Source organism: Mesorhizobium sp. ES1-3 (assembly GCF_020164795.1).
Lineage (GTDB): Bacteria > Pseudomonadota > Alphaproteobacteria > Rhizobiales > Rhizobiaceae > Mesorhizobium.
Genome location: NZ_JAIUGW010000001.1, coordinates 508,907 through 624,249 on the forward strand (window position 1 = coordinate 508,907; position 115,343 = coordinate 624,249).

The 115,343-nt window shown below is 62.8% G+C and carries 97 protein-coding genes and 3 pseudogenes (1 of these 100 cut by a window edge); 42 read left to right on the forward strand and 58 right to left on the reverse strand.

Annotation, left to right across the window (positions count from 1 at the left end; translation table 11 throughout):
• A protein-coding gene (locus LB536_RS02430) for a hypothetical protein (RefSeq protein ID WP_224589984.1) crosses the window boundary here: on the forward strand, positions 1–932 show its 3' portion. Its footprint begins 442 nt before the window's first position; only the last 932 of its 1,374 coding nucleotides appear in the window; its start codon lies beyond the left edge, outside the window; it ends in the stop codon at positions 930–932.
• Between the two features lie 22 nt (positions 933–954).
• On the opposite strand, the gene LB536_RS02435 is transcribed toward LB536_RS02430, so the two are convergent.
• Positions 955–2,727 (reverse strand): adenylate/guanylate cyclase domain-containing protein, encoded by a 1,773-nt coding sequence (locus tag LB536_RS02435; protein WP_224589985.1) that lies wholly within the window; start codon positions 2,725–2,727, stop codon positions 955–957.
• Positions 2,728–2,965: 238 nt separating this feature from the next.
• On the opposite strand from LB536_RS02435, the gene LB536_RS02440 reads away from it, so the two are divergent.
• Positions 2,966–6,265 (forward strand): adenylate/guanylate cyclase domain-containing protein, encoded by a 3,300-nt coding sequence (locus tag LB536_RS02440; RefSeq protein WP_224589986.1) that lies wholly within the window; start codon positions 2,966–2,968, stop codon positions 6,263–6,265.
• Positions 6,266–6,284: 19 nt separating this feature from the next.
• Entirely contained in the window at positions 6,285–6,965 is a 681-nt protein-coding gene (locus LB536_RS02445; protein ID WP_140756757.1) for a redoxin domain-containing protein, read from the forward strand.
• Between the two features lie 128 nt (positions 6,966–7,093).
• Here the strand turns inward: LB536_RS02445 and LB536_RS02450 are convergent, their stop codons facing one another.
• The 4 genes from LB536_RS02450 to LB536_RS02465 are packed head-to-tail and all read right to left on the reverse strand — an operon-like array spanning position 7,094 to position 12,406.
• Positions 7,094–8,164, reverse strand: a complete 1,071-nt coding sequence (locus LB536_RS02450) for an adenylate/guanylate cyclase domain-containing protein (protein ID WP_224589987.1) — start codon at positions 8,162–8,164, stop codon at positions 7,094–7,096.
• Between the two features lie 3 nt (positions 8,165–8,167).
• Positions 8,168–8,662, reverse strand: coding sequence for a Rab family GTPase (locus LB536_RS02455; RefSeq protein WP_224589988.1), 495 nt, complete (start codon positions 8,660–8,662; stop codon positions 8,168–8,170).
• 11 nt (positions 8,663–8,673) lie between these two features.
• Entirely contained in the window at positions 8,674–11,733 is a 3,060-nt protein-coding gene (locus LB536_RS02460) for an OmpA family protein (RefSeq protein ID WP_224589989.1), read from the reverse strand.
• A gap of 7 nt (positions 11,734–11,740) precedes the next feature.
• Positions 11,741–12,406, reverse strand: coding sequence for a hypothetical protein (locus LB536_RS02465; RefSeq protein WP_140808326.1), 666 nt, complete (start codon positions 12,404–12,406; stop codon positions 11,741–11,743).
• A gap of 445 nt (positions 12,407–12,851) precedes the next feature.
• Here LB536_RS02465 and LB536_RS31290 point away from each other — a divergent pair, with 445 nt between their 5' ends.
• The 5 genes from LB536_RS31290 to LB536_RS02490 all read left to right on the forward strand — a co-directional run bounded on the left by LB536_RS31290 (position 12,852) and on the right by LB536_RS02490 (position 22,125).
• Positions 12,852–13,031: a glycosyltransferase gene (locus LB536_RS31290; protein WP_224589990.1), complete on the forward strand. Its 180-nt coding sequence runs from the start codon at positions 12,852–12,854 to the stop codon at positions 13,029–13,031.
• Between the two features lie 6 nt (positions 13,032–13,037).
• A complete protein-coding gene (locus LB536_RS02475; RefSeq protein ID WP_411966523.1) occupies positions 13,038–15,950 on the forward strand; it encodes a glycosyltransferase in 2,913 nt (970 codons plus the stop codon).
• Between the two features lie 270 nt (positions 15,951–16,220).
• Positions 16,221–17,630, forward strand: a complete 1,410-nt coding sequence (locus LB536_RS02480) for an adenylate/guanylate cyclase domain-containing protein (protein WP_224589992.1) — start codon at positions 16,221–16,223, stop codon at positions 17,628–17,630.
• A 326-nt stretch (positions 17,631–17,956) separates the two neighbouring features.
• Positions 17,957–20,299 carry a mechanosensitive ion channel family protein gene (locus LB536_RS02485; protein ID WP_224589993.1) on the forward strand — a complete coding sequence of 781 codons (2,343 nt, stop codon included), beginning with the start codon at positions 17,957–17,959 and terminating at the stop codon, positions 20,297–20,299.
• A 149-nt stretch (positions 20,300–20,448) separates the two neighbouring features.
• A complete protein-coding gene (locus LB536_RS02490; protein ID WP_224589994.1) occupies positions 20,449–22,125 on the forward strand; it encodes a tetratricopeptide repeat-containing sulfotransferase family protein in 1,677 nt (558 codons plus the stop codon).
• Positions 22,126–22,453: 328 nt separating this feature from the next.
• Here LB536_RS02490 and LB536_RS02495 read toward each other — a convergent pair whose 3' ends face one another.
• The 3 genes from LB536_RS02495 to LB536_RS02505 all read right to left on the reverse strand — a co-directional run bounded on the left by LB536_RS02495 (position 22,454) and on the right by LB536_RS02505 (position 25,214).
• Complete coding sequence (locus LB536_RS02495) at positions 22,454–23,611, reverse strand: porin (RefSeq protein ID WP_224589995.1); 1,158 nt, start codon at positions 23,609–23,611, stop codon at positions 22,454–22,456.
• A 320-nt stretch (positions 23,612–23,931) separates the two neighbouring features.
• Positions 23,932–24,096: a hypothetical protein gene (locus LB536_RS02500; RefSeq protein ID WP_224589996.1), complete on the reverse strand. Its 165-nt coding sequence runs from the start codon at positions 24,094–24,096 to the stop codon at positions 23,932–23,934.
• Positions 24,097–24,146: 50 nt separating this feature from the next.
• Positions 24,147–25,214, reverse strand: a complete 1,068-nt coding sequence (locus tag LB536_RS02505; RefSeq protein WP_224589997.1) for a cyclic nucleotide-gated potassium channel — start codon at positions 25,212–25,214, stop codon at positions 24,147–24,149.
• 341 nt (positions 25,215–25,555) lie between these two features.
• Between LB536_RS02505 and LB536_RS02510 the strand changes: the two genes are divergently transcribed.
• Entirely contained in the window at positions 25,556–26,650 is a 1,095-nt protein-coding gene (locus LB536_RS02510; RefSeq protein ID WP_224589998.1) for a RelA/SpoT domain-containing protein, read from the forward strand.
• Positions 26,651–27,358: 708 nt separating this feature from the next.
• Complete coding sequence (locus tag LB536_RS02515) at positions 27,359–27,730, forward strand: P-loop NTPase fold protein (RefSeq protein ID WP_411966524.1); 372 nt, start codon at positions 27,359–27,361, stop codon at positions 27,728–27,730.
• 1,132 nt (positions 27,731–28,862) lie between these two features.
• On the opposite strand, the gene guaA is transcribed toward LB536_RS02515, so the two are convergent.
• The 4 genes from guaA to LB536_RS02535 all read right to left on the reverse strand — a co-directional run bounded on the left by guaA (position 28,863) and on the right by LB536_RS02535 (position 33,037).
• Entirely contained in the window at positions 28,863–30,425 is a 1,563-nt protein-coding gene (gene guaA / locus LB536_RS02520; protein WP_140756689.1) for a glutamine-hydrolyzing GMP synthase, read from the reverse strand.
• A 55-nt stretch (positions 30,426–30,480) separates the two neighbouring features.
• A complete protein-coding gene (locus LB536_RS02525; protein ID WP_224589999.1) occupies positions 30,481–31,146 on the reverse strand; it encodes a 5'-methylthioadenosine/S-adenosylhomocysteine nucleosidase in 666 nt (221 codons plus the stop codon).
• 4 nt (positions 31,147–31,150) lie between these two features.
• A complete protein-coding gene (locus tag LB536_RS02530) occupies positions 31,151–31,609 on the reverse strand; it encodes a PaaI family thioesterase (RefSeq protein WP_023686843.1) in 459 nt (152 codons plus the stop codon).
• A gap of 138 nt (positions 31,610–31,747) precedes the next feature.
• Positions 31,748–33,037: an RsmB/NOP family class I SAM-dependent RNA methyltransferase gene (locus LB536_RS02535; protein WP_224590000.1), complete on the reverse strand. Its 1,290-nt coding sequence runs from the start codon at positions 33,035–33,037 to the stop codon at positions 31,748–31,750.
• A 317-nt stretch (positions 33,038–33,354) separates the two neighbouring features.
• Here LB536_RS02535 and LB536_RS02540 point away from each other — a divergent pair, with 317 nt between their 5' ends.
• Complete coding sequence (locus LB536_RS02540; RefSeq protein ID WP_135861795.1) at positions 33,355–34,032, forward strand: MIP family channel protein; 678 nt, start codon at positions 33,355–33,357, stop codon at positions 34,030–34,032.
• A gap of 69 nt (positions 34,033–34,101) precedes the next feature.
• Here LB536_RS02540 and katG read toward each other — a convergent pair whose 3' ends face one another.
• On the reverse strand, positions 34,102–36,303 hold the full coding sequence (gene katG / locus LB536_RS02545) for a catalase/peroxidase HPI (RefSeq protein WP_224590001.1): 2,202 nt from the start codon (positions 36,301–36,303) through the stop codon (positions 34,102–34,104).
• Between the two features lie 179 nt (positions 36,304–36,482).
• Between katG and LB536_RS02550 the strand changes: the two genes are divergently transcribed.
• Positions 36,483–37,391, forward strand: a complete 909-nt coding sequence (locus LB536_RS02550) for a hydrogen peroxide-inducible genes activator (protein ID WP_224590002.1) — start codon at positions 36,483–36,485, stop codon at positions 37,389–37,391.
• Between the two features lie 71 nt (positions 37,392–37,462).
• Positions 37,463–37,945, forward strand: a pseudogene (locus LB536_RS02555) (alpha/beta fold hydrolase); the annotation flags it as partial.
• Between the two features lie 7 nt (positions 37,946–37,952).
• Here LB536_RS02555 and LB536_RS02560 read toward each other — a convergent pair.
• From LB536_RS02560 to hisS, 4 genes are all read right to left on the reverse strand, one after another.
• Positions 37,953–39,725, reverse strand: a complete 1,773-nt coding sequence (locus LB536_RS02560; RefSeq protein ID WP_224590003.1) for an AMP-binding protein — start codon at positions 39,723–39,725, stop codon at positions 37,953–37,955.
• Positions 39,726–39,818: 93 nt separating this feature from the next.
• Positions 39,819–40,517 (reverse strand): ATP phosphoribosyltransferase, encoded by a 699-nt coding sequence (hisG, locus tag LB536_RS02565; protein ID WP_224590004.1) that lies wholly within the window; start codon positions 40,515–40,517, stop codon positions 39,819–39,821.
• Positions 40,514–41,635 carry an ATP phosphoribosyltransferase regulatory subunit gene (locus LB536_RS02570; protein WP_224590005.1) on the reverse strand — a complete coding sequence of 374 codons (1,122 nt, stop codon included), beginning with the start codon at positions 41,633–41,635 and terminating at the stop codon, positions 40,514–40,516. Before LB536_RS02570 ends, hisG begins: the two co-directional genes overlap by 4 nt.
• A gap of 178 nt (positions 41,636–41,813) precedes the next feature.
• Entirely contained in the window at positions 41,814–43,319 is a 1,506-nt protein-coding gene (hisS, locus tag LB536_RS02575) for a histidine--tRNA ligase (RefSeq protein ID WP_224590006.1), read from the reverse strand.
• A gap of 237 nt (positions 43,320–43,556) precedes the next feature.
• Here hisS and LB536_RS02580 point away from each other — a divergent pair, with 237 nt between their 5' ends.
• Complete coding sequence (locus LB536_RS02580; protein ID WP_140756666.1) at positions 43,557–43,805, forward strand: hypothetical protein; 249 nt, start codon at positions 43,557–43,559, stop codon at positions 43,803–43,805.
• A 37-nt stretch (positions 43,806–43,842) separates the two neighbouring features.
• Here LB536_RS02580 and LB536_RS02585 read toward each other — a convergent pair whose 3' ends face one another.
• Positions 43,843–44,481 carry a DNA-3-methyladenine glycosylase I gene (locus LB536_RS02585; RefSeq protein ID WP_224590007.1) on the reverse strand — a complete coding sequence of 213 codons (639 nt, stop codon included), beginning with the start codon at positions 44,479–44,481 and terminating at the stop codon, positions 43,843–43,845.
• Positions 44,482–44,694: 213 nt separating this feature from the next.
• Here LB536_RS02585 and LB536_RS02590 point away from each other — a divergent pair, with 213 nt between their 5' ends.
• Complete coding sequence (locus tag LB536_RS02590) at positions 44,695–45,426, forward strand: L,D-transpeptidase (protein ID WP_140756662.1); 732 nt, start codon at positions 44,695–44,697, stop codon at positions 45,424–45,426.
• A 288-nt stretch (positions 45,427–45,714) separates the two neighbouring features.
• On the forward strand, positions 45,715–46,635 hold the full coding sequence (locus LB536_RS02595; protein ID WP_224590008.1) for a bifunctional 5,10-methylenetetrahydrofolate dehydrogenase/5,10-methenyltetrahydrofolate cyclohydrolase: 921 nt from the start codon (positions 45,715–45,717) through the stop codon (positions 46,633–46,635).
• Between the two features lie 15 nt (positions 46,636–46,650).
• On the opposite strand, the gene glcF is transcribed toward LB536_RS02595, so the two are convergent.
• Both glcF and LB536_RS02605 read right to left on the reverse strand, forming a co-directional pair.
• A complete protein-coding gene (gene glcF, locus LB536_RS02600) occupies positions 46,651–47,976 on the reverse strand; it encodes a glycolate oxidase subunit GlcF (protein ID WP_224590009.1) in 1,326 nt (441 codons plus the stop codon).
• Positions 47,977–47,986: 10 nt separating this feature from the next.
• Positions 47,987–49,192, reverse strand: a complete 1,206-nt coding sequence (locus LB536_RS02605) for an FAD-binding protein (RefSeq protein ID WP_224590010.1) — start codon at positions 49,190–49,192, stop codon at positions 47,987–47,989.
• Positions 49,193–49,234: 42 nt separating this feature from the next.
• Between LB536_RS02605 and LB536_RS31295 the strand changes: the two are divergent.
• Positions 49,235–49,424 (forward strand): annotated as a pseudogene (locus tag LB536_RS31295) (hypothetical protein); the annotation flags it as partial.
• A 7-nt stretch (positions 49,425–49,431) separates the two neighbouring features.
• On the opposite strand, the gene LB536_RS02610 reads toward LB536_RS31295, so the two are convergent.
• A complete protein-coding gene (locus LB536_RS02610) occupies positions 49,432–50,928 on the reverse strand; it encodes an FAD-linked oxidase C-terminal domain-containing protein (protein ID WP_224590011.1) in 1,497 nt (498 codons plus the stop codon).
• Between the two features lie 156 nt (positions 50,929–51,084).
• The gene (locus LB536_RS02615) at positions 51,085–52,407 is read right to left on the reverse strand and encodes a DUF3422 family protein (protein ID WP_224590012.1); all 1,323 of its coding nucleotides are present in this window, start codon (positions 52,405–52,407) and stop codon (positions 51,085–51,087) included.
• 207 nt (positions 52,408–52,614) lie between these two features.
• Here LB536_RS02615 and LB536_RS02620 point away from each other — a divergent pair, with 207 nt between their 5' ends.
• Genes LB536_RS02620 through LB536_RS02630 form a run of 3 tightly spaced genes read left to right on the forward strand, consistent with a single transcriptional unit; the run spans position 52,615 to position 55,388 of the window.
• Complete coding sequence (locus tag LB536_RS02620; protein ID WP_140756648.1) at positions 52,615–53,418, forward strand: FadR/GntR family transcriptional regulator; 804 nt, start codon at positions 52,615–52,617, stop codon at positions 53,416–53,418.
• A gap of 25 nt (positions 53,419–53,443) precedes the next feature.
• Positions 53,444–54,580, forward strand: coding sequence for an alpha-hydroxy acid oxidase (locus tag LB536_RS02625; RefSeq protein ID WP_140756646.1), 1,137 nt, complete (start codon positions 53,444–53,446; stop codon positions 54,578–54,580).
• 34 nt (positions 54,581–54,614) lie between these two features.
• Positions 54,615–55,388 (forward strand): metallophosphoesterase, encoded by a 774-nt coding sequence (locus tag LB536_RS02630; RefSeq protein WP_224590013.1) that lies wholly within the window; start codon positions 54,615–54,617, stop codon positions 55,386–55,388.
• Positions 55,389–55,424: 36 nt separating this feature from the next.
• Here the strand turns inward: LB536_RS02630 and LB536_RS02635 are convergent, their stop codons facing one another.
• Both LB536_RS02635 and LB536_RS02640 read right to left on the reverse strand, forming a co-directional pair.
• The gene (locus LB536_RS02635) at positions 55,425–55,565 is read right to left on the reverse strand and encodes a hypothetical protein (RefSeq protein WP_023782442.1); all 141 of its coding nucleotides are present in this window, start codon (positions 55,563–55,565) and stop codon (positions 55,425–55,427) included.
• A gap of 276 nt (positions 55,566–55,841) precedes the next feature.
• The gene (locus LB536_RS02640; protein ID WP_224590014.1) at positions 55,842–56,540 is read right to left on the reverse strand and encodes a type 1 glutamine amidotransferase; all 699 of its coding nucleotides are present in this window, start codon (positions 56,538–56,540) and stop codon (positions 55,842–55,844) included.
• A gap of 87 nt (positions 56,541–56,627) precedes the next feature.
• Here LB536_RS02640 and LB536_RS02645 point away from each other — a divergent pair, with 87 nt between their 5' ends.
• The 5 genes from LB536_RS02645 (at position 56,628) to LB536_RS02665 (ending at position 60,996) form a co-directional block, all read left to right on the forward strand.
• On the forward strand, positions 56,628–57,275 hold the full coding sequence (locus LB536_RS02645; protein ID WP_224590015.1) for a hypothetical protein: 648 nt from the start codon (positions 56,628–56,630) through the stop codon (positions 57,273–57,275).
• A 31-nt stretch (positions 57,276–57,306) separates the two neighbouring features.
• On the forward strand, positions 57,307–58,041 hold the full coding sequence (locus tag LB536_RS02650; protein ID WP_140757039.1) for a 16S rRNA (uracil(1498)-N(3))-methyltransferase: 735 nt from the start codon (positions 57,307–57,309) through the stop codon (positions 58,039–58,041).
• Between the two features lie 145 nt (positions 58,042–58,186).
• Positions 58,187–59,560, forward strand: a complete 1,374-nt coding sequence (locus LB536_RS02655) for a glutamate--cysteine ligase (protein WP_140756638.1) — start codon at positions 58,187–58,189, stop codon at positions 59,558–59,560.
• Positions 59,561–59,650: 90 nt separating this feature from the next.
• Positions 59,651–60,673, forward strand: coding sequence for a DUF937 domain-containing protein (locus LB536_RS02660; RefSeq protein ID WP_224590016.1), 1,023 nt, complete (start codon positions 59,651–59,653; stop codon positions 60,671–60,673).
• Between the two features lie 98 nt (positions 60,674–60,771).
• Positions 60,772–60,996 (forward strand): type II toxin-antitoxin system HicB family antitoxin, encoded by a 225-nt coding sequence (locus LB536_RS02665; protein ID WP_140756634.1) that lies wholly within the window; start codon positions 60,772–60,774, stop codon positions 60,994–60,996.
• A gap of 141 nt (positions 60,997–61,137) precedes the next feature.
• Here LB536_RS02665 and LB536_RS02670 read toward each other — a convergent pair whose 3' ends face one another.
• Positions 61,138–61,428: a DUF1127 domain-containing protein gene (locus LB536_RS02670; protein WP_140756632.1), complete on the reverse strand. Its 291-nt coding sequence runs from the start codon at positions 61,426–61,428 to the stop codon at positions 61,138–61,140.
• Between the two features lie 271 nt (positions 61,429–61,699).
• On the opposite strand from LB536_RS02670, the gene LB536_RS02675 reads away from it, so the two are divergent.
• From LB536_RS02675 to LB536_RS02685, 3 genes are all read left to right on the forward strand, one after another.
• Positions 61,700–62,656 carry a LysR substrate-binding domain-containing protein gene (locus tag LB536_RS02675; protein ID WP_140756630.1) on the forward strand — a complete coding sequence of 319 codons (957 nt, stop codon included), beginning with the start codon at positions 61,700–61,702 and terminating at the stop codon, positions 62,654–62,656.
• A 72-nt stretch (positions 62,657–62,728) separates the two neighbouring features.
• Positions 62,729–64,375 (forward strand): exodeoxyribonuclease VII large subunit, encoded by a 1,647-nt coding sequence (xseA, locus tag LB536_RS02680; RefSeq protein WP_224590017.1) that lies wholly within the window; start codon positions 62,729–62,731, stop codon positions 64,373–64,375.
• Positions 64,376–64,378: 3 nt separating this feature from the next.
• Positions 64,379–65,497 (forward strand): P1 family peptidase, encoded by a 1,119-nt coding sequence (locus tag LB536_RS02685; RefSeq protein WP_140756626.1) that lies wholly within the window; start codon positions 64,379–64,381, stop codon positions 65,495–65,497.
• A 66-nt stretch (positions 65,498–65,563) separates the two neighbouring features.
• Here the strand turns inward: LB536_RS02685 and LB536_RS02690 are convergent, their stop codons facing one another.
• The 9 genes and pseudogenes from LB536_RS02690 to LB536_RS02730 form a co-directional block, all read right to left on the reverse strand.
• Positions 65,564–65,815, reverse strand: a complete 252-nt coding sequence (locus LB536_RS02690; RefSeq protein WP_140756624.1) for a DUF768 domain-containing protein — start codon at positions 65,813–65,815, stop codon at positions 65,564–65,566.
• 405 nt (positions 65,816–66,220) lie between these two features.
• Positions 66,221–66,910 carry an SDR family NAD(P)-dependent oxidoreductase gene (locus LB536_RS02695; protein WP_140756622.1) on the reverse strand — a complete coding sequence of 230 codons (690 nt, stop codon included), beginning with the start codon at positions 66,908–66,910 and terminating at the stop codon, positions 66,221–66,223.
• Between the two features lie 286 nt (positions 66,911–67,196).
• Entirely contained in the window at positions 67,197–68,216 is a 1,020-nt protein-coding gene (locus LB536_RS02700) for an isopenicillin N synthase family dioxygenase (protein ID WP_224590018.1), read from the reverse strand.
• Positions 68,217–68,469: 253 nt separating this feature from the next.
• Positions 68,470–68,637, reverse strand: a pseudogene (locus LB536_RS02705) (ornithine cyclodeaminase); the annotation flags it as partial.
• 107 nt (positions 68,638–68,744) lie between these two features.
• Complete coding sequence (locus tag LB536_RS02710; protein WP_224590019.1) at positions 68,745–69,641, reverse strand: dihydrodipicolinate synthase family protein; 897 nt, start codon at positions 69,639–69,641, stop codon at positions 68,745–68,747.
• Between the two features lie 25 nt (positions 69,642–69,666).
• A complete protein-coding gene (locus LB536_RS02715; protein WP_224590020.1) occupies positions 69,667–71,739 on the reverse strand; it encodes an ABC transporter ATP-binding protein in 2,073 nt (690 codons plus the stop codon).
• Positions 71,739–72,641: an oligopeptide ABC transporter permease gene (gene opp4C, locus LB536_RS02720; RefSeq protein WP_140812769.1), complete on the reverse strand. Its 903-nt coding sequence runs from the start codon at positions 72,639–72,641 to the stop codon at positions 71,739–71,741. The genes LB536_RS02715 and opp4C overlap by 1 nt, the downstream gene beginning before the upstream one ends.
• Positions 72,634–73,590: an ABC transporter permease gene (locus LB536_RS02725; RefSeq protein WP_140812768.1), complete on the reverse strand. Its 957-nt coding sequence runs from the start codon at positions 73,588–73,590 to the stop codon at positions 72,634–72,636. Before LB536_RS02725 ends, opp4C begins: the two co-directional genes overlap by 8 nt.
• Before the next feature lie 86 nt (positions 73,591–73,676).
• On the reverse strand, positions 73,677–75,278 hold the full coding sequence (locus LB536_RS02730; protein ID WP_224590021.1) for an ABC transporter substrate-binding protein: 1,602 nt from the start codon (positions 75,276–75,278) through the stop codon (positions 73,677–73,679).
• A gap of 216 nt (positions 75,279–75,494) precedes the next feature.
• Here LB536_RS02730 and nanR point away from each other — a divergent pair, with 216 nt between their 5' ends.
• Positions 75,495–76,196, forward strand: coding sequence for a transcriptional regulator NanR (nanR, locus tag LB536_RS02735; protein ID WP_224590080.1), 702 nt, complete (start codon positions 75,495–75,497; stop codon positions 76,194–76,196).
• 134 nt (positions 76,197–76,330) lie between these two features.
• On the opposite strand, the gene LB536_RS02740 is transcribed toward nanR, so the two are convergent.
• Positions 76,331–77,677, reverse strand: a complete 1,347-nt coding sequence (locus tag LB536_RS02740) for an NAD(P)/FAD-dependent oxidoreductase (RefSeq protein WP_224590022.1) — start codon at positions 77,675–77,677, stop codon at positions 76,331–76,333.
• Positions 77,678–77,983: 306 nt separating this feature from the next.
• Positions 77,984–79,168 carry a mannonate dehydratase gene (gene uxuA / locus LB536_RS02745; protein ID WP_140812765.1) on the reverse strand — a complete coding sequence of 395 codons (1,185 nt, stop codon included), beginning with the start codon at positions 79,166–79,168 and terminating at the stop codon, positions 77,984–77,986.
• Positions 79,169–79,266: 98 nt separating this feature from the next.
• On the opposite strand from uxuA, the gene LB536_RS02750 reads away from it, so the two are divergent.
• Positions 79,267–80,052, forward strand: a complete 786-nt coding sequence (locus tag LB536_RS02750) for an SDR family NAD(P)-dependent oxidoreductase (RefSeq protein WP_140756605.1) — start codon at positions 79,267–79,269, stop codon at positions 80,050–80,052.
• Positions 80,053–80,174: 122 nt separating this feature from the next.
• Positions 80,175–80,999, forward strand: coding sequence for a DUF1236 domain-containing protein (locus LB536_RS02755; protein WP_224590023.1), 825 nt, complete (start codon positions 80,175–80,177; stop codon positions 80,997–80,999).
• 153 nt (positions 81,000–81,152) lie between these two features.
• Here the strand turns inward: LB536_RS02755 and LB536_RS02760 are convergent, their stop codons facing one another.
• The gene (locus LB536_RS02760; RefSeq protein WP_140812763.1) at positions 81,153–81,755 is read right to left on the reverse strand and encodes an alpha-ketoglutarate-dependent dioxygenase AlkB; all 603 of its coding nucleotides are present in this window, start codon (positions 81,753–81,755) and stop codon (positions 81,153–81,155) included.
• 167 nt (positions 81,756–81,922) lie between these two features.
• On the opposite strand from LB536_RS02760, the gene LB536_RS02765 reads away from it, so the two are divergent.
• On the forward strand, positions 81,923–82,360 hold the full coding sequence (locus tag LB536_RS02765) for a GFA family protein (RefSeq protein WP_140756597.1): 438 nt from the start codon (positions 81,923–81,925) through the stop codon (positions 82,358–82,360).
• Positions 82,361–82,427: 67 nt separating this feature from the next.
• Positions 82,428–82,628 (forward strand): KTSC domain-containing protein, encoded by a 201-nt coding sequence (locus tag LB536_RS02770; protein ID WP_140756594.1) that lies wholly within the window; start codon positions 82,428–82,430, stop codon positions 82,626–82,628.
• An 18-nt stretch (positions 82,629–82,646) separates the two neighbouring features.
• On the opposite strand, the gene LB536_RS02775 is transcribed toward LB536_RS02770, so the two are convergent.
• From LB536_RS02775 to cyoA, 8 genes are all read right to left on the reverse strand, one after another.
• The gene (locus LB536_RS02775; protein WP_224590024.1) at positions 82,647–83,909 is read right to left on the reverse strand and encodes a DUF763 domain-containing protein; all 1,263 of its coding nucleotides are present in this window, start codon (positions 83,907–83,909) and stop codon (positions 82,647–82,649) included.
• A 138-nt stretch (positions 83,910–84,047) separates the two neighbouring features.
• Positions 84,048–84,584 carry a response regulator transcription factor gene (locus LB536_RS02780; protein ID WP_181183042.1) on the reverse strand — a complete coding sequence of 179 codons (537 nt, stop codon included), beginning with the start codon at positions 84,582–84,584 and terminating at the stop codon, positions 84,048–84,050.
• Positions 84,574–85,926, reverse strand: coding sequence for an ATP-binding protein (locus LB536_RS02785; protein ID WP_224590025.1), 1,353 nt, complete (start codon positions 85,924–85,926; stop codon positions 84,574–84,576). The genes LB536_RS02780 and LB536_RS02785 overlap by 11 nt, the downstream gene beginning before the upstream one ends.
• The gene (locus LB536_RS02790; RefSeq protein ID WP_224590026.1) at positions 85,923–86,741 is read right to left on the reverse strand and encodes an SURF1 family protein; all 819 of its coding nucleotides are present in this window, start codon (positions 86,739–86,741) and stop codon (positions 85,923–85,925) included. The genes LB536_RS02785 and LB536_RS02790 overlap by 4 nt, the downstream gene beginning before the upstream one ends.
• Complete coding sequence (gene cyoD / locus LB536_RS02795; protein WP_224590027.1) at positions 86,738–87,115, reverse strand: cytochrome o ubiquinol oxidase subunit IV; 378 nt, start codon at positions 87,113–87,115, stop codon at positions 86,738–86,740. Before cyoD ends, LB536_RS02790 begins: the two co-directional genes overlap by 4 nt.
• The gene (gene cyoC, locus LB536_RS02800; RefSeq protein WP_411966525.1) at positions 87,112–87,738 is read right to left on the reverse strand and encodes a cytochrome o ubiquinol oxidase subunit III; all 627 of its coding nucleotides are present in this window, start codon (positions 87,736–87,738) and stop codon (positions 87,112–87,114) included. The genes cyoD and cyoC overlap by 4 nt, the downstream gene beginning before the upstream one ends.
• A gap of 10 nt (positions 87,739–87,748) precedes the next feature.
• Positions 87,749–89,746, reverse strand: a complete 1,998-nt coding sequence (gene cyoB, locus LB536_RS02805) for a cytochrome o ubiquinol oxidase subunit I (RefSeq protein WP_224590029.1) — start codon at positions 89,744–89,746, stop codon at positions 87,749–87,751.
• 10 nt (positions 89,747–89,756) lie between these two features.
• Positions 89,757–90,938 (reverse strand): ubiquinol oxidase subunit II, encoded by a 1,182-nt coding sequence (gene cyoA, locus LB536_RS02810; RefSeq protein WP_224590030.1) that lies wholly within the window; start codon positions 90,936–90,938, stop codon positions 89,757–89,759.
• A 206-nt stretch (positions 90,939–91,144) separates the two neighbouring features.
• On the opposite strand from cyoA, the gene LB536_RS02815 reads away from it, so the two are divergent.
• Positions 91,145–92,467, forward strand: coding sequence for an MFS transporter (locus tag LB536_RS02815; protein WP_140812755.1), 1,323 nt, complete (start codon positions 91,145–91,147; stop codon positions 92,465–92,467).
• A gap of 43 nt (positions 92,468–92,510) precedes the next feature.
• Here LB536_RS02815 and LB536_RS02820 read toward each other — a convergent pair whose 3' ends face one another.
• The 4 genes from LB536_RS02820 to LB536_RS02835 form a co-directional block, all read right to left on the reverse strand.
• Positions 92,511–93,215 carry an SDR family NAD(P)-dependent oxidoreductase gene (locus LB536_RS02820; RefSeq protein WP_246682563.1) on the reverse strand — a complete coding sequence of 235 codons (705 nt, stop codon included), beginning with the start codon at positions 93,213–93,215 and terminating at the stop codon, positions 92,511–92,513.
• A gap of 148 nt (positions 93,216–93,363) precedes the next feature.
• The gene (locus LB536_RS02825; protein WP_140756572.1) at positions 93,364–93,699 is read right to left on the reverse strand and encodes a hypothetical protein; all 336 of its coding nucleotides are present in this window, start codon (positions 93,697–93,699) and stop codon (positions 93,364–93,366) included.
• On the reverse strand, positions 93,699–94,571 hold the full coding sequence (locus tag LB536_RS02830; RefSeq protein ID WP_140812778.1) for a DUF6772 family protein: 873 nt from the start codon (positions 94,569–94,571) through the stop codon (positions 93,699–93,701). The genes LB536_RS02825 and LB536_RS02830 overlap by 1 nt, the downstream gene beginning before the upstream one ends.
• Before the next feature lie 58 nt (positions 94,572–94,629).
• Complete coding sequence (locus tag LB536_RS02835) at positions 94,630–95,769, reverse strand: mandelate racemase/muconate lactonizing enzyme family protein (protein WP_224590031.1); 1,140 nt, start codon at positions 95,767–95,769, stop codon at positions 94,630–94,632.
• A gap of 131 nt (positions 95,770–95,900) precedes the next feature.
• On the opposite strand from LB536_RS02835, the gene LB536_RS02840 reads away from it, so the two are divergent.
• From LB536_RS02840 to LB536_RS02865, 6 genes are all read left to right on the forward strand, one after another.
• Positions 95,901–96,659 carry a FadR/GntR family transcriptional regulator gene (locus tag LB536_RS02840; RefSeq protein WP_140812753.1) on the forward strand — a complete coding sequence of 253 codons (759 nt, stop codon included), beginning with the start codon at positions 95,901–95,903 and terminating at the stop codon, positions 96,657–96,659.
• Positions 96,656–97,441 carry an SDR family NAD(P)-dependent oxidoreductase gene (locus LB536_RS02845; RefSeq protein ID WP_224590032.1) on the forward strand — a complete coding sequence of 262 codons (786 nt, stop codon included), beginning with the start codon at positions 96,656–96,658 and terminating at the stop codon, positions 97,439–97,441. The genes LB536_RS02840 and LB536_RS02845 overlap by 4 nt, the downstream gene beginning before the upstream one ends.
• Positions 97,442–97,520: 79 nt before the next feature.
• Positions 97,521–98,765 carry an ABC transporter substrate-binding protein gene (locus LB536_RS02850; RefSeq protein ID WP_224590033.1) on the forward strand — a complete coding sequence of 415 codons (1,245 nt, stop codon included), beginning with the start codon at positions 97,521–97,523 and terminating at the stop codon, positions 98,763–98,765.
• 91 nt (positions 98,766–98,856) lie between these two features.
• Positions 98,857–99,717, forward strand: coding sequence for a carbohydrate ABC transporter permease (locus tag LB536_RS02855; protein ID WP_263488808.1), 861 nt, complete (start codon positions 98,857–98,859; stop codon positions 99,715–99,717).
• On the forward strand, positions 99,714–100,556 hold the full coding sequence (locus tag LB536_RS02860) for a carbohydrate ABC transporter permease (protein WP_140756568.1): 843 nt from the start codon (positions 99,714–99,716) through the stop codon (positions 100,554–100,556). Before LB536_RS02855 ends, LB536_RS02860 begins: the two co-directional genes overlap by 4 nt.
• Positions 100,557–100,564: 8 nt before the next feature.
• Positions 100,565–101,590 carry an ABC transporter ATP-binding protein gene (locus LB536_RS02865; RefSeq protein ID WP_224590035.1) on the forward strand — a complete coding sequence of 342 codons (1,026 nt, stop codon included), beginning with the start codon at positions 100,565–100,567 and terminating at the stop codon, positions 101,588–101,590.
• Positions 101,591–101,613: 23 nt separating this feature from the next.
• Here LB536_RS02865 and LB536_RS02870 read toward each other — a convergent pair whose 3' ends face one another.
• Positions 101,614–103,683, reverse strand: a complete 2,070-nt coding sequence (locus tag LB536_RS02870; RefSeq protein ID WP_224590036.1) for an FAD-dependent oxidoreductase — start codon at positions 103,681–103,683, stop codon at positions 101,614–101,616.
• Positions 103,684–103,906: 223 nt separating this feature from the next.
• On the opposite strand from LB536_RS02870, the gene argE reads away from it, so the two are divergent.
• The gene (gene argE, locus LB536_RS02875; RefSeq protein ID WP_224590037.1) at positions 103,907–105,064 is read left to right on the forward strand and encodes an acetylornithine deacetylase; all 1,158 of its coding nucleotides are present in this window, start codon (positions 103,907–103,909) and stop codon (positions 105,062–105,064) included.
• 15 nt (positions 105,065–105,079) lie between these two features.
• On the opposite strand, the gene LB536_RS02880 is transcribed toward argE, so the two are convergent.
• The 5 genes from LB536_RS02880 to LB536_RS02900 are packed head-to-tail and all read right to left on the reverse strand — an operon-like array spanning position 105,080 to position 110,014.
• Positions 105,080–106,015 carry a LysR family transcriptional regulator gene (locus tag LB536_RS02880; protein ID WP_015316459.1) on the reverse strand — a complete coding sequence of 312 codons (936 nt, stop codon included), beginning with the start codon at positions 106,013–106,015 and terminating at the stop codon, positions 105,080–105,082.
• Positions 106,016–106,064: 49 nt separating this feature from the next.
• Positions 106,065–107,555, reverse strand: a complete 1,491-nt coding sequence (locus LB536_RS02885) for an aldehyde dehydrogenase (RefSeq protein ID WP_224590038.1) — start codon at positions 107,553–107,555, stop codon at positions 106,065–106,067.
• A gap of 21 nt (positions 107,556–107,576) precedes the next feature.
• Positions 107,577–108,251 (reverse strand): DUF1028 domain-containing protein, encoded by a 675-nt coding sequence (locus LB536_RS02890; protein WP_224590039.1) that lies wholly within the window; start codon positions 108,249–108,251, stop codon positions 107,577–107,579.
• Positions 108,252–108,256: 5 nt separating this feature from the next.
• Entirely contained in the window at positions 108,257–108,697 is a 441-nt protein-coding gene (locus LB536_RS02895) for a RidA family protein (RefSeq protein ID WP_224590040.1), read from the reverse strand.
• 42 nt (positions 108,698–108,739) lie between these two features.
• Positions 108,740–110,014 carry a flavin-containing monooxygenase gene (locus LB536_RS02900; protein ID WP_224590041.1) on the reverse strand — a complete coding sequence of 425 codons (1,275 nt, stop codon included), beginning with the start codon at positions 110,012–110,014 and terminating at the stop codon, positions 108,740–108,742.
• Positions 110,015–110,399: 385 nt separating this feature from the next.
• Here LB536_RS02900 and LB536_RS02905 point away from each other — a divergent pair, with 385 nt between their 5' ends.
• Positions 110,400–112,019, forward strand: coding sequence for a GMC family oxidoreductase (locus LB536_RS02905; protein WP_224590042.1), 1,620 nt, complete (start codon positions 110,400–110,402; stop codon positions 112,017–112,019).
• A 137-nt stretch (positions 112,020–112,156) separates the two neighbouring features.
• On the opposite strand, the gene LB536_RS02910 is transcribed toward LB536_RS02905, so the two are convergent.
• The 3 genes from LB536_RS02910 to LB536_RS02920 all read right to left on the reverse strand — a co-directional run bounded on the left by LB536_RS02910 (position 112,157) and on the right by LB536_RS02920 (position 114,918).
• The gene (locus tag LB536_RS02910) at positions 112,157–112,915 is read right to left on the reverse strand and encodes an ABC transporter ATP-binding protein (protein WP_224590081.1); all 759 of its coding nucleotides are present in this window, start codon (positions 112,913–112,915) and stop codon (positions 112,157–112,159) included.
• Positions 112,916–113,037: 122 nt separating this feature from the next.
• Positions 113,038–113,841: an ABC transporter permease gene (locus tag LB536_RS02915; protein ID WP_027144824.1), complete on the reverse strand. Its 804-nt coding sequence runs from the start codon at positions 113,839–113,841 to the stop codon at positions 113,038–113,040.
• Positions 113,842–113,934: 93 nt separating this feature from the next.
• Positions 113,935–114,918 carry an ABC transporter substrate-binding protein gene (locus LB536_RS02920; protein WP_224590043.1) on the reverse strand — a complete coding sequence of 328 codons (984 nt, stop codon included), beginning with the start codon at positions 114,916–114,918 and terminating at the stop codon, positions 113,935–113,937.
• Between the last annotated feature and the right edge of the window lie 425 nt (positions 114,919–115,343).

Below are 115,343 nucleotides of genomic sequence, written 5' to 3' on the forward strand. Positions count from 1 at the left end.
TCGGAGACGACAAGGTCAACCTGTTTGGCATGGGGCGCCACAAGCTGTGCAGCAAAAGCGCCTGCGCGGCCGGTCCCGTCTCCCTCAACAAGCGCGCGCTCGAAGCGATGGGCGATGAAACGGATGCCAGCCGCTGGCTAGGTACACTGCTTGCCAGTCAGGATAAGGTCTTTGGAACCGCCGCCGATGCCATGACAGCCCTCAACGAGGATCTGGTCGCCAATTGGGATCGTTCCGGCATGGCCCTGCCGGTTTTCATCGATGATCGGCTTGCCGCGGCTGTCATGGCGCGGCACCTACAATATGACGGCAGTCTTCTTTCCAGGCTGCTCATCGAACCCGCAAGACGCCAGCGTCTCGAATATGCCTTGCAAGAGGCCGCATCGGGCCCATTCGGCAGATTCCTGCCCAATGCCACGGACTATTTCTGGGGCATCCGCGAGGAGCGCGTGCGCAAGCTCGTTCTTGAGAACGGGTACCTGATCGAGCCCGACAAGCCGCATTGTCTTTCCATCCCGTTCGAGCGGCCGCATCTCAAGCAGGCGCTGCTGGACGGCGTGCTGCTGCCGAACTTGTTCCTGACGTTCCTCGTTCTTGCCATATTGCCGCGGGTGCGGGTTGTCGGCGGCCTGAGACAGATCGGCTATGTAGCGCTTTTCCACTCGATCCTCCTGGCTGCGTTGGACGAAACCGCGCCGGAAGAGCGAGAGCTGGCTGCGGAGTTGCAGGTAAGGGAAAATGCCTGGGGCACCCGGGTCATCGATGAAAAGATCTCGGTCCGCGAGCAGCTTGCCGGCCTCCCGGACGGGGCGCTCTTCCCGGACCTGCTCCGGCAATACCGTTCGCGGACATTTGCAGAGACGACCGACAACCTGAAACTGGTTCGCGAAAACGAGCGATGGCGCAAGATCGGCCAAGCCTACGGCGTCTGATCCGGCCGCATGGCCTCACCTGTCATTGCACTATACCGGCCTTGCGGAGCCCCTCCACCACGAGTTCGAAATCGGCAGGGTTCTTGTAGGGCAGGACTTTGCGACGGTATTCCAGCGAATAGTCGGGATTGACGCGAAGCACCTCCTGCCATGCTGCCCGGGCCTCGGCGAAACGGCCCAGATGGCCGTAGCTGGCGGCCAGAAGCGCCCGCGAGACGTCGGTGACAGCGTTGCGAGCCAGCCGTTGCATTAGGAGGTCAACGGCCTCTTCGTACCTTCCCAGTTGAAACAAGGCCAAAGCCTGGAAGTGCAGAAGCACATCAGGAAAATAGGGATTCAAGATCTTCCCCCGGGCAAAACTCTCGAGGGCGTCCTCGGATCTGCCCGAATAGTACAGCGCCTCGCCGAGAACGACGTGCGCTTCGGCGAAGTTCGGATTGAGGACTAGCGCGCGCTCGGCCTCGTCGATGGCCCCATCGTGTCGTCGTGTGTACAGCTTGGCAATAGCAAGCGCCCAGTGCGCCCAGGGATCGCTGCGATCCAGCGTCACCGCTCGCGTTGCGGCCTCTTCCGCTTGCGCCATCGATTCCGGCGGCGACGCACTCCACCGGTTCAGGTAATCGAGTCCGTGCGTGAGGGCCAGGAATGCGTGGGCAGAGGCAAACTTCGGGTCCAGTTCGATGGCACGTTGCAAGAGGTCGCGGGCCGCGACGTTCGTTTCCCTCGTCAGCCGGTGCCACAGCTCCCTGCCCCGCAGGAAATAGTCATACGCCTCCGTGTTGCGCGGGTACTCGGGCGCCAGCCGCTGCCGATCACCCTCAGTCAGATTGAGCGCCAGCGCGCCGACGATCTGCTGCGTCACGTCGTCCTGCACGGCGAATATGTCGGTCAGGTCGCGATCGAACCGCTCCGCCCAAAGATGGCCGCCCGAAATTGCATCGATGAGCTGCGCGGTGATGCGCACCCGGTTCCCCGACTTGCGTACGCTGCCCTCAAGGACATGCCGCACGCCGAGTTTCGTGCCCACCTCCTGCACATGGACGTTCTGGCCCTTGAACGTGAACGACGAATTGCGTGCGATGACGAAGAGTTGCGACAGTTTCGACAGCGCCGTGATGATGTCTTCGGAGATGCCGTCGGCGAAGTAGTCCTGTTCGGCGTCACCGCTCATGTTGGCGAACGGCAGCACGGCGATCGACAGCTTCGGCGGCGCTGCCGTCGCCGGCCGGCTCGTCGCGGTTTCCGAGGTCGCGGCCGCCTTGGTCCCGGCGCTGCCGACTAGCAGCGAATAGACCCTGATCGGCTCGGCGATGTTCTTGAGCTGTGTGCTGCCGAGATCGCTGACCGAGAGGTCGAGCCTCGCCTTGACCTGGCGATAGGCATCCTCGGACAGGCAGATGGCGCCGGGTGCCGCGAGCCCCTCCAGACGCGAGGCGATGTTGACGCCGTCGCCCATCAGGTCGCCGTCGCTTTCTTCGACCACATCTCCCAGATGGATGCCGATCCTGAACTCGATACGTCGGTCCTGCGGCACGCCGGCATTGCGCTCAACCATACCATTCTGAACCTCTATGGCGCAGCGCACGGCATCCACCACACTCCGGAACTCAACCAGCGCCCCATCGCCGGTGCGCTTGATCACCTGGCCGTGGTGCACTGCGATGATCGGATCGATCAGGTCGCTGCGCAGTGCCCGCAACCTCGCCAAAGTACGATCTTCGTCCGCGCTCGCGAGCCGGCTATATCCGACCACATCCGCAGCTAGAATTGCGGCTAGCTTACGATTCTCGCTCAACGGTCCGTCTCCTCACCTCCATGATAGCAGGAAGACCGAACCAAGAGGGAACTTTCGCAACCGACAGCCACGCAGAAACCCGAATTGGCTTCGCGCTGCCACGGGCCCCACCCGATCGCGATGCCCATTTGCGCTGCCGCTTGCCGGTCGACGGCTATCGGTTCATGCTTGTGAATACCCTGGCCGTGAAGTGCGTAGGGAGATCACGCCGTCACGGCCCCTAGTGAGGTCTGGTTCGATGGACTGCGCAGGCTGCGGTTTCAAGATTGAGGGCGGTTATGCTTTCTGTCCGAAGTGTGGCAAGCGCCAGCCCGTGCCATGCGCCAGTTGCGGCTATCCTTGCGCACCTGATTTCGAGTTCTGTCCGAAATGTGGGGCAAGCGTCGGTGCGCCTGCAAAAGCCGTCGAACGGCCTGCTCCGACACCAAGCCGAACCATTGTGCCGCCTTCTCGAACTCCGTCGCTGCTTGCGAACATCGATAGCGACGAAGGGCTGCATCCCATCTCTGACGCCGATCGCCGGACGGTAACCGTCCTCTTTGCCGACCTTTGCGGCTTCACGACACTCAGCGAGCAGCTCGACCCCGAGGTCATGCAAACGCTGCAGAACGAACTGTTCAAGGAATTGACGGCGGCCGTGCGAAACTTTGGTGGTTTCGTCGACAAATTCATCGGCGATGCATTGCTCGCTTTGTTCGGTGCGCCGGTCGCGCATGAGGACGATCCGGAACGTGCGCTTCGCGCCGCTCTCGACATGATCGCCCGGACGGCGCGGCTCGGCAAAAGCACCCCCCACGCCGGCTCGCCTCTATTACTCCACATCGGCATAAACACTGGTCCGGTCGTTACTGGACGATTAGGCATCGGCACCGCCAAATCCTATTCGGTGACCGGCGACACGGTAAATACAGCGCAACGCCTGCAATCGCTGGCCGCACCGGGTGAAGTGCTGGTAGGCGAACTCACTCACAGACTGACCCGGCATGCCTTCTCTTACGAGTCGATGGGTGATGTCGTGCTTCGCGGCAAGGCTGGCAGTGTGCTCGTCCATCGATTGGATGCACCGCTTGCGGCGCCGCGTGCAGCGCGTGGGCTCGAGGCGCTCGGCCTCAGCGCGCCGATGATAGGTCGTGCTGCGGAGCTCAATAGAATGCTGGCGAGCCTGGATCAGGCGTGCGGCGGCTCGGCCCAACTTGTCCGCCTCGTCGGAGAAGCCGGCATCGGGAAATCGCGGCTGGTGAAGGAGTTCGTCGCCCGTGTCGGCGACGAGGATCGTTTCCGCAACGTCGCCGTGCGACAGGCCACGTGCTCACCGCTGGGCGAACAATCATTTGGCGCTTTGGGTGCAGTGGTGCGCAGTGCTGCCGGGATAATGCAAAACGACAATGGGGACGAAATGCGGGGGAAGCTCGCAGGCTTGCTTGCCGATCTCGGCCTGCGGGGCGAGGAGGCGAACCAGCTGATGCCTTTGCTCTACCATGTGCTTGGCCTTGGCGACCCCGATGCCACCTTGCAGCATGTCGAACCCGAGCAGCTACGGCGGCAAATTCTCTACGCGGTCCGTACCATCATCGAACGGCGGCTTGCGTTGTCGCCGCTGTTGATCGTCGTCGAAGACCTGCACTGGGCCGACGCCGTTTCGCTCGAGGCACTGCGTTTCGTGATGGACAGGTTGGATCGCACGCGGTTGATGGTACTGGTCACGCATCGCTCGGCGCCGGACAGCGCACAGCTCGACTCAAGTCGGGTCAGTCACACGGCGCTCAGGCTTTCGCCGCTCAACAGCGATGAAGGACGCAGCCTGCTGGCGGCGCTTTTCGGCGAGAGCTGGGTAAGCTCCGCAGGAGGGCTCGTCGATCAGATACTCGAGCGAGCGGGCGGCAACCCTCTTTTTGTAGAGGAGATCGTTCGCGGCCTTATCGATCGCGGTGTACTGATGCGCGAGGGCCAGCGATGGCGGACTGTGGCAGGCGAAGTCGCAACCGACATTCCCGCCACTATCCAGGCAATGTTGCTTGCTCGCGTCGACCGGCTGCCACAAGAGGTGCGCCGGTTGGCCCAGGAAGCCGCGGTAATCGGCCCGCGCTTCGATGCCACACTTCTGAAGACCGTGACAGCCGACCCCGCCCGGCTGGAAGCCGGCTGCGAACTGCTTTGCGATGCGGAAATCATCGAGGAAGTTGCCGGATCAGGCTCTGTCTCGTCGCAAAGCTACCGCTTTACGCAAACCTTGCTGCAGGACGTGATCTACCAGAATCTGCTCCTGCAACGCCGGACCGAAATCCACGGGCGGATAGGTGCTGCCTTGGAGCAACTGTGCGGCAATAATCCGGAACGGCTCGAGGATTTGACCGTGCTCGGTCATCAGTTCGCCCAGAGCGCCGAGCGGGAGAAGGGCGCGCGTTACCTGCAGGCGGCCGGCGATCGCGCTCGCATGATATACGCCAACGACGACGCCCTTCGTTTCTACGAGCGAGCATTGACTGCGTTGGAGGCGACCGGGCAAACACCGCTCAAACTGACGATTGCTGAGCGCATTGCCGATTTGAGCGGCCCGGCGGGCCGCCGCGAGATCGCGCACCACCACTATGAGGCGGCGTTGCAGGCATACCGCGAGTCGGCCGATCGCGTAGCGTCGGCGCGAATTTTGCGTAAGATCGGTCGGCTGCTCTGGGACGTCGGCAAGCGGGACAAAGCAGAATCCCGCTACGCTGAAGCGGCAGCGCTCCTCGATGGAGCGGATGCTCCGATCGAGCAGGCGCATCTCTGGGAAGAACGTGGCCGACAGGCGTTCCGGAGCGGAGATCACGCTCTCGCGGCACAATGGGCGGACGCGGCGTTGGATTGCGTACGCACTCTGACAACGGAGCATGTCTCCGAGGTAGGGCGTGAGGCCACTCTTGTGACCGCCGAGGCCCTCAATACCAAGGCTGTCGCGCTCGCTCGCCTTGGGCGAAACCGTGAAGCCGTGGGTCAGGTCGAGCACAGCATTGAATTGGCCGAAGCCGCCGGTCTGCTGGGCGCGGCCTGCCGTGGCTACACCAATCTCGGCGTGCTTTACACGACCATCGATCCGGCAAAGGCGATGGAGGTCTGCCGGCGCGGTCTTGAAGTCGCGCGCCATATTGGTGATTTGGGCTTCCAGGCGCGCCTTCTCGCCAATCTGGCGGTCGCTTGTTGTACTTTCACGGATCGCTGCCCAACGGAGGGCGTGCCTGCTGCCGAGAAGGCCATCGAGATCGACCGGGCGCTCGACCAGCGCGAGCACCTGCCGGTACCATTGATCGTGCTTGGGCAGATCCACCAGTGCAACGGCCGTCCGGAACTGGCCGTTGGCTTGTTCCACGAAGCACTGGACGTAGCCCGCGAAACGGGCGAACCCCAACTGCTGTTTCCGTGCTATGATGGTCTCGCAACGCTTAATCTCGACCTCGACAATCTGGCTGAGGCCGAACGGTACTTTTCCCTGGCGCAGGGTATATGCGCCCAGCACGGGCTCGACCCGGAAGCGCTTGTGGTGCTGCCCTTTCTCGATTAGCCGGGGTTGGAGGTCCGAAATGTCCGCGCGTATTGACTTGGTACCGCTTCAACCGGGCGACCGTGCGCCGAACTTGGTACTCGACGCCATTACCCAGGAAGGCAAGATCGCGCTTGACGACTTTCGCGGACAAAAGCCGGTGTTGGTTGGCCTGTTTCGAGGTCTGCATTGTGCGTTTTGCCGGCGCCATATCGCCGCCCAGGCGCGGCTCGATCCGGAGCTGCGTGAAAAGGGCGTGCAGAGCCTGACGGTGGTCAACACGCCGATCGAACGGGCGCGTCTCTATTTCCGCTACCACCCGATGCCGAATCTGCTTGCGGCCTCCGACCCTGAACGCGCTTCACATCGTGCTTTTGGACTGCCCAATCTCGAATTCACCCAAGACGAGACGAACTGGCCGTACAAGGTCTCGATGGCAGCGGCAAAGGATATGCGGGTCGACATACCAGGCGAGTTGCCCGGTCCAATGGATCCTTTTGCGGCCAGCGAATTCCTCGACAAGAAGGACAATTACGAAGTGACCGAAGCCGACGCGCAGATGATGGCGACGGGACACGGACAACTGATCGGTCAGTTCCTATTGGACCGGCAGGGGATCGTTCGCTGGAGCTTCACGGAGGTTCCAGAAGGTGGACGATATATGTTTGGGGCGGCGAGCCCGCAGGAGCTGATGTCAGCCGTGTCCCAAGTCGCCCAATAGACCGTCGGAAGACTGCATTGCTGCCATTTGCAATGCGGACAATGAAGGTCATCATCGGGTCAAAACTTCGCGTTACAGCTTAGGGCTTGAGATGCGCGGGCCCAGGGTCGGCACTTTCGCGCGGCAAATCAGGCCGGGAGCCGCCACATTCGCACACGACCTGTACCACGCAATTCCGTTTCCTCGAGTGGGTCGCAAGCAAAATTTGGCCCAAGCATTTGGCGAGTTGCATCCGAAATACGGATTTCATCGGGCTCCGCGGACGTTTGAATACGCGAGGCGAGATTAACAGTGTCGCCCCACAGGTCATAGGCGAACCGCCTCTTGCCTATGACGCCCGCGACGATTGGGCCTGAGTGAATTCCAATTCTGAGTGTCAGCGGTTCTCCTGCGAAGCGTTCGCGCTTAACCGCCTTGCGCAACTCAAGTGCATAGCGCGCGAGGGCCTTTGCATGATCGGATCGCGCGGTAGGCAGGCCAGCGACCACCATCACACAATCGCCGATTGTCTTGATCTTTTCGCAGCCGTATCGTTCCGAGAGCCGATCCGCCGCCTTGAAGAAGTAATTTAAAATAGCGAGCGTCGTCACGGCTCCGACGCTCCGCGCTCGTTCCGTAAAACCGACTATGTCGGCAAAAAGCACACTCACTTCTGCGTGGTTGTCAGCAATTTTCTTGTGCGCTTTTAACCGCTCCGCGATCGACGCCGGAAGAATGTTGAGGAGCAGGGTTTCGGCGCGCTGGTATTCACGCGCCAATCCCTCCTGGCTCTTCCTCAACGCCTCGTTCGTCGATTGTAATTTCTCGTTGAGTTGACGCTCCCTCTCTTGCAGGAGTGTCATTTCATAAGCCTTTTGTTGAAGCCGCTGCCTATTGTCGCGTTCGGCAGTGGCGTCAAGAAAGAGCAGCCACACGCAGGCATTGTCAGCAAAAAAATGAAGGTCCGCGACACGCCCGCCGGGCAGCTCGACCATGGCAATGTCAAACGGAAGCTCCGGGCAAGGCAGCAAACCTTCCATGAATTCAAGCTGCTCGGCAACAGGCTCGCCAATGCGAAGCGACGAGAGCCCGTAGTGCTCAACATTACCGCCCTTAGCAGCTATGCAAAGCTGGGCGTCGATTTTCAGATATGCGACAGAGTTGCCATTGTAGAAGAAATTGAAAATCCAACTTTCAACTTCTTTTGGCAATCCATTCATGGTCTATTTGGTTACCATCGAAGCAAGTTGACGAAACGCATCATCAACATGTTCACCCGAAAGCGCACTTGTTAGATAGACTTGCCATCCACGTTGCCTCAGTTCGTCAATCTCACTATCCGATACTGCCCACCGATCGGCCAGATCGGATTTGTTGAACAGCAATACAAACGGCATGGCGCCGAATTCGGCCTCGACCCGTTCCCGTAGCGTGAGCGCCACGGCAAGAGTGGCAGGGCGCGTTCCATCGACGACAAGCACAAGCCCGGTTGCACCTCGCACATAGCTGACGCGGAATGAGCCGATATCGTCTTCACCGGCTAAATCCCACAAAATCAGATCCACGGTTTTGTCCGGGAGCGCGACACTCTTCTTGTCGATTTTCACTCCCACCGTGGTCAAGTAGGTTTCTGAAAAGATGCTCTGCACATACCTGCGAACCAGACTCGTCTTTCCGACAGAGAACCCGCCCAGCATGCATATCTTTCTTTGCAACATCTTGGGCCCCGCTAGTCCAGGTTTACCGAAATCGAGACCCGGCGATTGGTGGAGCTCCCGGTTTGACTATTTTCTGGCACCAGCGGCTCAAAAGTGCCCGCGCCCCGAACCAGCAGCAGTTCCGGAGCGACGCCGCGCTTGTTGAGAAGCGCACGAACTGTCTCGGCGCGGGCCGCACTGATCGACGCGTTGGCCGTCTCACGGCCCGTGGTGTCCGAATGCCCGGTCAACATGAACCGTGCTGTTACGCCTGACTTGCGGGCATCTTGGGCGAATTCCTTTATTTGATCCGCCAACCTGTCGAGAACCGGCAACTGCTCCGGTCCCGGCACAACTTTGCCGGAAGAGAAGAAAATATCGGTCGCCTGGATGGCTTCTCTCAAATAATTAAGGTCTGCAAGGTTCAGCTCACGCAGCTGCGAGACATCCAGAACCACTCCGTCCGCCGAAAGTTGTTCGGCGGCGGCCTGCGCCCGGTTGATCCAGCCGGCAGAAGCCTCACCCACGACAAGGATGCGACCCTGGATGATCGAAAGCTGAACCGATTTCGGCGGGGACAGCGACGCCGTCAGCCGCTTCACCACGAACTTCGGATCAAGGCTCTGATAGAATTGCCACTGTGAATGAACGCGCGCAGGATCAATCTGCGTTCCGGACAGCAGAGCTTGCGGGTCGGCGGCAAGCGGGTCTCTCAGGCCGGAAATGTAGAATTGTCCGCCGCTCGTCCGTTGTTGGGCGACGATGATTCCCGATTGGGCCTCAAGTCGCGACACATAATACTGCCAGTGCTCCGCCTCGCGTGCTTCGGGGCTCACATCACGAACCTTGGAGATGTCGAATTCCGGTCCGCCTGCCGAAAGCTGTCGGGCCGCTGCGCGCGCCCGATCTATCCAAGTGTCGGGAGCCTCACCCTCGGCAACGATGCGACCCTCGACGATCGAAAGCCGAACCGATTTCAGCGGATACAGCAACGCCGTCAGCCGCTTCAACACGAACTCGGGCTCAAGGCTCTGATAGAATTGCCACTGCGAATGAACCCGGGCGGGATCGACCTGCGTTCCCGACAACAGCGACTGCGGGTCGGCGCCAAGCGGGTCTCTCATGCCGGAAATGTAGAATTGGCCGTCGCGTATCTTTTGTTCGGCAACGATGATGCCCGGCTGGGTCTCCAGTTGCGACACATAGGCCTGCCAGCGCTCCGCCTCGCGTTCTTCGGGGTCACGGACCCTGGAAATATCGAATACCGGCCCGCCTGCTGAAAGCTGCCGGGCGGCGGCCTGCGCCCGGTCGATCCACGTGGCAGCAGCCTCACCTTCGGCAACGATGTGATCATTGACGATTGAAAGCCGCACTGAATTCGGCGGAGCCAGCGACGCCGTCAGCCGCTTCAACACGAACTCCGGCTCAAGGCTCTGATAGGATTGCCACTGCGAATGGACCCTGCCGGGATCGACCTGCGTCCCGGACAGCAGAGCTTGCGGGTCGGCGGCAAGCGGGTCTCTCAGGCCGGAAATGTAGAATTGGCCATCTCGTATCTTTTGTTCGGCAACGATGATGCCCGGCTGGGTCCCCAGTCGCGACACATAGGCTTGCCAGTGCTCTGCCGCGCGTGCTTCGGGGCTCACATCACGAACCTTGGAGATGTCGAATTCCGGTCCGCCTGCCGAAAGCTGTCGGGCCGCTGCGCGCGCCCGATCTATCCAGGTGTCGGGAGCCTCACCCTCGGCAACGATGCGATCCCCTACGATCGAAAGTCGTACTGAGTCCGGCGGAGCCAGCGACGCCGTCAGGCGCTTCAACACGAACTCCGGTTCAAGGCTCTGATAAAAATGCCACTGCGAATGAACCCGGGCTGGATCGACCTGCGTTCCAGACAACAGCGACTGCGGGTCGGCGGCAAGCGGGTCTCTGAGGCCGGCAATATAAAATTGGCCGCCGCGTATCTCTTGTTCGGCAACGATGATGCCCGGCTGGGTCTCCAGTCGCGACACGTAGGCCTGCCATCGCTGCCCGGATTGCCAGGAAAGAAAGAACCAACCGCCTGCCAGACTCAAAAGCAGCAGAGCCAGAGCCACCACCAGCCACGGAAAACCCTCGTTTGACTCCTCCTGCTTCAGCTCGACGCAGGTCCGCAACTGCGCCTCTATGCCGGCCAACTGCGAACTGTCCCCGTCAAACTCCACTAAAGCCTGCGAGCATTCCTCATGGATACGAAGCAATACATCGCGAACTATTTCATGCAGTTCTTCTGGCGGATTTCCTCGGATCACCGAAACCAGGGTCGCAAACGGTCCAACTTCCGACCAGAGACGAAGGTCGCCAAAACGAATTGTGTCCAGGCCGCTCTGCTCTTTCTCGTTAAATGAATCTTTCACAAAATCTTGAATTGCACTAAGCATCGAAGAAATGAGTTGAGGATCTTCGCTCGTCGCATTGTCCGCAGTTACATGCGCTATCAAAAGACCCGAATTGCGATTAATGAGAAAGACGTGCTCGACACGATAGATAAGAGAATGCTTCAGTACAACTTCAGAGAAGCTAGCACCAGTCCTCCAGGATTCGAGTCTCCACTTGAGCCCATGCCAGGTAAATATATGTCTTAAAGTTTCATTCAGCGACTGAAAGGTCTGGTCGATCTTTTCCCCGATCGACTTGCGAATTGCTGGCAGAAACACCGGGTATAATATATCCGTCAGCGTACGCGGGCTCTTCTGGATCGACCGTTGCACAGCCCTTTCGACAGCTGGCGCAAGGGCCTCGCCGAGTTGCGCATGAGGCGCTCGTGCGGCCGCACTGGGAAGCACGTCGCCCACTGCTGCCGCAAGCTGCTCCGGTTCGTCGAGCAGATGCGTAACTCGTGAAAGCTCCGAAATTTCGCGGCTGACCAGCAACTGGCGCAGCGTTTCCATGCGAGGATCGGCGGTTGGAACTCCGCCGAGACGCGCACGGTAGTCCGGATCAACGTTCCGGGCAATTTCGATCAAAAGACGGGCCAGAGCCTCGCGATCAATCTCTGTATCGTTCGAGGCTGTTTTTTTTGGAAGGCTGATTGGGTCGACGGTCGACGTCAAGTTCCGATCAACTCACTTTCCAGCTACGCTCCGAGTTGGTCTTGCTGCCGACGGGATCCTGATTCAGACATTTTGCAACCTCGACAAACAGGCCAGCCAAAAGATTTCGGTCGGTCTTGACGTTGCCGAGATCGGAAAACATTTTCTCCATCAGCATCTGAATGCCTTCATTCTTTTGCTTGATTTCCTCACGCAGCAAATGATCGTTTCGATTTATCCGGTCCGCAATTTCGCGCTCAAGCTCGTTCAATTGATCCGACAACGCGCGCACCTGCTTTTCAAGCGCTTGATTTTGCTCGCGAAGATTCCGGTCAATCTCCTTGTCGGCGTCGGCTCGCGCGTCTTTTTCGTTCCGCAATTGCGCCGCAAGCGAGTCGACCTGCTTTTTCGCATTTGACTCGTACATTTCAAGATTGCGCTTGGCCTCGGATTCGACATCCTTGAAGCGCTGCAAGACCCGTTCTTCAAGCTTGGAAAAGCGGCGGTCATAGTCCTGCATCTGGTTGCCGAACAGCAGATCACGTATCTTGTCGACACCTACAGCGTCGCCGGGGGTCCCGCTCTCGCGAGCCTGGCCCGCCATGAAGGCCAGCCCGTTTGCGTCTGCATTACTTGTCAGATTTGCGTCCGCTTTATTTGCCGGAGAAGCGGTACTCGAAGATTCCTTGGCCATCCCTATACCCTTCATTTAAACAGCAGCCACCGTACTAATTTAGCAACTTATAAAGATGTCAGCAAAATACCGGGCTCGCAAGCCGGAATTTTTTCGGCTTAAGCCGGTTCGCGCGTAAATTTCGAGCGCCTTGGATCCATCATCAAGCAACTGCAGCGCTCGCAATTCGGCCGCGGTTCCGAGTGGTCGATCCGGATCAGCTTGCGCTCGCGTCTTCGCCGCGATTATCTTTTTTGCCGAGGGCCGCAACTCTAAGGCGTCGGGCATGAGCGCTTGCCATTCAAGCCTGTCTTCAAGTCTTTTTTCTTGCCCCTAATTCGCCCCGATCTTGACAGGGCAGTGCTGCCATCCGATGCCGTTATGCGGTTTTGACATTCGCCGACTCTTGCCGAAGAAAACGAAAGCTCGATGATCCAGAATGCTACCGCAAGGCGGTGTGGTACCGATGTTCAATGTCGAGCAAAGCATCGGCGCAATGCATGCCGGCAGCCGCCGGCAGACCTACCAGATAGTGGATATAGTCGTGGTGGACGATGGGTCGAATGGATCGGTGTCGATCGTGACGGCCTGCGCCGACAAAGATCGACGCAACTTGTACTACCTCTTACGAACCAGGCGCGGGTAAGACAACGTGGCGCATAATCCATTGGTTTCAATCGTAGTTCCTGCGCACAACGCGGAGGTAACGCTGACGCGCGCACTCGATTGCCTTCTCGATCAGGAAACCGCGGATTGGGAGGCGATCATCGTCGACGACGCCTCCACGGACCGCACCCCCGCGATCATCGCCGCTTATGTGGAACAGGATGCCCGATTTCGGACGTTGAGTTCTTGCGCGAATAGCCCCGCCGGCGCGCGTAACAACGGGATTTCGACGGCGCACGGCCACTGGCTGATGTTCCTGGATGCCGACGACTGGGTGGATACCAGCTTCCTTACGAAAATGTTGGCCGCACTGAAAACCGCTCCCGATGCGGTGGCCGCCTATTGCGGTTCGCGGCGCGTGATGCCCGATGGAGCACTCACGCCGTCGAGCATCGACCCCGAGATCGCGATCCAGCCCTTCGAAACATTCGCCCGCCGATGTGCCATCGCCACTCACGCGCTGCTGGTCGACCGGGAAACAATCGTCGAGTTGGGCGGTTTCGATGTGTCGCTGCGCACCTGCGAGGACTGGGATTTGTGGCAGCGCGTCGCACGTCAAGGCAAACCTTGGGTGATGGTCGACGAGCCGCTCGCTTTTTATCGGGCAAGCTCCAACTCGCTCACCCGCAATTCGACGCAGATGCTGGCAGACGCGGAAATCGTCATCGCCCGCGGCTTTTCCGCCGACCCAAGGGTCAAGCACCCAGCTTCGGCGCATGCCAATGGGGCGACCTCGGCGGACGGCCGCACCGCTTCCGAGGCACTGGCGTGGTTCGCGCTGTGGATCGCGGCAGCTGATTGCGGCCGCGGCGGGGGCTCGATCGACCCGAAATCCGTGCGCGCGCTCCCGGCAGGGCGCAAATGGGCGCGTGAGATCGCCAAGGTGGCCTTCGATGGCCTTATGGTAGGAAGCCTATCGGTGCCAGCGCATTTGGCTGCCCGATGGAACAGGTTTGGCGGCGCCCTCACCGAGTTGATCATCGAACTCGGCAAGGTCTGGGGCGATCCGGTCGCGGGTCGTCGCGTCCAGTACCATCTCGAGCAAATGCTTCTCGATGCCGATGATCTTGCCGCACCTCGCAGGCTGGCGCGGACACTCGGAATTCGTGTCGACGCTCGAAATCCAACCTCGACCGAGCTTCCGGAAGGAATCGATCAAATCTATGCCTACCTGATGATGGATGGCCAGATCGAAGCTGTCGTGCAGTTCGGCGTACTCGGGAAAGTGACAAGGCGTCACTGGATTGAACTGATCCTGAATTTCGCACCGCAAAAGGACGACGGTGCCGACACGTCAAACACGCTTGCAGCCGAGGCACTGTCGACCACAGCGGAACGCCGGCCTGATCCGGACAGCCACTTCGGCAGACTCGCGCGATTGGTCTCGGAAGCGCGGGAACTGGTTCGGTCGAGCGCCGAAGCTACGCAGCCTATTCCGGCGCCGCGCCGTGCACCGGCCTCGGATGGCCACGACAAGGATCGTACTTTGTTCTGGAATCGCTATTTCGCGATAGAGGATCCCTGGAATTACAGCTCGCCCTACGAGCAGGAAAAGTATGAGCGCCAGCTCGAGATTCTGCCGGCCGGTCCCATCGGACGAGCGCTTGAGCTGGCCTGCGCGGAGGGCCATTTCACGCGACAACTGGCGCCGCTGGTGGGCCATTTGACCGCAACCGACATTTCCGCCGTAGCCATCGAACGGGCGCGCGCGCGCTGCTCGGACCAGCCGAATGTCGAGTTCGGCGTCCTGGATTTTTTTGCGGACACGCTGCCCGGTGAGATGGATCTGATCGTCTGTTCGGAAGTGCTCTACTACCTGGATGATCTCGCCGGGTTGCGTCGCATCGCCAAGAAATTCGTTGAGGCATTGGCGCCTGGCGGCAGTTTCATCAACGCACACGCATTCGTGCTACGCGACAATGTTGAAAGGACGGGCTTCGACTGGAACACATTCGGTGCACAAACGATCTCGCAAACCCTGGCAGAGACCGAAGGCCTCGTCCTTGCGCAATCGATCCAGACCGAACTCTATCGCATAGATCGCTTCCGCCGCCTGTCGCCGGACCACACGGCGACGGAGCCGGTGATTGATCATGTGCCGGTCCGCGCACCCATCGGAATCGGGGTTGCGCGAAATATCGTCTGGGGCGGGGCGCGGGTCTTGCGCCGCGACGTCGCGCGCAGCGAGCGGCGGCAACGTATCCCTGTCCTCATGTATCACAGCGTCGCCGATGAAGGTCCGGCCGCGCTCGCCCGTTTCCGGCTCACGCCCGCCGCATTCGCGAGCCAGATGGCATGGCTGCGCGCAAACGGCTTTCACGCGATCATGTCCGAGCAGCTGGAATGGTCCGTCGCCAACCGTCAGCCTTTCGCTGGCCGCCCGGTGCTCATCACCTTCGATGACGGCTTTCAGAACTTTGCCGACCATGCCTGGCCGATTCTGCGTGCGCACGACCTGACCGCGGAAGTGTTCCTGGTGACGGACCTGGTGGGTGAAAGTGCAAAGTGGGACGCCGTCAGCGGTCCGCCGGCGCCACTTATGGACGCCGCGACGGTGCGACGTCTCGCCGCCGAAGGTGCGTTCTTCGGAAGCCATCTGGCGACGCATCGCGCTATCGATGGTCTTTCGAGCTCTGACCTGGCGGCCGAGCTCCTGCGCTCTCGGATGTTCATCGAACGGTGGACCGGCCGGCCAATCTCGGCGTTCGCGGCACCCTTCTCCGTCACCGACCGACGGCTCGGCGGGCTGGCCAAGGAGTCCGGCTATCGGATTGGCTTCGGCGGCAGACACGGGCCGGCGGACCTTGATAGCGATCCCATCGACCTTCCACGCATCGAGATTCGTGGGGATCGTTCGCTCGATGACTTTGTTGCCACCGTCGAGGCCGTGCTCAATTGAACGGTGAGCTTTGTCAGTTTCATTATTTCCGCTCACAATGCGCAAGATCGACGAGACACTTCGCAGCGTGACCTTGCGGTCCTACGCTCGTGACGGCCCTATGCCGACGTTCAGAGCACCTGCACCAGCGTGGCACGTGCCGCCCTAAGGCTCGAGACAGACGAAGGATTTCCATCCATTCGCATCGGGGCCGAATTTTGGTAAGCTGCCGCAGGGCAAACGGGTGGAGCTGTTGTTCCGGTGGTCAACGATCGTCTTCTCGAACGCAAGATGACCGAGATCGAGCAAGCGCGAGCATGGAGCCCGCGCGTCATCTCAAAATTCGAAACGCTTATCAGGAGCGGCGACGACCTTGCGCTGTATCGGGTCAATCCGCTGGCCTTCGCCCGCGACCGCGCAATCGCCGAGCCTGAAGCAATCGACCTCTTCCTTCACGCGGCTCGCTGCGGCCTGTTCGATATGAGCTGGGACGTGCTCTGTCCCCAGTCCGGGATGGTGCTCGACAGTTTCGGCGCCCTGCGCACGCTGCAGACCCATTACGTCTGCGGCCTGTGCGACGTATCGGGCGATACCGACCTCGACGACTTCATCGAGGTCTCCTTCTCTGTATCGCCCCATTTGCGGCGGCTTCCGTTCCACGAGCCCGAGACGCTCTCTGTCGAGGATTTTCATTGGAAGCTACGCTTTGGCAATGACGGACGGCTGCCCGGGCAGGACGTCCGCTTTCTGGACCTTTTGCGAGGCTTGGTGCGGGGCATGACGTTCCTGCCTCCGGGCACCACGACAATGCTGCGCGCCGACCTCGATGCCGGATCCCTGTCGGGCGTGAACGTGCAGACACAGGCTGCGTTCGCTGTACCTATATTAGGGGATCCGGTGTCGGCACCGACACTTCTTAAGATCAACTATGACGGCAAGCGTTTCTTGCCGGCGTTGCCGGTCGTGCCGCCCGGTCCGGTTGTCATTGAGGTTGCGAATACGGGGACCGGTCGTGGCGCGTTGCTTCTCATCAACTGGCCGCCCGAGCTTGTCGCGTTGAAGACCAAACCGGCGCTCGATTTCGATCCATATGTTTCCGGCGGGGCTCTGCTTGCGCGGCAAACCTTCCGCCAGCTCTTCCGTTCCGAGCGTGTCGACGAGAAGGAGGGGCTCGGCATCCGGCAGATCACCTTCCTGTTTACGGACCTCAAGGGTTCCACCGCCATGTATGAGCGCCTGGGCGATCTCAACGCCTATGCCCTCGTCCGCGAGCATTTCGCGCTTCTCAATGCTGCGGTCCACCAGCATTCCGGCGCCGTTGTAAAGACGATCGGAGATGCGGTGATGGCAGTATTCTCGCGGCCACCGGACGCGATTTCGGCCGCTCTTCACATCTTTGAAGAAATCGATCGCTTCAATGGCGACAATGTCAGGCCGGGTATTATCCTAAAGATGGGTGCCCACTGCGGTCCATCGATCGCCGTCACGCTCAACGAGAACCTCGACTACTTCGGCCAGACCGTTAATGTCGCCGCACGCGTGCAGTCACTGGCGGAAGCCGGGCAGATTTGCATCTCCGAAGCGCTCTATTCCGCGCCGGGCGTGAGCGACCTGCTTGCCGGCCTAGGAATCGTCGCGTTTGATGCGCCTCTTCGAGGTGTGGAGGGCGATGCGACTGTCTATCGCATTATGCGGGGATAGACGCACACGGTGATGCCTACGGCTGCCTTCACGGGTACAGCTGTGTCAGAGCCCAGATAGGCAGCGCCTATGCGCTTGTCTGCAATCCGTTCCTTGGCCGGCCCTGCATGGTCATGCACCCAGTTTCCATCACATAGCCTCGGACGGTGATGCCCCAACGGGATATGCGTTCTGCTCTACCAGAAGCCCCGTGACGCCCAGCGTCTTTGAATTGCGGATCCCATGACGGATTTGCGCGACCAGACCCTACGCAATGGTCTAGCTTGAACGATGGACTCTTGTACCACAACATCGGCTTCTTCAACGTAGGAGCACTGGCGGCATAGATGATGTCGTTGTTTGCCGATTTTGACCGGAAGGTTAACAGCACGATGCCACTCATGATTCGACGGTTGGGAACCAGGAACCTGGCGCGCCCGGCACAACGTCTCCGATACCTTGGCGGGACGTTCGTCCTGGTTGCCAGGGCGCTGATTGTTGGGATGGCCCTCTTGTTGGCGGGTCCGGCACAGGCGCAGGCGCCGGCGACCGTCCCGCCTGAAAAGGTCAAACAGCTATTCGAGCTTCTCGACGATCCATCAGTGAAGGCCTGGGTGGCCGAACAGCGAAATCAGGACGCCGGGTCAACGGGAGCGCCTGCCAAGGCAGGAGCTTCTCCGGCCGACGCATCGTCCGACGCCGTGGCCGCACCAGGCCAGATGAATACGATGGCATCCTCGACGCTCGATCGGATCAAGCATCATATCGAAAGAATCATACAAACTTTGCCCTTGCTGCCCGGTCAGTTCGCGCACGTTCGCGCAAAGACCATGGAGGATATGTCCAGCAAGGGATCGGCCGGAATAATCATGCTGATCGCGGTGTTCATCGCAGCCGGCCTGGCGCTCACTTGGGCAACGTATAAGTTGACCCGTCCATTTCGCCTTTGGATTATTGCGCAACCGAAGGATACGCCCATTGGGCGAGTCAAGAAGATTGGTGGTCGCATGCTTTATTCCAGCACGCTGATCGTCTCGTTCGCACTGGGCAGCGCCGGCGCGTTCATGCTGTTCGACTGGCCAATGCTTATCCGCGAGATAGTACTGACATTTCTGATGGCGGCGGTCGTTACATGGGGTGTGCGCATGTACGTCATGGCCATGCTCGTCCCTTCCTTCATGAACGTCGAGAACGCCGTCGAAATTCGTGCTTTGCCGATCACCAACGAAGCGGCTGACCATTGGTCCTATTGGCTACCCCGGATCGTTGGCGTCTTCGCCTTCTTCGGCGCCGCGTTCATCCTCTTGCCAGGTCTCGGCATCGATCAGGACGGAATGATGGTCCTGTCGCTGGGCGCCGATTTCGTGCTGCTGCTGCTCTTGCTGCTGGCCATTTGGCGTCGGCCAAGAACACAGCGAGTCGGTGCGCGCCACAGCGTTCACACGGAAGCGACATGGCTACTGACGGCTTATTTCGTCGTCCTGTTCCTGCAGCGCATCGCCGGCCTTTATGGATACTTCTGGCTTACCTTCGCCGCATTCTTCCTGCCGTTGGCAATCGTGACGACGCAACGCGGGGTTAATTTCGTCCTGCGGCCAGGTTCGGAAGATCTCGGCCGGCCTACGATCCCGGCGGTGACGATCGCTGTCATCGATCGCGGAATCCGAATGATTTTCATCCTGGCGGCGGCTTACTTTCTCGCGCGTGTCTGGGGTCTGAACATGCAATCCATGCGGGACAGCGATACGACGACGACCTTCATATTGCGCGGCTTGATCAATGTCGTGGTCATTGCCCTCGCAGCCGATTTCGGCTGGTCGATCATCAAAGCCTTGATCGAACGAAAGCTGGGCATCGAAACACCGCACCCTGTGATCAGCGACGAAGAGGTCCCGATCCTCGATCCGCAGCAGGCGCGGCTGCACACGCTCTTGCCGATCCTCCAGAACATTCTGCTCGCATCGATCATCGTGATGGCGGTGCTGATGATGCTCGCCTCAATGGGTATCGAGATCGGCCCGCTGATCGCTGGCGCTGGCGTCGTCGGCGTGGCGGTGGGCTTTGGGGCACAAACCATCGTCAAGGACATCATTTCGGGCGTGTTTTTTCTGCTCGACGATGCGTTTCGCGTCGGCGAATATATTTCCTCGGGCAATTACAAGGGTACCGTGGAAAGCTTTTCGCTGCGCTCGGTGAAGCTGCGCCACCATCGAGGTCCGCTGTTCACCATACCTTTCGGTGAACTCGGGGCCGTCCAGAACCAGAGCCGTGACTGGGTTATCGACAAATTCAACATCACCGTCGGCTATAACACCGATATCGAATTCGCTCGCAAGCTGATCAAGCGGATCGGCCTCGAATTGGCGGAAGATCCCGAGTTCAAACACTGGGTGCTCGACCCGATCAAGATGCAGGGCGTACAGGAGTTCGGCGAGTACGGCATCGTATTGAGGGTCAAGGCCACGACCAGACCGGGAGGCGCCTTCGCTATGAAACGCAAATTCTATGTACGCCTCCGTCAGGTGTTCAAGGAGCAGGGCATCGAACTCCCATTTCCGACAGTCCAGGTGCAGGGGCTACAGAACCCACATGGGGCAGAGCATGCGCCGGTGGACATCACACCCGTGTTAAAAATGGCCGCAGCGCAATCGCACACACGTCGCAGAAAAAAGGCTGGCGCAACGGAATAGGAAAGAGCGCCGTCACCGGACCGACCGGAGCGGAAATCCGATAAGGCTCGATCCGGAAGAATGGGCAGATCGATGGGGCCACGCCAGCGCTCTGCGCAAAACGGCTATTGAGGCTGGATTCTCCAAGCCCCTTTTGCTAGCCAGACAGGATGAGCAACCGATTGCCGCCCGCATGGGCAAAGCACCTCAAGACCCAACCCTCGCCGAAGGCGGCATCACCGAAGGCTGCGCCACTCAAAGCGCAGTCCAAGGCAGGCCCCCACCGCGGCAACGCCGACGACTTGCTTTTACGGCAGGCGCTCGAGTTGCAGCAGGCCGAACGTCTGTCCGAGGCTGAGGAACTGTGCCACAGGGTCCTGGCTCACAGGTCAAACCATCCGCTGGCCCTGTATATCCTGGGAACGCTAGGACTCGGTTTCGATGACGAAAAGTCACTGCGGTATTTCGCTCGGGCGGTGGCAGAGGATCCGCAGAACCCCTACTACCATCTTAGCCTCGGCGAGACCTATTTGAAGCTCAGCGAATTTACGCCGGCGATCAGGCACCTTCAGTACGCCCTGGACTTGAAGCCGGATCTAGTGGAAGCGCTTTGCGCCTTGGGCGATGCATACAATGCGTTTGACAAGGGGGAAATGGCGCTGCCGCTCTTTGAGAAGGCGCTCAGGGTCGACCGAGATCATCCCATAGCCCGGTTGGGGCTGCCTCGTGCGCTGGCAAGCCTCGGCCGTATGGACGAAGCCGCCGTTCGTCTCAGAGAGGCAATAGATCGGCGCATCGCGGTGCCGAATGCTTATAATGCGCTTGTACGCACGCGCAAATTCGCTGAAGAGCCGCCAGAACTCGCGGCAATCCTGACGGAGCTTCAAGACCCGGGCCATGGGCCGGATGGAGCGGCAGCGCTCCATCACGCCGCGGGAAAGCTTCTCAACGACCTCCGTCGCTATAAGGAGGCGATGGATCACTTCAAGAAGGGGAATCAAGCCGGGGGCCATACATTCGATCTGCAATCCTACCGTCGCTGGATCGATGGCATGATCGAAACCTTCACACCGGAACTGGTCGCTTCAAGAGCCGCGTACGGCAATCCCTCGGAGGCGCCTGTATTCGTCGTCGGCATGCCTCGTTCGGGCACGACGTTGACGGAGCAGATCTGTGCCAGCCACCCCAATGTCCATGGCGCCGGCGAGCTCAGCAAACTCAGGCGAATAGCCAATGGACTCGGTGTCGCGGACCGCTCCAACGCGAACCTCCATCAATCAATCGCGATGATGACTCCGGATCTGACCAGGACTTTGGCCGAAGAGCACCTTGCGTATCTGCGCGAGCGGGCTCCCGACTCGCTGCGAATTGTTGACAAGATGCCTCACAATTTCGAGCTGATCGGCCTGGTTGGCCTTCTTTTCCCCAAAGCGCGCATCATCCATTGCCGTCGCGACGCCATCGACAATTGCATCTCCTGTTTCGTCCTGCAGTTCAATAAAGCCCACAGCTACAGTGCCGATCTTGAGACGCTGGGGCTTTACTACAGGGAGTATGATCGCTTGATGCGGCATTGGGACAAGGTTTTCCCGGGTCGTATTTTCGAAAATCGCTACGAGACGTTGATCGAAAATCAGGAGGAGCAGTCACGCCGGCTCATAGCTTATCTCGGATTGCCGTGGGACGATGCCTGCCTGCGCTTTTTTGACAGGGGCGGCTCCGTAAACACCTACAGCAATTGGCAGGTCCGCCAGCCGATCTATACGTCGTCCGTCAAGCGTTGGAAGAATTACGAAAGCGAGATTCAGCCGTTGATCGAAGCCTTGGGCGATCTTGCTGAGGTTTGACCGGTAGTGCCTGATGCTGAGCGCATGTTAGGTTGCATCCTATCCCGCCGGCGTACGCTTTGCGCCGCGAGGGTTTCCTCAGGCTGAACGCCGCGTTGCTTCACCTGTCCCGCCGGCGTATCCTGGCCACAGAGCCTGCCGCCGTTTGAAGAGTCGCTTGCCAAGCAGTTTTGGCTTCCTTTTTTCATTTCGCTGCGAGGATTGTTCTTCCACGTCTGCAAGCGTGGGCGGGCGGCCATGCCATCGGCTGTCCGAAGTTCCACACAGACGGCATGAAAAACCCGGCGGTTGCCCGCCGGGTTTTCCGATTTCAATCAGGCAGCGCCTGTTAGAACGAGCGCTGGAAGCGAAGCATGCCGCCGATTGCGTCGTTATGTCCAGGAGAAATACCGGTCCAGTTCGACACGGAGTCGTCGCCGAGACGCGAGTAGTCGACTTCGGCCGTGACCGTGAAGCCAGGAACGATGTCATAGGCAACGTTCGCGGCGATGCCGATGTTCTTGCCTTCGTCATACGACGCCTGGAGGTTGAACGAGGTCTTTTCGTTGAACTTGTAGGTGCCGCCGCCCCAGACTGCCCAATTGCCGCTCCACGGCTTGTAGAAGCCGCGACCGCCAGCCGGGAACACCCAGGTGTTGTCCGTCAGGTTGTTGTCGGAGCCGTAGCCGCCCATGATGAACAGCGACAGTTCGTTGGAGACGTTGACGTCCAACCGAACCTTGCCGGAGACTTCTTCATAGTTGCTGTCGTAAGCGATGACGCCAGTGACCGCGCCCCAGCCCTGCGTCCACTTCACACCACCGACGACATGCGGAACGTAGCTGTCGATCGTGTCGGAGCCCGAGCCTTCTTCGAGAGAGACGACGGCTGAGAAGCCGTTGCCAGCGTCGAAGTAGTACTGCACGACGTTGGTGTCGAAACCGCCATAGGGAACCAACGTATCCTGGATGACGTTGCCGGCGTAGCCGATGAACGTATCGAAGGCCGATTCGTCCTTACCAACGCGGAGACCACCGAGCTGGATCCAGGCGAAGTTCAGCGAGACGGTGTTGCCGCCACCGCCGTTGCTAGCAGTATTGAGCGATGTGAACCTGCCCGAGTCACGGTTGTTGTTCTGGAAGTTGAAGCGGGTCTCGGTATAGGTCTTCAAAGTACCGAGTTCGGTTTCCTGACCGGTCCAGGTCTTCAGCGAGAAGCGAGCGTGCTTGTAAAAGGTGTCGTTGCTGCCGCCGTCCTCGTGATCGGCGCTTGTCGCACCGTCGAACGAACCCACGTCGCCGACGCCGATGTCGTAACGGAGATAGCCGCCGATGCGCAGGCAGGTTTCGGTGCCGGGGATGTAGAAGTAGCCAGCGCCGTAGACGTCGCAGATCTTGACGTATTCAGCGGGTTCCGGCTCGGCGACGACGACGGCGTCGGCGGCGCGCGCACCGGAAACTGCGAGCAGAGCCGCAGCGGAGCCGAGGAGAAGGCTCTTGATGTTCATTTTCTGACCTCCAGTCAAAAGTTAAAAAACGGGTCTGGGTATTCTTTGCTGAAGGACAGCGTTCCCTGCCCCATCCCCACTACCGAAAAAGATGCGCACCGCGCCGCTCCTTCGGATTCGACATTACCCATGAGCCGGCGGCGTTCAACAACGATCGTACCGGCGAAAGGACAGTTCGGCTGCTATCCCCGACCTGTGTTGCAGAAACGTCACGATTTGGCCTCACTCAGAAAGCTCTCGTTAACTATCGGGCCCGCCGCAACCGCCTGTTTCCGGCCGAATCCGGCGATAGGCCGACGGAATCATGGCAAGGCCTGGAGTCATCCGCCAGGGAATTGCCGCGGAGTCGCCGCATCCGAGGAAAGGCCGATGTTCGGCGCGCTCAAACTTTTCCATAGAAAGACGCAGCCTTGTTGATTGTGCCGGCGCTCGGCTGCCGTCTCGGCGAAGCGCTCGGGCTGACCTGGAACGACATCAAGGAACATCGCGTCAGTTTCCGGATCCGCGTCCTCCTCCTGGCGAACACCTGGTACGGTCAAGCCGTCGGTGCCGCGCCGTGCCGCTCGCGCGCGGTCTTGCGGATGATTTCCGCGATTTCCGGGCTGCTGCTGCACAGCATCTGGAAATCCGCCGCGTGCAGCGACAGGAGGGAGACCGCCGTTGCGGCGCTGACGGTCGCCGAGCGCGGTTCGCCGCTGATCAGCGCCATCTCGCCGAAGAAGGCGCCGGGGCCAAGCTCCACCGGGTGTGGCGTCGCGACGCTGACACGGCCCTCCACAACGAAGAACATCCGATCCCCAGTCTCGCCCCTGCGGCAGATCACGGCGCCCGGCGGCAAATTACGAGGTCTCAACGCGCGCACGATCTCGACCAGCGTGGCCGGGCCGAGCTTCTGAAACAACGGCACGGCGGCGACCAATTGCCAATTGCGGACGAAATCCTCGCGGCGGATTTCTTGATAGAAGCCGGAGGCAAGAATACCGGCCCAGAGTGCGAAGACGCCGATGCCACACATCATGACCGCCCCGGCAAGGAGGCGGCCGGCGAAACTTTGCGGAATGGCGTCGCCGTAACCGGTGGTGGACAGCGTGACCACCGCCCACCACATTGCCTGGGGGATGCTGCCGAACTTTTCCGGTTGGATGTCGCGCTCGATGACATAGGCCGCGAGCGCGACACCGAACAGAACGACGCCGAAGAGCGTGGTGACGCCGATCAGGTTGCGCGCTTCATTGGCCAGCACCCTGCCCAGTACCGGGAAGAAAGTCGAGTCGCGCAGCGGTTTCAGCAGCCAGACAGCACAGTAGAGGTTCCGGTCGGGCGTGCCGACGAGCAGAAATGCGGCGAGTGGAACCAAAACCGCGAGCATATCAACGGCGATTGCCGGCGTCCTGTCCCGAAGGTCTCCCGCCCAGCGCTTGAACAACGTCTCGGCCATCTGCAGAAGATAGGCGCCCCAAATGACCGCGAGCACGGCAGTCAGAGCCAGCCTGCTTCGTCCGGACATGTCCGGCATCGTGAGCGCAGCCACCGCCAGCAGCCCAGGCGCAGCCAGCACCGCGTTGAGCGGCGCGTAAATTCTCAGGAAAGGCAGTACCGACATTCTGTGCCCACGAGCGGATGCTATTCCTCCAGAATAGGATGCCTTCAAGGCAAGCGCAAAGGTGCTTGCTTGCGCTGCGATGTTCATCACAACGGTGAAACTCAGATGGCCGGGAAAGTGAACAGACGCATGGTCCGACGTCGCATGCGCTCGAGCTGCAGGAGCCGGTGAGGTCAGCGCCAGCGCAACTCGAGGAGGCACTGTCGAGGGCTTCCGGCTTCGATCCCAGCCGCTCTGAGCGGACTTCGCGTACACAAAGAGATACGATCCATGAGATCGATTCCCTTGCGGTAGTCCCGCCAGTCCAGAATGAGGCGGCCTACCTTGACGATATGGGTCCAATGACTAAGTACCCGCGCCTTGAATACAGCATGAAAGCCGTTCGCAAGGCAGGCGACCGACTGGCAAAACCTATGCAGTTCGGACGAGACATCACTGCCGGCCAGTATGTTGACGCACTCGAAATCTTCTCAATCGCCAATAGCTGGCGCGCCTCGCACTTTCTGCCGATGCGGAGCGTTCGGTTCTCTGTCGATCACCACATGCGAGCCCTGCGATTGAAGGGCGACATGGCATCGCGTCCGAAGCGCATGGCATCCATTCGTCGGAAGCTTCGAGAGTCCACCACCAATTTGGACACCATGAACGATATCGGCGGCTGCCGAGCGATCATGCCCGACATCAAAAGTGTTCGCATGCTTCTCGCATCGATGCGAGACACGTTCCCCCACGAGATACACTCTCGGGAATTTGACTATATCGATGAGCCGAAGCCGGACGGCTATCGAAGTCACCATATTGTTTTCCAGTACCGACCCAGAGCTGCCGACACTGAGGCTTTCGAGGGACGACGCATCGAATTGCAAGTTCGGACCATACTTCAGCACTCATGGGCAACTGCAGTTGAGGCTGTCGGGCTATTCCGGCGCCAGGATTTGAAGCACGGAAACGGCGAGCAGGATTGGCTACGCCTTTTCCAGCTTATGTCGGCGGAATTCGCGTACGTTGAGCAGTGTCCCGTTCCTATCGGTGTTCCGGATCACGATGACCGAGTGCGGGAATTGCGGGATATCAACACGCGTATAGGTGCGACAAGCATTCTAGAAGACATCAAGAATCTTACCCTCTACTCAGATAACTTCGTCCAGAAGACGGAAAAATGTCGATACTATTTGCTGCAATATGGCAAAGATCATAACGTGACCATAGAACCATTCAGAACTATTATGTTGGGCGCGCTGACGTTGGAGGAGATAGAGAAAAAAATCGAGCTAAGGGGTATTGATGTAACGTCTGCCTTGGTGGAAGTAGATAAAGTTGAAAAACTTGTTGAAATGTACCAGAATTATTTCGGGAACGTTTCCTTATTTGTCCGTAATCTGAAATCCATCTGCACGGGAAAGGCGGATATCGAATACAGTCTAGCAGACTGTTGAAAAGGCACTCGCCACCGGACCGCAGCGGTGACTCACTGGTTCGGAAGGGATTCGGAGGTGACGAGTGCGCGGGGGCGACGATCGAACTGGCGAACTGTTCAGCTACGCTGACGTTGAGGCTGACGGAAGCCTGTAGACGCTCTCCCCCTCGACGCGCAACGCCTCACGGCATGTAGCAAGGATACCGATCTCCGGCGCTTCGCGGAGCAAGGTCTCCGCAAGCCGAGCCGCGGCGTCGAGAACCGGTTCGCAGCTGTCTAACACCAGCAGCATACGCCTTTGACGGAGATGCGCGCCCAGATGCATGGCGGGATCACCGGATGTGTCATTTAGACGGAGCTGCGAAGCCAGCATCGAGGGCAGCGCTTGAGGGTTCGAAATCGGTGCCAGGTCCAGAAAACATAAGCCGTGCTCGTACGACGACGACAAGCGTTCCGCCACGCTAAGCCCCACGGTGGTCTTTCCTATCCCGCCTGATCCGACGATGGTTACGAGGCGGAACCGTTGGAATCGCCCCTTGACGACGCTAATCGCCTCTTCCCGTCCGATGGGCTGCACGTCTTGCCGCCGCGAATGCTGCATCGGTCGAATTGCAATGTGACGTTGCGCTTTCACTCGCTCCATTTTTCTACGCCACTGGGCGCAATCGCGATTGCCTGACCCTGGGGAATCGGAAAGTCAACTACACTTCGCCTTGTCGAGCGCGAATTGGACAAGGCTCCGGATCGCTATCTCGTCATCAAGTTCGATGCTTGGATGTATCAGGACTTTGACGACGCGTGCGCCGCGCTGATGAGCGTGATCTCTGGGGCGCTCGAAAAGGCTGCGGCCGGCAGCCGGGATGGCAAAGCCGCCGTCTTCCTTCTCGACAATCACCGGCAGCGGCAGCCGATCGAGCCGCTTCGCCGATGGCTGCACGATGTGCGCTTTGAGCTTCAACCGCTTCGCCGCCCGGACAATATCGACACGATCGGCAAGCCGCTCGCCCAGACCAAGGTCGTGGCAGATCAGCAGGCTGGCGCAAAAACTGGGTCAGCAGCGTCAAGCAAACAACACCACTGTCCAGCGCGACCATTATAGGCGCAATGGAATCCACTTACCCCCCCGGCAAGGCACCGAAATAGTGCTTACCTATCCATGCGACGCTTTCTCATGGTGCGCAAGCAGGTGTCAGAGAAATATTTTGAAACCGCAGTAAACATGAAATGTATATCTAAATTACATACTATTAAATATACGTTGTTTCTGCTGAAATGCTCTGTCCCTGTGTTGTGTAAGCCCGCCGCCGACTCTCGGTGGGCCGCGCTCGGCCGCCAACGAAGGTCCGCTTTAGGGGCGTCGCCGAGGCACCCTGAAGGGCCGACATTGGGTGCATACCAGACATTCAGCAGGTGACCGTCCGCGTGCCGGCCGTATCATCCTTTCCACATCGTCGATCGGAGAACAGCCTGTATGGGCTCTGCGAGGTCGAGCTCGCTGCGCGCCTCGCGTTTGTCGAGTTGCATAGCTCAGCGACGGTCTATTTGGCAATGTTACCAAGAAATTGATGCAAATTAGTAATCACTAATACAGAATCCCGACCGGCGATCAGCGCATGGCTTCCACCGAATGCGTGGTGTAGTTAGTCCTTTTCGTCATGATTCAACGTTTGCAGTTCGTGTCGCCCAGCGGCCCAGGCAAGCCCCTCTTCTAGCCGATCGTCCCCCCCAGAATGTTTCGCCATCGACGAAGGCCGGGGAGCCAAAAATGTCATAGCTGCAAGCCGCGTCCGTCTCCGCCTTGAGACGCTCATGGGCGCGGGCGCCGTCAGCCTTGGCAATCACATCATCGACGTCCTCGGCCGAGGGGAGCCAGCATATGGCCCAGATGGGCGCGGCTGCCCAGTTCCATGTCTTCCAGGTACCACGTCCTGAAGCTTGCGACGGTGTAGGCCTCGCACCAGCCCTCTTCGGCCGCCACCATGGCGACCCGGTTGGCCAGAAGGTCCGGATCGGTCGGCAGCCCTTGGTTCGGGTCCGTTCCACAAGCCTATTTGCACGCCGTTGTACGCCAAAACCCTCTGTCGGCCTGAACGGGATTTACTTCCGAAGCAACGACGTGTCAGACAACCAACGGTCCGGAAGGAACGCAGAAAGCTATCGAAGACATCTGGCGCGAATGAAAAATGGAGGGTCGAGAGGGCAGCTGAACCTCTGCTATTGCCGCGTTTCCCCTACTCCCATTCGATCGTCCCAGGCGGCTTCGAGGTGACATCATAAACCACGCGGTTGATGCCGCGCACTTCGTTGATGATGCGCGTGGCGGCGGCACCCAGGAAGGCCATGTCGTAGTGGTAGAAATCAGCCGTCATGCCGTCGACCGAAGTGACGGCGCGCAGCGCACAAACGAATTCGTAGGTGCGGCCGTCGCCCATGACGCCGACGGTCTGCACCGGCAACAGCACGGCAAAGGCCTGCCAGATCGCGTCATAGAGGCCGGCCTTGCGGATCTCGTCGAGATAGATGGCGTCGGCCTCGCGCAGGATCTCCAGCTTTTCGCGCGTTATGCCGCCAGGACAGCGGATGGCGAGGCCAGGACCTGGGAAGGGATGGCGTCCGATGAAGCTTTCGGGCAGGCCGAGTTCCTTGCCCAGCGCCCTCACCTCGTCCTTGAACAGTTCGCGCAGCGGCTCGACGAGTTGCATGTTCATGCGCTCGGGCAGACCGCCGACATTGTGGTGCGACTTGATCGTCACCGACGGGCCGCCGGTGAAGGAGACGCTCTCGATGACGTCGGGATAGAGCGTGCCTTGTGCCAGGAAATCGGCGCCGCCGAGCTTCTTCGCCTCGTCCTCGAACACTTCGATGAACAACCGGCCGATGGTCTTGCGCTTCTTTTCCGGATCGGACTCGCCCTCGAGTGCCGAGATGAATTTTTCCGACGCATCGACAAGGATCAGCGGCAGATTGTAGTGCTGGCGGAACATCGCCACCACACCGGCGGCCTCGTCCTTGCGCATCAGGCCATGGTCGACGAGGATGCAGGTGAGTTGGTCGCCGATCGCCTCATGGATCAGAAGGGCGGCGACCGAGGAATCCACGCCGCCCGACAGCGCACAGATGACCTTGCCCTTGCCGACCTGCTTGCGGATCGCCTCGACCGCGTGTTCGCGGTAGGCGCGCATCGTCCAGTCGCCTTCGATGCCGGCGATGTTGTGAACGAAATTCCGGAGCAGCCGGGCGCCGTCGGGCGTGTGCACCACCTCCGGGTGGAACATGATGCCGTACATCCTGCGCTCGACATTGCCGAAGATGGCGAAGGGCGAGCTTTCCGATTTGCCGAACACCTCGAAGCCGGGCGGCAGGGCGATGACGCGATCACCATGGCTCATCCACACCTGATGGCGCTGGCCGGTGGCCCACAGGCCCTCGAACAGCGGGCTGTCCTTTTCGATCTCGACGAAGGCGCGGCCGAATTCGCGATGGTTGGAGCTTTCGGCGACGCCGCCCATCTGCACGCACATGGCCATCTGGCCGTAGCAGATGCCCAGCACCGGCACACCGGCGTCGAAGACGATCTGTGGCGCGCGCGGGCTGCCGATGTCCGATGTCGAGGCGGGGCCACCGGACAGGATCACCGCTTTCGGATTGATGCGCTTGAACGCCGCCTCGGCCGACTGGAACGGCACGATCTCGGAAAACACGCCGGCCTCGCGGATGCGGCGGGCTATGAGCTGGGTAAACTGGCTGCCGAAATCGACAATCAGGACGGTGTCGGTGTGATTGGCTGTCGTCATGGCGAGCCTTTAGAGAAAGAAACGAGTCGGCGCAATGGGTTGCGTCGCCTGACTTTCAGAGAGGTATCGCCTCGTCGCGGGGTGATTCCGGCCGGAGCAAGCCCGAACCGATCGCCCGTTCGAGGCGCATGACGGCGTCGGCCAGCTTTTCGTCGATGACGTGCAGATACTCGGTCCAGTCGCCGACGTGCCTGAGATCGGCCGCGCCGTCGGAGATGCCGCGCAGCCCGATTATCGGAATGTCGAAAAGCTGACAGGCGCGCAAGCAGGCGAAGGTCTCCATGTCGACCATGTCGGCATCAATTGTGTCGTAGGCCGCGCCGGTGATGATGGCGCCGCCGGTCGACAGTGTCGCCTCCTTGATTTCGGGAATGCGCAACGGCAGCGGCACAGTCACCGGCAGGTCGAGAAACGGCGTAGCGCCTTTTTCGAAGCCCAGCGGCGATGCATCGATGTCACGATAACTCACCGAGATGGCCTGGTAGATTTCGGCCTGCTCCAGGGTCCTGCTGCCGGCCGAGCCGAGCGATACGACGAGGTCCGGCAATGCCTTCTCGGATTTCAACCAGGAGAGCTCGGCACCCAGCCGTACGCCGGCTTCGACCGGGCCGACGCCCGTCATCAGCGGGGTGAACAGCCGCTGCAGATGCGGGCCGTATTCGGCCAGCGCCGCCATGACGAAGAGGACATCCTTGCCGCCAATGCGCACGATGTTGCTCATCGGATCATCCTGCTATGCCGTCGCGACCAACCACCGTCATCATCGTCCCGGTCATGGTGGCGATCAGCTTGGCCTCGCCGTCGGCGGCGAAGGCATAGGCCTGGCCGTCGGCAACGATGATGGTGCGGCCGGGTTTGGTCACCGAACCGCGGAACAGAAAGCGCTCGCCGCGGCCCGGCGCCAGAAGGTTGACCTTGAACTCGATGGTCAGAACGCCGGAATTCTCCGGCATGAGCGAGAACGCCGCATAGCCGCAAGCCGAGTCCAACGCCGTCGAAATGACGCCTGCATGCAGGAAGCCATGCTGCTGGGTCAGCGCCGCTGAATAGGGCATCTCGATCTCGATGATGCCGGGCGTCACCAATGTCAGTTCGGCGCCGATCGTCGCCATCGCCTGCTGGCGCGCGAAGGACGCCCTGACGCGATCCTCATAGTCTGGAGCCGGTACGATCTTCGCTGCCATCGCCGTTGCCTTCGTTTGTCCGGCAAAGCTTATTGCAGAGGGATCGGCGGCAGGCAATCTCAATTGCTGCACTGCAACAATCGTCTCGTCGGCCGTCACCGTCCGAGTGGCCGCGAACCGACGGGGGATCCGGCGGGCTCAGATGGTCCGGCGCAGCGCGCAGAAATAGAACCCATCAGTGCCGCTCAGCGCCGGCGAGAGGGAAATATCTCCGCCAGCGCCGATCCGCGCCGCTGTTTGGTGGCCCGGAAAACGGCCGTCCCAGAGAGCGCGGTGATCGACCGGGGCAAAGCCGCTGCTGCGCTCACGAAACGCTGCAACCTGTTGGCCGTTCTCCTCGTCGAACACCGAGCAGGTGATATAGACCAGCAGGCCGCCGGGTTTGACATACACCTTGGCGGCATCGAGGATCGTCGCCTGCTCGCTCTTGCGGGCGTCGAGCTGTCTCTGCGTCAGCCGCCATTTGGCATCGGGACGACGCCGCCAGGTGCCGCTGCCGGTGCAGGGCGCGTCGACCAGCACGATGTCCATGTGACCGACCAGCGGGGCAAGCTCGGCCGGCTTGGTGGCGACCTGTACATTGCGATTTTCCGAGCGGCGGATGCGGTCGAAGATTGGCGCCAGCCGCGCCTTTTCGGCATCGTGGGCGAAGATCTGACCGCGGTTGTCCATCGCAGCCGACAGCGCCAGCGTCTTACCGCCGGCGCCGGCGCAGAAATCGAGCACCTGCATGCCGGCCGTCGCGTCGGCAAGCGCCGCCGCAATTTGCGACCCCTCGTCCTGGACCTCGAACCAGCCCTTCTGGAAGGCCGGCTCGGCCTGCACGTTCGGGTGTCGGCCGTCACCGTCGATCGGGGGAATGCGGATACCGTGGGGTGCGATCCTTGCGGCGCTGGCACCGGTCTGCTCCAGTTCGGCCAAGACCTTGGCGCGATCAGCCTGAAGCGTGTTGACCCGGATGTCGAGCGGCGGGCGTGTGGCGAGCGCGGCGCCCTCCTCGACCCATGTCTCGCCAAAGGCCCGCTCGAAAAGCGGTTCGCACCAATCGGGTATGTCGGCGCGAACCGCGGGCGGCGCGTCGGCAAGCCGGCGTTCCGCGATCGCCTGGAGTTCCGTGGCGCTGAGCAGCGGCGGCGCGAACTTGTCGCCTTCGAGCGTGGCGTTGAGCGACTGCCCCGTCTGGCTCCATTCGAGCAGCAGCGCCCCGAAGCCGATGGCACGCGGCGTGTCTTCGCCCAGCAACCAGCCGGCGGAGCGCTTGTGGCGCAGCGCGTCGTAGACGATGTTGCCGATCGCGGCGCGATCACCACCGCCGGCGAAGCGATGCGACAGGCCCCAGTCCTTCAGCGCGTCGGCCACCGGCCGGTGACGCCGGCCAATGTCCTCCAGCACTTCGATGGCCGCAGCCAGCCGTCCGCCCAGTCGCATTCGTCATTCCATCAAATCGAGCACATTATCTCGGTTTGCTCTTAGAGCCTTTCACGTCCGGATTGAACCCCGCTCGGTCTCGCCGCGAGCGCAAGCTGGCCATGGTCGGCAAACCTGTCCGATCAGTAAATCTTCGCGGCGGCTGGCGGCAGGCAGACCAGTAGATGCAAGACTTCTAATGTTCATAATTGGCGTCCGCAAGGTTGGTGCGTGGCGCTACAGCTCTGCTTTCCAAGTTTTTCGGTTGGGAATACTCTTGCCGCCATGATTCGCGGCGCGGAAAACGTGGACCGGCGGATCGTCACGAGGAGAGGGCAATGAAGACTTATCTGGCGGAAGTTCTAGGCACATTTCTGTTGGTGTTCATCGGTACGGCGTCCGTGGTGACGGGCGGCTTCGGCGGCGCGCTGCCGCTTGGCCAGGAGGGCATCGGCCTGGCATTCGGCATCGGCCTCATCGCGGCGGCCTATGCGATCGGCCCGATTTCGGGCGCGCATCTCAACCCGGCGGTGACGCTCGGCGTGTTCCTTGCCGGCCGGCTGCCGGCTAAGGACGTCATCCCTTACTGGATCGCGCAGATCATCGGCGCCATCATCGCTTCGCTGGCGCTGTGGATCATCGTTTCCGGCCAGACGGGCGGCCACACCGGCGGCTTCGGCGCCAATGGCTGGGACGAGACGAAGTGGGGCATGAGCTCGGCGTTCCTGTGGGAGTTGATCGGCACCTTCACCTTCGTCACGGTGATCCTTGGCGTTACCGCTGAGAAGCACTCGACGGCTTTTGCCGGTCTGGTCATCGGCCTGACGCTGGCGGGCATTCACTTCGCCATGATCCCGGTCACCGGCACGTCGGTCAATCCGGCGCGTTCGATCGGCCCGGCGCTGTTTACCGGCGGTGCCGCACTCAGCCAGCTGTGGCTGTTCATCGTCGCGCCGCTAATCGGTGGCGCCATTGCCGGCGTCGTCGCCAAGGCGCGCGTCTTCGAGAAGGATTGATTTCCGGAGCCAGGATGAAAAAGGCGCGGGCCGTGGCCCGCGCCTTTTTCGTACGTTCTTAAGCTCGGATCAGGCGGCGATATCAAAGCGGTCGGCGTTCATCACCTTGGTCCATGCCGCAACGAAATCCCGGGCGAATTTCTGCCCGGCGTCCGCCGACCCGTAGACCTCGGCCAGCGCCCGCAACTGCGCATGCGAGCCGAAGATCAGGTCGGCGCGGGTGCCGGTCCACCGGACTGCCTTGGTCTTGCGGTCGCGCGCCTCGTAGACCTCTTCCGAGCCCGGCTCGGAGCCGGCCGCCGGATCCCAGACCGTGCTCATGCTGAGCAGGTTGACGAAGAAGTCGTTGGTCAGCGTGCCGGGCCTGTCGGTAAGCACGCCGTGCCTGGACTTGCCTGTGTTGGCGCCGAGCACCCGCAGGCCGCCGACAAGCACCGTCAGCTCCGGCGCCGTCAGGCCCAGCAACTGTGCCCGGTCGACAAGCATGGCTTCAACCGACATGGGCTGCTTGCCCCTGACATAGTTGCGGAAGCCGTCAACTTTCGGCTCGAGCGCGGCAAAGGAGTGGACGTCCGTCTGTTCCTGCGAGGCGTCCATGCGGCCCGGTGTGAATGGCACCTTCAGGTCGTTGCCGCCATCCTTCGCTGCCTTCTCGACAGCGGCGACACCACCGAGCACGATCAGGTCGGCGAGCGAGACCTTCTTGCCGCCAGCGTTGAACTCCTTCTGAATGCCTTCGAGCTTGGCAAGCACCTTCGCCAGTTCGGCCGGCTGATTGACGTCCCAGTCCTTCTGCGGTGCCAGCCGGATGCGGGCGCCGTTGGCGCCGCCGCGCTTGTCGGAATTGCGGAAGGTCGAAGCCGAGGCCCAGGCGGTCGAGACCAGTTCGGAAACCGACAGGCCGGAGCCCAGGATCTTGGCCTTCAGCGATGCGATGTCCTGGTCGCTGACCAGTTCATGGTCGATCGCAGGGATGGGGTCCTGCCAGATCAGCTCTTCCTTCGGCACCAACGGGCCGAGATAACGCACGACCGGACCCATGTCGCGGTGGGTCAGCTTGAACCAGGCGCGGGCGAAGGCATCGGCGAACTGGTCCGGATGCTGGTGGAAACGCCGCGAGATCTTCTCATAGGCCGGGTCGGCCCGCAGCGCGAGGTCGGTGGTCAGCATGGCCGGCGCGCGATGCTTCGAGGGGTTGTGCGCATCCGGCACCGTGCCGGCGCCGGCGCCACCCTTCGGCGTCCACTGATGGGCGCCCGCGGGGCTCTTCGTCAATTCCCATTCATAGTTGAACAAGTTGTCGAAGAAGTTGTTGCTCCACTTGGTCGGCGTCGTGGTCCAGGTGACTTCCAGGCCCGAAGTGATGGCATCGCCGGCAATGCCCGACGCATACTTGCTCGACCAGCCGAGGCCCTGCGCCTCGATGCCGGCGCCTTCCGGCTCGGCGCCGACCAGCGAGGCATCGCCGGCGCCATGGGTCTTGCCGAAAGTGTGACCGCCGGCGATCAGCGCCACGGTTTCCTCGTCGTTCATCGCCATGCGAGCGAAGGTTTCACGGATATCGCGGGCCGAGGCCAGCGGATCGGGCTTGCCGTTCGGCCCTTCCGGATTGACGTAGATCAGACCCATCTGCACGGCGCCGAGATGGCCGCGAAGCTCGCGGTCGCCCGAATAGCGCTCGTCGCCGAGCCACTTGGTCTCCGAACCCCAGTCCACGTCCTGCTCGGGCTCCCAGACGTCGGCGCGGCCGCCGGCGAAGCCGAAGGTCTTGAAGCCCATCGATTCCAGCGCGACGTTGCCGGTGAGGATCAACAGGTCGGCCCAGGAAATCTTTCGGCCATATTTCTGCTTGACCGGCCAAAGCAGGCGGCGCGCCTTGTCGAGATTGGCGTTGTCAGGCCAGCTGTTGAGCGGCGCGAAACGCTGCTGGCCCGCTCCGGCGCCGCCACGGCCGTCGCCGATGCGGTAGGTGCCGGCGCTGTGCCAGGCCATGCGGATGAACAGCGGCCCGTAATGGCCGAAGTCAGCCGGCCACCAGTCCTGGGAGTCCGTCATCACATGGTGCAGGTCCTTGATGACCGCATCGAGATCGAGGCTTGCGAATTCCTTGGCATAGTCGAAGTCCTCGCCCATCGGGTCCGACAGGTTCGACTGCTGGTGGAGAACGCCGAGGTCAAGCTGGTTCGGCCACCAGTCACGGTTGGTCCGGCCGGTGGATCCGTGCGCCACAGGGCATTTGCCCGCGCTGTTGTCGTCGGTTTTCGCGTCCATCTCTCACTCCAATTTTGCCGAGGTTTGATTTTGCCGAGGTTGATTTTTGCCAAGATTTTGGGGGCGGCCAGTGGCCCGCGCCAATCTGGAACCGTTCCAGACTAGGCCACACTGACGATAAAAACAAATTGCCTTTCCTGTTCATTTCGATAGGATTTTCTTATGATAGGCTTGACTGCATGATCGGATTGACAGTTCGCCAGATGCATTATTTCGACGCGCTGGCGCAGACGCTGCATTTCGGGCGCGCGGCGAAACTTGCGGGTGTCAGCCAGCCGGCGCTGTCCTCCCAGATCGCCGAAATGGAGCAGCGGCTGAACTGCCGGCTGTTCGAACGCGGTGGCAAGTCGGTGCGCATGACGGACGACGCGATCGCTCTGTTGCCGCGTATCGAGCGCATCCTGGCTGACATACGTGACGTGGAAACGACGGCCCGGCGTGGTCGCACGGCCATGGAGGGACGCTTCCGGCTGGGCATCATCCCGACCGTCGCGCCCTATCTTCTGCCGCGCGCCCTGCCCGAACTGAAGAAGCATTTCCCGGCCCTGCTGCTCGAACTGCGCGAGGCGGTCACCACCTCCCTGGTCGAGGACACCGCATCGCGAAAACTCGACGCCTTCATCGCCGCGCTTCCGCTCGACCATCCCGGACTGATCACCGAAGCGCTGTTTCCCGACCGGTTCTTCCTGGCCGTGCCATCAGGCGATCCGGCCTTTGCCTCGCCGCCGGTTCCACCCGAGAGCCCGGCGCTGGAAAGACTAATGCTGCTGGAAGAAGGCCATTGCCTGCGCGAACAGGCGCTCGCCGTCTGCGGCAATGTACGGCCGGTGGCGATGGCAAGCTATGGCGCCACCAGCCTGACCACGCTCTTGCAGATGGTGGCGCACGGGCTTGGCGTGACGCTCATCCCCGAAATGGCGGCGGGGCCGGCCGGAACCATTCCCGACCTCAAGATCGTGCCGTTCCAGGAGCCGATGCCGCAGCGCATGATCTGCCTTGCCTGGCGACGCAACAACGCGCGGCACGGCGAATGCGTCGAACTGGCGAAGATTATCCGGGGTTTGGGCACGCCACTGCTGGCCGCTTGAGAACTGGCCAAAAACAGCCGCTACAGCACCCGCGATAGGAACTCGCGGGTCCGCGGCGAAGTCGGATTGGCGATCATCTCGCGCGGTTGACAGGCCTTGTCCTGTGGGGGACGCTCGCGAAAGGCAGCCGCGCGCCCGACTATCCCTACGCCTTGACCGCCGCGCAGTATGACCTGTGGAAGCAACGCCTGCTCGCGGGCTGGGGTGGCCCGGCGGAAATCGAAACCTTCGCCCCGAGCCTCACTGGCGACCGTCAGGCGAGGACCTGGTGGGCCGGATTGCTCAGGGCAGCCTCCAGCCCGGGTGCGGTCGCGGGCCTGCTCGATGCACTACGGGACGCCGATGTCCGTAATCTTCTGGCAAAAGTCTCCGCCCCGACGATGATTCTCCACCGTTCCGGCGACCGCGCCGTGCGCATCGAGGCCGGCCGGTTTCTCGCGTCCAGGATTCCCGGCGCGCGGTTCATCGAGGTCGACGGCGACGACCACTGGTTCTGGGTCGGCGACCAGCGGTCGCTGCTCGACAGCATCAGCGCACTGGTGCGACGCCGCTGATCCGGCCTCACGCCGTCTTCTGCGTCACCAGCCCGAGTTCCTCGACCATGGCCTGACGCATCAGGAATTTCTGCGGCTTGCCGGTCACCGTCATCGGCAACTCCGTGCGGAAGCGGATGTGGCGCGGCACCTTGTAGTGGGCGATCTGGCCGGCGCAGAAGGCCTTAATCTCCTGTTCGGTGGCCACCTGGTCGGGCTTGAGCACGATCCAGGCGCACAGCTCCTCGCCATATTTGGCGTCCGGGATGCCGAAGACCTGCACTTCCCGCACTTTGGGATGACGGTAGAGGAATTCCTCGACCTCGCGCGGATAGACGTTCTCGCCGCCGCGGATGACCATGTCCTTGACGCGGCCGACAATGTTGCAATAGCCCTCGGCGTCGATGGTGGCGAGGTCGCCGGTGTGCATCCAGCCGTCGCTGTCGATCGCCTCGAGGGTCTTTTCGTCGTCGTCCCAGTAGCCCTTCATCACCGAATAACCGCGCGTGCAAAGCTCGCCCGGCGCGCCGACCGCAACGGTGGCGCCATCGGCATCGACCGCCTTGACCTCGACATGCGGGTGGATGCGCCCGACCGTCGAGACGCGCTTTTCCAACGGATCGTCAACGCTGCTCTGGAACGAGACCGGACTGGTCTCGGTCATGCCGTAAGCGATGGTCACTTGCGCCATATGCATCAGCGACACCACCTTCTTCATCACCTCGATCGGGCACGGCGAACCGGCCATGATGCCGGTACGCAGGCTGGAGAGATCGAAGGACGAAAAGTCCGGATGATCGAGCATGCCGACGAACATGGTCGGCACGCCGTAGAGGCCGGTACAGCGCTCCTGCGCGATCGCCTTCAGCGTCAGGCCGGGATCGAAGCCTTCGCACGGAAAAACCATGGTCGCGCCCTTCGACACGCAACCCATCGTGCCCATCGACATGCCGAAGCAATGATAGAGCGGCACAGGGATGCAGAGGCGGTCGTCGACGGTGAGCTTGATGGCCGAGGTGACGAAATTGCCGTTGTTGACGATGTTCAGATGGGTGAGCGTCGCGCCCTTGGGAGCGCCTGTCGTGCCTGACGTGAACTGGATGTTGATCGCATCGCCCGGCTTCAATCGCTCGGAAATGCGGTCGAGGCTGTCATGCTCGTCGCGGCCGGCCATTGCCAACACATCGCCGAAATTGAACATGCCTGCCGAGTTCTCCTCGCCCATGCGGATGACGATCCTGAGCGTCGGCAGCTTCCTGGCCTTCAGCTTGCCCGGGATCGCCGTGGCGATCTCCGGCGCCAGCGTCTCTATCATGCCGAGATAGTCCGAGGTCTTGAAGCTGGCCGCCGTCACCAGGGCCTTGCAGCCGACCTTGTTCAGGGCATATTCCAGTTCGGTCAGCCGATAGGCCGGATTGATGTTGACCAGGATCAGGCCGATGCGGGCGGTGGCGAACTGCGTCACCAGCCATTCCCAGCGGTTGGGCGACCAGATGCCGACCCGGTCGCCCTTGTGGAGGCCGAGCGCCAGGAAGCCGGCGGCCAGCGCATCCACCGTGTCCGACAGTTCGGCCCAGGTGAAGCGCTTGTCCTGGCCGACGAAGACGGCGGCATCGAGCGTGCCGTATTTGCTGACGGTGTCGGAGAAAAGCTCAGGGATCGTTTTGTCGAGCAGCGGCACGCCGCGATCGCCCGAGACATGTGCCCTGCCGTCCACGGGCGCGATAAAGACGCCGTCGGCGCGCGCGCCGCGTCCGCGCAGATTGGTGGCATTCTTCAACTCGTCGAGATTGACCGGCATCGCTGTCTCCTCCCAAGACTGGCCGAACCTATCAGCCTGCCGGGATGCTGGAAATCCCGTCGATGGTACTGGAGCTTCTTCCCTGAAGGATCGCTATGCGACCGCGGCGGTCATTTTCGCGACGATGTCGCGCAGGACGGCTTCGTCCGCCGCTGGACGTGTCTTCCTCGAGGCCACAAGGCAGGCCTGCGACTCCAGCACGATGCCATCGCCCAGAACCTTGAGATGGTTGGCGCGCAGCGTCGAGCCCGTGCTGGTGATGTCGACGATAACGTCGGCAAGGCCGGCCGCCGGCGCGCCTTCGGTCGCGCCGAGGCTCTCGACGATGCGATAGACCTGGATGCCGTGCTTGAGCGAAAAGAACTGCTGCGTCAGCCGCCAGTATTTGGTGGCGATCCTGAGCCGCCGACCATGGCGCTGGCGGAAATCGGCTGCAACGTCGTCGAGATCGGTCATGGTATCGACATCGAGCCAGATCTCGGGCACCGCGACCACGACATCGGCATGGCCGAAGCCAAGACGGGCGACGATTTCGGCGCGCGCTTCCCAGTCGGCGAGATTTTCCCGCACCAGATCCTCGCCGGTGATGCCGAGATCGACCGCGCCCTGGCCTATCTCGCCCGATATTTCGGAGGCCGACAGGAAGACCACTTCGACATTGTCCATGCCCTCGACGCGGGCGTGATATTTGCGCTCGTCGCCGGGCAGGCTGACGGCGAGGCCAGCCTTGGCGAGCACCTCCAGCGCCTGCTCCTTGAGCCTGCCCTTCGACGGGATCGCCAGCGTGATCATGGTGCCGTCTCCCGCAACGCCTCGATGCGGTCGAGCCACACCGAGAAGCCGACACCGGGGATCGCGGTCTTGGCGCCGAGCAGCGTCAGCAACCTGTCATAACGCCCGCCACCGGCCAGGGGACGCTCGCCATTGGCGGCCGCGATTTCGAAGACGACACCAGTGTAATAATCTAGCGGACGGCCGAAGGCGGCGTCGTAGCGGATTTTTCCCGAGGGCAAGCCATGCGCCTCGATTGCCTTGGCGCGGGCCGAGAATTTTTCCAGCGCCACACCCAGCGAAAGTCCGGCGCCGGCGGCGAAAGAATCCAGTGCCTGCGCCGCGCCATCGAGCGGCACATTGATCGCCAGAAAACTTTTCAGCGCCGCGAAGGCCTCGTTCGACAGCCGCACGCTGCGCAATTCGGCCTTCTCGATCAGCCGCCGCGCAATGTCCGAAGGCGCGCGCCCGGCGGATGCCGACAGGCCGGCCTTCTCCATGCCGTCGGCAATATGCAGGGAGAGACCGTCCAGATCGCCGTCGAGGACAAGCGCTGCGACCGGGCCGGAGAGTTGGCCGTTGCGCGGCGGGTTGGCGAGATCGGCGAGTGCGGCCTCCAGCATCGGCGCCGAGCCGAAGGCGCGGGCCAGGCGCATGCGCCAGCCGCGCGGCAGGCCGAGTGCCGCCAGCACCGCCTCGAAGATGCCCTGGTCACCAAGCGTGACCGCCAGCGACTGGCCCGGCAGCACCAGCGACAGCAGCGCATATGCGTCGGCCACCGAGCGCGCATCGGCTCCGGCCGTGTCGCGGTCGCCGAGATCCTCGATACCGGCCTGGAAGAACTCATTGCCGCCCTCGCGGCGCTGGCGAAACACTTCGCCGAGATAGGAGTAGCGGCGCGGTGTACCAGCCTGGCTGGCAATGTGATCGAGGCAGACGGGGATGGTGAATTCGGGCCGCAGGCAGAGCGTCTGCCCGGTCTCGCTCTCGGTGAGGAAAATGCGGCGGCGCAGATCCTCGCCGGCCATGTCAAGGAACGGATCGGCCGGTTGAAGCACCGCGACTTCCACCGCATGCGTGTTGCGCGTGGCGAAGAGGGTGGTGATGTCAGTTGATATGGCGGGGTAGCGGGAGGTCATGGACAGGATGTGCGCGAGGCACCCCCCTCTGTCCAGCCGGACATCTCCCCCTCAAGGGGGGAGATCGGCAGCTTGACGCGCAGCGCCTCTTCTTCAGCGCTGAAGATTGGCGAAAGCCCATGTGACATCGGATCTCCCCCCTTGAGGGGGAGATGGCCGGCAGGCCAGAGGGGGGCGCTCAAGCGCCACCCTTCCCGCGATCGGCGGCTTGCGCCGCCAAAATCTTCTTGACCTCGGCGACCAGTTCGTTTTCCGCCACCGTCACCTGTGCCGGCCGCGCGGCGCGCCATTCGGCATTGTCGGTGATCTCCGCCGACATGCGGGCGCCTTCGATCAGGTCCTTGATCTGCAACTCACCCTTGGCGCGTTCGTCGCCGCCCTGGATGATGGCGACGGGACAACCGCGCCGGTCGGCATATTTGAGCTGCGCCTTCATGCCGGCGCCGCCGAGATACATTTCGGAGCGGATGCCGGCGGCGCGCAATTGCGAGACCATCTTCTGGTAGCGGCCGAGGCTTTCCGTGTCCTTGTCCATGACCAGCACGACAACCGGCGCGATCACATCGGCGCTGTCGAGCTTGCCGAGGTTTTTCAGCGCCGTCATCAGCCTGGAGACACCGATGGAAAAACCGGTCGCCGGAACCGGTTCGCCACGGAAGCGTGAGACCAACCCATCGTAGCGCCCGCCGCCGCCGACGGAACCGAAGCGCACGATCTGGCCGTCCTCATTGGGGATTTCGGCCAGAAGCTCGGCCTCGAAGACCGGGCCGGTATAGTATTCCAGGCCACGCACGACGGAACGATCCATGGCAATGCGGTCCTCGGCATATCCGGCGGCCCTGACCAGAGCTTCGATCGTCGCGAGTTCGCCTACGCCCTCCTGGTAGACCGCGTTTCCGCTGACGCTGGCATCCTGGCCAGCCTGCGCATTGCGCGCGGTCGCCAGAAGAATGGCCTCGGCTTGCGTGTGATTCAGCCCGGCGCCTTTGGCGAAGTCGCCCTCGCCTTCCTTGCCGCCGTCCCAGCGCCCCGGGCCAAGCAGCAGCCGGACACCGTCCGGCCCGAGCTTGTCCAGCTTGTCGATGGCGCGCAGCACAGTCAGCCGGCGGCCGACGTTCTCGTCACCGCCAAGTCCGATCGCCTCCAGCACGCCGTCCAGCACCTTGCGGTTGTTGACGCGAATGACATAGTCGCCGCGCTTGATGCCGAGCGCTTCCATGACGTCGGCCATCATCATCGCCATCTCCGCGTCCGCCGCCACGCCCGGCGTGCCGATCGTGTCGGCATCGAACTGCATGAACTGGCGGAAGCGGCCGGGACCGGGCTTCTCGTTGCGGAACACCCAGCCTGAGCGGTAGCTGCGGTAGGGTTTGGGCAGGCGTTCGAAGTTCTCGGCGACGAAACGCGCCGTCGGCGCCGTCAGGTCGTAGCGCAGCGACAGCCACTGGTCGTCATCGTCCTGAAAAGAGAACACGCCTTCGTTCGGCCGGTCCTGGTCAGGCAGGAATTTGCCCAGCGCATCGGTGTATTCGATCAGCGGCTGGTCGGCCGGCTCGAAGCCATAGAGCTCATAGACCGAGCGGATCGTCGCCATCATCTTCTCGACGGCGCGGATGTCCTCGGCGCTGCGGTCGGCAAAACCGCGCGGCAGCCGCGCTTTCGTCTTTTCCGATTTGTCGGCCATGGGTTCTTGCTCGGTGTTTGTGGCGATGGCAGGTCGGTAGTGGTGCGATTTTCGCAATATGATGCGATTTTCACAACGCGCGTGTCCTAAACGATGACGCTTGGTGCGGCAAGGCCGCGCGAAGCCTCGCTTCGCTGCAACAAACCACTGCAGAAATGAACCAATTCCGCCATAAGCGCGGCATTCCGCCGACACAATCGCAGGCGATAAAGCGGACCGGAACAAGGGGATCGGGCCATGGCGGTGGCGCGGAAATTCGACATCGGCTATCGCAGCGCCAGCGACCTGCACGCACAGCTGCGCCCAGCCAACACCCACACTCACAAGATAACAAGCCAGGCAGCCGGTCCCTTCGAGCCCGGCGAAGGCGCCAGCCCCACCATGCGCGATGCGCTGGTGACCGGCCTGCTGGTGATCTATCCGGCCCTCGCCATCGTGGCCGCCATTGTCGCCGGGCTTTACCTATCCGGAGCCGGCGGCACCTGATATGTGCCGGCCTGCTCTCGGGACCTGAGCGTCGCCGCTATTTCGGCCGTTTGAAAGCCTTCCGTTCCTTCTCGACCTCCTTGCGGCACACACACCCCTCGAGATGGTCGTTGACCAGGCCCATGGCCTGCATGAAGGCGTAGACCGTGGTCGGGCCGACGAAGGTCCAGCCGCGCTTCTTCAGGTCCTTCGAAATCCGGACCGAGACCGCGGTTGTCGGGTTGGCGCGCAAATGGGCGAGGTCGACGGTTTGCGGCCGTTCCTCCTTGCCGGGTTCGAACTTCCAGAACCAGGCGGCCAGCGAGCCGAACTCGTCGACCATTTCGCGGGCGCGTTTGGCATTGTTGATGGTCGAGATGATCTTGCCGCGATGGCGGATGATGCCGGCATTGCCGAGCAGGCGCTCGACGTCCCGTTCGGTGAAGGCCGCGACCTTGTCGAAGTCGAAGCCGGCAAAAGCCTCGCGAAAATTCTCCCGCTTGCGCAAAATGGTCAGCCACGACAGGCCCGACTGGAACCCTTCGAGGCAGATTTTCTCGAACAGCCTGTGGTCGTCGGCCATCGGCCGGCCCCATTCATGGTCATGGTAATGCAGATAGTCGGGCAGATTGCCGTGCCAGAAGCAGCGCGCGACACCGTCAGGACCGGCAAGCAGGCCGGTATTTTCATTGCTCATCCTGAAAAATCCATCCGTTAACGCGCTTCCGCGCTGTCTTTACCGTGGCTTTACCAGATTCCTGAACCCGGCGGTAACCACACCAAAGGGTTTACTGACAGAACGGCATTTTAGGCATTCCGATTCATGTTTCGGTTGCTGCTCGCCGCCAATGATCGCGCAAGCCGGGAGCGTTCTCGCCCGGTGTATTTAGACGATCAAGGTGCGTTCCCGATGAAAAGAGTTCTGTTTCCCTTGCTCGGCGCAGTGGCTGTGTTTGCCGCCGGCGTCACACCCTCAACCGCCGGCGACCGCTATGCCGACAGGCCGCCGGTGATGGTGAGCCCCGACCTTTCCGCGCCCTGGGTGCTGCAGCTCGGCCATGCGCCGGGCATCGTGCGGCAGAACCGGCAGGCCGCGCAGCCGCGCCAGCGCACCGCGCAGCCCGACCGCGTGCAGACGGCCGCCGTGCAGGCGCCGGGCAAACGCATGGTCATGCGCCCGCAGATCAACCCGGTCTACCTGCCACAGGAAGTCGCCTATGACGGCGCGCAGAAGCCGGGCACGATCGTCATCGATACCACGCAGAATTTCCTTTATCTGGTCGAGAAGAACGGCAAGGCGCGGCGCTACGGCGTCGGCACCGGCAAACCCGGCTTCGAATGGTCGGGCACGCACAAGATCACAAACAAGCGCGTCTGGCCGGACTGGCGTCCGCCGGCCGAGATGATCAAGCGCGAGGCGGCCAAGGGTCGCTACCTGCCGACCTATCTGGCCGGCGGCATGGAGAACCCGCTCGGCGCGCGCGCACTCTATATCGGCACGACCGAGTACCGCATCCATGGCACCAACCAGCCCTGGACGATCGGCGGCGCGGTATCGTCGGGCTGCATCCGCATGCGCAACGAGGATGTCGTCGACCTCTATGAACGGGTCAATGTCGGAACGACGGTCGAAGTGATATAGTGATAGCGAATCAACCGGTTAAGCAGTGCTGAGTAGATTTTGGCGCACTGTTGCCCTCAAGCCATAGCGCACTTTTGGAAGACGTGCTTAGACTGGCAGCGAGTTAACGGGGGACGGGCCGTGTGGGGATACGGCCAGTCACGAGAGGGCAGCACGGGTAACCGGGCTGCCCTTTTCGTTTCACGGTGCGACAGGTCGCCCTGGAGGCACGGTGTTTCGTTTTCAGGGCTGATTTCCGGGCCATGCTCTGCTATTGCAGTGCACAATCTCCCACCAAAGGTTCGAACTATGACCCTGTCCGACGACAGCCGCTACCTCAAGGGCGGCCCGGTTGCCCAGCGCATCATCGCCGCCGTGCGCGAGGACGCGGCCATTGCCAAGGCCGAGGGTTTTCCGCCCAAGCTGATCTCGATCACCGTCGGCGACACCGACGCGGTCGATGTCTATGTGCGCAACCAGCGCGCCAAGGCTGAGCTCGCCGGCATCGATTTCGAGGAGCGGCGCTTTCCCGCCACCATCACCTCGGGTGAACTCGAAGCAGCCATCCACGGGCTGAACGCCGATCCGCGCGTCACCGGCATCATCATCCAGCGGCCGGTTCCCGCGCATATCCCGATCAAGACGCTACAGGCGGCCGTGCACCCGCTCAAGGACGTCGAGGGCATGCACCCGGCCTCGATTGGCAACATCGTCTACAACCAGCTCGACCTCGCGCCCTGCACCGCAGCGGCCTCGGTCGAGTTGCTCAAGGAAACCGGCCTCGACCTCAAGGGGCTCGAAGTCGTGATCGTCGGCCATTCCGAAATCGTCGGAAAGCCGATCGCTTTCCTGCTGATGAGCGAGGGCGCGACCGTCACCGTCTGCCATCATATGACACGATCGGTCGCCGCCCATGCGCGCCGCGCCGACGCGCTGTTCGTCGCCGTCGGCAGGCCGCGCCTGATCAAGGCCGACATGGTAAAGCCGGGTGCGGCCGTCATCGACATCGGCATCAATTCCGAAATTGGACCTGATGGCACGAGCCGCATCGTCGGCGACGTCGACACCGACAGCGTGCGCGAGGTTGCCTCCTGGATCACGCCGGTGCCGGGCGGCGTCGGCCCGATCACGGTGGCGATCCTGCTGCGCAACACAATGGTCGCGCTCAGCCGCCAGCGCGCGCTCTATGAGGCGACCTATGGCACGTCGGACAGGCTCGCGGCCGAGTAGCACTGAAACGGACGCCTATTCCGCCGCGACCAGGCTGTCTTCCGTAACGCCGTCCGGCTTCGGCCCGCCATAGGCCCAGTCGAGCAGCTTGATCGTGTGCACCACCGGCATCCTGGCGGCGGATGCGATCTGCGTGATGCAGCCGATATTGCCGGTGGCGACGATTGAGGCACCCGTCGCCTCGATGTTCCTGACCTTACGATCGCGCAGCCTGGCCGAAATCTCGGATTGCAGGATGTTGTAGGTGCCGGCCGAGCCGCAACAGAGGTGCCCCTCGCGCGGCTCGCGCACGACGAAACCGGCCTTGGCCAGCAACTCCTTCGGCTGGCGCGTTATCTTCTGGCCGTGCTGCATCGAGCAGGCCGAGTGATAGGCAACGACCGTGCCAGGCTTGCGCACGGGTTCAGGCAGGTCGATGGCGGCTAGATACTCGGTGATGTCCTTCGCCAGCGCCGACACGCGCGCGGCCTTGTCGGCATAGGCCGGATCGAGGCGCAGCATGAAGCCGTAATCCTTGATCGTCGTGCCACAGCCCGATGCGGTGATGATTATGGCGTCGAGCCCGCCCTGCTCGATGGCGCGCGTCCAGGCATCGACATTCTGCCTGGCCGAGGCAAGGGCGGCTTCTTCCCGCCCCATGTGATGAACCAGTGCGCCGCAGCAGCCCTCACCCGGCGGCACCACGACCTCGACGCCGAGCCGTGTCAGCAGCGAGATGGTCGTATCGTTGATGGCGGGATCGAGCACCGATTGCGCGCAGCCGGTCAGGATGGCGACGCGGCCCTTTTTCGCCCCCTGCCCGGCATGGACGCCCGGCAAGGCCATTGGCGAGGCTTCCGGGATCGATGCCGGCGCGAGCTTGAGCATCGCGCCGAGAGGCTTCAGTGCCGGGATTTTTTCGAACAGGCCGATGAAAGGCTTGCCAAGTTTTGCCAGTTTGAGCGCGGCGCGGAAGCGCTGGGGATAGGGCAGCACGAAGGCCAGCATGGCGCGGGTCAGGCGATCGAGCAGCGGCCGCTTGTAAGTCTCCTCGATATGGGCGCGGGCATGGTCGACCAGATGCATGTAGTTGACGCCCGACGGGCAGGTGGTCATGCAGGCGTGGCAGGACAGGCAGCGGTCGATATGGGTGACGATCTCCTTGTCGGCGGGACGGCCGTTCTCCAGCATATCCTTGATCAGGTAGATGCGGCCGCGCGGTGAATCGAGCTCGTTGCCGAGCGTTACATAGGTCGGGCAAGTGGCGGTGCAGAAGCCGCAATGCACGCATTTGCGCAGGATCTTTTCCGATTCCGCGACGTGCGGATCGGCAAGCTGTGCGGGCGAAAAATTGGTCTGCATCTCTGATGTCCTAGGCCATGCGGCCGGGATTGAGGATGTTCTTCGGGTCGAATTCCTGTTTCAGCCGCTGGCTGAGTGCCGCCAGCGCCGGCGCCTGCGGCTCGAACACCGGCAGAGCCGCCCGATGGGATGGGGTAGCGCGCACCAGCGTCGCATGGCCGCCGCCATGTTTTCTCAAGAGCCCACGCAACAGCGCGGCTTCCGGATCGCCCTCCTCCATGCGCAGCCAAACCAGCCCGCCCTGCCAGTCGTAGAAGGCGCTGACGGCTGCCTGCATGCGTAGCGTCAGGATCATCTGGTGGCCCTGGGCGGGGGTCATCGAGACCCGCCAGACCGGTTTTTCGCTGCCATCGATGAAGGGGCTGCAATCCCTGATATCGCGCCAGATTGCCTTGGAGGTCTCACTGGCAATCTCCTCCAGCGGGCCGGCCTTGCCAAGCAGGGTCTTCAGCGTGGTAATACGATAGGCGACGGAAGGACCAAAGCCTTCGACGCGCAGCAGCGTGGCGGCTTCGGTACCGAGCGCACCGCCGGCAACGCGCGCGGCGACGCGCTCCGGCAGGTGGGCGGCGCACGACACTTCGGCACTGGAGCCCAGCGCCAGGGCCATGGCGGCGCAGGCGGCATCATCGAGCAGGCCACGAACTGCGAGCGTGATTTCGGTCTCGGCCGCCGGCAGCACCTTGAAAGTCACGTCGGTGAAGACGGCCAATGTACCCCAACTGTTGGCCATCAGCTTCGACAGATCATAGCCGGTGACGTTCTTGACCACGCGGCCGCCGGACTTGAAGGCCTCGCCACGGCCGGAGACGACATTGATGCCCAGGATGTGGTCGCGCGCGGCGCCCGCCTTCAGCCGGCGCGGACCGGACAGGTTGGCGCCGAGCACGCCGCCGATGGTGCCTTTGCCCGGCTCGCCGCCGAGCAGCGGGCCGTAATCCATCGGCTCGAAGGCCAGCTGCTGGCCGTTTTCAGCCAGCAGCTTTTCGATGTCGGCCAGCGGCGTGCCTGATTTGGCCGACAGCACCAGTTCGGCGGGTTCATAGAGGGTCACGCCCGAAAGTTTCGACAGGTCGAGCGTGTGCTCGGTCTGCAACGGACGGCCGATGCCGCGCTTGGAGCCATGGCCGAGGATTTCGAACGATGTTTCCTCTGCCGCCGCCCAGGCAATGGTGGAGAGGACTTCATCTGGGGTCAGGGGGCTGAAGATGGTCATATTCGCACCTGATTCCTTGCCCCCGCAAAGCGGGGGAAACAGGATAGGCCGAGTTCTGTCGCGCCCCCCTCTGTCCTGCCGGACATCTCCCCCTCAAGGGGGGAGATCAGATGTCGCGCAGGGTTTCGCCAATCTTCTGCGTTGAAGAAAAGGCGAAGCGCACGAACTGCCAATCTCCCCCCTTGAGGGGGAGATGTCCGGCAGGACAGAGGGGGGTGTTCACGCGCCGACATATCAGCTCAAAACCTCGGAATGTCGGGAAATGCCACCTGGCCGCGATGCACGTGCATGCGGCCCAGTTCGGCGCAGCGACGCAGTTGCGGGAACACCTTTCCGGGATTGAGCAGATGGTTGGGATCAAAGGCGCATTTGACACGCATCTGCTGATCGAGGTCTATTTGGTTGAACATTTCCGGCATCAGGTCGCGCTTCTCGACCCCGACGCCATGCTCGCCGGTGAGCACGCCACCGACCTTGACGCAGAGCCTCAGAATGTCGGCGCCGAAGCTTTCGGCCTTGTCCAGTTCGCCCGGCACGTTGGCATCGTAAAGGATCAGCGGATGCAGATTGCCATCGCCGGCATGGAAGACATTGGCGACGCCGAGACCGTATTTCTCCGACAGTTCGCGCATGCCGGCCAGCACGCGCGGCAGCTCCTTGCGCGGAATGGTGCCGTCCATGCAGTAGTAATCGGGCGAGATGCGGCCGACGGCGGGGAAGGCCGCCTTGCGACCGGCCCAAAAACTCAGCCGCTCCTGCTCGGACTGCGAGATGCGGCACGTGGTCGAGCCGTTGCGGATGGCGATCGCCTCGACCGCGGTGATGAGATGGTCGACCTCCACGCTCGGCCCGTCGAGCTCGACGATCAGCAGCGCCTCGACATCGAGGGGATAACCGGCATGGACGAAATCCTCGGCGGCATGGATCGCCGGCCGGTCCATCATTTCCATGCCGCCCGGAATGATGCCGGCGCCGATGATGTCGGCGACGCATTGGCCGCCCTGTTCGCTGGTCGGAAAGCCGATCAGCAGGGCGCGTGCCGTCTCCGGCTTCTTCAGGATGCGCACGGTGACTTCGGTGACGACGCCGAGCAGACCTTCCGAACCGGTCATGACGCCGAGCAGGTCATAGCCTTCGGCGTCGAGGTGGCCGCCGCCGAGCCGCACCACCTCGCCATTCATCAGCACCATCTCGATGCCGAGCACATTGTTGGCGGTGAGGCCGTATTTCAGGCAGTGCACGCCGCCGGAGTTCTCCGCGACATTGCCGCCGATCGAGCAGGCGATCTGGGAGGATGGATCGGGGGCATAGTAAAAGCCCTCCTGCTCGACGGCGGTCGTGATGCCGAGATTGGTGACGCCGGGCTGGGCGACGACGATGCGGTTGGGAAAATCGATCTCGAGGATGCGGTTGAACCGGCTCATCACCAGCAGCACCGCGTCCTCCAGCGGCAGCGCACCGCCCGACAGCGAGGTGCCGGATCCGCGCGGCACGACGCGAATGTTGCGGTCGTTGCAGTATTTCAGCACGCGCGAGACCTGCGCCACCGTCTCTGGCAGGACCACGACCAGCGGCATCTGCCGGTAGGCGGTCAGGCCATCGCTTTCGAAGGCGCGCATTTCGTTGGCGGCGTCGACTACGCCCTCGCCCGGCACGATGATGCGCATGTCGGCGACGATTTCGTTGCGCCGGCGCAGCGTCCCGGCGTCTGGCTTGGGCATGGCAAGGCCGGACATCGGCACTTCCTCCACTCGACTGGTAAAAATGATTTACCAGCTAGCGGCATTTGTTGCAAACCTTGCTTTGATGGCGTCGGGGCGACGGACGCAGGCAAGGCTTCCGCAGCGGCAATCTGCCGCTGCGCATTTATCGCGCTTGAAGTCTGGGGCGGACTATTCGCCCGGATGTCTCGCCGGCTCGGAGTGCATCTGTCGCACCCTGCGCACCCCCCACCAGACCAGCAGGATGGCGAACGGCACCGAGGCGGCGGTGACGACCTCCGGTGCGAAGGTGTGGCCAAATACCGACGCGCCCTTGGCGACATAGCCGATGAGGCCGACAACGTAATAGGAGACGGCGGCGACCGAGAGGCCCTCGACGGTCTGCTGCAGGCGCAGTTGCAGGCGGGCGCGGTTGTTCATCGAGGCGAGCAGGTCGCGGTTCTGCTTCTCGACCTCGACATCGACCCAAGTGCGCAGCAGCGTGGTGGCGCGCGTCAGCTTGCGTGACAGATTGGCCTGGCGCTCCTCGACCGAGCGGCAGGTGCGCATGGCTGGCGCCATGCGCCGCAGCAGAAAACCCGCCCAGGTGTCGTAGCCCTGCACAGGCTCCTCATCCAACGCCTCGAGTCTTTCCGTGACGATGCCGTCATAGGCGCGGCTGGCGCCGAAGCGGTAGAGGCTGGAAGCGGCATCGGCCTCCAGTTCGGCGGCAAGCTCCGTCAGGTCGGCGAGCAGCGTCTGGTTGTCGCGCGTCTCGGCGGCCTTCATTTCCAGCGTCGTCTGCGCCAAGCGGTCCTCGATGCGGCGAGCGCGGCCGGACAAGGTGAGCGCCAGCGGCAGGCCGAGCATGGCAAGCGTGCGGTAGGTCTCGATGTCGATCAGCCGCTGCGACAGCGCGCCGGTGCTGGCCGGAGTGAGACCTCGGTCGAGCACCAGCATGCGGGTCATGCCGTCGCCGTCCTGACGGAAGTCGGTAACGATGGCCGCGCTGCCACGCTCGACCAGCGAGTGACAGAGGCTGGTCGGATCGAAGCCGGCGATCAGCCTCTCGTTCGCCTGCGTCCATTTGCGGATCTCGAGCCGGATGCCCGAGATGACGGTTCCCGGCGGTGAAAAGCCGTTGCCGAAAGGCGAATCCTCTTGCCCCCGGCCATTCTCGGCCAGCGGCCCTTCCCAGAGATAGGTCGAGAATTCCGTGTGCCGCTCCCAGCGCAGCGTGCCTTTGCCCCATTTCATGGCGTGGTGGCGGGCATGACGCTCGGGGGCGGCGATGCCGAGGCGCCGCGACAGTTCGGAAAGCACGGCATGGTCGACCGCGGAGCCGCCTTCGGTCATGAAGGAGAGTTGGACGAGCACGCGCGGCTTCTCGACCAACGGATGCGGGCGGGCATGAACCTCGCCGAGCGCGCCGGGCCGGCCTTCATGCGCCGGAAAGCCCATGACGCTGCCTTGGCTTCGCGGCTGGAATTCAAGATTGGACGTCTCGTCCGACACGTCTGGTCCCCCTGGTTTCGACCCTTCGTGCAATGGCGTCGTCTTGCTGCAATCGGCAAGGGACGTAAACAGCAAAGTTTAGCCCGAGGCGATATGCCGGCGCGGCGCAAGAATCGACCGAACGAGACGAATTGGATAAATAATTTGACCAGTTGGCGACAGTGGCCTTAATCTGCGCGACATCATTCCGTTCTCCAGGCGCTTCCTTTGAGCGACATTTTCTCCAGGATCGAGCATTCGCGCACCGCCGACGAGGTGGTGCAGCAGATCGAAAGCCTCATTCTCGAAGGCGTGCTGCGCACCGGCGACCGGCTGCCGGGCGAGCGCGAGCTGGCACGTCAGTTCGATGTGTCGCGGCCCATCCTGCGCGATGCGCTGAAGGCGCTCGAAGGGCGCGGCCTGCTGTCGACCCGTCCGGGCGGCGGCACCCACGTCGCCGACATTATCGGCCAGCTGTTCACCAAGCCGGTGGCGGACCTGATCTCGACGCATCGCAAGGCGGTGGCCGACTATCTGGAATACCGCCGCGAGATCGAAGGCATAGCCGCCGAATACGCGGCGCGGCGCGCCACACCCGAGGACCTTGCCCTGCTCGACCGCATCATGGCGCGCATGGACGAGGCGCATCGCACCTGCGATTTCGACGACGAGGCCGAGATCGACGTCGAGTTCCATCATGCGATCTGCGAATGCGCGCACAACATCCTGCTCTTGCACACGCTGCGCTCCTGCTACCGGCTCTTGTCGGAAGGCGTGTTCCAGAACCGGCTGCTGGTGTTCACCGTGCCTGGCGCACGCGAGGCGCTGCTGACGCAGCACCGGGCGATCCACACCGCGGTCAAGGCCGGCGATCCAGCCGGCGCCCGCCAGGCGGCGATGGACCACATGACCTATGTCGAGCGTTCGATGGCGGAAGCCGAACGCAGCGGCGACTGGCAACGCGTGTCGCGGCTGAGGCTGCGGCAGCGTTCGGAAGCCGGCGACAACGAACCGGCGCGTAGACGCTCCTAATCAATTCGATCAAGCGGGAACCATCATGAGCGACATTCTCACCATCGCAGACCTCAAGGATCTCGCGCGCCGGCGCGTGCCCAAGATGTTCTTCGACTATGCCGACTCGGGCGCCTGGACCGAGAGCACTTATCGGGCGAACGAGGAAGACTTCCAGAAGATCAAGTTCCGCCAGCGCGTGCTGGTCGACATGAGCAACCGCTCGCTGGAATCGACCATGGTCGGCCAGAAAGTGTCGATGCCAGTGGCGCTGGCGCCGACCGGCCTGACCGGCATGCAGCATGCCGACGGTGAGATGCTGGCAGCGCAGGCGGCAGAGGAATTCGGCGTGCCGTTCACGCTCTCGACGATGAGCATCTGCTCTATCGAAGATGTCGCCTCGGTGACGAAGAAACCGTTCTGGTTCCAGCTCTATGTTCTGCGCGACAAGGACTTCGTGCTTAGTTTGATCGACCGGGCGAAGGCGGCGAAATGCTCGGCGCTGGTGCTGACACTCGACCTCCAGGTCCTCGGCCAGCGTCACAAGGACGTCCGCAACGGGCTTTCGGCGCCGCCCAAGATGACGTTGGCCAACATAGCCAACATCGCGGTGCGGCCTGGCTGGTGGATGGGCATGGCTGGCACGAAGCGCCGTACCTTCCGCAACATCGTCGGACATGCCAAGGGCGTCGGCGATGTGGCTTCGCTGTCGTCATGGACGACGGAGCAGTTCGATCCGCAACTGTCGTGGAAGGACGTCGCCTGGATCAAGGAACGCTGGGGCGGCAAGCTGATCCTCAAGGGCATCCTCGACAAGGAAGACGCGCTGATGGCGGCCAAGACCGGCGCCGACGCGATCATCGTTTCCAACCATGGCGGGCGGCAGCTCGATGGCGCGTCATCGTCGATCATGGTGCTGGAGGAAATCGCCGACGCGGTTGGCGACCAAATCGAAGTCCATATGGACGGCGGCATCCGCTCCGGCCAGGACGTTTTGAAAGCGCTGTGCCTAGGCGCCAAGGGCACCTATATCGGCCGGCCATTTCTTTACGGCCTTGGCGCGCTGGGCAAGGAAGGGGTTACCAAAGCGTTGGAAATCATCCGCAAGGAGATGGACATCACGCTGGCGCTGTGCGGAAAGCGTCTGGTCACCGACATGGGCAAGGAGCAGCTCCGACGCTAAGTCCGTGACATCTGACCACGGAGATATCCAGACCTTGGCGGAACCTGGCATCCATTTCCTCGACGCACATGGGCCGGACGGCGTGCGTCTTTACGCGATCGGCGACGTGCATGGCCGGCTCGACCTGCTGGCCGCCATGCACGGACAGATCAAGGCCGAGATCGCGAGGGACCTGGTCGCGGACTGGCGCATCATCCATCTTGGCGACTATGTCGATCGCGGACCGGACTCCAAGGGCGTCATCGACTTTCTGATCGAGGCGCGCGAACGTGATCCGCGAAACATGATGCTGGCCGGCAATCACGACATCGGCTTTCTCGATTTTCTCAAGACGCCCGACCCCGAAGGGCTGTTCATCCGTTTCGGCGGCATCCAGACCGCGCAATCCTACGGGGTGACGATCAACAACGGCAGCGGCGTTTGGTTCGGCAAGGCGGAATCAGCCGTGCGCAGGGGCCATCAAGCCCTGCTCGACGCCGTGCCGCAAAGTCATGTCGATTTCCTGCGATCGCTGCCGTTCTCGGTGACATCGGGCGACTTCTTCTTCTGCCATGCCGGCATCAGGCCAGGCATTCCCTTGGACAATCAGAACCCGCAGGACCTGATCTGGATCCGTGACGTCTTTCACGACCACACCGGCCTCTTCGCCAAGATCGTGGTGCACGGCCACACGCCCGTCCCCGAGGCGGAAGTGATGGCCAACCGCGTCAATGTCGACACGCTTGCCTGGCAGTCAGGCATGTTGACCGCGCTCGTCGTGGACGGCGCAGACAAACGCATCCTGGAAATGTCGATAAAGGAGCCTTGAGGACCCGGCGCCCGAGGGCGCGACGGATGCCTTGGCCTAGCGCAGGGAAGCGGTGACGCCGTAGCCGTCGACGGCGTTGTGGTTGTTGGCCGCATCGGCGGCGTAAATACCAAGACCGCAAAGCACAATGGCGGACAGCATGGCAAAGGACAGAAGCGCTGCTTTCACGGAGGTCATCTCTTGTTGAGCTTCCTGCATCTGTGCACGAGGCGGTTACCAATGCGTTGAAATGGAAAAATCGCTTCAAAGTTTCGACGATTTCGCGCTTCTAGGCGTGTTCTGTATCGATGGTGTGTCGCACGGGTCACACAAAAGGTTCATCCCGGTTGCACAGCCAGCGTAGGGCGCGCGCCTTCTAGGATGGCGGCCGGACACAAGCCAAGGATGAAAAGGTTTTCCCCAGACGGATTCATGGCCGCGTGCCAATTATGTCACGCGAACCGTGAGCGGACGTTAGATGGTCGCCACCCAAGCACGGGCGATGGCGAGACCAGCCGCATCGGCGTCGGGACCGTTGCGGGCCATTTCACCATCGAGCTTGCCGGCCCAGTCGGGATGGCGCGCGGCAATGGTCGGGGCGAAGGAGGAGCTCCAATCCTTCACCATCGGCCGGTCGGCCTCGAAATGGAACTGGAAGCCATAGACGGCGCGGCCGACGCGAAACGCTTGGTTTTCGGCGACATCGTTGCCGGCGAGCCGCACGGCGTTTTCGGGCAACACGAACGTGTCGTCGTGCCACTGGAAGATCGGGAACTTTTCCGGCAGTTCAGCCAGCACCGGATCGACCTTGGCATCCGGCGTCAGCGACACGCCGCGCCAGCCGAATTCGTTGGCGCCGCCGATGCGGTTTTCGCCGCCAAAGGCGCGGGCGACGAGTTGGCTGCCGAGGCAGATGCCGAGCACGGCGCGGTCCTTGCCAGCGAAATCGCGGGTCAGTTCGAGCAGCGCCGGGAAATAGGGATATTCTTCGTCGGCCAGCGCATTCTGGCCGCCGCCGAGTACCACCATGGCATCATGGCCGGTTGCGTCCTCAGGCAGCGGATCGCCCATGTAGGGAAGGCGCACATCGAGATCGGCACCCGCTTCCGCCAGTGCCGCACCGACCTGGCCGAGGCCGGTGTTGTCGTAGTTCTGGACAACCAGCACACGCATCGAAAACCCTGCTGACATGAAAAAGGTGCCACGAGCGATATCATGGCGCCGGCATTTCAGCCAAGATGCGAGCACGCGGAGAAGACTATGCCACTGCAGAACCGGGTCGATCCGTTCGGCGCCATCCACGCCGTGCCGGAGCGCGGCCTGTTCACCGGCAATCGCGGCATTATCCACGACCCCGCGACAAGGACTCTCCTGAAAAAGCGCTGGGCGCTTCAGGCCTGGATCATCTGCGTGTGTCAATTCCGCAATGTGCGGCGCGAGCCGATGGGCCGCAACCGGGCCGGTGGCAAGGCCGGCTGGACCGAGCTGTTCTTTCTCGACGAGGTGACGGCGCTCGCGGCCGGACATCGCCCCTGTTTCTTTTGCCAGCGCGAACGGGCCAGGGATTTTGTCGCCCGCCTCGGCCAAGCCTTCGGTATTGCCGAGCCGCGCGCCCCGCAGGTCGACAAGCGATTGCACAGGGAGCGGCTGGCGTCGGGCGGCAAGCGGCCGGCTGTCGCGATGGATGTGCTTGCCCGCCTGCCCCATGGCGCGATGATCGCAGCCGGCGGCAACGCCTATGCCTTGCGCGAAGGCGAGGCATTGCCATGGGCCTTTTCCGGATACGGCCCGCCAACCAGCCTTGATCAGTTCGAGGATGAGACGCTTGTGCTGCTGACCCCGGAGACGACGCTTGCCGTCCTGCGTCATGGCTTTCAACCCGTGTGGCATCCTTCCGCCAAGGCTTGACGCCGGCGGCCGCCTCGCCCATTCCTCGGCCATGCGCGCCAACTACAAGATGCAACGTCTGTTCGTGCCCTATGACCTCGGGCCAGACATCGAGTTCGAGCCCAGCCAGCAGCAGAGCCATTATCTCTTGCATGTGCTGCGGCTCTCCGAAGGCGCGCAGATCCTTGTCTTCAATGGCCGCGACGGCGAGTGGTCGGCAGCGATATCAGCGAAATCAAAGCGATCGGTGCGGCTGAAGGTACTGGCGCCGCAACGGACGCAGCCGCCCCTGCCCGATCTCGTCTACTGCTTCGCGTCGCTGAAGCAGGGCCGGCTCGATTATCTCGTGCAGAAGGCAGTCGAGATGGGCGCCGGCGTCCTGCAGCCGGTCATCACCCAGCACACCCAGGTGGCAAAGCCGTCCATCGATCGCCTGCGCGGCAATGTCGTCGAGGCAGCCGAACAATGCGGCATCCTGGCGGTGCCGGAGGTTCGCGAGGCGGAAAAATTCGAGCGCCTGCTGACCGGTTGGGACAAGGAAAGGCGACTGATCTTCTGCGACGAGGACGCCTCGACCAACAACCCGCTGCCTGCCTTGCAGGCGGTAAAGGAAAAGAAGCTCGCCCTGCTGGTCGGGCCCGAGGGCGGCTTTTCCGACGAGGAGCGCAAGATGCTGCGGGCGCTCCCCTTCGTGACCGCCATTCCGCTCGGGCCGCGTATCCTGCGCGCCGACACGGCAGCGGTGGCGGCGCTTGCGGTGATGCAGGCAACAATTGGCGACTGGTAGGACGTTGTCTCTTGCAAGAGCGGTTTGCCGGCCGTGGTCTTCAATTCCTCTTGACCTGTGGCTCAGGATTTTTCGCTTGATCGGCTACTGACATTTCGTCCATTTAGCGCCGGCGGTGGGTCCAACCGCCTTTGAGGGCTTGACAATGGCGCGCGACACAACCGATTTCCGGCCCATCGAAGGCATAGACGAGCTTGTCGAGCACCTGGCCGAAGGCAACAAGCCGCGCGAAAAATGGCGCATCGGCACCGAGCACGAGAAATTCCCGTTCTATGTCGATGGCAATGCACCGGTGCCTTACGGCGGCGAGCGCGGCATCCGCGCCATCCTTGAAGGCATGCAGAACAAGCTGGGCTGGGATCCCATCATCGATGACGGCCGCATCATCGGCCTGGTCGAGCCGACAGGCCAGGGCGCGATTTCGCTGGAACCCGGCGGTCAGTTCGAGCTCTCCGGCGCGCCGCTGGAAACGATCCACCAGACCTGCCGCGAAGGCAATGCCCATCTGGCGCAGGTGCGCGAGATCGCAGAGCCGATGGGCATCCGCTTCCTCGGCCTCGGCGGCAGCCCGAAATGGTCGCTGGCCGAGACGCCGAAAATGCCGAAGTCGCGCTATGAGATCATGACGCGCTACATGCCCAAGGTCGGCACCAAGGGCCTCGACATGATGTACCGGACCTGCACGATCCAGGTGAACCTCGACTTCGAGAGCGAGACCGACATGCGCCGCAAGATGCAGGTGTCGCTGAAACTGCAGCCGCTGTCGACGGCGCTGTTCGCCAACTCGCCCTTCACCGACAGCCGCCCGAACGGGCTGCAGAGCTGGCGTGGCGACATCTGGCGCGACACCGACAACCAACGCTCCGGCCTGCTCGAATTCTGCTTCTCACCGGATTTCGGCTTCGCCGATTATGTCGAATGGGCGCTCGACGTGCCGATGTATTTCGTCATTCGCGACGGCCGCTATCACGACATGACGCATATCACCTTCCGCCAGTTCATGGCCGGGGCCGCGCGCAATGAAGTGCCTGACGGGCTGCCGACCATGGGCGACTGGGCAAACCATCTGTCGACCTTGTTCCCCGACGTGCGGCTGAAGCGCTTCCTGGAAATGCGCGGCGCCGATGGCGGTCCCTGGCGGCGCATCTGCGCGCTGCCGGCCTTCTGGGTCGGGCTGCTCTACGACGAGGCGGCGCTCGACGCGGCCGAGGCGTTGACGTCGAGCTGGACCTACAAGGAAGTGCTGGCCATGCGTAATGCCGTGCCCGAACTCGGCATTTCCGCGCCTTTCCGCAACACCACGCTGCGCGAAGTCGCCCGCGACGTCATGGCCATTTCGCGCACCGGATTGAAGAACCGCGGCAAGAGGAACCGCGACGGCTACGACGAAACCTCGTTCCTCAACACGCTCGACGAGGTCGTGGCGCGCGGCACGACCAGCGCCGAGGAGATGCTGTCGGCCTATCACACGCGCTGGGGCGGCTCGATCGAGCCGGTATTCATGGAATATGCCTATTAACCCCGCGCGCTAGCGAGCGGCAAAAGCTGCTTCAATCGGGCATTGAAACGAATTAGGCTCTCACCTGAGGATTTCCCGGAGGAGAAGCCGATGCCTACCTTGTTCGACATGCTGACGCAGGCCCAGAACGGCAACGGCATGCAGGCGCTTGCCCAACAATACGGGCTTTCGCTGCAGCAGACACAGGCGGCGGTCGCCGCATTGCTGCCGGCCTTTTCACAAGGTTTGCAACGCAACACCGCCGATCCCTACGGGCTCGGCGCCTTCATGACGGCGATGGCAAGCGGCCAGCACGCCAAGTATTTCGAGGACGCGACGCGCGCCTTCTCGCCGCAAGGCGTCGATGAAGGCAACGGCATTCTCGGACATCTGTTCGGTTCGAAGGAGCTGTCGCGCGCGGTGGCCAGCCAGGCGGCGCAGGCGAGCGGCGTCAGCCAGCAGATCCTGCAGCAGATGCTGCCCGCGATCGCTTCGATGGTGATGGGCGGACTGTTCAAGCAGACGACAAATCAGATGCAGGCCGCGGCTGGTCTTGGGGGTGGCGGCAATCCGCTGGGCGAGATCATCGAGCAGATGATGCGGCAAGGCGGCATGCAGGCGCCGGCGCCACAACAGCGCCAGGCGCCGCCGCCGCAGATGGACAACCCGCTCGGCAAAGTCTTGCAGGACATGTTCGGCGGCGGCTCGGCGCAACCGCAAAGCCAGCCGCAGCCGGCACCCAATCCCTACGGCGACAATCCTCTCGGCAAGGTGCTGCAGGACATGTTCGGCGGCGGCGCGCCGCAGCAACCACAAAGCCAACCCCAGCCACAGCAGACACAGAGTCCCTACGGCGACAACCCGCTGGGGAAAATCTTCGAGGAGATGCTGCGGCAAGGCGGAGGCTTCGGTGGCATGCCGGGCGGGCAGCCGGCACCGCAACAGCCTCAAGCGCCGCAGCCGCAGCAGCGCCAGCCACCACAGCCGCAAGCCAATCCAAGCGGCCGCCCAAGGAACCCGTTCGACGACATTTTCGGCAAGATGTTCGAGACCGGCGCCCAGCAGCGCGACGAATACCAGAAGGGCGTGGAAACGATCTTTGACCAGTTCAAGCGGGACATGGACCGGCGGTAGCAGTTCAAACGTCCGAGGCAAATCCATGAGCAAACGGCTGGAGCAGATGCGCCGCAATATCCGGAAACCCGTAACATTCATCGACGAGGCAAAGAGACATGACTGACAGACTTGAATATCCGGTCATCATCGCGCCGCTTGCGATCGAGGACGGAGGTGGGTTTTCAGCCCTTGTACCAGATCTTCCCGGTTGCATGAGCGACGGTGAGACTCCCGAAGAGGCCGTCGCAAATGTTCAAGATGCCATAGCGTCCTGGATAGAGGCCGCGCATGATCTCGGCAGATCGATACCAAAGCCGTCGCGAAAGCTGGCATTCGCCTGAGCAAAAAGAAAAGCCCGGTCCTTGGGAGGACCGGGCAGCGTGCAGGCAGGCCGGCGGGGAACCGGCAGGGAGTGGGGAGCCTGCATGAACCTTGGTCGCGCTGAACCGTAAAAAGGTTCAACCGAACCGAAACTCAGCCAATCAAGCCACCTTGCGGGCGATGTCCTCGATCGTTTCCACGCGATCGCTGGCGATTTCGCGCAACCTCGCCGTCGGGTCGCGGCCAAACGGCACGCCGATTGCGACATGCAGGTCGGCGCGCGTCAGGCCGATATCGGCGAGCTCGGCGTCCGACATCTCGCCAAGACGGTAGAAAGCGCGGCGATTTTTCCAGGCGCGATAGGCGTTGGAGATGGTGTTGGCCACGCGCGTCGCAACGGCCGGACGCGAGGTGATGCGCGAGGTCTCGGTGGCGAAATCGATCGTGGTCATGTCGGTCTCCTTCAGACTGCCGCATGACCCCGAACCGGAGGTTCGGAAAAGGATCATGCGCAAAAACAAGGGCTACAGCGTCCTTTGCGCGTCCAAAGGACGGCGGCGCTGTAGGGCGGACGAAACCCGATGATCGGCGCTGATGACAGCGGCCGTTCCGGCTTCGATTCACATGCCTTCATGTGGACAATGCCAATTTGCCATCGACCGATTGATTAATCCAACGAATGTTTTTAATCTTTGGCATCAACACTCGTGATGGATCACATCGATGAAAGCGCCGCTCGATCTCGATCAATTGCAGACCTTCATCTCGATTGCCGATACCGGCAGCTTCACGCGCGCAGCGGAAGAAGTGCACCGCACCCAGTCGGCGGTGTCAATGCAGATGCGCCGGCTGGAGGAGCGGATCGGCAAGCCTTTGTTCGAGAAGGAGGGGCGCAGCAACAGGCTGACGGAGGAAGGCGACAAGCTGCTCTCCTACGCAAGGCGGCTGCTCTATCTCAACCGCGAGACGCTCGCCGCCTTCGACGACCAGCGGCTCGAAGGCACGATCCGCATCGGCACGCCCGACGACTATGCGGACCGTTTCCTGCCGGAGATCATGGCACGCTTCACCCGCTCCAACCCGCGCGTCGAACTGACCGTCATCTGCGAACCGACGCCGGGGCTGGTCGAACACATCAAGCGCGGCAATCTCGATCTGGCGCTGGTGACGCACAATGATGTGCGCGGCCAATCGGAGGTGGTGCGGCGTGAACCGCTGCTGTGGGTCTCCTCGGCCAATCACGCAACGCACGAGCAGGAAATCCTGCCGATGGCCTTCGGCCGGCCGAACTGCATCTGGCGGCGCGCCGCCGTCGACGTGCTGGACCAGCAGAACCGCGACTACCGCATCCTGTTCACCAGCTTCTCTGCGACGGTGATCACCGCCGCCGTGCTTTCGGGCCTGGCGATTTCGGTGCTGCCCGAATGCGCGCTCAGGCCCGGCATGCGGGTGCTGGGCGAAGCCGACGGCTTCGGCGCCTTGCCCGACTGCCGCATCGGCATCATGCGCGGCCAGACCTCGCGACCGGAGATCGTCGATGCGCTTGCCCGCCATATTTCGGAAAGCCTGGACAACATCTCGATCCCGCTTGGCGAGGAGACGGGAACATTCGACTTCGCGGCACTCGCCTTCGCCAAGATGAAACGGAGCAAGCCGAACCAGATCCTGCCAGGCTGGTAGGATGCGGGTCATGACTATCGGGGCTGACATGGCCGCCTTGACGTCGGCGCCCAACCAGCCCCCAATCGGCAGATGAGCGAAGCAGCATCCGAATCACGCACCAACGCCACCGAATACACGGTGAGCGAAATATCAGGCGCGCTGAAGCGCACGGTCGAGGACGTCTTCGGCAATGTGCGGGTGCGCGGTGAAATCTCGGGCTATCGTGGGCCGCATTCCTCCGGTCATGCCTATTTCGCGCTGAAGGACGACCGCGCCCGGCTCGACGCCGTGGTCTGGAAAGGCACGATGAGCCGGCTGAAATTCCGTCCCGAGGAAGGGATGGAGGTGATCGCCACAGGCAAGCTCACCACCTATCCCGGCAAGTCCAACTACCAGATCGTCATCGACAATCTGGAGCCGGCCGGCGCCGGGGCGCTGATGGCGCTGCTGGAGGAGCGCAAGCGCCGGCTGCAGGCGGAGGGGCTTTTCGATGCGGGCCGCAAACGCCGGCTGCCATTCATGCCGTGCACCATCGGCGTCGTCACATCGCCGACCGGGTCCGTCATCCGCGACATCATCCACCGCATCAAGGACCGTTTTCCGCTGCATGTGCTGGTCTGGCCGGTGCGCGTGCAGGGTGACACGGCGAGTGCGGAAGTGACCAATGCCGTCACCGGTTTCAACGCGCTGGCATGGGACAGCCCCATCCAGCGCCCCGATCTGCTGATCGTCGCGCGCGGCGGCGGCAGCCTGGAAGATCTGTGGGGCTTCAACGACGAGGCACTCGCCCGCGCCGTTGCCGCCTCGGGCATTCCGGTGATTTCGGCCGTCGGGCACGAAACCGACTGGACGCTGATCGACCTCGTCGCGGATGTGCGGGCGCCGACACCGACGGGCGCGGCCGAAATCGCCGTGCCGGTGAAGGCTGACCTCGAAGCGACGCTGGCCAGCCTCGGCGCACGGCTCAAGGCCGCGGTGCTGCGCAATTTCGAACGCAAGCGGCAGGCAGCCCGTGCGGCGGCGCGTGCGCTGCCCTCGCCCGATCAATTGCTGGCGCTGCCGCGCCGGCGCCTGGACGAGGCGACATCGAGGCTCGGTCGTGGCCTGATGGTTTCCACCGAGCGCAAGCGGGCACGGTTCTTCGCCGTAAAATTGACGCCGGCAATGCTGTCGCAGCGGATTGCCGAGGCGCGGCGCACCAACGACCGTAACCTTTTGCGCGCGCAAGGGGCCCTGCGCACTCTGGCGAGAAGCCGGCGCGCGGAGCTCAATCGTGCCGCGGATCAGTTGCCAAAATGCGCCAAGGCGTCGTTGCAGCGGCACAGGCAGCAACTGGCTTTGCTCCAGGGCCGCATCACGATCGAGCCGACAGCCCGGCGGCAACGTGTGCAGAGGGATTTGCTGACGGCTTTGACGAGACGGGGCGGCCAGGCGATGCTGCTCAGGCTGGAGCGATTGCGCGGCCGCATCGTCCAGGCCGACCGGCTGATGGCGACGCTTTCGCACAAGGCCGTCCTGGCACGCGGTTTCGCGCTGGTGAAGGATGCCGACGGCGCCGTCATCAAGCAGGCCGCCGACGTGGCGTCTGGGATGGCGCTTTCGCTGGAGTTCGCCGATGGCACGGCGGACGCGGTGGCGACCAGCGGCGCGGCGCGGCCAAAGCCGGCTGCTAGGCCCGCAGGCAAGGCCCCAGTTGCCAAGACGAGGGAACCCGGCGATCAGGGATCATTGTTCTAAGGCATGACCGACAATCCGCACCATCTGGCAACGCCGTCCGGCAAGCCGCGCGCGCGAAGCTTCAATATCGGCTTCGACGGAACGCCTGGGCCGTTCAACGCGATCACCGACGTGCCCGGCGTCGCGGTCGGCTATGCGACGCTGATATCGGGCGATGGTCCGCTCAGCATCGGCAAGGGACCGGTCCGCACCGGTGTCACAGCGATCCTGCCCAGGTTGCGCGCCGAGCTGGCGACGCCGGTTTTCGCCGGCATTTTCAGCCAGAACGGCAATGGCGAGCTGACCGGCTCGCACATCATCGAGGAAACCGGCGCCTTCAACTTCCCGATCACCATCACCAACACGCATTCCTGCGGGGTTTCGCGTGACGGCACGCTGCGCTGGATGAACCAAGTGCTGCCGGCGGCCGTCGACAGCGCCTGGGGCTTGCCGGTGGCGGCGGAGACCTATGACGGGTTTCTGAACGACATCAACGGCCACCATCTGACATCGGAGCACGTCGCCGAAGCCCTTGAGGGCGCCGCCAGCGGTCCGATCGAGGAAGGCAGTGTCGGCGGCGGCACCGGCATGATCACTTTCGGCTTCAAAGCCGGTTCCGGCACGGCCTCGCGCATCGTCGCATGGCAAGGGCGCACCTACACGGTCGGCTCCTTCGTGCAGTCGAATTTCGGCAAGCGGCGCAATTTCACCATTCGTGGCCTGCGTGCCGAATCCGAACTCACCGAGCCGGCGATCCGCGAAGCCACGTCGCGCGCGGAAAAGGGCTCAATCATCGCCGTTATCGCGACCGACGCGCCTTTCCTGCCGCACCAGATGAAGCGGCTGGCTCGCCGCGTGCCGCTCGGCGTCGCCATGACAGGCGGCTTCGGCTACCACAGTTCGGGCGACATTTTTCTCGCCTTCTCGACAGCGAATCCTGCCGCGGCGCTGGGGCTGACTGGCCGGATCGCCAGCGCCGATTTCATTCCCGATGTGGACATCGACCCGTTCTTCGATGCCGTGATCCAGACGGTGGAGGAATCGATTCTGAACGCTCTTGTCGCCAATCACGACATGACCGGTCGTGATGGCAATTTCGTGCCTGCCCTGCCGAAAGCGTGGCTCAAGGAAAGATTTGGCTGAGAAGGGTGGCTGAGACGAAAACGCGGGCCGAAGCCCGCGCAGCCAGACAGGATTGTCCCTGAAAATCTATTCCGCGGCCTCGCTGGAAGCCTGCTGGTTTTCGTCGGCCTCCGCCGCTTCCTCGAGCCGGGAAGCGATGAGTTCCTGAATGTCGCCGACTTCCTCCTGGATGTCCTCCAGCGGTATGCCGACCTCGGCCGCCTTGGCGGCGCATTCCTTGGCCAGTGTCTCGGCCTGCTTCTCGATCCTGGCGTGGGACTGGCAATGGACCTTTTCGCCGATCCATCCCCGCAAGAATTCGATCGCGTGTTCACTCATACTGCTGTTCCCTTGCGGCAAAGCCGGTTGGCAATCATAAACGTCGGCATCCCGCAAAGGATGCATGTTCCCATTCCAGCCGAGTCGCGGCCAGCCGGCAAGCCGAAGCTGTCCAGGGTCCACAGAGCCGAAGGAAATCGAGGGGTGAAGGACATTTTCTGATTCTGAAGGACTGTACCGTTGGCGGGATCTGCCCGCTCCGAGCAATTGCTTCTACCTTTACGGCTTCCAGTCCGTTTCGTATCTCAACGGCTGTCGCTACAGCCGCCTTATGACGTTACGCTTCAAGGCACGAGCCATCGAAGCCGCCGCTATATAGTGACATCCTCATGCGATGTCGACTCTCCTCGAGGTCGTGCATATGAGCCATGCGAAAGTCACATCGATCATCAAACCAATTCCGGGTCAGAAGGTCTCCACCCACGGCCTGAGCTCCATTTCCCAGGTCCAGGCGCTGCGATGCTGGCGATGGATGGCGAGATAGGCCTCGGCGATCGCGTCCGGCGACAGCCGGCGATCTTGCGGTTCGGACTCCTGGTCGGAAACGGCCGAGGCAATGGCGCCGTCGATGATGAAATGCGCGACGTGGATGTTCTTGGGCGCCAGTTCGCGGGCCATTGATTGCGCCAGTCCCCGCAATCCGAATTTGGGCATCGCAAAGCCGGCGGAACCGGCGAACCCCTTCACGCTTGCCGTCGCTCCGGTGAAGAGGATCGACCCCGCCCCTCGAGCAATAAGCCGGCGGGCTGCCTGCTGAGCCACCAGGAATCCGCCATAAGCCCCAACCAGCAACGCCTGACGGACCGCCTCGGGATCGAGCTCCGCGATCGGACCGCGGGCGCGTCCGCTGGCGTTGAAAACCAGCAGGGAAAGCGGACCAGCCTTGTCGGCGACATCGAACAGGCCCTCCACCGACGCTGGATCCGAGACGTCCGTCGCCACGGCTTGCGCGCCGGTCTGCGCCCGCAATGCATCGAGCTTCTCGATGTTTCGGGCGGCCAGGACGACGTGGAATCCTTCCCTGGCGAGAAGACGCGCGAGCGAGGCGCTCAAACCGGAGCCCGCCCCGGCAATGACGGCGACGTTGGATGTCATGAGACCTCTCCTTCTTCCACTGATTGCAACGGCTGGCACCTGTTGAACCCTGCCGGATCACAGCCGCGGCGGCAACGCGCAGGCGGAAAGAAAAATGGCCGGGCGCGAAACGGCCCGGCCAAAAAGAAGGTCATAACCTTCAGAGGGGAACACCGTTCAGCGAAATGGGAGGAAAACACCGAACGGGTTTTTGGATTTTGGACCGATCCTTGTGCGTATACGACGAATGATTTTCCAAAATCAGCCGGAATTACGAAAAATCCCGTTCGTTCTTGCTTCAACTGGCTCAACCCGCCCCAGTTTCCCGCCCCAGCAGGTCGGCGTAATGGCGGCGCGCGACGTCAGGGTGCGAGCGCAACCGGCTTTTGAGCACATTGGTTCCGACATCGCGAAACAGCGGATTGTCAGGATCGCTGGCCGGCCCGCGCGCTTGTGCCGCCAATTCCTCCGGCAATTCGAGTAGCGGTATGGTCGCATCGAGTTTGGCGCTGAAGAAGAACGGCACCGAAATGCGTTCAATACCGACGGGCGGCGTCACGACGCGATGCACGGTGGCGCGCAAATAGCCGTTCGAGGCCAGTTCGAGCAATTCACCGATGTTGACGACGAGCGTGCCAGGAATGGGGTCCACATCCACCCAGCTGCCGTCATACTCGACCTGGAGCCCCTTGTTGTCATCCTGAAGCAGCAGCGTCAGGAAACCGCCATCCTTGTGCGCGCCGACACCCTGGTCGCCGCCGGTCGCCTCGCGGCCGGGGTAGCGCACGATCTTCATGCGATGGTTGGGCTGCTCACGGTAGATCAGGTCGAAGGCATCCTCGGGTTGGTCGAGCGACAGCGCGAAAGCTTTCAACAGCCGGATCGCCACTGCTGTTGCCTTGGCCTGCCAGGCAAGCAAGGCGGGTTTGAGCTCCGGCAACGCAGCGGGCCACTGGTTCGGCCCCTGCAGCCGCGTCCAGGCGGGAATTCCGGGGCCTTGCGCTATGGGCTGGCGCTCGACTCCGATATCGAGCTGTTCGCGCCAGTCCGCCTTGCCCTTGGTCAGCTCGCCGCCGGCGCGCGTATAGCCGCGGAACTGCGAGGACTTGACCATTTCGATTGCGAGCTTGTCGGCCTCGGCCAAGGCAAAGAAGCGGCGCGATGCGGTGAGCACTTCGCTGATCTCCGCCCAGGAGATGCCATGTCCGGCCAGATAGAAAAAGCCGATGTCGCGCGAAGCTGAACGCAGATCCGACAGAAATGTTCGGCGCTCCGATGTGCCTTGCTCAAAGCGGCTCAAATCGAGCACGGGTACTATTCTGGGCATATCAGCCTCCTTTCCTGGTCTTTGCGGATGTGTGCCCATCCGCAAACCAGTCCCGTTGGACATGCGTGCACTCTTCGGCAGTCACAACCGCCAGCAATGCCCGCAAGTCTCATCGACTCCAGATTGCCAAGAAAGAAACGATCGGCCCTTCTAGGCCGCCGCGACGAACAATTTTTCCACGCACGCTGGCTGGCTGACAACGACCGCGATCATTCGACAGATACGGACCGCCGGCAGGCGCGCGGCCAATACCCTATTGGGCTGCCCTCAAGAGCATGCCGAAGAGGTCGCGCGGCTCGTCGGGATCGGCCAGCATGTCGAGTTCCTGGTAGAGGCCGGTCGAGGTCAGCTGGTCCCTGACATAACGCAGCGCCGAAAAGTCCTCGATGGCGAAGCCGACCGAATCGAACAGCGTAATCTGGCCTGCATCCTGCGCGAACGTGACGCCGCGACCATCGCGCAGATCGGCAAGCTGCGTTTTTCGCCGCTCAGCGTGGCGCCCGCTTCATCGGTGAGGGGAGCCGCGCCTCACGCCAGCCACTCCTTGATCGCCGGGCGGGCAAGCACCGCACGCATGCGGTCCTCGGCATCTGCGACAGCCAGCGCCATCGGCGCGCGGGTCGGGCCGCAATCGACGCCGATGACGCGGAAGGCCGCCTTCATGCCCGGCAGGACGCCGGTTTCCAGCAGTGCCTCGACGAAGTCCTGCGACACGGTCTGCAGCGCCTTCGCCCGTGAAAGATCGCCAGCGCGGACCGCCTGGTCGATCGCCACGTAGAGCCTGCCGAGCAGATTGTAGGTGGTGCCGATGCCGCCTTCGGTGCCGAGCATGCCGGCGGCGGCATAGATCTCATCGAAGCCGTAGTAGAAGAGCTTTTGCGGCTGCCGCTTGCGCAGCAGGGAATATTTGAACAGGTCGGTGGAGGTGAACTTGATGCCAACGACATTTCCGAGGTCGAGCAAGCGGACCAGCAGAGCAAGCGGCAGTGGCCGGCCGGTGCGCAACGGGATCTCGTAGACGATAAGCGGCAGGTCTGTGGCCGCCGCCAGCGCCTGGTAGTAGCCGAAGACTTCCTCGTCGGAGAACGGGTAGGAATGCGGCGGCAGCGCCGACAGCGCGTGATAGCCGAGCTTCTGCGCCTGCCGCGCCAGGCGGATGGAATCGCGCAGGTTCGGCATGCCGACATGGGCGATCAGCTTGACGCCACTCGAGGCGGCGCCGGCGAAAACCACCTCTTGCTGCGCCAACAATTCGTCCACCGTCAGCAAGCCGGATTCGCCGCTGCTGCCACCGACATAGAGACCGGCCAGCCCTTGGCGCAGCACATAGTCGTTGATGTTGCGCTGGCGTTGCGGATCGAACTCGCCGGCATCGCTCAGTCCGGTCATCAGGGCGGCATACATGCCCGCCAATTGCTTGGTCATTGGGATCCTCGGTTTTCCAGATTTGTCATGATGTGGCTTCGCCGGCGTGGTGGCAGGCGACGAGATGGCGGCTGGTGACGGCGGAGCCGAAATCGCGCTGTGCCGGATCGACCTTGGTGCAGATCTCGGTCGCCAGCGGGCAGCGCGGATGGAAATGGCAGCCGGGCGGCGGCTTCGACGGGTCGGGCACGCCACCGCCAAGAACGATACGGCGGCGCGTGCCGCCGGCCTTGGGATCGGGCACCGGGATCGCCGACAGAAGCGCGCGCGTATAGGGATGCAGCGGTGCGCCAAACACCGCTGGCGTGGTGCCGATCTCGACGATGCGGCCGAGATACATCACCGCGACGCGGTCGCTGAAATAGCGGATCATCGACAGATCGTGACCGACGAACAGATAGGTCAGGCCGAGGCGCGCCTTGAGGTCGTCGAGCAGATTGACGATCTGCGCCTGGATCGAGACGTCGAGCGCCGAGATCGGTTCGTCGGCAATGATGAATTTCGGATTGGTGGCAATCGCGCGCGCAATGCCAACGCGCTGGCGCTGGCCGCCGGAGAGCTCGAACGGATAGCGGTTGCGCAGCGCTTCCCGGAGACCGACCAGCGCCAGCAACTCGTCGACACGGGCATCGCGCGAGGCGCGCGTGCCGATCTTCTGCGCACGCAACCCTTCGCCGATGATGCGACCGACGGTCATGCGCGGGTTGAGCGAGCCGAACGGGTTCTGGAATACCATCTGCAGGTCGCGGCGGCGCTGCTTCAGCTCCTCGCCGGTCGCGCCCGCATAGTCCCTGCCCTCGAAAACAATGCTGCCGGCGCTTGGGCGCTCCAGGCCCAGGACGGCGCGGCCGGTCGTCGACTTGCCGCAGCCGCTTTCGCCGACCAGCGCCAGCGTCTCGCCGCGCATCACCTCGAAGCCGACGCCGTCGACGGCATGCACCGCGCCCACCTGCCGGCGCAGGATTCCGCGCCTGATCGGGAAATGCACCTTGAGGTCCGTGACGGTGAGCAGCGGTTCCTGCTTCGATGCCGTCGCGGCGGGCTTGTCCGCAGCGGCTGCGCTCATGCGCGGCGGCCGCTCCACCTCCCGCCAGCGCCAGCATGCGGTGGTGTGGCCGGCACCCGCACCTTCCAGCGGGGGCTTTGCCTGGCTGCAGCGCGCCTCGGCATAGTCGCAGCGCGGGGCGAATGCGCAGAAGGTCGGCGCCAGCGTGACATTGGGCGGCGCGCCCTTGATCGGCACCAGCCTGGTGTTTGCCGCCGTCAGCGACGGGATCGAGTTGAGCAGGCCGATCGTATAGGGATGCTTGGTTGCCGAAAACAAATCGCCGACCGGCGCGCTTTCGATGATCGAGCCGGCATACATCACCGCGACGCGATCGACGAAGCCGGCGACGAGGCTGAGGTCGTGGCTGATCCAGATGATCGCCATGCCGAGCTGCTTCTGCAGGCGCACGACAAGTTCGACGATCTGCGCCTGGATGGTGACGTCGAGCGCCGTCGTCGGTTCGTCGGCGACCAGGATCGAAGGCTTGCACACCAGCGCCATGGCGATGCCGATGCGCTGCAACTGGCCGCCCGAGAACTGGTGCGGAAACGCGCGCATGCGCTGCGGCGCGTTGGCGATGCCGACCAGCGCCAGCATGTCGAGCGCCTGGCGCTCGGCCTCGGCCGCGTTCAGGCCCTGGTGTTCGCGCAGCGCCTCGGTCAGTTGCAGGCCGATGGTCAGCACCGGGTTCAGCGACGACATCGGATCCTGGAAGATCATGGCGATGTCGCGGCCGCGTATCCGGCGCAGCTCGCTGTCGGGCATGGCCAGCAGATCGCGGCCACGAAACAGCGCGCGGCCCGCGGTGACGCGACCGGGCGGCTTGCGGATCAGGCCCATCAGCGTCTGCACGGTGACCGACTTGCCGGAGCCGCTCTCGCCGACGATCGCCAGCGACTCGCCCTCCGCGAGCTCGAAGGAGACGTCGTTGACGGCGTAGACGGAATTGCCGCGCGGGCCGAACTCGACGCTCAGCCCCTGCACGGAAAGCACCGCCTGCTGCCCGATCCCCTTCGCGGCCCTGTCGACGGCAAGCATGTCGGCGGCCATCATTTGCCACCCATGATGTGCTGCGGATCGAGCGCATCGCGCAAGCCGTCGCCGACGAAGTTGATGCTGAGCACGGCCATGGCGATCATCGCGCCGGGCGGGATCCACATCCAGGGCTGGCTTTCCAGGATCGACAGCGTGCGGGCGTCGCGCAGCATGTTGCCCCAACTGGCGGCGGGCGCCTGCGCGCCAAGGCCGAGGAAGGAGAGCGAAGCTTCGAGCAGGATGACGGTCGCCACGTCGAGCGTGATCGCCACCAGGATCGGGCTCAGCACGTTGGGCAGGATGTGTTCGAGGATGATGACCGAGGGCGAGGTTCCTAACGAGCGAGCAGCCAGGATGAATTCCTGGTTGCGCAAGGCCAGGATCTCGCCGCGTGTCAGGCGGGCGATGGAGGGCCAGCTCAGCAGTCCGATCACCACCATGGTGTTGAAGATGCTGGGCCCGACGACCGCGACGAAAGCGATGATGATGACCAGCCGCGGGAAGGTCAGCACCATGTCGATCAGGCCCATCAGCAAGAGGTCGGCCTTGCCGCCGAAATAGCCGGCGACGCAGCCGATGAAGATGCCGATCGCGGCCGAGATCGCCACGGCGACGAAGCCGACCGTCAGCGAGATGCGGCCGCCATAGAGGATGCGGGCGAAGATGTCGCGACCGGTGCCGTCCGTGCCCAGCCAGTGGATGCCGCCGGGCGGCTGGTTCCGGCCCCTGAGGTCGATGTCGTTGGGGCCGTAGTGCGCGATCAGCGGCGCGAGCACGCAGGCGAGCACAATGATGGCGAGCATGATCAGGCCGAGGGTGGCAAGACGGTGGTGGAGGAAACGGCGCGCCGCCTCGCCCCACAGGCCGCGCGAGGCGCCGGCGGCGATCGTCATGTCGGCGGCGGTAGCGTCAGTCATAGCTCACCCTGGGGTCGAGCACGCTGTAGGCAAGGTCGGTGGCAAGGTTGGCCAGCATGACGATGAAGGCGGTGATCAGCACGTAGCCCATGATGACTGGGCTATCCCGGTTCACCACGGAATCGATGAACATCAGGCCGATGCCCGGCCACTGGAAGATGGTCTCGATCACCACCGAGCCGCCGAACAACGTCGGAAGCGCGAGGCCGAAGACGGTCACCAGCGGGATCAGCGCGTTGCGCAGGCCGTGGCGCAGCGTGATGGTGCGGGGTTTCAGGCCCTTGGCCTTGGCGGTGCGCATATAGCTCTGGTTCAGCACTTCGAGCATGCCGGCGCGGGCATAGCGCATGAAGATCGCGGCACGGAACAAGGCAAGTGCCGCCGCCGGCAGGATCAGGTGCCTGAGATTGTCGAGGAGCGAGAAGTTTTCACCAGCCGTGGAAATGCCCGACGACGGCAGCCAGCGCAGTTCCAGCGCAAAGACGTAGACGAGCAGCAGTCCCATGAAGAAGTCCGGGATCGAGACGCCGACAAAGCCCGCAAGCGTCAGCGAATAGTCGGTGAGCTTGTATTGCCTGAGCGCAGAGATCACGCCCAGCGTGGTGCCGATGACGAACGCGACGAGCAGTGCGACACCCATCAGCTCCAATGTCATCGGCAACCGCTCGACGATGATGTCGCCGACACTGCGGCCATTGACGAAGGAGCGGCCGAGATTGCCGTGCAGGATCTGGCCGATCCAGTTGAGGTACTGGATATAGACCGGCTGGTCGAGGCCGAGTTCGCCGCGCCGCATGGCGATCAGCTCCTCGCTCGACGGCGCCTCCGCCGTGATCATCGCCAGCACCGCGTCACCGGGCATGGCATGCGCGATGGCAAAGACGATGACGGTGACGCCGAACAGCACCGGGATGCTGAGCAAAAGTTTTCGCAGGAGATAGCTGAGCACCGGCCTCTCCTATGGCTAAAGGCGGTTCTGAGACAACGGATCGTGAGGCTCGTTCAGGGCCCCACGACCGGCAGGGATATCCGAGGCTATTTCGCCACCTCCCACTTCTCGACTTCGTTGTAGACGGGGTGATTGAAGATCACGAGCGGCTGTTCCTTGAAGTGCTGCGCCAGGCCGACGATGCGGTTGTTGAAGGCGAGCGGGCGCACCTCGTTCCAAAGCCAGGCCTTTGGCAGGTCCTGGTTGAGGATGCGCGAGGCCTCCTGATAGCTCGCCGCACGCGTGGCGCGGTCGTTGGACTCGAGTCCCTTGTTGAAGAGCTCGTCGACCTTGGGATTGCAATAACCCATGGCGAGCGGCTTGGCGCCGCAGACGACCAGCGGCGAACCGAGCGAGGGATCGAGCCCCATGCCTTGTGCGAAGAAGCCCATCTGGAAGCTGCCGTCGGCATAGATCTGGTTGATCGCCGCCGGATCGAGCAGGCGCGGCTGGATGTTGACGCCGACGGCGGCCAGATAACTCTGGATGGCGGTGACGGTGTCGACGTTCATCTGGTCGGAATAATAGTAGATGAAGTCGACCGGTTGGCTCGCATCCCAGCCAGCGCCGGTAAGCAACTGCTTGGCCTTGTCGGGATTGTAGTCGTAGGGTTCGAGGTCCTTGGCACGCGCCCAGTCCTGCGGGAACAGCGTGTTCAAGAGTTCACCGGCGCCCTGCTTGACGGTCTCGATGATCGCCTTGCGGTCGATGGCATAGAGCATCGCCTGGCGCACGCGCACATCGGCGAAGCGCTTGTTCTCCAGGTTGAACTGCAGGTAGGTCGGCAGGCCGGCGGAGAAATTCGGCAGCACGGTCAGATAGTCGAGTTTTTGCAGCCGAGGCAGCTCAGAGATCGGCACGCCGCCGCCCTCATAGGACATGGCGTCGACCTCTTGCGTCTCCAGCGCGGCGATGATCGGCGGCACATCCTTGTAGATCTGGTAGATGATGCGGTCGAGCTTGGGCGCGCCGAGGAAATAGTCGGGATTGCGGTCGACCTCGACATACTGGTCGCTCTCATACTTCTTCCAGATGAACGGACCGGTGCCGACGCGGTTGACCCAGAAGGCATTGCCCTTGATGTCGGCGGGCGCGACCTTGCCCAGTATGTGCTCGGGAAAGATGCTGATCGCGATAAGCTGCAGCTCGACCCAGAGCGGCTTGGCGCTGTCGAGTTCAATCTGCACGGTCGCGTCGTCCAGCGTCTCCACCCCGGCAAGCGAGGTCGCCGAGCCATCCTGGAAGGCCTTGTATCCGGCCACGGCGGAAAGCTTCTGCGACCAGGGCGAGCCGACCTTCGGGTTGGCGTAGAGGTTGAGGCTGAACACTACGTCCTTGGCGGTGAAAGGCGTGCCGTCATGCCATTTGACGCCATGGCGCAGGTTGAAGACATAGGTCTTGCCGCCGTCCGACGTCTTCCAGCTCTCGGCCAGCATCGGCTGCACGCCGTCGCCCGTCCACTTGATGTGGACGAGGCCCTGCAGCACCGTCTCGTCGAGGCGGTGGCCGCAGGTGGTGTGCAGCGTGCCCATCTCGATACAGCCGGTGCGCATGGCGGAGCGGAACGTGCCGCCTCCTTCGGCCTTCACAGCGCCCGCGGTAAGCATGAGCGCCAGGGCCGGCAAAAGGCTGATCAGAAATCGTCTCATGGAATTCTCCTCCCTTCGATTGTGTCGGCCGGTTGCGGCTGACCTTGGCGCGCCTTCTCGCGGTCGCTTGGTCGCGGTTTCGCGTCCAGTCGCTCATTGGCGCGTAGCGACCTCCTCCCACCCTCGGTCGCACCAAACCCTGGCGATCCACAGCTCCTTGCCCGTGCTCGCTTGCGGCGCCTGGTCTAATAGCTTAAAAGGTAGACCATGCACAATATGCCGGTCCGAAAAAAATTGTCCGACGAAGTCCGTCTCCGCCTGGAGGCGATGATTCGCGACGAGGTCTATCCGGTCGGCGCTTCGCTGCCGTCCGAGCGCGAACTGATGTCGATGTTCGATGTTGGGCGCCCCTCGGTACGCGAGGCACTATTTGCACTGGAAAAGATGGGCCTTGTGCGCATCAACAGCGGCGAGCGGCCCAAGGTGACGCGGCCGACGTCGAAGAACATGCTGGAGCAGTTGACGGGCACCGCACACCTCCTGATGGACCAGCCCGACGGCATTGGCCATTTCGAACAACTGCGGCTGTTCCTCGAAGTCTCGATCGCACGCCATGCCGCCGAGGTGGCGACACGCCAGCAGATCGACGCGTTGGCGGCGGCACTTGCCGAAAACGAACGCGCCATTTCACGCGCCCGCGCCTTTGCCGTCACCGACGTCGCCTTTCACCGCGTGCTGACCGCGATCCCCGGGAATCCGATTTTTCTCGCCGCGCACGAAGCGCTGGTGGAGTGGCTGATCAACCAGCGCATCCACATGGCCAACACCGAGCTCGAAAACCGCATCAGTTTCGCCGGCCACAAGGCAGTCTTCGAAGCCATCGAGCGGCACGATCCGGAAGCCGCCGGCCAGGCGATGCGCGAGCATCTGGAAAACGCCCGGCGCAAGTTCAATTCCGGCCAGGCGAAACCAGATTAGCCGTCTCGCGGAGCCTGTACACCAGGCGAGGTCTAGAGCGGTTCAGCGTTTGATAGAATCGCCGAACCGCTCTAACTCTTTGTTTTCACGCAATTCCGGACAGAAAACCGCTACGCACTTTTCCTGGAATTGCTCTAAAGCGATGGCCCCATCCGCATCGGGCTGCCGTCGCTGAAACGGGATTGACGGAACCTGTGAAGGTTATGTCCAGTCTCGTTGCCCTGGATCAAGTCGGACAGGACGCGGCCCATGCCGGGCCCTATGCCAAAGCCGTGGCCGCTCATCCCTGTCGCGATGACGAGGCCCGGAACCGCAGCCGTACGATCCACGACGGGAACGGCATCCGGCATCGCATCGATCATACCGGCCCAGCTTGCCCTGAGCGGCACCGCCTCGAATTGCGGAAAAAGCTCCTTGAACCCACGATCGATGGCGCGAAGCGCCTTGGCCTCCGGGGCGGGATTGAGAACGCGCATCCGTTCGAACGGGCTTTCCTTATCGGCATCCCATTTGCGTGGGGTAGACCAGCTGTCCGGATATGCACGAGGCGCCGCCGGCAGGTAGCGCGTGCCGAAAGGATTTGCCTTCAGCGCGGGCAGGTATTTCGGTGCATGACGCAACGCATCCGGCCCGACATAGAGCAGGTGGCTGCCTCCCGCCGCCAGCGTGTATCCGCCGTCCTTTCTACGCCGGAAGGCGATGCGTTCGTCCGCGGCGGCGCCCGCATGGATTTCCGCCATCGGCGCGGTCGCCGCGACGGTCGTGCGGACACTGAGCTGCGGGATCGAGACGCCATGCGCGCGCAGGAACAGCGACGTCCAGGCGCCGCTTGCGACAAGCACGTTCGATGTGGCGATGCGGCCTCGTTCGGTCCAGACACCGCTGATGCGCCCCGCGGAGATATCGAGCATGCGTGCCGCACAGTTCTCGACGATCGTGACACCATGGCGAACGGCCAGGCGAGCAAGCGCCGGCACGGCGACCCAGGGCTCGGCACGCATGTCCGACGGCGTGGTCATGGCGCCCTTGAAGGGGCGTGACATGGCCGGGATCAGCCTGGCGGTCTCATCCCGGTCGAGGAGACGCGTGTCGACGCCATGGGCTTCGGCGATCTTCAGGAACTTGGCGAAATCAGCCATCTCCTTGTCGGTCCGCGCAAGATAGGTCACGCCGGTTTGCGTCAAGCCTATGTCCTCGCCGCACTCCTCGGCCAGTTGGCGCCAGAGACGCTGCGCTTCGATGACGATGGGCAGTTCGTCCGCGTCGCGGCCCTGCTGTCGGATCCAGCCCCAGTTGCGCGAGGACTGCTCCGCGGCGACACGTCCCTTCTCCAGCAAAGTCACCGGTATATTGCGCCGCGCCAGGAACAATGCCGCGGTCACGCCGATGATGCCACCGCCGACAATGACCACGTCCGCCGTCTTCGGCAGCGGCGCCTGAAACTCGATCGGGCTGGCTTCGGTGAAAGGGAAGATCGTCAAAGGGTTATCCTTTTTCATAAGCATGACCCTTAGCCGGTGGCGGGAAATTCGCCCGCCTTCATGGAGCGCTGGCCAAGCATGAAGTGCATCAACGATGCACTACACGACCGGTCTTGAAAATCTGCATGCCAGTTCAATGAAGTTGTTGACCATCCCCCCGAAGGCCGCTTCTCGTCGTAGGGCCAGCCCCGGCCGCATCGACAATCGGATGGTTAGGCACGCGGATGCCGGACGAAACGAAGCGCCCGGTGCGTCTTGTCGCTACATCCCAGCGGAAGATCGCAAACGACTTATCGCCCGATGGCTTCAGGCCAGCCCGAACCGCTCCACGGCGCGCATGATGCCGCGCAATTCGGCGAGGCCTTTCAGCCGGCCGATGAGCGAATAGCCGGGGTTGAGCTTCTTCTTGCCGATGTCGTCGGCGAGCAGGTGCCCATGATCCGGCCGCATCGGAATCTGCCAGTCGGCGCGGCCTTCCCCGCGACGGCGCTTCTCTTCCTGCATCAGAGCGAGGATGACATGCGCCATGTCGGTGCCACCCTCCAGATGTTCGGCCTCGTAGAACGAGCCGTCCTCCTCGATGGTGATGTTGCGCAGATGGACGAAATGGATGCGGTCGGCGAATTCCTTGACCATGGCGACGATGTCGTTGTCGGCGCGCGTGCCGTAAGAGCCGGTGCAGAAGGTCAGCCCATTGGCAGGGCTGTCGACAGTGTTGAGGATGAAACGCGCATCGTCGGCCGTCGAAACGACGCGCGGCAGGCCATAGAGCGAGAAGGGCGGATCGTCGGGATGGATGCACATGCGCACCCCCGCCTCTTCGGCCGCCGGGATGATCTCGCGCAGGAACCAGGCGAGATTGTCGCGCAATTCCTTCGGCCCGATCGCATCGTATTCCGCCAGGGCCTCGCGGAAACTGTCCCTGTTATAGCTGCGCTCCGTCGCCGGCAGGCCGGCGATCAGGTTGCGCTCGATCTGGTCGATCTGCTCCGGCGTCAGCACCTTCAGCCGCTTCTCGGCCTCGGCGATACGCGCCGGCGTGTAGCTTGCCGCGCCATTCTTGCGCTGCAGGACAAAGAGATCATAGGCCGCAAAATCGATGGCGTCGAAACGCAAGGCATAGCCGGTTGTCGGCAGCCGGTAGGCCAGATCGGTGCGGGTCCAGTCGACCACCGGCATGAAATTGTAGCAGATCGTCTGGATGCCGGCCCTGGCGAGCGCGCGGATGCTGTCGCGATAGTAGCCGGCATAGCGCTCGCGCCCCGGCGCGCCGATCTTGAAGGAATTGTGGACCGGGATGCTCTCGACAACCGACCAGGTCAGCCCAGCCGCTTCGATGATACGCTTGCGCTCGAGCACATCGGCCTCGGGCCAGGCCCTGCCGTCATAGATCTGGTGAAGCGCTGAAACCACGCCGGTTGCGCCGGCTTGTTTGACATGTTCAAGCGTCACCGGATCATCGGGACCGTACCAGCGCCAACACTGTTCCATTGCCACTTCCTTTTTTGCGAGACCGGCAACCTATTGTTTGACCACGATGAGTGTCAAACTAAGAGCCGGTTTCGATGGCGAATGAAGGAGCTTCCACGATGAAGGATTTTGACGGCAAGGTGGCATTGGTGACAGGGACGACCGGTATCGGCCTGGCAACCGCCAAACGCCTTGCGGCGGGGGGTGCCGCGATCATCGCCTGCGGCGTCGACCGGGCAGCCAATGCCGCCATGCAGGAGAGCCTCGCCAAGGCCGGGGCGAAGGCACTGGTTCAGACCGTGGACGTCTCGGTTTCCGACCAGGTGCGCGACGCGGTCGCCGCCGGCGTGGCGAAATTCGGCGGCATCGATGTCATCGTCAATTCGGCGGCGGTGCACCCCTATGGAACAGCGACGACAACCGACTGGGAAACCTGGAACCGGGCGATGACCGTCAATGTCGGCTCGATCTATCTGACCGCCCATTTCGGCATCCCGGAAATGATCAAGCGGGGCGGCGGCGCCATCGTCAACGTCGCTTCGGTGCAGGGCTTCGCCTGCCAGCAGAACGTTGCCGCCTATGCCACGACCAAGGGCGCCATCCATACGCTGACGCGTTCGCTGGCGCTCGACTATGCCGCATCGGGCATAAGGGTCAATTCGGTCAGCCCGGGCTCGATCCGCACACCGATCCTCGAAAAGGCCGCGCGTGGCGACGGCGGCAGCGACGCAGATGTCGAAGAGGCCTACAGGCGGTTCGGCGCGGCCCATCCGCTCGGCCGTATCGGCGAGCCGGAAGAGGTGGCGGAACTCATCGCGTTCCTGTGTTCGTCGAAGGCCGGATTCTGCACCGGCGCCGACTACAAGATAGATGGCGGCCTCACCGCCGGCATCGGCGTGAAGTAGCGCCATGAAGTTCGGTCTTCGGGTCTATCGGGGGTGGCGGCATTAACGCAGCCAGTTCGGAACAATCTTTTTTGGTCGAAGTTTCCCCCTTGAAGGGACGAACTCTCCGAAGGAGATTTCCTATGAAACACGTTCTCATTACCAGCATGCTGGCGATCGGGCTGGGCTGCGGGACGGCGATGGCCCAGTCGCAGCAGCCCGCCGACAGCCAATCAGGAGCGGACACAAACTGCGCTTCCGGCACGACCAACTGCCAGAAGGGCTCGAAGATGAAAGAGCAGGCACAGGGCAAGGCCAAGGTCCAGACCGACCAGCAGGCGCAGGACAAGGCCGGCACCAAGATGAACCAGCAGGCACAGGGCAAGGCCAAGGTCCAGACCGACCAGCAGGCGCAGGGCAAGGCCGGCACCAAGATGGACCAGCAGGCCCAGGGCAAGGCCAAGGTCCAGACCGACCAGCAGGCACAGGGCAAGGCCGGCACCAAGATGGACCAGCAGGCCCAGGACAAGACCAAGGTCCAGACCAATCAGCAGGCCCAGGGCAAGGCCGGCACCAAGATGGACCAGCAGGCCCAGGACAAGACCAAGGTCCAGACGGATCAACAGGCCCAGGGCAAGGCTGGCACCACGACCGACCAGCAGGCTCAAGGCAAGACCTCCACGCAGGATAAGACCTCGACCGCTTCCATCAACAATGTGACCGTTGAACAGAAGACCCAGATCACCCAGGTGATCAGGGAAACCAAGGTCCAGCCGGTATCCAACGTCGACTTCGACGTCTCCGTCGGCATTGAGGTTCCGCGGCACAAGATAAGGCTGCATCGTTTGCCGGCTCGCATCGTCAAGATCATCCCGGCGTACGAGTCCTACGACTATTTCGTTCTGGCCGACGGCCGGATCGTCATCGTCGATCCGGATACGTACAAGATCGTGCTGATACTGACCTAGAGCAATTCCAGGAAAAACACGTAGCGGTTTTCCGTCTGGAATTGCCTAAAACAATGGGATTGCTCAACCCACCTCGCCGCACGGGGGGCGGGTTGAGCAATTCTGCGGACAGCCTTCCCGGATCCTGGAAACGTCAGCGCGCGCTCAGGGATCCTACGACCGCAATGTTCGCAAGGTAATCGAGTAGCGGTGCTCGGCAAGCGGCGGGATGCTGTGTTCCCATTGCGACCGCGAAGGACCCGTCATGAGATAGGCCGATCTCGGCTCGACAGTGATGGTCCGGCGGTCCCATCCGGACCCATTCTTGCGTCGAAGGCGAAAATCGCAGGGCGCCAGCAGCGAGACGCCCGCGACATCTTCGAAATGAGGCTTGTCGCGGTGCCAGCCGATACCGGCGCCGGGCCGGTATTCATTGATCAAGACCTGCGCGAAGGCTTCGGCGGGCAGGCGCGCAAAGGCCGCGACCTGCGCGCGCAAGGGCAACAGAAAATCAGGGATCGGCGGTGCCTCGACGACCTCGCGCCGGTCATAATCGTAGCGAAGGCCAAAACCGGCGACACGCCGGTTTGCCAGATGGCCGTGAAAGTCGAAGGCCTTGAAGGGCAGTCCTTCAAGATGCTGGACGAGTTCGATTTCCTCTTGGCGCGGGATCAGTCCGGGCTGGTAGGCGAAACCCTCCGGCAGATCATCCTGAGCGGCACCGAAGAGATCGTACTGGGCCACATGGCCGGCTGTTTTCGGTTTGAGCGGCGACATTGTGCCTAGATGGTGAAGGCCGGATCGCAAGGCAATACAGGAACCGCGCTTGCTTGCCTCGGACGCATTTCAAAACCGGCGCGACGGAACACCGGAGCGGCGTGAAAGTTTAGGAAACGGCGGTTCCGTCGGAGGCCGCCGGTCATGTTCCAGCCTTGGAGTGCCGGATGCCGCGCGTTGAAACCGGGGCCTGCTTTTGCGGAGCAATTGCCGCCGCCATGGAGGGTGAGCCTTTCTGGATATGCTACGATCACGACGACGATTGCCGACGGGCGATCGGCAGTCCGCTCACCATCTGGGTCGGATATCGGCCGAGCCAGTTCCGCCTTTTGAAAGGAGCGCCAAAGGCTTTCTCCAGGACGCCGGGCGTTGTCCGTACCTTCTGTTCCGATTGTGGGAGCTCGATAGGCTACAGCGACGAAGGCCTGCCGGACGAGTTCTATCTGACAATCGGGTTCTTCGACAGACCAGAAGGGCTGCGGCCACAGGCCCATGCCTATTGGGACCTCAGGCTGCCGTGGGTCGACTTTGCAGACGGGCTGCCGCGCATCGATCGATATTCGAGGAAGCGCGTCGCGAAGTTCGGCAATCCACGTGACAGATAGCACCTTCGGGCGGCACGGAACCGGACCATGGCTGGCGGGTTAATCGGTGGAGCCGTCAGGTGCCACCATGCCGTCGACCGTCATTCGAAACACGCAATACGATTCCGCGACCAGGATCCTCTCGGTCTGGTTCGTGCCGCACGGCAACCGCTATGACTACGAGGACATCGCCCCGGCTACCTATGCGGCGTTCATGCGGGCTTCCTCGAAAGGCCGCTTCTTCAATAAATTCATCAAAGACCACTATAGGTTCCGTCGCGTGGCGTGATGCGGCGCCAGCGGCCTGTCATGCCTTCTTGTTCTGCTCGGGAGGCATCTGATCCGGCGCCGGTTCCCAACCAAAGACACTGCGGCCGCCAAGCAGATGCGACTGGTCGAACTCGCCCGCGACAATTTCCTTGAGGCTGGGACCGGTGACATATCGCTCGACCTGCCGCGACTGATCGTCGAGCCGCCTCAATGCGCCGATCTCCTCTTCGCGACCAAGCCTGGCCTTTTGCACGGCGGACTTCAACACGCCGATCGTCTCGTCATAGACCTTGAGCGGAACAGGGAACGGATGCCTGTCCTTGCCGCCATGCGCCAGCGAAAAACGGCCCGGGTCCGAAAACCGGCAAGGCGCGCCATGCACCACTTCGGCAACGAGGGCCAGCGCCCGCACCGTGCGGGCGCCCACGCCAGGAACCAGGAGAAGCTCGGCGAAATCGGCGGGACCCCGCTCGGCGGCCGCGGCCATGTTGCCGTGAAGGCGATGCATCACGACATCGCTTTCGCGGACATCATGGTGAGCCGGCATGACCAGATGCGGCAGCAATGGCTGCACCGGGGCCGGTGCGGTGCGGGGCTCCAGGGCGGCGAGTTCTCGAAGGATGCGATCCGGCCCAAGATCCTGGAGCAGGTCAAGCTGTCCCTGGCGCGAGGCCTCGGCGCGCCGGTCGGTCAGGTTGACGATCTCGCCCTGGTTGGCGCCTTCGATGGCCGCATGCGGCTGGTCGACGAAACTCTTCAAACCTTCGGACAGCCAATGATAGCGGCGCGCCACCTTGCTGTCACCGTTCATGCCTTGCTGCACCACCACCCAGTCGCCGTCGTCGGTGACGATGAAGCCATGCAAATAGAGGTCGAAACCGTCCTGGACGGCGGCGCTGTCCACCTTGGCGACCAGCCGGCTGGCGGTTGCCAGGCGCGCGCCGTCGAAGCCGATGCGCTCACCGATGGCGGCAAGCTCATGCGGGGTTTTGCGCGAATGCGCGCCACGGCCGCCGCAGACGTGAATGCCGAGTTCGCCCGATAGCGGCGTGAGACCGCGTTTCAAGGCGCCGACGACGCTGGTCGTGATGCCGGACGAGTGCCAGTCCATGCCCATGACGGCGCCGAAGGACTGGAACCAGAACGGATGCGCCAGGCGCCGCAGCAACTCATTGCGGCCATAGTGATGGATGATCGCCTCGCACATGACCGCGCCGAGACGCGTCATGCGATCGCCCAACCATTTCGGCACACGCCCGCCGTGAAGGGGAAGATCAGCACTGCCCGATCGTTGCGCCACGTTCGTGCCTGCTCCTGTGTCCGCGAATCTTAGACAAATAGGTATCCCGGACCGAGCAAGGAAGCACTGAATGCTCGCACCCGGGTGATCGATGAGCCAGACTGGGCTCGGCCCGCTCGCGAGAGCAACGGCGCTGTGCTACCTCACCACGCGCTTCTCGAGCTTGCGGGCCAGAGTACGCCGGTGAAGGCCAAGCCGGCGCGCCGTTTCGGAGATGTTGAAGCCGGTTTCGACCAGCGTTTCGTGGATGCGCTCCCATTCCAGATTCTTGATCGAGGTGGGCCGGCTGGAAAGCGGTACGGAAACATCGCCCTCGGCACGGCCGAAGGCGGCTTCGATGTCATCGGTATTGGCGGGTTTCGCCAGGTAATGGCTGGCGCCGAGCTTGATCGCCTCGACCGCCGTGGCGATGCTGGCAAACCCCGTCAGCACGACGATCTTCATCGAAGCATCGCGGGCGCTGAGCAGCTTGACGCACTCCAGCCCGGAGCCGCCGGCTCCAAGCTTGAGATCAACGACGGCGTAAGCCGGAACAGTTTTTTCGAGGGCGCCGAGCAATGCCGCCCTGTCGTGGCAGACGACGACGTCGTAGTCGCGCTTTTCGAAGGAGCGCTTCAGCGTTTTCGCGAAGGTCGCGTCGTCCTCGACGATAAACAGGGATCGATCAAACGTCACGATCATCTCCATCGGTCAGTGCCGCCAGCGGTAGCGAAAGGGTAACACAAGCGCCCTGCTCCATATTGCGCGCCGAAAAATCGCCTCCCAGTTTCCGGACCACGTTCATGACGAGGAACAGACCAAGACCACCGCCTGGCCGTCCCTTGCTCGACATATAGGGTTGGCCAAGTGCTGCCAGAATACCCTCGTCGAAACCCGGACCGCGATCGCACACGGAGATCATCAGCTTGTCGCCTTGCCGCTCGGCAGTCACGCCGACCCAATCCTGCGATGCTTCCTGGGCATTGTCGAACACATTGAAGATGACCTGCTTCAGCGCCGTGTCTGACACGATCTGCTCGTCCGGGGCGAAATCGTTCTTGTATTCCAGCTTGAATGGCTGGCGACTGATGCGCCATTCCTCGACCAGATCGTCGAGGAAATCGCGAATGGTCGTGCGTATCGTCCCCTCGCCCCTCGCCTGGCCGGAAGACATCAGGATTCCGGACACGATGCGCTTGCAGCGCTCGATCTGCGCCTGCATTTCGGCCACGTCGGCCGCCAGTTCGCGGTTGCGCGCAAGGGTGCGCAAGTGGCGCCAGTCGGACAGGATGACGGATATCGTGGCTAGCGGCGTGCCCAGTTCGTGCGCGGCTCCGGAGGCCAGCAAGCCCATGCGCACGATGTGGTCCTCCTCGGCCGAGCGCTGGCGCAGATCGGCGAGATAGGCGTCGCGCTCGCGCAGATTGCGGTTGATGCGCGTCATGAAGATCACGATCAGCCCGGCCGCCAGCACGAAGCAGATGAACATGCCCCTGATATGCAGGGACAGGAGATCGCTGCCGCCATGATGCGGGATGGCGATCGGCTGGAAGAGAAAGATGAGCAAGACGAAGCAGGCCGAGGCAGCCGCCACGAGAATCCAGGTAAACCTTGGCGTCAGCAGTGCCGCGCCGAGCGTGATCTGCAAGAGATAGAGCGATACGAACGGATTGGACGCGCCGCCGCTCAGGTAAAGCTGCGTCGTCAGTGCCGCCATGTCGAAGATGAGTGCGATGAAGAGCTGGGTGTTGCTGATAGGCCTGATACCGCGCAGGACCAGCAGGCTGAAGATGTTGAGGCCCACCAGAAAAAGCACCACCCCGGCCATCTCCCCCAGCGGCAGCGGGATATCGAACCAGTATTCCGTCGCCAGAATGGTGAGCACCTGACCCGCCACCGCCAGCCAACGCAGTTGGATGAGCAGGAACAGATTCTTCCTGTTCGTCGCATCGGTATGCGATACTGTCCCGTTCTTGCCGGCAAGGGATGCCGCCACCAGGGATTTGTCATGGTGAAGCTCTTGCGTGGGAACGCTCATCTCGTGGGTCCTTGCCGCTGGCGGTGGCCGATCATCGGCCTGGCCAGGGCAATGGCGAGCATCGCAGCGAGCGTGAACCAGGTCAAAGCATAGATCAGATGGCTGTTGCGGAAAGTCACGACGGTCAGCCCGCCGCGCGGCCAGCCCTCGATGTCGGATGCTTCCGCATCGACGAAATAGGGAGCGACATTGATCGTCAACCCGCGCGCGGTTGCGATAGCGGCGACGTCTCGCGAATACCAGCGATTGCCCATGGCGTCGTTCTTGCGCAGGAATCCTCCGCCGGGTTCGCTCATGCGCAACAGCCCGTCAATGACGGCCGGCGCGGTTCGACCGCCCCTCTCCCGTTCGAACTCAGCCTTGCGCTCCTGGGGAATGAACCCGCGGTTGACCAGCACGACGAAACCACTGTCGGTTCGCATCGGCGTCAGCACCCAATAGCCGCCGCCAAGCTCCGTCACCGCCCGAACCAGCGTGTTGGCGCCGCCCAGATAGCGCCCCGCCAACCGCACATGGCGGTATTCGTAACCGGCCGCGGTGATGCCGTTCCAGCTCTGCGGGCCAGGCGCATCGACAACCGGGGCATGAATGCGCTGGTCGACACGGGCGATCAGATCGAGTTTCCAGACCCGCCTTTCCAGCTGCCATATGCCGAGCCCGACAAACACCAGCACGCCGAGAAGTCCGAGCAGCACAAGGACAAGGCGCGACGCGGACGATCCGCCGGCGTCCTCTTGCGGGGCGGGACGCGAGCCAATGCCGGTTTGTCCGATCGCCTCGATGATGGTCCTCCCAGAGCCCGCCGCCGGGCTCATGGCATCTCGCGCATGTCGTGCAGTCCCGGCATCATGTTGGCGTTGAGATGGTACATCACCCAGAGCGAACCGGTCAGCACGATACCGACCAGGATCAACGTGAAGATCAGCGCCAGCATCGACCATCCGCCTTCCGAGGCGGTGTTCATATGCAGGAAGAAGACCATGTGGACCACGATCTGCACGACGGCGAAGGCCATGATGACGATGGCCGTGGCCTGCTTGTCGTCGATGGCGCCGGTCATGACCAGCCAGAATGGAATGGCGGTCAGGATCGCCGACAGGACGAAGCCGGTCAGATAGCCCCGGAACGATCCGTGTGCCGCTCCACCATGGGCGTGGCCGTGACCCTCGGCATGATCATGAGCGCTCATCGCAACATTCCCATCAGATAGACGAAGGTGAAGACGCCGATCCAGACGACGTCGAGGAAGTGCCAGAACATGCTGAGGCACATCAGCCGGCGGCGGTTCGCCTTTATGAGGCCAAATCTCGCGACCTGCACCATCAGCGTCACCAGCCAGACGGTGCCGAAGGTGACATGCAGGCCGTGCGTGCCGACCAGCGTGAAAAAGGACGACAGGAACGCGCTGCGCTGCGGCGTGGCGCCTTCATGGATCATGTGCGCGAATTCGTAGAGCTCGATCGACAGGAACGCCAGGCCGAATAGGCCGGTCACGGCAAGCCAGGCTTGCGTCGCCGCCAACCGGCCCTTGTCCATGGTCAGCATGGCGAAGCCATAGGTGATCGAGGACAAAAGCAGCATGGCGGTGTTGACCGCCACCAGATCGAGGTCGAACAGGTCTTTGGGCGCCGGCCCGGCCGCGTAGTTGCCGCCAAGCACGCCATAGGCGGCGAACAGCATCGCGAAGATCAGGCAGTCGCTCATCAGGTAGAGCCAGAAGCCGAGCATGGTGGAGCCGCCTTCGGCGTGCGCATGCTCTTCTTCCAGGTGGAAGACCGGTTCGGTGCCGGCCGTGATTGCCGTCGATGCCATGCTCAAACCCTTAGCCCTGAGCGGCGAGGAGCGTCGTCCTCGCCTCTTCCGTTTGCGTGACTTCGGCCGCCGGAATGTCGAAGTCGCGGTGATAATTGAAGGTGTGGCCGATCGCGGTGGCGATGAGGCAGACGAAGCTCAGCGCCGCCAGCCACCAGATGTACCAGATCAGGCCGAAGCCGAGCGCAACGCTGAAGGCGGCCAGGATGATGCCGGTGCCGGTATTGCTTGGCATGTGGATCGGTTTGAAGCCGGCAAGCGGCCTGACGTAACCGGCCTGCTTCATGTCAAACCAGGCATCGTTGTCGCGAATGACCGGCATGAAAGCGAAATTGTAGGCGGGCGGCGGCGAGGATGTCGACCATTCGAGCGTACGGCCTTCCCAGGGATCGCCGGTCGTATCGGCAAGCGCCTCGCGCCTGCGGATGGAGACGAAGATCTGGATCAGGAAGGCGGCGATGCCGCAGGCGATCAGCACCGCGCCGAAGGCGGCGATGACGAACCATATCTGCAGCGACGGGTCGTCGAACACACGCATGCGTCTCGTCACTCCCATCAGGCCGAGGACATAGAGAGGCATGAAGGCGAACCAGAAGCCGACCACCCAGCACCAGAACGAGACCTTGCCCCAGAACGGATCGAGCTTGAACCCGAAGGCCTTGGGCCACCAGTAGGCAATGCCGGCGAACAGGCCGAACAGCACGCCGCCGATGATGACATTGTGGAAGTGCGCGATCAGGAAGAGGCTGTTGTGCAGAACGAAGTCCGCCGGCGGCACGGCAAGCAGCACGCCGGTCATGCCGCCGACGGTGAAGGTGAGCATGAAGGCCACCGTCCACATCATCGGCAGTTCGAAGCGGATGCGGCCCCGGTACATTGTGAATAGCCAGTTGAAGATCTTCGCTCCCGTCGGGATTGAGATGATCATCGTGGTGATGCCGAAGAAGGAATTGACGCTGGCGCCGGAGCCCATGGTGAAGAAATGGTGCAGCCAGACCAGGTACGACAGGATGGTGATGACCACCGTGGCGTAGACCATCGAGGTGTAGCCGAACAGGCGCTTGCCGGAGAAGGTCGAGGTGACCTCGGAAAAGACGCCGAACAGCGGCAGGATGAGGATGTAGACTTCCGGGTGACCCCATATCCAGATGAGGTTCACATACATCATCGGGTTGCCGCCGAAGTCGTTGGTGAAGAAGTTCGTGCCGACATAGCGGTCGAGCGCCAGCAGCGAGAGCACCGCCGTCAGCACCGGGAAAGAGGCGACGATCAGCACGTTGGTGCAGAGCGACGTCCAGGTGAAGACCGGCATGCGCATCATCGTCATCCCGGGCGCACGCATCTTGATGATCGTGCATATCAGGTTGATGCCCGACAGCGTCGTGCCGACCCCCGCCACCTGCAGCGCCCAGATATAGTAGTCGACGCCGACGTCCGGGCTGTAGCCGATGCCGGAGAGCGGCGGATAGGCGAGCCAGCCGGTGCGGGCGAATTCGCCGACGAACAACGATGCCATGACCAGGATGGCGCCGCCGACCGTCATCCAGAAACTGAAATTGTTGAGGAAAGGGAAGGAGACGTCGCGCGCGCCGATCTGCAGCGGCACGACGAAGTTCATCAGCCCGGTGACGAAGGGCATCGCCACGAAGAAGATCATGATGACGCCGTGGGCGGTGAAGATCTGGTCGTAGTGGTGTGAGTTCAGGTAGCCCTCGGAGCCATTGAAGGCGATGGCCTGCTGGAGCCGCATCATGATGGCGTCCGAGAAGCCGCGCAGCAGCATGACGAGGCCCAGCACCATGTACATGATGCCGATCTTCTTGTGGTCGACGCTGGTGAACCATTCGCGCCAGAGGTAGCCCCACAGCTTGAAATAGGTGATGACGCCGAGAAGCGCGATGCCACCGAGCGCCACCGCGACGAAGGTGGCGACGACGATCGGCTCATGCAGCGGCAGCGACTCCCAGGTGAGGCGGCCGAAAATGAATTTGGTCAGCGTATCGGGCATCGGCTGTCTCTCACAATTCACGCCGCAGCAGGCCGAGGGTCGGCGTATCCGCCTCCGCGCTACGGCTGTCGGTCCCTGGCCGGAGCAATCCCGCCCCGCGAAGCGGGGACAGGTTCTTCGCCGGCCAATAGGTCGGCCAGGCATCGCGGGACGCGCGCGAGACCGCAGCAGCCTCCTCAGCCGTGCAGATGCTGGCGACATAGGAGGGATTGTTTCCGAACACCGCGCCGCGCCGGGCGAGCTTGTCGTATTGCAGCGGCAAGGTGTTGCGCACACCCGCAAGACCGAGACCACCCTTGGCGTCGATCGACATCATCTCGTTCATGCACATCTTGCCGCGCTCGACGCACAGGTTGAGGATGGCGCCATAAAGGTCGGGATCGACCGAGGCGTAGTGCCGGACCGGTTCGTTCTCGCTCGGCTTTTCGAGCTCGAGATAGCTGTCGCGGTTAAGCGCCGCCGACGCTGTCCTGGCCTGTGCCACCCACTGGTCGAAGGCCTCATCGGACAGACCGTGGAAGGCGAAGCGCATGCCCGAAAAGCCGGCACCGCTGTAGTTGGCCGAGAAGCCGCTATAGGTACCCTGCCGGTTGATGACGGCGTGCAGCTTCGTCTCCATGGCCGGCATGGCGTAGATCTGCCCGGCTAAGGCTGGAATGTAGAAGGAATTCATCACCGCCGACGAGGTGATGCGGAAATCGATCGGCTGGTTGACCGGCGCCGCCAGCTCGTTCACGGCGGCGATGCCGTAATCCGGATAGATGAACAGCCATTTCCAGTCGAGCGCCACGACCTCGACCCTGAGTGGCTTGTGCAACTGGGTGACGGGCTGGCCGGCTTCGATCCGGTCGATCCGGCGGTATGGGTCGAGCAGGTGCGTGCCGAGCCAGGTCAGCGCGCCAAGGCATATGATGATCAGGAGCGGTGCTGCCCAGATCACCAGTTCCAGTTTCGTCGAATGATCCCAGTCCGGCGCATAGGTCGCCGAAGCGTTGGATTGCCGGTAGCGCCAGGCGAAAAAGACAGTCAGCGCCATGACCGGCACGATGATGATCAGCATCAGCAGGGTCGAGACCACCAGCAGGTCGCGCTGCTGGGCCGCGACATCGCCCGCCGGCGCGAGCACCACCATATCGCAGCCACTCAACAGCCCGGCCAGGGGAAGCAGAAGCAAGGCTCCAAATCGTTTCATCAGACGCTGCCCTCGATGGACCTCCGCAACGCGTTGGAATGTTGCAGTGCGGTATCGATCAAGGGCTACTGCCGGCGGCGGCGCGGTGACATTGGACAATTTGTCCAATGCCCAGCCGGGATAGGTCTGGCACAGTGTGCAGCGCACAATGGGATTGCCGCAATTGGGTCCCAGATATTTCATTCCACGCGGTGGCGACGGATAAGATGGCTCATACTTCGACTGGCGAAACAAACAGCGGGCTGATCGGCTCGGACCACGGCCAGGTCAGCGCGGGCGATATCGCGGTCGGCGTGATCGTGGGCAGGACGTCGGAATTCTTCGACTTCTTCGTCTATGCGATAGCGTCCGTCATCGTGTTCCCCAAACTGGTGTTTCCCACGCACGATCCGCTCGTCGGAACGCTCTACTCCTTCGCCATCTTCGCGCTGGCCTTCATCGCCCGTCCGTTCGGCTCCGTCCTGTTCATGGCCGTCGATCGCGCCTACGGTCGCGGTGCGAAACTGACGATCGCGCTGTTCCTGCTCGGCACCTCGACCGTCGCCATCGCGTTCCTTCCCGCCTATGGCGATATCGGCGCGGTCGCTATCTGGCTTTTGGCACTGGCCCGCATCGGGCAGGGCGTGGCGCTCGGCGGGACGTGGGACGGCCTACCCTCGCTGCTGGCACTGAACGCGCCGCGGAACCGGCGCGGCTTCTATGCCATGATCCCGCAACTGGGCGCGCCGATCGGCCTCATCGTGGCCAGCGCCCTCTTCGCCTTCTTCGTCGCCAACCTGTCGGCCGACGACTTCCTTGCCTGGGGCTGGCGCTATCCCTTCTTCGTCGCGTTCGCCATCAATGTCGTGGCCCTGTTCGCCAGGCTGCGCATCGTGGTGACGCCCGAATTCTCGAAACTGTACGAGAGCGGCGACCTGCAGCCGACGCGCATAAGGGACACGATCAGGACCGAAGGCCGCAACGTCGTCGTCGGCGCCTTCGCGCCGCTGGCGAGTTTCGCCCTATTCCATATGGTGACGGTGTTTCCGCTTTCCTGGGTGTTCCTGTTCACCAAGGAGGGGCCGGCGCGCTTCCTGGCGATCGAGGCGGTGAGCGCGCTGTTCGGCATCGCGGCCATCGTCGCGTCGGGTCCACTTGCCGATCGCGTCGGACGCCGTGCGCTGCTCGGCGGTTCGGCGATCGCCATCGCGACGTTCAGTGGCTTTGCCCCGCAGCTCCTGGATGGCGGCACCGTTGGCGAGGCCCTGTTCATGGTGCTGGGCTTCATCCTGCTGGGGCTGAGCTTCGGGCAATCGTCGGGTGTCGTCGCATCGAGCTTTTCGCGACAGCATCGCTATACCGGCTCGGCGATAACCTCGGATCTTGCGTGGATGTTCGGCGCTGGCTTCGCGCCGCTCGCAGCTCTCTTGCTGGCCGGCAATTTCGGCCTCATCGCGGCGGGCGCCTACCTACTCTCGGGTGCGGCCTGCACCTTGCTTGCCTTGTGGATCGATGGACGGCGTCCGGTCTCGGACCGTCCGGCCGACTGAAAAACCAGAGCTTGCAGAAGGTTCGACGCAGTCGCCCTGCCGGTCAGCGGAACATCGAACCGCCATCTACGTCGAGCGCCGCGCCATAGACGAAGCTCGCGGCGTCGGAGCATAGGAACAGGATCGCGGCAGCCATGTCGTCGGGCCGGCCCATGCGGCGTATGGGGAGATTGGCCGCGATGCGATCCTTCAGGGCCGGGTCGATGTGGGAATGCATCGGCGAATCGGTCGGTCCCGGATTGAGGGCGTTGATGCGCACCGCCTTGCCCGCCAGTTCGCGCGCGACCGACTTCACCAGCGACAGCGTGCCGGCCTTCGAGGCCGCATAGGCCGTGTCGGCGATAAGGCCACCGCCGCCATGCACGCCGGCGTCCGATGCCACGCAGACGATGTTTCCCCCACCGCTGCCCTGCATGCGCTGCACCGCCCCCTGGACGGTGAAGAAGGTGCCCAGCAAATTGACGCCGAGCACGTGCTGCCAGTGCGCCCAATCCTGGTCCGGGATTCGCTTGGCGGTGATGATCGCGGCGCAGGTGACGACGTTGTCGAGCCGTGCCAGCCTGGCATCGCAATAGTCGAACATATGCTTGATGCTGTCGGGATCGCCCATGTCTGCCACCACCTTGTGCGGTGTCCCGGCCATCCCACCCAGCTCGTCATGGCGCCTTGCAAGGCCTTCCGCGTCACGGTCGCACATCACGACCTCGGCCCCTTTGGAGAGGAATGCACGGGCGGTTTCGAAACCCATGCCGCTGGCGGCACCGGTCACCAGCACGGTCTTGCCGGCAAAGCTGTCCTGGGCAAACGTGGCGTACGCGTCGGTCATGATTTCTCCATAAGCTGAAAAACGGATTTGCCGGCCATAGGCAAGGCCCGTTGCGCCGGCGCGAGCCGGTTCAGGCCTTCAGATGCAGAGTCACCAGCACGGTACACTCGGCGCCACCGTCGAACCGTGCCGCGACACGCAGCCAGTTGCCGAAATGGGCAAGCCGCGCCATCGCCACGGCGTCGCGCTCCTTCGGCATGGGAAATTCGGTGCCCTCGCGCAGCCAGTGCATGCCGTCCGGCGAGACCTCGACCCATGCCGAGCCGGTGGGGCCGACGGGTTGCTTGAGCGCCCGCACGAAGAAGATCGCCTCTCGCGCCCATCCCGCCTCATAGGGCTCGCTGGCGGCTTCGCCATGCCAACGCTCGTTGCGCGAGACGACCGCGGTGATGTTCTCGGGCAGCATCAGAAATCTCCCGAAATGCAGATGGAATCGACGTAGAGAAAGGCCCGTTTGGCGACGTCGGTTTCAGCGAAAAGGCCGAAATTGAGCATGCACCACAGGTTCTTCATCGCCGGAATGCGGATCGAATCGAAGCCTGTGAGATCAAAGCTGCGATCGTTGCAGCGCAGCCCGAGCGCCGTCATCGTTGCCAGATCGAAATCGAAGCACAGATACGTCCAGTTCACCTTGGTGGGGATTTCATTGTAGCAGAGGCGCTGCGATCCGCCGGGAAGATCGGTCCAGCCCTCCGGCGACAGATGGTAGTGGCTGATCGTCTTGTTGTCGGTGCCGATCGGCGTGATCCTTTCGGTCTCGCGCTTGTACTGCCATTTCTGCAGGTGCTGGCCGTCGAGCGCGTTCAAAAAGCGCAGATGCGGCATGACACGATCATTGTTGCTGTTGCCGTCCTGGTCTCCACCCTGCAGATCGAAGAGGAGGCCGACGGATCGCACGTCGGTTTCGGACAGCTTGAGCGTGTTGGCCTCCGGCTTGAAGGTAAAATACACTTCGAAACGGATCGGCCCGCGCTTGCGGAATGTGTGACGTTTGATGGCGACGTTGCGGGCCCCCGCCACCGGGCGTGTCGCGATCTTCAGCGCATAGGACGAATCCATCCCGCCATGCGAGCCGGCGTCCCAGTGCGCGAGCGTCGACAGCATCGCGCTGGTGTGCTGCGCGTAGCCCGGCAGCATGGTGTCGAGATCGTCCTCGTAATTGCCGACAAGCTGGGACCAGCCGCAGTGGCCGCGCGCGAAATTGTCGAACGACAATATCCGTGGCAGCGGATCGAAACGGCTGAGCGCGGGGTCCGCGCGCAGCAGCGCCAGGCGCATCGCCTCCGTCAGGTCGCCGGTCTGGTTTGGAGCCTGGTTCTTCATCTGGTCTTCGGCCTCATTCGGCTTTCAGTTTCTTGACGGCATTCCAGTCGATTTCGATGCCGAGCCCGGGTTTTTGCGGGACATCGAGCGTGCCGTTCTTCTGCCTGAGGCAGCCGGGCGCGAGATCGGCCAGATGCGTCTTGAACGGGCTGGCGTCGCACTCGCATTCCATCACGCCGAAGTTCGGCATCGCGGCAGCCAGATGAACGCTTGCCGTCTCGCAGACGATGCCGGACATGCCGATATGCGGAGCGTAACGGACGTCGTGCGCGGAGGCGTAGTCGGCCATGCGGCGCGTCTCGGAGATGCCGCCCGCGCGCGCCACGTCGGGCTGCAGGACCGACAGTGTGCGGTTGGCGATCAGGCGTTGCGCCTGGTCGAGGGTGAAATTGCTCTCGCCCGCGGCCAGCGGTACGTCGCAGCGCCGGCGCAGTTCCTCATAGCCCTGCTCGTTTTCCGGCTGCAGCGGCTCCTCGAACCAGAAATAACCATTTGCCGAAAGCGCGCGGCCGACCTCGACGGCCTCGTCCAGATCGTAGGCCCAGTTCGCATCGACACAGAGCCCGATCGCGTCTCCGGCCCGCTTGCGAATGCGCTCGATGCGTTTGCAGGCGTCCCGCACGGGGCGGGCCATCTTGACCTTGATGCGTGTAAAACCCTCGGCGACATAACGGTCGAGCTCGGCGTCGGCGGCCTTGTCATCGACCCAGTTGACGGCCGCCGCGTAGACATCGATGCGATCACGTCCGACGCCGCCAAGAAGTTTCGGGATCGGCTGTCCGGTCGCCTTGCCCAGTATATCCCATAGCGCGATATCGACGCCGGCGATGGCCTCGATCAGCATGCCACCTGCCCTGCCCGACAGCGCGCGGCGCATCGACTGCCACAAGGCGCCGATGTTGCGCGCGTCCTGGCCGAGCAGGCGCGGCCTGAGCGAGCTTTCGATCAACTCGACATAAGCCTTGGGTGAAAATCGAGCCAGGGTTTCGCCGACCCCGACAATGCCGTCGATGGTGCGCACTTCGACCAGAACCAGCGAGACCTTTTCGTAGACGCCCCATGACGTGACCGTGGGCCTGGGCAGCGTCTGACTGAGGGGATGGGCTATCACCTCGGCAATCTTCAGCGGCCCCGCCGCGGTTGGATCGCTCATGCGCATCGATACCAGACTTCCCTCGTCCCTGCGGATGGCCCGTCATAACGCTCACTTATAAACTTAGCAACCAGAAAACTTAGTTGCTATGTTTGAGGCAATTGTGCTAGGCAGCCAAAAGAGGATCCCGAATGGCCGCAGAAACAGCACGCAAATCGATTTTCGCCGTGAAGCCCGCGAGCCCATCGCGCCTTGCTGATGGCGTCTCGGATGCAATCGCCGCGGCCCTGTTCGACGGACGCATCGCCCCTGGCGAGGCGTTGCCGCCGGAAGGCGAGATCGCCAGGGAGTTCGGCGTCTCCAAACCGATTGCGCGCGAGGCGCTGCGCCAATTGACCAGCGCGGGCCTGGTCTCGACGCAGCAAGGCAAGGTCGCGCGCGCCAAGGCACTGAGCGGCGAGCCGATGGACCGCATCTACGCCTATGCGGTCCGCTCGAGCCTGATGCGGCTGCAAGAAGCCAACGAGATGCGCCGCGTCATCGAGGTCGGCATCGCCCGGCTGGCCGCCGAGCGCCGCGATCCCAGAGGGTTGGAAATGATGCGGCAGGCCGTGCTCGACATGCACGCCGGCATCGGCAGGCCAGACGATTTCACGCAAGCAGACATCATGTTCCACCTCGGCCTTGCGACAGCCACTGGAAATTCCATGATCCGCATCCAGATGGAAGGGATGCGGTCGGTCCAACGGGAGGTTTCGGAACTGTTCTCGCGACGTTCCAATCGCAGCGAAGCGGATTGGCGCGCCACCGTCGAACGGCACAAGGCAATCCATGACGCAATCGCGGCGGGCGACACCGATCTCGCCGACCGACGCATCCACGAGCACTTCGACGCGGCCGACATCGCCTCGTTCGAGGTCGCGGACAAACTCGGGGAGCCGTCGCGGTGAGCCATGACCGTTTTTCCCTGGCTGGTCGTCGAGCGCTGGTGACGGGCGCCAGCTCCGGCATCGGGCGTGCGGTTGCGATTGCCCTTGCGCAGCAAGGGGCCTCGGTCGCGCTGCACCATTTCGGCGACGCCGCCGGCGCGCGCGACACGGCGGCGGCCATCGGCCCCGGAACCGCGGTCATCGAGGCCGATTTCACCGACAGCAGGGCAATGTCGGCCTTTGCGGACGAGGTCGGCGACGGCCCCATCGACATCCTGGTCTCGAACGGCGCGATCGAGCGGCGCCGGGCATGGAACGAGGTCGACGAAGCGCATATCCAGGCGCATGTCGCGGCCAACTTCACGGCGCTGCTCACCTTGGCCGGCCGGCTGGTTCCAGCCATGGCAAAGCGCGGATGGGGGCGCGTGGTGGCGACCGGCAGCGTGATGGCGAGGCGCCCACGCGCCGAGACCATCGTCTATGCATCGCTGAAGGCCGCGCAACTGACGGCCGTGCGCGCCATGGCGCGTGAAGTCGCGCCGCATGGCGTCACCATGAATGTTGTATCGCCCGGCGCGATCGAGACGGAAGCAACTGCCGAGCGTTACCGGGACGCCGCTTTCCGCCAAGCGGTCGCGGCGAAGATTCCCGCCGGACGCCACGGTCAGCCCGAGGACGTCGTCGGCGCTTTCGTTTTCCTGTGCAGCGATGCCGCCCGTTACATCACCGGCGCCGACATCCCCATCGATGGCGGCTGGACGATCGGCGACGCGCCCGGTGCCCTGCCAGGAGCGCCAGCATGACCACACGCCGCCGCTTGCAGGGCGATTGATATCGCACCCGCAGTTGTTGATCGGACAATCAATGTTTCGGGAGGAAATAATGAAGACCGCAATCAAGCTCGCACTATCGGCCGTGGCGCTGTGCGCCCTGTCGGCACAGTCGCTGGCCCAGGAACTCCGGATGACCGTGTGGACCGGCAGCGAGGCCCATCTCAAGATGCTGAACGGCATCGCCGCGGGCTTCATCGCCAAGCATCCGGGCGTGACGGTGAAGTTCGAGACCGTTCCGGTTGCCGACTATACGCAGAAGCTCACCTTCCAGGTCGCCGGCGGCAACGCCCCAGATATCGCCTGGATGATGGAGGATGCCGCACCAGCCTTCGAGAACGCCGGCCTGCTCATGGACATCGGCCCGACGCTGAAGGCTACCGAGGGATACAATTTCGAGGATTTCTCCGAGCCGGCGATGGCGCTCTGGCAGAAGGATGGCAAGGTCTATGGCGTGCCGTTCTCGACCTCGCCTTTCCTGATCTACTACAACAAGGACATGTTCGACAAAGCGGGTCTCGAAGACCCCAACCAGCTCGCCGCCAAGGGCGAGTGGAACATGCAGAAATTCCAGGAGGTCGCCAAGAAGCTCACCCAGGCCAATCCCGGCAAATGGGGCTTCGAGTTCAAGGACGGCGAAGGCTACGCATCGCGCATGACGCACGCTTTGCTGCCGCCCGTGCGCGCCTATGGCGGCGATCTATGGGCCAACGGCCAGTGCGGCCTGGACAAGCCGGAAGCGGTGGCCGCGATCAAGCAGCTGCACGACATGGTGTTCAAGGACAAGTCGATCGTGCCGCCGGGAGAACAGGGCGACTATTTCTCCGGCAATTCGGCGATGACCGTGAACCAGATTTCGCGGGCCTCGAAGATGCCCGAGGCGGGTTTCAAATGGGGCATCGCACCGCTGCCTTCGGGGCCGGCCGGCGAGGCTCCCGTCATCGGTCAGGCCGCGCTGACCGTCTTTGCATCGGGCAAGAACAAGGAGCTCGCCGTGCAACTGGTTGCCGAGATGACCAGCAAGGACAATGTGGCTGTCATGGCGCAGTTCTTCCCGCCCGCCCGCAAGAGCGTTCTGGAGAGCGACGCCTTCATCAATTCCAACAAGCTGATCCCGCCCGAGCAAATGAAGAGCGTGGCAGCCGCGATCGTCAACGGCCGCGTCCACCCCTCGCATGAGCATGTGCCGCAGATCTTCGCGGCGATGGCGCCGCGCGTCGACGCATTATGGCGGGCCGACGCCAATGTCGAAGAGGCACTGAAGGGCGTCTGCGCCGCCATCCAGCCGCTGCTCTGACACAGGGCTCCGCTTCGTGACTGGCAAGGCATACCGGGGCAATGCGGCGCGCCCACCGAGCGCGCCGTGGCTGACCCTGAAAACCAGGGAAATGCTGGAAGCGTGGCTGTTCGTCAGCCCGACCCTGATCGGCTTCCTGATCTTCTTCCTTGGGCCGCTGGCCGCCATTTTCTATTATTCGACGACCGAGTGGAACCTGCTCAGCCAGCAGGCGACATTCGTCGGGCTCCGCAATTTCCACAATGTCCTGCTGGAGAACCCCGACTTCTGGCATGTCGTGCGCAATTCCGTGATCTTCGCGCTGGGGCTGGTGCCCCTGAACATGGCGCTGGCGCTCTCGCTTGCGCTTGCGCTGGCGCTGTCGCGGCCGTTCTTCGGCGTCGTCTTCTTTCGGACGGTTTTCTTCGCGCCGGTGGTCACGTCGGCGATCGCCTGGGCGATCGTCTGGAAATTCATGCTGCAGGGTGAAGGTGGCGCCGTGAACCAGATGCTTGCCTGGATCGGCATAGACGGTCCGAACTGGCTGCGGGAGCCCAACTGGGCGATGGCTGCGGTCATCGTCACCCGTGTCATCAAGATGGTCGGGCTCAACATGATCCTCTACATCGCGGCGCTGCAATCGATACCGCGCGACTATGAGGAGGCCGCGAAGCTGGAGGGTGCGTCGCGCTGGCAGGTCTTCCGCATGATCACATGGCCGCTGCTTGCGCCAACGACGCTCGTCATCATGGTTCTGACGACGATCGGTTCGTTCAAGGTATTCGACCACATCTACCAGATGACCGGTGGCGGCCCGGAAAACGGCACGCTGGTGCTGGCGTTCTACATCTACCAGCAGGGCTTCAAATTCTTCAACGTCGGCTATGCGGCGGCGCTGGCGCTGATCATGTTCGTCATCGTCATGGCGCTGACCCTCGTGCAGGTGACGCTGCGACGGAGGGACATGGAGTGAGCCCGCGCCTGACCGAAATCCTGTACCGCATCTGCTGGACCATCGTGCTGCTGTTGCTGGCGGTGCCTTTCATCTTCCCGTTCTTGTGGATGATTTCCGGCGGCTTCAAGAGCACCACCGAAATCTTCGGCACGCCGACCTTGATCCCCCGCGTCTGGCGCTTCGAGAATTTTGTGGAAGTGTTCGCCTATCAGCCTTTCGCGCGGCAGTATTTCAACTCGCTCTACATTGCCGCGACGGTGACGGTGCTGACCTTGTTCATCGCCTCGCTCGCCGGCTACGCACTGGCGCGCATCCGCTTTGCCGGCGCCGGTCTTTTGATGCTGTTCCTGGTAATGGCGCTGATGGTGCCGGAAGAGGTCACCATCATCCCGAACTTCTTCCTGATCCGCGCCATGGGTCTGATCGACACGCACTGGCCGCTCATCCTGCTGCCGGTGTTCGGGCCGCAGGGCGTAGTGGCGACGTTTCTGATGCGCCAGTTCTTCCTGGCGCTGCCCAAGGAGCTCGAGGAGGCGGGCAAGATGGACGGACTGTCGCGCTTCGGCGTCTGGTTGAAGATCGCGCTGCCCATGTCGCGGCCGGCGCTTGCCGCGGTCGCGATCATCACTTTCCTGCATTCGTGGAACCTGTTCCTCGAACCGTTGATCTTCCTCAGTTCGCTGGAGAAGTTCACGCTGCCGCTGGCGCTGTCCAATTTCAACGACAGCTACGGCCTGCCCCTGTGGAACCTGCAATTGGCGGCGACGAGTCTGGCCGTGGTTCCCATCCTCATCATCTATCTGATCGCCCAGCGCCAGATCATCGAGAGCTTCGCCCTCTCCGGCGTCAAGGGATAAGGGAAGTCATGACAAAGGTTCTGCTCAAGGACATTCGCAAGAATTTCGGCACGGTCGAGGTCATCCGCGGCGTCGATCTCGAGATCGAGGATGGCGAGTTCGTGGTCTTCGTCGGACCGTCGGGATGCGGAAAGTCGACATTGCTGCGGCTGATCTCCGGCCTGGAGCATATCAGCGACGGCGAACTCCACATCGGCGGCCACCTGGTCAACGAGGTGCCGGCGGCCAGGCGCGGCGTCGCCATGGTGTTCCAGTCCTACGCGCTTTATCCGCACCTGACGGTCCGCGACAACATGGGCTTCGGCCTCAAGGTCCGCAAGGTGCCGGCCAGCGAACGCGCCCGCCGCGTTTCGGAAGCCGCCGCGACGCTGAAGCTCGAACCGTTGCTCGACCGATTCCCGCGTCAGTTGTCGGGTGGCCAGCGCCAGCGCGTGGCCATCGGCCGGGCCATCGTCGGCAATCCGGACGTCTTTCTTTTCGACGAGCCGCTCTCGAACCTCGATGCCGAATTGCGCGTCCACATGCGCTCTGAGATCGCGGCGTTGCACCAGCGCCTGTCGACGACGATGATCTATGTGACCCACGACCAGATCGAGGCCATGACGCTTGCCGACAAGATCGTGGTTTTGCGCGACGGCAGGATCGAACAGGTCGGCTCGCCCCGCGATCTCTACGACAGCCCGCAAACCGTCTTCGTCGCCCAGTTCATCGGCAGCCCCAAGATGAACGTCCTGCCGCTCGCCGACGGACAGCCGATCGCGCTTGGCGCATCGGTTTCCGCGATGGCCACATCGGTCGGCATTCGACCCGAGCACCTGTCGCTGGGCCAGCCCTCGAACACCACGTTGCGCGGCAGGGTAAGGCTGGCTGAATACACCGGCGCCGTCACGCTCCTCCATGTCGAGCTGGACGGGGGCCAGACATGCCTCGTCATCCACAATCAAGGACCGACGCCCGAAACCGGCGCCGAGGTCGGCCTGCTGGCCGAGCCCGGGCATCTGCATTTCTTCGACAAGGAAGGACGGTCGGTCTGATCTGCCGCGCCCCCCGCGCGGTTCTATTCCGCCGCCAGCGCGGCGACTTCCCGCCGAAACGGCAATGCGTCGCCGATGTCGGGTTCGTCCAGCTCGCGGGCGAAGCGGTGGCCGGCATAGGTTGCCCAGGCGATGGGTCCCGGTGCTTCGGCATCGCCGATGACCTTGACCGAACGGATGCCGTTGCCGGCCCACTCGTTTTCCCGGGCCTTGAGATCGCGCCAAACGGCGTCGTCCTGATTGCGCGACGTGACCAGGACGACGGCATCGGCGGTTAGATCATGTTTCGCGCCGGTGTAGACGCAGGCCGTCGCAACACCACCTGAAGCGATATTCACGACGGTCCTGTTGAGCACGATATCGACCCCGAGTTCAGCCAGGCGGCGGTGAATGGCCCCTTGCTCCAGCGTGTTGCGGGTCCAGTCCGAGACATAGGCCGATGGTGTCACCAGGGTCACCTTCGCTCCCTGACGCGCCATCAGTTCGGCCAGAACGCCGCCCATGTAATAGTGGTCGTCGTCGAACAGGACGACCTTGCCGGCCGGAACCTTGCCGGCCATCAGATCGTCGGGTGAGTAGACCGGCATCGCGGCGTCGATCGGCATCGCCACGACATGGGCACGCGCGACGCCATCGCGGCGCCAGGTCGATCCGGTGGCGATGGCGATGTTCTGGAAACCGAAGGACAGGATGTCATCCGCTGACAGCCGGCTTTCGAAATAGATGTCGACATCAGGCATCTGGCTGAGCTGATACTGCCGATAGTCGCGCACCCTGCCCCATGCCGATAGGCCCGGCAGTTTGCTTTCGCGAGCCACGCGCCCGCCGAGCTCGGTACCGGCTTCGGCGATGGCCACTTTGTAGCCGCGCAGGCCGAGCGCACGCGCCGCCTCCAGTCCGGCAGGCCCGGCGCCGACGATCAGCACGCTGTCGCTGTGGCCCTTGGCTTGCATGCGCTCCGGATGCCAGCCCTTGCGCCATTCCTCCATGAAGGTCGGGTTCTGCGTGCAGCGCGAGATCGACATGGTCATGTCGCCGGTGATGCAGATGTTGCAGCCGATGCATTCGCGGATGTCGTCGATGCGGCCCTCCTCGACCTTCCTCGGGAGGAAGGGATCGGCGATCGACGGACGGGCGCAGCCGATGAAGTCGAGCGTTCCCGACCTGATCATCCTGACCATCACGTCAGGCGAAGTGAAGCGGCCGACGCCGACGACCGGCTTCGAGGTCAGCTTCTTGATGCCCGACACCAGGCTTTCCTGCGCCGCCTCTTCCTTGAAGCGCGAGGGGCCCGAGCAATCTTCCCAGGCGCCGTGCGCGAGATCCCACAGGTCGGGCAGTTCGGCATGCATCTCGATCATGTCGCGGACTTCCGAATTGGCGAAGCCGAGCTCGCCGATCATCTCGTCCAGCGACAGCCTGAGCGTCAGGCCGCACGTGTCGCCGATCGCGTCGCGCCCTTCCTCGATCAGCTCGCGCATCAGCCGCGAGCGGTTTTCCAGCGAGCCGCCATATTCGTCGCCGCGCTGGTTGGTGGCCGTCGACAGGAAATGCTGGATGATGCCGAAGCCGTGCGCGCCATAGAGGCACACCAGGTCGAAACCCGCCTGCTTCGCGCGTTTGAAGCCATTGCGGTGCCAGCGGCGCAGGTCGCGGATATCCTGCTTGTCCATGGCGCGCGCCTGCACCGGATCGTTGGTGAAGGTGCGGATCGGCAGGGCCGACGGCCCGCGCGGCACCTCCTTGCTGTAGAGGTTGGGGCCGTTGATTCCGGAATAGGCGAGCTGGATGCCAGCCAACGCGCCGTGCTCGTGCATGGCTCGGGCCATCTTGGCCAAGGCCGGAATGTCGGCGTCGTCCCATAGCCGCAGTTCGATGAAGGGCGTGATCTCGGAAGTGTGGTGCATTTCCGTCTGCTCGGTGAAGATGACGCCCCATCCACCTTCCGACTTGATGCGGCGCATTTCTGCTGCCGCGGACGGATCGCGATAGCCGCCGCCATTGCAGTGCGGAACCTGATAGAAGCGGTTCTTGGCCGTTACCGGACCTATCTTCATCGGCTCGAACAGGACGTCGTAGCGTGGATCGCGCATGGTGCTTCCTCCGTACCGGCTCGGCGCTGCCGGTGCTGCCGAGACTACTCATAAGTTGGAGCCGGCGCGGGAAAACTACGGATTTCTTCTGTGCCGATTAGGACGCGCCTAATCGCGCGCCGGCGCGGATTAGTCTGTGTTGAACCGGGGCTGAGCGAAATGCGACTTCAGAGCATCGGCGGCATGATGCTAGACAGCCGGGACCCTACCGAGAGACAGGAAAATGGACAGTATCAGGATCCTCGAACGGCTGATCGCCTTCCCGACGGTAAGCCGCGACTCCAACCTCGATCTGATCGGCTATGCGGCCGACTTGCTCGTGGCGAGCGGCATTGCCTGCCAGATCGTCCACAGCGCGGATGGGCACAAGGCCAATCTCTTTGCCACCATCGGCCCGCCCGGCAGGCCCGGTGTGATGCTCTCCGGCCACACCGACGTCGTCCCCGTCGACGGCCAGAACTGGACGCTGCCGCCGTTCCAAATGACCGAGCGCGACGGCAAGCTTTACGGACGCGGCGCGGCCGACATGAAGGGTTTTGTGGCCTCTGCGCTCGCCGCCTGCGTCAGGGCTTCCAAGATGGCGCTTCGGACGCCGTTGCATCTGGCGCTCTCCTATGACGAGGAGGTCGGCTGCCTGGGCGTGCGTGACCTGATCGAGATGCTGAGCGGGGCGCCGCAACGCCCGTTGCTGTGCATCGTCGGCGAGCCGACCAACATGCAGGTGGCGACCGGGCACAAGGGCAAGCTTGCCGCTCGCGCCGTCTGCAGGGGACGCGAAGGTCATTCGGCGCTCGCCCCGCTGGCGCTCAATGCCATCCACCTCGGGTGCGATTTCGTGCACGCCTTGCGTGACGAACAGGAACGGCTGGCCCGCGACGGCGCCCGCGACGGCGACTACGACATTCCCTACACGACGGTACATGTCGGCAAGATCAATGCCGGCGTCGCGCTCAACATCGTGCCCAACCTCTGCCAGGTCGATTTCGAGATCCGCAACATTGCCGCCGATGATGCCGCCGGCATTCTGGACAGGCTTCGCGACGCCGCGGCGCGCATTGCGCAGGACGCCGCTTCGATCGCTGCCGAGGCCGCGATCGACATCGAGATCACCAACACCTATCCGGGCCTCGACACGCCGGCCGCGTCGGAGGCGGTGGCCTTCGTCAAATCGCTGACCGGTGCCAACGACACGATGAAAGTCGCGTTCGGCACGGAAGGCGGATTGTTCAGCCGCGATCTCGGCACGCCTGCCGTCGTCTGCGGGCCGGGCTCCATGGCCCAGGGACACAAGCCGGACGAATTTGTCAGCGTCGAACAGTTGCGGCGTTGCGACGGGATGCTGGACAGATTGCTGGAACGGCTCACCGATGGCTGGCCGTGAGCCGCATGGCAGCCCTCACTTCACGATCCGTTCGGTGCCGAAGACGCCCTGCTCGACGACGAAGCGGCGGCAGTGGTCGATGAAGGCCTGCACCGTCAGCGTGCGATGCTCGGCGTTCGGCAAGGCAATTCCTATTGTGAGCGGTCGGAGGTCGCCCAGCAAAGGCACGAAGACCAGTAATTTCCCGTCCGGCGACATGGTGTTGAGCGGCCGCATATTGGCGATGCCGTAGCCGAAGCCATTGGCGACCATCGAGCGCATCACGGCGATGTCGCCGGTGCGCTCGACGATCTTGGGCCGCAGGCCCCTGGGCTGGAAAGCCGACAGGAAATATTCCCTGCTGTAGGGCAGATCGAGCAGCACCATCGGCTCATCGACCAGTTCCTCGGGGGTGATGCCTGCCTTTGCCGCCAGGCGATGCGCGGCCGGCAGCATCACATAGGCCGGCAACTGCATCAGCGGCTCGAAGGTCATGTCTTGCGACAGCTCCAGATCGTAGGTCAGCGCGGCGTCTATCTCGCCACGCTGCAGCATCTCGAACAATTGTCCCTGGTTGCGCTCGAATTGCCTGACGCGCACATCGGGATAGGCGTCCTCGAATTTCTTGCGCAACGCCGGCAGCACGATCTGCGCGAAAGTGAGCAGGCAGCCGATCGCCAGCGGTCCGCGCACCTTTTCGGCGATATCGCCGGCAATATCGTGTAGTGCGTCCGCGTCGTTGAGCAGGCGCGCGGCTTCCTTGAGGAACAGGCGCCCGCCCGCGGTCAGCGCCAGAGCATGCGAGTGCTTGCGCACGAAAAGCTGGACACCGAACTCGGCTTCGAGCTGAGCGATCGACGCCGAGATCGACGGCGGCGAGACATTCACCTGCTCGGCCGCCTTGGCGATCGAACCCGCTTCGCCAACGGCGACGAAATATTCGAGCTGTCTGAGCGTGAAGCGGAGCGGCATGGTGGCTATGTTGCCGGTTTGCGGCCGGTGATCAAGTCGCGGCCGCTTCTCAATACTTTATCCAGGTGGTCTTCAGCGCGGTGTATTTGTCGAGCGCATGCAGCGACAGGTCGCGCCCGAAGCCGGACTGCTTGAAACCGCCGAAGGGAGTCATCGGGCTCAGCGCATCGACGGTATTCACGGAAACCGTGCCCACGCGCAGACTTTCCGCGAGGCGATGCGCCCGCGACAGGCTGTCGGTCCACACCGATGCAGCCAGGCCATAGACGCTGTCGTTGGCGATGCGAAGCGCCTCGTCTTCGGTGTCGAAGGCGATCACCGACAGGACCGGACCGAATATCTCGTCGCGGGCAAGCGGGTCGTCGGGCAAGACGTCGTCGAAGATCGTGGGCTGCAGGAAACTGCCGCGCCCGTCGACGGCGACCCGGTCGCCGCCGGTCACCAGCCGCGCCGACTTCTTGCCGCCATCGATGAAACGCATGACGGTCGCGGCGTGGCGCGCGTCCACCATCGCACCCATCCTGGATGCGGGGTCGAGCGGATCTCCGGGCTGGGTCGCCGTTGCCCGCTGCGCCAGTTTCTCGACCAGCGCATCCTTGATGCCGCGCTCCACCAGAAGCCGGGAATTGGCCGAGCATACCTGCCCCTGGTTGAAGAAGATGCCGAAGGCGGCCATGTCGGCTGCCGCATCCAGATCGCCGCAATCGGCGAACACCAGATTGGGACTCTTGCCACCGGTCTCCAGCCAGACCTGCTTCATGTTCGACTGGCCGGAATATTGCAGGAACATCTTGCCGACGGCGGTCGATCCCGTGAAGGCAAGGCAATCCACATCCATATGGCGGCCAAGCGCCTGGCCGGCCGTCTCGCCGAGGCCGGGCACCACATTGAGCACGCCGGCGGGCAGGCCCGCCTCCAGGGCAAGGTCGGCCAGCCTGAGCGCCGAGAAAGGCGATTGCTCGGCGGGTTTCAGCACCACCGAATTGCCAGCGGCCAGCGCGGGCGCGCATTTCCAGGTCGCCATGTCGAGCGGAAAGTTCCATGGCACGACGGCGCCCACGACCCCAAGCGGTTCCCGCCGCACCAAAGCGAGGTCACCCCGCCCCGTCGGCGCCACCTCGTCATAGACCTTGTCTATCGCTTCGGCGTACCACTGGAAGATCGCCGCCGATCCCGGCACGTCGATGGTCGCGGCGTCCTTGACCAGCTTGCCCATATCCAGCGATTCCAGCAGCGCCAGCTCCTGCAGGTTCTCGCGCAGCAATTCCGCCAGCCGCAGCAGCACTTGCTTGCGATGCTGAGGGGTGGTTCGCGACCAGACGCCAGCCTCAAAACTGCGCCGCGCCGCGGCGACGGCAAGGTCGATGTCCTCTTCGCCACAGGAGGCCACCTCGGCGAGCGTTGCTCCCGTGGCCGGATTGATGCTGGTGAATGTCCGGCCGGAGCGCGCGGGCATCGTCTTGCCGTCGATGAACGCGCCGTCGCGAAAACGGATCGCCGACGCCTTGCCGATCCAATCCTCATGACTGAGTTCGCTCATGCTGGCTCCAGATTGTCGGGACTACTCGTCACCGGGAACGCCGTAGCTCGGCGCACCAGACGGATTGAGGGCGCGCGTGACATAGGCATCAAGCTGGGGCTTGTAGATATCCCAGAGCGTCGCCAACTGCTCGACCGGACACTCTTCGCTCCAGTCGCAACGCAGGTCGGCGACGGGCCATGAGACATCGCGCACCAGCTTCATGCCGGCGGAGCGGACAGGTCCCGCCTCACCGCCGGCCTCGAGCGCGGCTCGCATGGTGGCGATCAGCCGGTCGCCGAGATCGCCTCCGGAGGCGAGAAAGGCGTCCACCATGGCTTGCGGAATCCTATCGCTGGTAAGCAGGTTGCCGCCGCAGGCGACGTCCTCGCCGCGCGCCTCGGCCCAGATGCCGAGCGCTTTCGGTCCCGAATGGATTGCGCTGCCGCCAGCCGCGTCGACCGCCAGGACCTGCCGGTATTCGCTGAAAGCGGCCGTACGCTTCAGGATCGCGACGGCCTCAGTGGCGGAGGCGCCCCGCGCCATCAGCTCGAGCGCTCGTGGCCCGAGCGTCGGGTCCGTGACGTTCTGGCTGGCAACCGCCCCGACGCCCGCCTGCGCATAGGCGCAGCGGGCCGCGACCGCGGGAGATGACGAAGACACCGCCACTCCGAACATACCGGTGCGCCGGCACCGTGCCACGATGGAGAAGGTCATGGCGCTCAGTCCGGGATGATGGTTGCGCCATCATCCGGAATTACGGCAGTGCCGTCGATCTCGACCAGCCATTCCGGCCGCGCCAGGGCCGACACGACTAGGCCGGTCGAAACCGGATGCACGCCTTTGATGTATTCGCCCATCGTCCGGTACACGGCTTCGCGATGGCGTACATCCGTCAGGTAGATCACCACCTTCACCAGATGTTCCATCGTCCCACCGCATTCCTCGATGAGCTGCTTGATGTTCTGCATGACCTTGTGGGTCTGCTCGACCGGATCGTGACTGCCGATATTCTTGGCCGTGTCCAAATCCTGCGGGCACTGGCCGCGCAGATAGATCGTGCGGCCGCCGCGCGTGACGACCGCCTGGCACAGATCGTTGTCGAGCTTCTGCTCGGGATAGGTATCCTTGGTGTTGAAGGTGCGAATTCGCGTATGCGCCATGTTGGTCTCCATCAGGTCGGCTCGCAGCTGTCGTCGGCTTAGTCAGGCGTCCACGGGCTCGCGCTTCGCGGCGGCGTGGTAGGCCAGATATTTTCGCTGCGTCGAAATACGATCGGCGACGTGCTTGGCGTCGTGCCATACGCCCCAGATGAAACTGGAACCCCTTCGCGACTGCCAGGGCAGCCCCAGGAAATAGATTCCTGGCTCGGTCGAGACACCGCGCTGGTGCCTTGGCCGGCCCTTCTCGTCAAAGGCGTCGACCTTCAGCCAGCTGTAATCGGCGGCAAAGCCAGTCGCCCAAATGATCGACGCTATCCCGGCCTCGGCCAGCTGCAGTTCGCGGATCGGATCGGTCATGCATTCAGGGTCCGGTTCGATCCGGCGGGCAGCGGGCTCTTCCGGAAGGTCGAGACCGTTGCGCGCGACATAGGCGTCGGCTTCGTCCAGCAGCGACATCAGATTGGTGTCGCCGCGGGCAATGTTTTTCGCAAGATCAGGCGCGAAGCTCATCAGTCCGTCTTGGTAGGTCCTCGTCATGCCGACCAGGGTAAGCCCTTGCGCGGCCAGACGGCGGAAATCGATCGTTTCGCCGCCGCGCGCGCCACTCACCGCGATCGTGACATGTTCGGTGCCTGGTCCCGGGGTTTCGAGGTCCCATTTGCCGAGAACGCCCAGCCACCAACAGAAGTCGCGCCCGCGATAGGCCCGCGGCGGGCGGTCGTGCGGGCCGACCGAAAGATAGACGCGCCTTCCCGCGCGCTGGAGCTCGTCCGCGATCTGCACGCCCGACGATCCCGCTCCGACCACCAGCACCGCGCCCTTTGGCAATTGCGCGGGATTGCGATACGCGCTGGAATGGATTTGCAGGATGCCCGCCTCCGCTGGCACAACGGACGGAATGACGGGGACCTGGAATGGTCCGGTCGCGGCGACGACGCTGTTGGCCTCGATCACGCCATCGGAGGTCTCGACGCGGAAGCCGGGCCGACCGACATTTCTTTGCACGAGCCGGACCTCGACGCCGCTGCGGATCGGCGCGTTGATCTGCTTTGCGTAAGCGACAAAATAGTCGGCAACCTCCTCCTTGGAGGGAAAGCCATCGGGACCCGTAATCGGAAACTCCATGCCCGGGAAGCGGTCGTGCCAGGCCGGGCCATTGGCAACGAGGGAGTCCCACCTCTGCGAGCGCCAGCGCTCGGCAATGCGGCCACGTTCGAGGACGAGATGAGGCACTCCGCACTTGCTCAGGTGCTCGCTCATGGCCACTCCCGCCTGGCCGCCGCCAACGATAAGCGTGTCTATCGTCTCAACCGACATGCCCAGTCCTTTTCTGACCATCCGACAGCTGCTGCCGCACGGATGAAACCGATTTCCGGCGGCTGGCGGATGCAGCCCGGGGTGATCCCTTTCACCGTGTTCCAGACAGGCCGTGTGTCATCCGGTCGTCTCGTTATTGGCGCTCATAAGTAGCAGCACGTGCCGGTGGGCGCCCATAACGAATCTCCGAAGTCACGCGTAACCATTTCCGAATTTCTCGCGTCGATAGACGCATCTACAGTTTCAGCGGTCGGATCCGTAGCGCCGCATGGGTGGCGGGCGAAGCCGGGCATGGATCGGCGCGAAGCTGGTTGCGGAACAGGATGCGCTACCGCAGCCGCCCGTTCCGCAATGCCTCGAGCGCCGGCATCCTCGAGGGGCTGGCATGAGCACTGAGAGCTATGATTACATCGTCGTCGGCGCGGGTTCGGCCGGCTGCGTGGTGGCCAATCGGCTGAGCGCCGATCCGTCGGTCAAAGTGTGCCTGATAGAGGCCGGCGGCAGCGACGACAGCCTGCGGGTAAAGGTTCCGGCAGGCATCCTGTCGCTCTATGGCAACCCGAATTACGACTATTGTTTCGTCGGCGTGCCACAGCCCCATCTCAACAACCGCAGCATTCCGGTCAACCGGGGCAAGGCGCTGGGCGGATCAAGCTCGATCAACTCGATGGTCTATATTCGCGGCGCCGCGGAGGACTATGACGAATGGGCCGCGCTCGGCTGCGCCGGCTGGGCCTGCCGCGACGTGCTGTCGGTGTTCAGGAAGCTGGAGCGCAACCTGATCGCCCAGGACCCGCGCTATCACGGCACGGACGGCGAGGTTATGGTCGACAATCCGCGCGATCCGAACGTGCTTTCCGGCATGTTCGTCAGGGCTGGCGAACGTGCCGGCCTGCCCGCCAACGGAGACTTCAATGCCGAGAGCCAGTTCGGCGTCGGGATCTACAACGTCACGCAGAACCGGGGCCAGCGCTTCAGCAGCTTCACCGCTTTCATGCGGCCGGTGCTCGATCGCAAGAACCTGACGCTGCTCAGCGCATGCGAGGTGATCGACATCGTCATCGCCGAAAGGCGCGCGACCAGACTGCGCGTGCGCCATGACGGCCAGCAAAAAATACTCGCGGCGAGCCGCGAGATCGTGCTCTGTGCCGGGGCCATCAACTCACCCAAGATCCTGATGGCGTCCGGCATCGGCCCCGCGGAGGAGCTTCGGCAGATCGGCATCACGCCGGTTCTCGACCTGCCGGGTGTCGGCAAGAACCTGCAGGATCATATAGACGGCATGATCACCGTGCGCTCCAGGAGCACCAGGACGCTCGGCCTGTCGCTTGCCAACCTGCCCCGCATCGCCGCAGCGCCCTTCCAGTATTTCGCGCGCCGCAAGGGAATGCTCACAACCAATTACGTCGAGGCCGGCGGCTTTGCGAAAACCAGGCATGCGAACGGCCTGCCCGACATTCAGTTCCATTTCGTGCCGGGCTATCGCAGCCATCGCGGCAGGCTCATCGAATACGGCCACGGCTATGCCATTCACACCTGCGTGCTCAGACCGAAAAGCGTGGGCGAGATCAGATTGTCACGGGACAGTTCTCGCCGCGACGTTCTCATCGACCACCGCTTCTTCGCCGATGAAGACGACGCCATGGTGCTTGTCGAAGGCATCAAGATCGCGCGCAAGATCCTCGCCGCGTCCGAGTTCGATTCAGTGCGCGGCAAGGAAATGCTTCCGGGCAAGGATGTCCGCAGCGACGACGAGATCCTCGCCTATCTGCGCGCCGAAGCGCTGACCGTCTACCACCCTGTCGGGACCTGCAAGATGGGGACGGACGCGATGGCGGTCGTTGATCCGGCGACGCTGAAGGTGCGAGGCGTGGACGGGCTCCGGGTCGCCGATGCATCAGTCATGCCGAAGCTGATCGGCGGCAACACCAACGCGCCAAGCATGATGATCGGACAGAAGGCCTCGGAGATGATCCTGGGCTCGGCGCATCAGGGCGAAAGATAAAGACCGCCTCGCCTTCGGGATTTGAGCGCGGCTCAGCGTCTGGTATCACTGAACTGCGCCAACCAAGCACGTCGTTCTCCCAAGACCGCCGCACACCCTCGGGAAGAGCCCGTGGGCATGCGTTTGGGTGACATGCATCAATGATCCTCGTCGATCTCGTCGTGCAAAAGGCCGAGGATGCGGCGCTTGAGCGCGATGAACTCGGGTTCGAGGATCACATCCATCGAGCGCGGCCTGGGAATGTCGACCTTGATCTCGGCCTTGATCTTGCCGGGCCTGGCCGTCATCACCAGGACACGATCACCCAGGACGAGCGCCTCGTCTATGTCGTGGGTAACGAACAGCACGGTCTTTTGCTGCCTCTCCCAGACGCGCAAAAGCAGTTTCTGCATGGTGCCGCGAGTCTGGCTGTCCAAGGCGCCGAAGGGCTCGTCCATCAACAGAACGGCCGGGTCGTTGGCAAGGGCGCGCGCGATCGCCACGCGTTGCTTCATGCCGCCGGAAAGCTGGGCAGGGTAGTGGTCGGCAAAAGGCGCGAGGCCGACTTCGTCGAGATACTGGTCGACGATCTGCTTGCGCCGCCCCGCCGGCAGGCCCTTGCGCTTGGGCCCATACTCGATGTTGGCGCGCACGGTGAGCCAGGGAAACAAGGTGTAGCTCTGGAACACCATGCCTCTGTCGGGGCCGGGTTCGATCACTTCCCTGCCATCGACCTTGATGCTGCCCGAAGTCGCGTCATTGAGGCCGGCCGCAAGGTAGAGCAGGCTGGATTTGCCGCATCCCGAAGGGCCGACGATGACGCAGAACTCGTTCTTGGCCACCTTCAGCGACACATCGTCCAGTGCCAGCACGCCGTTGGCGTCGCCGTAGCGCAATGTCACGTCTTCGATGGCCATCGTCGTGCCGGTCGAGCGCGGATCGCCGGTCGTCGCGGCCGTGCCGGCCAGATCGTTCGCCTTGATGGTCTCGCTCATTGCTACCCTTGATCCGACTGCGGTCTGCGAGTTTGCGTTCAAAATCAGGATGCCCATGGCGCGACCCTCGCCCGGATAATGCGGAACGCCGTGTCTGTGATGAGCCCCAGAAGCCCGATCGCGGCGATCGCCATGAAGATCACGTCGACCTGGAAGCCTCGCATCGCCTTCAGGCTGATGTAGCCGAGGCCGCTCGACGCGGCGACGAGCTCGGCCACGACCAGATAGGTCCAGGCCCAGCCCATGGTGACGCGAAGCGTGTCGAGGATCGCTGGAAGCGCGGCCGGGAAAATGACGTGCCACACGGCTTCGCTGCGCTTGGTGCCCAGAGTGTAGGAGGCGTTGACCAAATCCCTGGATACGCTGCGCGCGCAGTCGGAGATCATCACCAGTTGCTGGAAGAAGGTGCCGAAGAAGATGACCGCTATGCGCTGTTCGATACCAATGCCGATCCAAAGGATGAACAGGGGCACGAAGGAGGTCACGGGCAGGTAGCGGATGAAGTTGACCAAGGGTTCCAGCGGCGCCTGCACCACCCGGTAGGTCCCCATCCACAGCCCCAGGGGTACCGAGATCAGCGAGGAGACGATGAAGCCCAGGATCACCACCTTGGCGCTGGTCAAAGTGTGATAGAAGAGGCTGCCGTCCAAAGACATGCGATAGGTCGTCTGCAGCACGGTTCCGGGCGTTGGCAGGAACATGTTCGGCACGACGCGGCCGTAGGACAGAAGAGCCCAGCCGCCGATCACGACCACCCACATCGCCAGCGCGAGTGTTGTTGCCGTGCTGGCGGGAATGTTGGCGAATGGGGTCGTCAGGCGTGTCCACGCCGTCCGCCTCTGTGCCATGGGGTGGCCTCCGTTGATCTTCTGAAGCGCGAAGCTCTGGCCTGCCGAAAACCGGGATCGGCCCAGACGGAGCGACCCCGGTTTCTCGAAGGCTCACTGCTCCTTGATGAAATCGGTGTCGAGGATGGTTTTCGCGTCGATCGTCATCTTGAGCTTGCCGGCCTTGCCCCAGATGTCCTGCGCGAAGTTCACCAGGTCGGACGCCTCGCTCTTCTGCGGCGTGCCGAAGAATTCCAGGTTACGATCGTGGTCGTAATAGCGCACGCCTTTGGCGCCGGCCGCGAAATCCTCTGGCTTTTCGAGATAGCCACCAATGCCCTTGGCCATGATCTCATAGGCCTTTTCCGGATTGGTCTTGATGAATTCGACCGCCTTGTAATAGCCCTTGACGAGGGCCTTTACGTCCTCGGGATGCTTTTCGATGAGATCGCATTTGAGGGCGATCACATCCACAATCAGGCCAGGGGTGGTCGTGGAATCGATCAGCACCTTTCCCTTGCCGCCCTTGCGGACTTCGGTGAGGTGCGGCTCCCAGGTCACGGCGGCGGGAACCTGGCCGGCGATGAAGGCTGTCGCCGCGTCATCGGCGGTCATGTTGGTGATGGTGACGTCGTCCTCGGTCATGCCTTCCTTTTTCAGCAGCACATTGAACCAGAATTCGGAAACGGAGCCCTCGTTCAAGGCCACCTGCTGGCCCTTCAGATCCTTGAGCGACTTGACGTCGGGTTGTGTGACGACGCCATCACCGCCGTGGCTGTCGTCGAGCGCCAGGACATATTTGAAACAGAGATCGTCCGAGCGGTATTTCATCAGCTCGTCGACGGTGGAGGCGGCGCCATCGAGATCGCCACCGGCGACCGCCGCCATGTAAAGCGCTGATTCTTCTATGACCTTCAGGTCGACATCGACGCCGGCCTCCTTGAAGTAACCAAGGTCGCGGGCAAGAAACAACGGGCCGTAGCCCACCCAGGTCGTCATGCCAAGGCGAATGGCGCCCGCGTTGGCAGGAGCGGCAAGCCCCAAGCCCAGCAAGCCTGCGCCGACCGCGCTCATCAGGCGATTTCGGAAAGTCTTCATCGTCGTGGTTCCCCTATAGCTGTTGCCGGCATCGGCCTCATTCAAGCGGCGTATGCCGGCCCTTGTTTTGGCAGCCGCTCTTGTTTGGGCGTCGCCTCCCAAGCGAGCCTTGCGTGTTCTAAGGTCCGCAAGAGAGCATTCGGGCCGGATCGCAAAAAGAAGTCTTTTTCTGCCTATTGCTTCGTCGAAACCGAAGCGGTCCATCACCGATCGGCGGCCTGGTTCTGGGACCCCTGGCCGGTCCATTTCCGTCGGCCCGTCGACCGAAGCGGCCTCGATGCCATGGCGCTCGAAGAGACGGGTGTCCCGTGCGGGAACCGCTCCTGCAAAAGGCACAGGAACCGACGCCGGCGGCCGGCGTTTTGCTGCGGGGTGGATCGCATGCGAAACCAGGAAGCGGGTGGTGCCTGAAGGCAACGCGGCTC

Excerpts from the sequence above, each read along its gene's own strand:
- LB536_RS02760 (WP_140812763.1), bottom strand. The coding sequence starts at position 81,755 with ATGTCGCCGCTCAAACCGAAAACAGCCGGCCATGTGGCCCAGTACGAT.
- cyoB (WP_224590029.1), bottom strand. The coding sequence starts at position 89,746 with ATGCCCGATACGCTGACCAAATTCATTTTCGGCCGCCTCACCTGGGAG.
- LB536_RS02530 (WP_023686843.1), bottom strand. The coding sequence starts at position 31,609 with ATGGCAGCGAAGATCGTACCGGCTCCAGACTATGAGGATCGCGTCAGG.
- hisS (WP_224590006.1), bottom strand. The coding sequence starts at position 43,319 with ATGGCCGACAAATCGGAAAAGACGAAAGCGCGGCTGCCGCGCGGTTTT.
- LB536_RS02645 (WP_224590015.1), top strand. The coding sequence starts at position 56,628 with ATGCCACTGCAGAACCGGGTCGATCCGTTCGGCGCCATCCACGCCGTG.
- argE (WP_224590037.1), top strand. The coding sequence starts at position 103,907 with ATGGACAGTATCAGGATCCTCGAACGGCTGATCGCCTTCCCGACGGTA.
- LB536_RS02590 (WP_140756662.1), top strand. The coding sequence starts at position 44,695 with ATGAAAAGAGTTCTGTTTCCCTTGCTCGGCGCAGTGGCTGTGTTTGCC.
- LB536_RS02485 (WP_224589993.1), top strand. The coding sequence starts at position 17,957 with ATGATGTCGTTGTTTGCCGATTTTGACCGGAAGGTTAACAGCACGATG.
- cyoD (WP_224590027.1), bottom strand. The coding sequence starts at position 87,115 with ATGAGCGCTCATGATCATGCCGAGGGTCACGGCCACGCCCATGGTGGA.
- LB536_RS02505 (WP_224589997.1), bottom strand. The coding sequence starts at position 25,214 with ATGTCGGTACTGCCTTTCCTGAGAATTTACGCGCCGCTCAACGCGGTG.
- LB536_RS02905 (WP_224590042.1), top strand. The coding sequence starts at position 110,400 with ATGAGCACTGAGAGCTATGATTACATCGTCGTCGGCGCGGGTTCGGCC.
- LB536_RS02580 (WP_140756666.1), top strand. The coding sequence starts at position 43,557 with ATGGCGGTGGCGCGGAAATTCGACATCGGCTATCGCAGCGCCAGCGAC.
- LB536_RS02895 (WP_224590040.1), bottom strand. The coding sequence starts at position 108,697 with ATGGCGCATACGCGAATTCGCACCTTCAACACCAAGGATACCTATCCC.
- LB536_RS02770 (WP_140756594.1), top strand. The coding sequence starts at position 82,428 with ATGCCGTCGACCGTCATTCGAAACACGCAATACGATTCCGCGACCAGG.
- LB536_RS02500 (WP_224589996.1), bottom strand. The coding sequence starts at position 24,096 with ATGTTCCTTGATGTCGTTCCAGGTCAGCCCGAGCGCTTCGCCGAGACG.
- LB536_RS02840 (WP_140812753.1), top strand. The coding sequence starts at position 95,901 with ATGGCCGCAGAAACAGCACGCAAATCGATTTTCGCCGTGAAGCCCGCG.
- LB536_RS02465 (WP_140808326.1), bottom strand. The coding sequence starts at position 12,406 with ATGGCCAAGGAATCTTCGAGTACCGCTTCTCCGGCAAATAAAGCGGAC.
- opp4C (WP_140812769.1), bottom strand. The coding sequence starts at position 72,641 with ATGACTGACGCTACCGCCGCCGACATGACGATCGCCGCCGGCGCCTCG.
- nanR (WP_224590080.1), top strand. The coding sequence starts at position 75,495 with ATGCCGGTCCGAAAAAAATTGTCCGACGAAGTCCGTCTCCGCCTGGAG.
- uxuA (WP_140812765.1), bottom strand. The coding sequence starts at position 79,168 with ATGGAACAGTGTTGGCGCTGGTACGGTCCCGATGATCCGGTGACGCTT.
- LB536_RS02885 (WP_224590038.1), bottom strand. The coding sequence starts at position 107,555 with ATGAGCGAACTCAGTCATGAGGATTGGATCGGCAAGGCGTCGGCGATC.
- LB536_RS02900 (WP_224590041.1), bottom strand. The coding sequence starts at position 110,014 with ATGTCGGTTGAGACGATAGACACGCTTATCGTTGGCGGCGGCCAGGCG.
- LB536_RS02480 (WP_224589992.1), top strand. The coding sequence starts at position 16,221 with ATGACCGAGATCGAGCAAGCGCGAGCATGGAGCCCGCGCGTCATCTCA.
- LB536_RS02890 (WP_224590039.1), bottom strand. The coding sequence starts at position 108,251 with ATGACCTTCTCCATCGTGGCACGGTGCCGGCGCACCGGTATGTTCGGA.
- LB536_RS02585 (WP_224590007.1), bottom strand. The coding sequence starts at position 44,481 with ATGAGCAATGAAAATACCGGCCTGCTTGCCGGTCCTGACGGTGTCGCG.
- LB536_RS02715 (WP_224590020.1), bottom strand. The coding sequence starts at position 71,739 with ATGGCCGCCGACATGCTTGCCGTCGACAGGGCCGCGAAGGGGATCGGG.
- hisG (WP_224590004.1), bottom strand. The coding sequence starts at position 40,517 with ATGATCACGCTGGCGATCCCGTCGAAGGGCAGGCTCAAGGAGCAGGCG.
- guaA (WP_140756689.1), bottom strand. The coding sequence starts at position 30,425 with ATGACGACAGCCAATCACACCGACACCGTCCTGATTGTCGATTTCGGC.
- LB536_RS02625 (WP_140756646.1), top strand. The coding sequence starts at position 53,444 with ATGAGCGACATTCTCACCATCGCAGACCTCAAGGATCTCGCGCGCCGG.
- LB536_RS02610 (WP_224590011.1), bottom strand. The coding sequence starts at position 50,928 with ATGTCCGGCCTTGCCATGCCCAAGCCAGACGCCGGGACGCTGCGCCGG.
- LB536_RS02695 (WP_140756622.1), bottom strand. The coding sequence starts at position 66,910 with ATGACATCCAACGTCGCCGTCATTGCCGGGGCGGGCTCCGGTTTGAGC.
- cyoC (WP_411966525.1), bottom strand. The coding sequence starts at position 87,738 with ATGGCATCGACGGCAATCACGGCCGGCACCGAACCGGTCTTCCACCTG.
- LB536_RS02560 (WP_224590003.1), bottom strand. The coding sequence starts at position 39,725 with ATGCCGGTCAATCTCGACGAGTTGAAGAATGCCACCAATCTGCGCGGA.
- LB536_RS02675 (WP_140756630.1), top strand. The coding sequence starts at position 61,700 with ATGAAAGCGCCGCTCGATCTCGATCAATTGCAGACCTTCATCTCGATT.
- LB536_RS02910 (WP_224590081.1), bottom strand. The coding sequence starts at position 112,915 with ATGGCCATCGAAGACGTGACATTGCGCTACGGCGACGCCAACGGCGTG.
- LB536_RS02525 (WP_224589999.1), bottom strand. The coding sequence starts at position 31,146 with ATGAGCAACATCGTGCGCATTGGCGGCAAGGATGTCCTCTTCGTCATG.
- LB536_RS02820 (WP_246682563.1), bottom strand. The coding sequence starts at position 93,215 with ATGGGTTTCGAAACCGCCCGTGCATTCCTCTCCAAAGGGGCCGAGGTC.
- LB536_RS02650 (WP_140757039.1), top strand. The coding sequence starts at position 57,307 with ATGCGCGCCAACTACAAGATGCAACGTCTGTTCGTGCCCTATGACCTC.
- LB536_RS02535 (WP_224590000.1), bottom strand. The coding sequence starts at position 33,037 with ATGCGACTGGGCGGACGGCTGGCTGCGGCCATCGAAGTGCTGGAGGAC.
- LB536_RS02855 (WP_263488808.1), top strand. The coding sequence starts at position 98,857 with ATGCTGGAAGCGTGGCTGTTCGTCAGCCCGACCCTGATCGGCTTCCTG.
- LB536_RS02495 (WP_224589995.1), bottom strand. The coding sequence starts at position 23,611 with ATGAACATCAAGAGCCTTCTCCTCGGCTCCGCTGCGGCTCTGCTCGCA.
- LB536_RS02440 (WP_224589986.1), top strand. The coding sequence starts at position 2,966 with ATGGACTGCGCAGGCTGCGGTTTCAAGATTGAGGGCGGTTATGCTTTC.
- LB536_RS02550 (WP_224590002.1), top strand. The coding sequence starts at position 36,483 with ATGATCGGATTGACAGTTCGCCAGATGCATTATTTCGACGCGCTGGCG.
- LB536_RS02665 (WP_140756634.1), top strand. The coding sequence starts at position 60,772 with ATGACTGACAGACTTGAATATCCGGTCATCATCGCGCCGCTTGCGATC.
- LB536_RS02750 (WP_140756605.1), top strand. The coding sequence starts at position 79,267 with ATGAAGGATTTTGACGGCAAGGTGGCATTGGTGACAGGGACGACCGGT.
- LB536_RS02865 (WP_224590035.1), top strand. The coding sequence starts at position 100,565 with ATGACAAAGGTTCTGCTCAAGGACATTCGCAAGAATTTCGGCACGGTC.
- LB536_RS02690 (WP_140756624.1), bottom strand. The coding sequence starts at position 65,815 with ATGAGTGAACACGCGATCGAATTCTTGCGGGGATGGATCGGCGAAAAG.
- LB536_RS02490 (WP_224589994.1), top strand. The coding sequence starts at position 20,449 with ATGAGCAACCGATTGCCGCCCGCATGGGCAAAGCACCTCAAGACCCAA.
- LB536_RS31290 (WP_224589990.1), top strand. The coding sequence starts at position 12,852 with ATGTTCAATGTCGAGCAAAGCATCGGCGCAATGCATGCCGGCAGCCGC.
- LB536_RS02850 (WP_224590033.1), top strand. The coding sequence starts at position 97,521 with ATGAAGACCGCAATCAAGCTCGCACTATCGGCCGTGGCGCTGTGCGCC.
- LB536_RS02510 (WP_224589998.1), top strand. The coding sequence starts at position 25,556 with ATGACTAAGTACCCGCGCCTTGAATACAGCATGAAAGCCGTTCGCAAG.
- LB536_RS02605 (WP_224590010.1), bottom strand. The coding sequence starts at position 49,192 with ATGACCATCTTCAGCCCCCTGACCCCAGATGAAGTCCTCTCCACCATT.
- xseA (WP_224590017.1), top strand. The coding sequence starts at position 62,729 with ATGAGCGAAGCAGCATCCGAATCACGCACCAACGCCACCGAATACACG.
- LB536_RS02730 (WP_224590021.1), bottom strand. The coding sequence starts at position 75,278 with ATGAGACGATTTCTGATCAGCCTTTTGCCGGCCCTGGCGCTCATGCTT.
- cyoA (WP_224590030.1), bottom strand. The coding sequence starts at position 90,938 with ATGAAACGATTTGGAGCCTTGCTTCTGCTTCCCCTGGCCGGGCTGTTG.
- LB536_RS02815 (WP_140812755.1), top strand. The coding sequence starts at position 91,145 with ATGGCTCATACTTCGACTGGCGAAACAAACAGCGGGCTGATCGGCTCG.
- LB536_RS02825 (WP_140756572.1), bottom strand. The coding sequence starts at position 93,699 with ATGCTGCCCGAGAACATCACCGCGGTCGTCTCGCGCAACGAGCGTTGG.
- LB536_RS02790 (WP_224590026.1), bottom strand. The coding sequence starts at position 86,741 with ATGAGCCCGGCGGCGGGCTCTGGGAGGACCATCATCGAGGCGATCGGA.
- LB536_RS02700 (WP_224590018.1), bottom strand. The coding sequence starts at position 68,216 with ATGCCCAGAATAGTACCCGTGCTCGATTTGAGCCGCTTTGAGCAAGGC.
- LB536_RS02785 (WP_224590025.1), bottom strand. The coding sequence starts at position 85,926 with ATGAGCGTTCCCACGCAAGAGCTTCACCATGACAAATCCCTGGTGGCG.
- LB536_RS02670 (WP_140756632.1), bottom strand. The coding sequence starts at position 61,428 with ATGACCACGATCGATTTCGCCACCGAGACCTCGCGCATCACCTCGCGT.
- LB536_RS02915 (WP_027144824.1), bottom strand. The coding sequence starts at position 113,841 with ATGGCACAGAGGCGGACGGCGTGGACACGCCTGACGACCCCATTCGCC.
- LB536_RS02765 (WP_140756597.1), top strand. The coding sequence starts at position 81,923 with ATGCCGCGCGTTGAAACCGGGGCCTGCTTTTGCGGAGCAATTGCCGCC.
- LB536_RS02685 (WP_140756626.1), top strand. The coding sequence starts at position 64,379 with ATGACCGACAATCCGCACCATCTGGCAACGCCGTCCGGCAAGCCGCGC.
- LB536_RS02710 (WP_224590019.1), bottom strand. The coding sequence starts at position 69,641 with ATGACCAAGCAATTGGCGGGCATGTATGCCGCCCTGATGACCGGACTG.
- LB536_RS02660 (WP_224590016.1), top strand. The coding sequence starts at position 59,651 with ATGCCTACCTTGTTCGACATGCTGACGCAGGCCCAGAACGGCAACGGC.
- LB536_RS02880 (WP_015316459.1), bottom strand. The coding sequence starts at position 106,015 with ATGCCGCTCCGCTTCACGCTCAGACAGCTCGAATATTTCGTCGCCGTT.
- glcF (WP_224590009.1), bottom strand. The coding sequence starts at position 47,976 with ATGCAGACCAATTTTTCGCCCGCACAGCTTGCCGATCCGCACGTCGCG.
- LB536_RS02835 (WP_224590031.1), bottom strand. The coding sequence starts at position 95,769 with ATGAGCGATCCAACCGCGGCGGGGCCGCTGAAGATTGCCGAGGTGATA.
- LB536_RS02920 (WP_224590043.1), bottom strand. The coding sequence starts at position 114,918 with ATGAAGACTTTCCGAAATCGCCTGATGAGCGCGGTCGGCGCAGGCTTG.
- LB536_RS02540 (WP_135861795.1), top strand. The coding sequence starts at position 33,355 with ATGAAGACTTATCTGGCGGAAGTTCTAGGCACATTTCTGTTGGTGTTC.
- LB536_RS02755 (WP_224590023.1), top strand. The coding sequence starts at position 80,175 with ATGAAACACGTTCTCATTACCAGCATGCTGGCGATCGGGCTGGGCTGC.
- LB536_RS02870 (WP_224590036.1), bottom strand. The coding sequence starts at position 103,683 with ATGCGCGATCCACGCTACGACGTCCTGTTCGAGCCGATGAAGATAGGT.
- LB536_RS02635 (WP_023782442.1), bottom strand. The coding sequence starts at position 55,565 with ATGACCTCCGTGAAAGCAGCGCTTCTGTCCTTTGCCATGCTGTCCGCC.
- LB536_RS02455 (WP_224589988.1), bottom strand. The coding sequence starts at position 8,662 with ATGTTGCAAAGAAAGATATGCATGCTGGGCGGGTTCTCTGTCGGAAAG.
- LB536_RS02570 (WP_224590005.1), bottom strand. The coding sequence starts at position 41,635 with ATGACCTCCCGCTACCCCGCCATATCAACTGACATCACCACCCTCTTC.
- LB536_RS02830 (WP_140812778.1), bottom strand. The coding sequence starts at position 94,571 with ATGCGCCTGGCGCTGCTGCGCGCGGACCCCGCGCTCAGCCGTTTCGAT.
- LB536_RS02450 (WP_224589987.1), bottom strand. The coding sequence starts at position 8,164 with ATGAATGGATTGCCAAAAGAAGTTGAAAGTTGGATTTTCAATTTCTTC.
- LB536_RS02655 (WP_140756638.1), top strand. The coding sequence starts at position 58,187 with ATGGCGCGCGACACAACCGATTTCCGGCCCATCGAAGGCATAGACGAG.
- LB536_RS02595 (WP_224590008.1), top strand. The coding sequence starts at position 45,715 with ATGACCCTGTCCGACGACAGCCGCTACCTCAAGGGCGGCCCGGTTGCC.
- LB536_RS02640 (WP_224590014.1), bottom strand. The coding sequence starts at position 56,540 with ATGCGTGTGCTGGTTGTCCAGAACTACGACAACACCGGCCTCGGCCAG.
- LB536_RS02445 (WP_140756757.1), top strand. The coding sequence starts at position 6,285 with ATGTCCGCGCGTATTGACTTGGTACCGCTTCAACCGGGCGACCGTGCG.
- katG (WP_224590001.1), bottom strand. The coding sequence starts at position 36,303 with ATGGACGCGAAAACCGACGACAACAGCGCGGGCAAATGCCCTGTGGCG.